Source organism: Pandoraea communis (assembly GCF_902459745.1).
GTDB classification, from domain to species: domain Bacteria; phylum Pseudomonadota; class Gammaproteobacteria; order Burkholderiales; family Burkholderiaceae; genus Pandoraea; species Pandoraea communis.
Genome location: NZ_CABPSJ010000003.1, coordinates 629,916 through 744,758 on the forward strand (window position 1 = coordinate 629,916; position 114,843 = coordinate 744,758).

Below are 114,843 nucleotides of genomic sequence, written 5' to 3' on the forward strand. Positions count from 1 at the left end.
TTTTACTCGGCCCACCCGGGCGCGCATTGGTGGTCGGGGGCACTCGCGATTTTCTCGTCGGGCCTCATCTGGTTCTCAGGGTTCCAGTCGATTCCGCCCGTGATCGAAGAACGTAACGACAATGTGTCGTTTGCTCTGGTCGCTCGGGTAATGGTGATCTCGATCCTGTTCGCTGCGGTGTTCTATGCACTTGTGATTGTCGCAGTCGGCATGGCACAGCCGTGGATCGGTATGCTAAAGACTGACATGCTTACGGCCACTGCCTTTGGCAGCCTGACACCGGGCGGCTGGCTGGCGAAGGCCGTGCTGGTGGCAGGTACGATTTCCATTCTCAAGGTCTGGAACGGCGCATTCGTATGGGCAACGCGTGTGATTCTGGTGCAATCACGCGCACGCTTCCTTCCTGCCTCGCTAAGCAGGGTGCATCCGAAGTACGGCACGCCGACTCGTGCTGTGTGGCTCGTCGGCCTCGTGAGCTTCGCGGGCATCTGCCTCGGACCGGGGGCGATCCTGCCGATTCTCGATGCGGCCGCTGTGTGCGTCGGCATCGTCATCGCGAGCGCGCCGATTGCACTATTGGTGCTGCGTATGCGTGACAAACGCGCCTCGCATGCCAATGCTCCGGCCTGGAGCGTACCCGGTGGTGTGCCGACTATCGTGATCGCACTCGTGAGTACGCTTTCGCTTTCGCTTGTCGCTTGCGTGCAGCCCTTCATGCTTTCGAATGGCGGAATCCCGCTCTCGTGGCAGATTCTTGCCGTATGGGGCGTGATCGGCGTCGTGCGCTGGGTTGCGATGCACAGGACGTTCAGCGACAGTAGCGTCGCAAGGCGCGCGTTGCTTGGCGCGACCGAGGTGGCGAACTGAGGAAACAGGGTGTCTTCTGCCGTCGTCCATATGCTGTCGCGTCATGGTGAGGTCGTACCCAGCCATGACGCATCCGGTTTTAACTCACTGCAATATCTGGATTCCGTTACCATGAAATACGATGAAGCTCTGCCGTCGATGATGCGCGCGGTGCGCCTCGACGAAGTGGGTCCGCCAGAGAATCTGCGCGTTGTCGATCGTCCGGTCCCTTCGGTCGGGCCACGTGACGTGCTGATCCGCACCGCTCTGGCCGGCATGATCTACGCTGATGCCGAAGCGCGGAAAGGCACCTATTTCAATGCCACGCCTCTTCCCTGGTTCCCTGGTCGCGAGGTTGCCGGTACCGTTGTGGCGTGCGGCGAGGAGGTGGAAGGATACGCGCCGGGTGACCGCGTGATGGCACTGGTGCTCGCTGGCGGCTGCTACGCGGAATACGTGCTCGCATCGCCGCACGAACACGTGTCCGACAATGGCGTGCGCGCGCCGGGCGCGGATATCGTGAAGTTGCCGGATAACGTCGCGTTCGAACAGGGGCTCGTTTATCTCGTCAACTTCCGTCTTGCTCATCTTGTCGTACACGCGCTTGCGAACGTGCCGCCGGGCGCCAGCATTGCGATTCACGGCGCGGCGGGTGGTATGGGCACGATGATCACGCAGATTGCCGCTTCCCTGGGTTGTGCGATAACGGCGCTGTGTCGGGGGAGCGAAGAAGTCGCATTCTGTTTGGAAAACGGTGCAACGCGTGCTATCGATACACTGGGTTGCGACTATGTCGGGGCGGTGCTCGATGCAACCGATGGAGAGGGTGTCGATTTCTCCTTCAATGGTGTGGGTGGCCCGACCATCAACCGGGATCCGCTGATCGTCAAGCCGTTTGGCGAAGTGATTCTCTATGGTTACGTGGCGGGCAAGACTCCCCTGGAGCCGTTCGACGTCGATAAAACTTGGGCGCTGAAGCTCTTTTCGGCAACCGACTATCTGAGCACGCCTCATTTTCTGGCGGCAACCGAGGCGATGCTGGAATGGCTCGCCACGCGCCCGCTACTGGCGTTGGGAGAAGTATTTCCGATGTCGTGCGTCGCAGACGCGCATCGTGCGCTGGAAGCCGGAAGGCTGCTGTGCAAGCTCGGCCTGCGCCCAGACGCGTCATGAGCGTCACAACGCCTTACCGTCGCGCCGACGGCCCGAAGACGGTCACGGTGGTGGGCGCAGGCATCATCGGCATTTCGATTGCGCTGCACCTCGCGCAGCGCGGTGTTCATGTCACGGTGCTTGACCAGAGGGATAGTATTTCGCCCTGCACCGATGGTGCCTTTGCGATGTTGATTGCCACGCACCCCGATGGTCCTCCCGAGTTCAATACGCTGTACGGCCACGCCATCGATGCATGGCATCGCTTCGATGACGAATTCGACGGCGCACTTGACGTGCGCTGGGAAGGCGCGCTGATGTGGGCTGAGGAAGGCGACGCCGCGAGGCATCTGGGCGAACAGTATGAGCGGCTTTCACAATGGGGCAGCGCGGTCGAGCGCATCGACGCCCGGAATTTCGCGTCGTATTGCGACGGTGTGGAGACCGGGCCGGTTACCGCAGGCTACTGCTCAACACGTCATGGCGTGGTGGACCCGGCGCACGTATGGAAAATCATGCGTGCCCGCTGCATCGCGCTCGGTGTGGCGTTTGTGACTCGCACGGTTAGCGAGATCAACGTGCTTGCGAAAGGCTGCGGGTTGCCACATGCCTATGTAGAGGGCCTGCCAGCGCCTGAAGTCCTCGTGCTTGCGGCAGGTGAGGGTACGGCTGCACTGGCTGCAAGCCAGGGAGCCGAAGTCGCCTATACGATCGCTTCAGGGAGTCTGGCGCACAGTAAGCCCATACCTCGGCGTGCGCTGCCGGCACTTGTCGGCCCCAGAATTTCGGTGAAACAGAACGCAGACGGTCGCATCGTCGCAGGGCTCGATTACGCGCCGAATGCCGCTTGCGATGACACGAGCGAGGCCTATGGTACGGCGTTGCTTGCAGAGGCGCGCCGGTTGTTGCCCGGTTTGCCGGAGCTCGAACTTCAACGGGTCACGCACGGTCGTGTGCCGATCCCGCGGGACACCCAACCGATTGCGGGCTTTCTGGACAACATCGCCAATTGTTACGTGGCTGTCATGATGAGTGGCATTACGATGGCCCCTCTGATGGGGCAACTGATCGCTGATGAAATCGTCTTCGGGCGCCGCCATGCGCTTCTCGCTCCGTATGCACCGTCGCGTTTCAAATCCGAATGATTTCCGGCTACGCGGGGCGTTCGTAAGCGGACCGCGTACCGGCATCACGAACGAAGGAATCCCATGCCATATTTTCAGACAGGCGGCAGTAGCATTTATTACGAGACTCACGGCAGCGGCAAGCCGGTTGTCATGTTGCACGGGGTCGGTGGCAACCACGCCAGTTGGTTCTACCAGTTGGCGCAGTGGGCTGAGCGCTTCCAGTTGATTACTTTTGACGCTCGTGGATTCGGCAGGTCGACAGATGCGGAATCACTCGGACGCAGCGCATTTACCGATGATCTCACCCGGCTGCTCGATCACCTGGGAATCGCGCGTGCAGCGTTGGTTGCCCAGTCGATGGGGGGCGGGACCGCAGTTGACTTCACATGCCGCTTCCCCGAGCGTGTGGAAGCGCTGGTGCTCGCCGATACGCTTGTGTGGCTTGATCCGCCGCCAGAGATGGTCACAGAGTTCTCGGCTGTACAGGAGAGGACGCGCAACCTCAACCAGCTCGAACGCGTCCTTGGCGCGACGTTCCGTGCCGCACAGCCTGCGCTCAGCGAACTGTATCTTCAGATTGCAGGTTTCAACCGCTATACAGTCAAGACGCTTACCGGCACTCAGACCCGCTACCGACCGCGGGCGCTGGCGCTAACCGGCGTCCCGACGCTGTTCGTGGCCGGCGAGGAAGACGTGCTTTTTCCCCCAGGCGTGATCCGCCAGGCATGGCAGGAAGTACCCGGGGCGGATTGGATAGTGCTCGACAGGGCAGGTCACTCTGCCTATTTCGAAGCACCCGAGTCCTTCAATAAGCAGGTTGGCGACTGGCTGGAAGCACACACGGACAATCACGAGCCGGCCATGCGTACATGATTTCCACGCCTTTCGTGCAGGCAGGCGGGGCATTGCAGTCGAGCCTGCTGTCTACCCCGGCACTCTCCGGAACACGCCGGCAACTCGCCGTAGCAACGAGGATACGCCACGACTTCTGATCGTCGTGCAGGGCGTGGTACGTGAGGCGGATCGGGAAGGACTCCGGTCCGCTTTGCTATTTTGTCGTGCCGATCCGATGCATGAGTCTCATGCATTCATATCCTTCGAAGAAATCGTTTGTAGCGTATTTATCAGCCACTTATTTTCGAGGTTGATGTATGCAGTCCACGTTTCAATAAAGTCATTGCATACAGTACACAGTCAATCATGAATCGTCCTCATATCGCCAGGAATGAACATGGAATCTCAAAACAGTTTCGTCGATGCAGCTCTGCTCAAACGCGTGCCGCGGTGGAGCAAGTATCTGGAAGCCAAGCTCGGTTTTCGCAATCACTGGTATCCGGTGCGCCTCTCTCACGATATTGAAGAAGCGCAGGTGGTGTCGGCCACCGTGTGCGGTGAGGAGATCCTCCTGAAGCGGGTGGATGGCAAGGTAAAAGCGATCCGTGACCGTTGCCTGCATCGAGGGGTGAAATTCTCGGAAAAGGTGGAGTGTTACACCAAAGATACGATTACCTGCTGGTATCACGGCTTCACCTACAAGTGGGACAACGGCAAGCTCTGCGATATCTTGGCCGCGCCCGACAGCAAGGCAATCGGGCGGCGGGGGATCAAGTCCTATCCCGTGCAGGAAGCGAAGGGACTGATTTTCGTCTTCGTGGGAGACGACGACGTCAAGGTGCCGCCGCTGGCCGAGGATGTTCCGCCGACTTTTCTCGACGAGGACATGAGCATTCACGGTGCGATCTACGACGTCGATTCGAACTGGCGCGTGGGGGCAGAAAACGGCTTCGACGGTCTGCACGTCTACATCCACCGTACGGCTGAGCTGGTGTCCAATACACAGCGCTCGCTGCCCATCGGTCACCTGTCCGATTCGGCCAAGGTGGAAATCATCGATGCGCAGGGGGGGCCGAAGGGGGTCTACGACCTGTTCGCCAACCACGTGAGCGTCTGGGAAGGGAAGGTCGATGGAAAAACCGTCATCACGGGTACCAAGCGCGTGTCGGACAAACCCACGCGTACCACCGCAGCATCGATCTGGCTGCCGTGTGTACTGCGCGTAGACAACTTCCCCGACCAGGAGATCACGCAGTTTGAATGGTATGTGCCTGTGTCCGCAGACAAACACCTGTATGTGATGACCGTCGGCAAGCGGGTGTCGTCTGAAGAGGATCGTGCAGCATTCGAGCACGAATTTCAGTCCCGTTGGAAGCCGATCGGCTTCGAGGGTTTCAACGCACAGGACATCACCGCCCGTGTCGCGCTCCAGAAGTACTACAAGAACGACAGTTCCTGGCTCGACGAGATGTTGATCGAAGGCGACGCTCCGATTATCAGATGGCGCGAGCTGTGCCAGCAGCATGCGCGTGGCGTGCAAAAGCCCGAACACATGTGACCGATCGGGAGATGAATGGAATGGCCGAAAAAATTTTTCTGTGCCGAAAAAGCGAAATGGGCGACGGCTCAATGCGCCAGGTCTGTCCGCGCGGTATCGATGGCGAACTGGCCGTGTACCGGGTCAACGGCTCGATCTACGTGACTGACGATCTGTGCACGCACGGGATGGTTGCGCTGACTGGCGGCGACCTTGAGGGGACCACCGTGTATTGCCCGTTGCATGGCGGCGCCTTCGACGTTTGTACGGGGAAAGCCACGGAGAAACCCTGCACCACGCCGCTCAGGACGTACGAGGTCGTGGTCGAGAACGACGACATCTATTGTCTGTACGGAGAGTAACGGGATCCAGGTCCCAGGAGCACATCATGTTTACTAGAGAAGATAATGAGCGTCTGTGTCGGGTCGGTCCCGGCACTCCCATGGGCGAGGCCTTTCGCCGCTTCTGGATCCCGTTCCTGCTGCCCGAAGAACTGGCCGCCGACGGCGCGCCGGTGCGTGTGCGTCTGCTGGGCGAGAATCTGATCGCTTTTCGCGACACCGAGGGCAAGCTCGGTCTGCTTGACCGGTACTGCCCGCATCGGCGGGTCGACCTGTTCTTTGGGCGCAATGAGCAGTGCGGGCTGCGTTGCCCGTATCACGGTTGGAAGTTCGATACTGACGGCACAATCGTCGAAATGCCGGCCGAGCCGGAAAACTCGCAGATGCTGCAGGACACGCGCATCAAGCACTATCCGGTCATCGAGTGGGGCGGCGTGATCTGGGCGTACATGGGCGATCCGGCGCACAAACCCGCGCAACCCCCGCTGATGGAGTGGGCCACCGTGCCTTCGACGCACCGCTATATCAGCAAGCGCCTGCAGCGCACGAACTACGCCCAGGGTGTCGAGGGGGGAATCGATTCGAGCCACGTTGGCATCCTGCACAGTCTCCTGGATCCGGACAAGAAGGATCTGCCATTCCGGCAGAAGCAGGTGTCGCCGCTGTCTGCCGTGCCATACCTGGCAATGGACACGGCGCCGAAGTTCTTCGTGCGCCCTACACGCCACGGCATGACCATTGGTGCGCGGCGCAATGCGTCGGAGATCGAGTATTACTGGCGCATCACGCAGTTTCTGCTGCCGTTCTACACGATGATCGCGCCAAGCAGGAACGATGGCACGGTCATGGGGCATTCGTGGACGCCGATCGACGACTACAACTGCTGGGTGTTCACCATGACCTGGAATGGTGAGCGCCCGTTGTCCGCAGACGAGCTGGACTACGGTGCAGTGCACTCGGACACGAAGGACGATGGCAGCTACGAGCCGCTCGTTGGCGCGGCCGACGACTACGGGCTCGACCGTGAGGTGCAGCGCCTGCGCAGTACGACCGGCATTGAGGGAATCGGGATGCAGGACACCGCCGTGCAGGAGAGCATGGGGCCGATCGTCGACCGTTCGCTGGAAAACCTTGGCTCAGGCGACGCCGCGATCGTGCGCTTCCGACGCCTGCTGCTTGGCATTGCCGACGAGTTGGAAACGACGGGAGAAGTCGCAGTGGCGAAGCAGGCGGATCTGTACAAGGTGCGGTCCGCCGGGGTCGTGCTGCCGCACGGTGTGGACTTCCAGGAAGGTTCGGCTCGGTACACCGAAGTGAAATAGCAGACGCGTTCAGGCTTTCGAGCCAGTTCGTGGTTCATCATGTTTGAAGGTCAGGTACGCCGGCAGCTTTGCGTCAACGGCCGGTTACCTGATGCGGTATGACAAGGAGACTTCCTGATGTCCGACCTAATCTCGCAAATCGCCGCGCGCCTGCGGCATGCGCAACAAACGCGTGAGCCGATCGAGCCGGTGCGCGGCGAGATCGCGATTGACGACATCGAGACGGCATACGCGGTACAGCAGGCGAACGTTGATCTGCGTGTCGCGAACGGCGAGCGCATCGTCGGCCGCAAGATCGGCCTCACATCGCTCGCGGTGCAAAAACAGTTGGGCGTGGGCCAGCCCGACTTCGGCACATTGTTCGCTGGCATGGCATATGGCGATAGTCAGCCGATGCCGCTTCCGGCGCTGATCCAGCCGAAAATCGAAGCCGAGATTGCATTGGTGCTTGAGGGCGATCTCACGGACGAGAAGCATACATTTATCGACATCCTGCGCGCGAGTGCTTACGCGCTTCCCGCGATCGAAGTCGTCGACAGCCGCATCCGGGACTGGGACATCCGCTTCGTCGATACCGTGGCGGACAACGCGTCGAGCGCGTTTTTTGTGCTCGGCAGCCGGCCAGTGCCTTTGTCGCGATTGGACCTGAGCGCGTGCGCGATGACGCTGGAGTGCGGCGGTGAGGTGCTGTCCCGCGGCGCGGGCGGCGCGTGCCTTGGCAATCCGCTTAACGCAGCCGTCTGGCTTGCAGACCGCATGGTGCAGCTTGGAACTCCGCTGCGTGCGGGCGATGTCGTGATGACCGGTGCGCTTGGCCCGATGGTGGTCGTCAAGGAGGCGGGCACGTTCACTGCGCAGATCGAAGGGCTCGGCAGCGTCCGCGCGACGTTCGACGCCGGGTCATGAACCATGAACTAATGAGAGGGGGGCGCACCTGGCACCGGAAAAACGAAAGGTAGCGATTGTAGGTTCGGGGAAATATCGGCGAGGGTCTGATGATCAAGGTGATGCGCAACAGCAAACGCGTGGAAATGGGGGGGGGCGATGGCGGGTATCGCCCCGGCCCTTGAGCGCGCAGTTACGGTTGACTTGGCCAGTCGAATCCGTCGGGCAGTCAGGGGCATGGCAGTCTGCCCGACCGTTCGATGTGGCGCCCGCTGTCTTGCTTTGACGGGCGCGTCAACCGAACAACGATAGACCATAAAAGCAAAAAGCCCGCTGCGACAAGGCTTTGCGGGCTCTTGCCGGACTGCGTTGCACTGCCTTGAACCGCTTTCTGGGCAGATATGAAAAAAGCCGACGATCTTTCGATCGTCGGCTTTTTTGGAATTTTTTGGTGCCCAGAAGAGGACTCGAACCTCCACGGTGTTACCCGCTAGTACCTGAAACTAGTGCGTCTACCAATTCCGCCATCTGGGCCCCGTCAGCTCGCTTACTACCCGCTCGCTGCGAAGAAGTGAGATTATGCGTACAGTGTGCGGCGGTGTCAACACTTCTGGCGGAAAAATTTTCATTTCCCTCGTGCACCCTCAGCCTCACGCTCAAATTCCGCACAGGTAGAAGTTTTCGCGAGGTTTGCCGTATGATTGTCTCTGACCGTGCGACGCCGCTATCCGCGCTACGCACAACCACCACGGACCGTCGGGCGCATGGTGCGCCACTCGGCCGGACTCAACCGGCACAGTAACGCTACCGACCTTTGAGCAAATATCCCTATCCGATCCCGAGCCGCGAAGAAATCCTCGGTGTCCTGCGCACCGCCGACTCCGCGCTGTCTGCCAACGATATCGCCGAAGCCCTGGCCATCAAAAAGCAGGAACGCGAGGGCTTCTTCAAGCGCCTCGCCGCGATGGAACGCGATGACCAGATTCGCCTCGACCGCCGCGGCTATTATCAACTGACTCACCCTTCGAACTTCATCGCCGGTCGTGTCATCGGCCACCGCGACGGCTATGGCTTTGCCGTGCGCGACGATGACGGCGATGACCTCTTCCTCCCCAACGAGGAGATGAAGAAGGTCATGCATAACGATCGCGTCCTCCTGCGCATCGCCGGCTACGATCGCCGCGGCCGCCCGGAAGGTCACATCGTCGAAGTGGTCAGCCGTGCCAACACCCACGTCATCGGCCGCCTCCTTAACGAGAACGGCGTGATGGTTGTCGCCCCCGAAGACAAACGCATCGGTCACGACATCCTCATCCCGCCCCGCGCCCAAGGCAAAGCCAAGGTCGGGCAGGTCGTCTCCGTCGAACTCACCGATTACCCCAGCCGCTACAGCCAGCCCATCGGCCGTGTCTCGGAAGTTCTCGGCGATATCGACGACCCCGGCATGGAAATCGAGATCGCCGTACGTAAATACGGCGTTCCCCACCAGTTTTCTGCCGAAGCACTCGCGGCCGCCGGCGCTCTGCCCGACGACGTTCGCGCCCCCGATTTGCGCCACCGCATCGATCTGCGCGATGTCCCCCTCGTCACCATCGACGGCGAGGACGCCCGCGACTTCGACGATGCCGTCTACTGCGAACCCGCCAAAATAGGCCGCGCCAACGGCTTCCGTCTGATCGTTGCGATTGCCGACGTCTCGCACTACGTCACCCCCGGTGGCCCGCTCGACGCCGACGCCCTCACACGGAGCACCTCGGTCTACTTCCCGCGACGCGTCATCCCGATGCTCCCGGAAAAGCTCTCGAACGGCCTGTGCTCGCTCAACCCCGAAGTGGATCGCTGTGTCCTCGTGTGCGACGCCCTCGTCGCCCTTAACGGGGAAGTGAAGGCGTATCAGTTCTATCAGGCCGTCATTCACTCGGCCGCGCGCCTGACCTACACGGAAGTCGCTGCCGTTCTCGGCAACACCAAGGGTGCCGAGGCCCAACGCCGAGCCGCACTGCTGCCGCACCTGCAAAACCTGTACGACCTGTACAAGGTGCTGGCCAAAGCCCGCAAGTCGCGCGGCGCTATCGAGTTCGACTCGACCGAGACCTACATCGTCTGTAACGCGCAAGGCAAGATCGAACAGATCCTGCCCCGCACACGCAACGACGCCCACCGTCTCATCGAGGAGTGCATGCTCACGGCCAACGTGTGCGCTGCCGATTTCCTCAAGCGTCACAAACAGGCGGGTCTGTACCGTATTCACGCGGGCCCCTCCGGCGAGCGGCTTCAAGTGCTGCGCACGTTCCTCAAAACCCTCGGGCTCTCGCTCGGCGGCGGCGACGAGCCCGCGACGTCCGATTATGCGGAACTGATGACGCAGATCGAATCCCGTCCCGATGCGCCCATGCTTCAGACCATGCTTCTGCGCTCGATGCAGCAGGCGGTCTACAGCCCGGACAACATTGGTCACTTCGGTCTCGCCTATCCGGCCTACACGCACTTCACCAGCCCGATTCGCCGCTACCCGGACCTGCTCACGCACCGCGCCATCAAGGCAATCCTGGTGGGTAAGAAGTACGAGCCGGAGATCCCTGGCGGTGTCGAGCTGACGACCGGTCTGTCACCGCACGCGCGCAAGTTGCAGAAGGACGACGACGCGGCCAAGGCCAAGAAGCCCGCCAGCGCGAAGAAGCGCGACGCGATCTGGGACGAACTCGGCCTGCATTGCTCTGCGAACGAGCGCCGTGCCGACGAAGCCTCGCGCGATGTCGAAGCCTGGCTCAAGTGCTACTTCATGCGTGACAAGCTGGGTGAAGAATACGGTGGCACGGTCAGCGCCGTGACGTCGTTCGGCATCTTCGTGCAACTCGACGATCTGTTTATCGAAGGCCTCGTGCACGTCACGGAACTGGGCAGCGATTACTTCCAGTTCGACGAAGTCCGGCACGAACTGCGCGGCGAGCGGACCGGTATCCGCTACCGCCTCACCGACCGCGTTCGCGTGCAAGTGAGCCGCGTGGATCTGGACGCGCGCAAGATCGACTTCCGCCTAGTGCGCGAGCCGAACGCCCGCACGCTCGCCAAGACGTCAGGCCGTGTCGAACGCGGTGGCGCCCCGGTGCCGGCACCCGCCGCCGGTACGCCCGGCTTGGCCGGTTCGGCGAGTGCCGGCCCGACCATCCGGCAGTTGCCCAAGGGCGGTGCGCTGCTCAACGGCGTACAACTGGCGCCGCCGGCAGGCAAGCGTCCGGCGAAGCCGAAATCGGCGAAAGTGAAAGACGCGCGTGCCGAGCGCGGCGCAGCGCCGCCGATCAAACGCGCGGGGGGCGGCAACGCGCCCGCGAAGCGTCCGGGAGGTCCGGCGAAGAAGCAGCGTCGTTGATTCGCGCCTCGCGTTGCGGTCGATGCCGCGGGTATCGATGCGCGGCGTGTTGCGCGGTTTGCAGTAAGATGGGCGCCTTGTGCCGGTAGCAAACGGCATCTGATGCCCGCGATGGATTGCGGCGGCGGTGGCCCATGCGGGCTCCGCCGCCGTCGTGCTTTGTGCGTCGGCAGTTGCGAACGGCCGCGCGGGCACACGCTATTTTGAGGATGTGAAATGAGTCAATTGAAACTGCTGTTCGGTTTTCACGCCGTGACCGCGCGTCTGCGTCACGATGCGAGCAGCGTCGAAGAAATCTACTATGACCCGAGCCGCCGCGATCGCCGCATGACGGACTTCCTGAAGCATGTGGAGTCGGTCAAGGGCACGCCGGGTGTGAAGATCAAGGTCATTCAGGCCGACGGCAAACGTCTCGACGGCATGGCCGGATCGTCGCGCCACCAGGGCGTCGTCGCGCGAGCTCAGGAAGTGTCGCTGGCGCTCAATCTCGACGAACTGCTCGATGGCATTTCCGGGCCGCCGCTGCTACTGGTACTCGATGGCGTGACCGATCCGCACAACCTTGGCGCGTGCCTGCGCGTTGCGGACGGGGCAGGGGCACATGCGGTGATCGCACCGAAGGACCGTGCCGTCGGCCTGAACGCGACGGCGGCCAAGGTCGCCAGCGGCGCGGCCGAGACGGTGCCGTACATCATGGTGACCAATCTCTCGCGCACGCTGCGCGAATTGCAGGAGCGTGGCATCTGGGTCGTCGGCACCTCCGACGACGCGCCCGCCGACATCTACGGCACCAAGCTCACTGGGCCGATGGCGATTGTCATGGGCGCCGAAGGCGAGGGCATGCGCCGGCTGGTGCGCGAGACTTGCGACGAGTTGATGAGCATTCCGATGGCCGGCGGCTGCGAAAGCCTGAACGTCTCGGTAGCGAGTGCCGTATGCCTATATGAAGCGGTGCGCCAGCGAGCAGTGGCAGCGGCGGGCGCGAAGTAGGCGAAGCGATGCCCGGCGTGCGATCGCCGGGCAGGTTCCTGCGTCCGCTTACCGTGCAGCTTCGATCAGACCTTCGAGTTTGACGGCATCGGCGGCAAATGCGCGGATACCTTCTGCGAGCTTTTCGGTGGCCATCGCGTCGTCGTTGAGCGCGAAGCGGAACGACGGTTCGTCCGTTCTCACGCGATCGATGTTTGCGGCACGGGCGTCTTTGGCATCGAGTTGGCGGCGCACCTCGCCTTCCGTTGTGCGGAGTTGTTCTAGCAGCGCAGGGCTGATCGTCAGCAGGTCGCAGCCTGCGAGTGCCAGAATCTGCCCGGTCGAGCGGAAGCTCGCACCCATGACTTCCGTGTCGTAGCCAAAGTGCTTGTAGTAGCGGTAGATGGCGGCAACCGAGCGCACACCGGGGTCGTTTTCCCCCGCATTGTCCGCTTCCATCCAGTTCGCGCCTGCCGACTTCTTGTACCAGTCGTAGATTCGGCCGACGAACGGCGAAATCAGTCGTGCGCCTGCTTCGGCACAGGCGGCCGCTTGCACCAGCGAGAAGAGCAACGTCATGTTGCAGCGAATCTTGTCGCGCTCGAGGATCTCGGCGGCGCGAATGCCTTCCCACGTTGACGCAATCTTGATGAGCACGCGATCGCGCTCGATGCCTTGTGCTTCGTACATCGCGATGAGCTTGCGTGCGCGGGCGACCGTGCCTGCGGTATCGAACGACAGGCGTGCGTCGACTTCAGTCGACACGCGACCGGGCACGATGTCGAGAATCTCGCGTCCGAAAGCAATCAGCAGACGGTCGATGATCTCGTCGGTGGATTCGGTGCGGTGTTCGCTCACGACGCGCGTGAGAATCGGACGGTAGGCATCCTTCTGGACGGCGCCGAGAATCAGTGAGGGATTGGTGGTGGCGTCCTGGGGCTTATAGGCGTCCATCGCCTGAAAGTCGCCGGTGTCGGCCACGACGATGGTATGGCGTTTGAGCTGATCGAGCTGATTCATGAGAGCGCCCCTGCGAGAAATGCACTGCGTGACATGAAGTCCGGGATACGTCCGGGCGACGAAAAAAGGCGCGGCACGCCCGACTCCGGTAAACTTCCGACTTTACCAAACTTTGCCGGAAATCCCCATGACCCAAGACGAACTCAAGCGCCTGGTCGGCCAGGCGGCTGCCGACTATGTGAACAAGCACGTGCCCGAGGGCAGTGTGATTGGCGTGGGCACAGGGTCCACGGCCAACTGCTTTATCGACGCGCTCGCGGCTCACAAAAACCGTTATCGCGGCGCTGTTTCCAGCTCCGAAGCCAGTACTGAGCGTTTGCGCAAGTATGGCATTGAAGTGTTCGACCTCAATCAGATCGAAAGCCTGCCCGTCTACGTCGACGGTGCCGACGAGATCAATACGCTCGGTCACATGATCAAGGGCGGCGGCGGGGCGCTCACGCGCGAGAAGATCGTCGCATCGGTGGCCAAAGAATTCGTCTGCATCGTCGATGCATCGAAAGAAGTGGCCGTGCTCGGGGTTTTCCCGCTGCCGGTCGAAGTGATTCCGATGGCGCAGGCCAGCGTTGCTCGCGCACTGACTGCGCTTGGCGGCGAGCCGCAGGCGCGTGTGCGTGCCGACGGCAGCCCGTATATGACCGATAACGGCTGTGCGATTCTCGACGTCCATGGCTTGCAGATTCTGGACCCGGTGGCGTTCGAGGCGCGGGTCAACCAGATTCCGGGCGTAGTGACGGTGGGTCTTTTCGCGCAACGTGGCGCGGATATCACGTTGATGGGTACGCCGGAAGGGGTGCGTACCATCGATTACAAAAACTGATTCCGGGAGGGCAGGATGGCTGGATCGCGTCGTCTTCCCGAAACCTGGTTCCGTCGGGGCCTGTGGTTGATCGCCGTGTTGTTTGCGGCGTTCCTGATTGGTCTTGGCGGGCTCGTTGTCGACAAGCTGCCGGGGGTCGCGCCTGCGCCGACACTCGACTCGTTCGTTGATCGTGCGCAGGCTGAGCGCGCTGACGCTGCGATCAAGCAGGCGCAGACGCAACGCGAAGACGTGGAGAGTGGGCTCGAGACGGCGCGGTTGCAGCTCAAGGCGCGAAGCACGGCGTATCGCAATGCTCGTGAGTCGTTCAACGATTGGGTGGCTACGCGTACGGCGACGGCGCAGGCCAGTCAGGATGCGGAGCTTGTTTCGCGCACGCGTGCGCTCGACGTGCTGAAAGCGGCTGAACGCGATGCTCAGACGCAGGTTGACGCGTTAGAGGCGAAACAGCTTGAAGCGCAGCGGGCGGTTCAAACGGCGCGTGTGGCGCGAGAGGCGCTGAACGTGGCGGCGGGTGAACAGTTGGTGGTGGTTCAGCGTTCGCAGGAATTGAAGGTCTTCGGCATTCGATTGGCGTTAACGATGCCGTTGTTGGCGGTGGCGGGATGGCTTTTCGTGCGGCAGCGTAGGAGTACGTGGTGGCCGTTCGTGTGGGGCTTCGTCTTCTTTGCGTTGTTTGCGTTCTTTGTGGAGTTGGTGCCGTATCTGCCGGACTACGGTGGCTATGTACGTTATCTGGTCGGCATTGTCTTGACGGTGTTGATAGGGCGTTACGCGATCGTATCGTTGCAGAGATATCTGGCGAGGCAGAAGGCGGAAGAGCAGTTGCCGGACGAAGAGCGGCGCAAGACGTTGTCATATGATTTGGCGCAGGCGCGTTTGGCGAAGTCGGTGTGTCCGGGGTGTGAGCGTCCGGTGAAATTGGACGATGCTGAGCGTGACTTCTGCGTGCATTGCGGCATTTGCTTATTTGATCATTGCGGCACATGTACGACGCGAAAAAATGCGTTTGCGCATTTCTGCCACCACTGCGGTGCGCGATCGACGGGAACGAGTGTGGAGGGTAGCCAAATAAAGGCGACCTGAGAGACCTGAAGAAAGAGAAAAGGAAAGAAAAAAGGGCACACGAAGCGATTCGTGCGCCCTTTTTTGCTGCCTGGTGGGACGGGGTCGTAAGTGGAGACGGATCGGGGCCCCTTTCTGCAGCGAGTTGGGTTTATGTCTGAGAGGCGGAAAGGGGCGCCGATCCGTCTGGAGGGCGGCGTTAAGAAGGGGAGGCCGATTACTGGGAGCGATTACTCGGAGGGTGGCGGCACATACCCTTGAGCGACGTCGGCACCGTCACCGAAGAAATACTTTTCCGTTTGCTTGACGAGATACTGACGGGCGCGCGGATCGGCCATATTGAGGCGATTCTCGTTGATCAGCATGGTTTGTTGCTTGAGCCATCCGGCCCAGGCTTCTTTCGAGACGCTTTCCCAGAGGCGTTTGCCGAGTTCGCCGGGCATGGGGGGGAAATCGAGACCTTCGGCTTCTTTACCGAGCTTGATGCATTGAACCATGCGGGCCATGGGGGAACTCCTTCGTAATCTTGGTGTGGCGTGACAGGGAGGCCGTGCGCTGGCGGTCGTCTACCGGAGGGTTTGACGGGGGCGCGCATCTGGGTGATGCGCCGCGGCCGATGAACGGATATGGGGGCAGGGGGGGCGAGACTCAAGGGAAGAAAACCTTGGAAGAATCGCGCAACCTGCCGGCCTGTGGTTACAGTTTCTTGATGAGCACGAGTGAGCGGCGTTGCCAGTTGTACAGGCGGCGGCGGTCGGCGGGTAGATCGTCGACACCGGCCTTGACGAAGCCGCGCTTGAGGAACCAGTGTTCGGTGCGGGTGGTGAGCACGAACAGGCGTTCCAGGCCACGGGCGCGGGCGCGTTGCTCGATGTGTTTGAGCAGGCGTTCGCCGTCCCCTGAGCCTTGGGCTTCCGGGTCGACTGTCAGGCAGGCCATCTCGCCGATGCGTTCGGTTGGATAGGGGTAGAGTGCGGCGCAGCCGAAGAGGCGTCCATCGTGCTCGATGACCGAGAAGTGATCGATGTCGCGTTCCAGTTGGTGGCGTCCGCGTCGTACCAGTGTGCCGTCCGACTCGAGTGGTTCGATGAGTTGCAGGATACCGCCGACGTCGTCGATGGTGGCTTCGCGCAGGCTTTCCAGGTTCTCGTACGAGATCATGGTGCCCACGCCATCGTGCGAGAAGAGTTCGAGCAGCATGCTGCCGTCGAGGGCGAAGGGCACGATGTGCGCGCGGCCGACGCCTGCGCGGCAGGCGCGCGTGGCGTATTTCAGGTAGAAGGCCGAGTCGCGGTCGAGCGTGCCTTGCGACTGAAGGCGCTGGGCGTCTTCTAGCGTCAGTTCGTGTTGCAGCTCGTTGTATTCGTTCTGAACGCCGGGCGTCTCGGTGATGAAAATCAGCTTGTCGGCGCGCAGAGCGATGGCGGCTGACGACGCGACGTCTTCCATCGTCAGGTTGAACGATTGGCCAGTGGGCGAGAAGCCGAGTGGCGAGAGCAGTACGATCTTGCCGTTCGTGAGCGACAGGCGGATCGATTCGGCGTCCACCTTACGTACGACGCCCGTGTGCTGGAAGTCTACGCCGTCGACAATGCCGACCGGGCGCCCCGTGACGAAGTTGCCCGACACGACGCTGATACGCGCATTGCCCATCGGCGTGTTCGGCAGCCCTTGACTGATCGAAGCCTCGATATCCAGGCGCAGTTCACCGGCTGCTTCCTTCACCGCTTCGAGCGCGGCGGCGTCGGTAATACGCATCTGCTGGGCGAAGTGCGATTCGATATGTCGCAGGCGCATCTGCTCTTCGACCTGGGGTCGTGAGCCGTGCACCAGCACGATGTGCATGCCCATGGCACACAGCAGCGCAACATCTTGAATCAGCGAGTCGAGCCCGCCGGCGGCGACAAGCTCGCCGCCGAAGGCAACCACGAAGGTCTTGTCGCGAAACGCATGGATATAGGGGGCGACCGATCGCAGCCAGTCCACGAACTGGGCTTGGTGGGCGGTCTCGTCGTCTTGCAGAGTGGGGTCAGGTTCGGTCAGCATGGGTGTACGTGCGCAAACATGCGCAGATTATATAATGCGCGCCCATGGCAAGTGATGAACGAAATCGACAATCTCAGCCCCCGAAGCCGAAAGTGACGGCGCCGGGGCACACGCGTGCCGAATCCACGGCCACGGCGTCAACCCAGAAGGCCGCCAAGAGCGCGCCCAAACCCCCGCGTGCCGACAGCGCCCGTGGCCAGAACCCTGCGGGCGGGCGTCGTCTGACGCCCGCTGAGCGCGAAGCGCGCGACGCCGAACGTCTGGCCGCCCGGCAGGCGGCTGCCAACCGCGTCACCGAAATTAACTTCCCCGAAGCGCTGCCGGTCTCCGGCCGTCGCGAGGAGATCGCACGCGCCATCGCCGGCCATCAGGTCGTGATCGTGAGCGGCGAGACCGGCTCGGGCAAGACCACCCAGCTTCCCAAAATATGTCTGGCGCTCGGGCGCGGACTCGGCGCCGGTGGCACCGGCCTGATCGGCCACACCCAGCCGCGCCGCATCGCCGCGTCCGCCACCGCGCGCCGGATCGCCGACGAACTGAATACGCCGCTTGGCGAGATCGTCGGCTTCAAGGTGCGCTTCAACGACACCCTGTCGAGCGGCGCGTCGGTCAAATTGATGACAGACGGCATTCTGCTCGCCGAGACGCAGACCGATCCGCTGTTGCGCGCGTACGACACCATCATCATCGACGAGGCGCACGAGCGCAGTCTGAACATCGACTTCCTGCTCGGCTACATCAAGCAACTGCTGCCGCGGCGCCCTGACCTCAAGGTCATCATCACGTCGGCCACCATCGACGCGGACCGTTTCGCCCGGCATTTCGGCACAGGGGAAGGCGACGACCTGCGCCCGGCGCCCGTCATCGAGGTGAGCGGCCGCCTGTATCCCGTGGAAGTGCGCTACCGGCCGATTCAGGACGATGCGCGCATCGCCAACGCCGAAGGGCGCGAGGGCAGCCGCGCCAGCGCCCGTGACCGCGAACGCGATCTGATGGACGGCATCGTCGACGCCGTCGACGAACTGTGCCGCGAAGGCTCGGGCGACGTGCTCGTGTTCCTGCCCGGCGAGCGTGAAATCCGCGAAGCCGCCGAGGCACTGCGCAAGCACCACCCGCCGCATACCGAAATCCTGCCGCTCTTCGCACGTCTGTCGGCAACCGATCAGGAGCGCGTGTTCAAGCCCTCCAACGCGCGTCGCATCGTGCTCGCCACCAACGTGGCGGAAACGTCGCTCACCGTGCCGGGCATCCGTTATGTAGTCGATGCAGGGACCGCGCGCGTCAAACGCTATTCGTATCGCAACAAAGTCGAGCAACTGCAAATCGAGTCGATTTCGCAGGCGGCCGCCAACCAGCGGGCAGGGCGCTGCGGCCGCGTGGCCGACGGCATTTGCATTCGTCTGTATGACGAGACGGACTTTCAGTCGCGGGCGCGTTTCACCGACCCGGAAATTCTGCGCTCGTCGCTCGCCGCCGTCATTCTGCGCATGCAGTCGCTGCGGCTCGCGAAGGTCGAGGAATTCCCGTTCATCGAACCGCCGCCTGGCCGTGCCATTGCCGACGGCTATCAACTGCTGAACGAACTGGGCGCCGTCGACGATACCAACCAGCTCACGCCGCTTGGGCGCGAACTGGCGCGTCTGCCGCTCGACCCCCGTGTGGGCCGCATGATCCTCGCCGCGCGCGATCACCAGTCGCTGCGCGAAGTCCTCATCATCGCCAGCGCGCTGGCCGTGCAAGACCCGCGCGACCGGCCCATCGAGGCACAGGACGCCGCCGACAATGCCCATCGCAAGTTCGCCGACGAGAAGTCCGAATTCCTCTCTTGGCTCAAGATATGGCAGTGGTTCGACGAGGCGATCGCCCATAAGAAGTCGAACCGTCTGCTGGCGCAGGCCTGCCGCGACAACTTCCTGTCGCAGTTGCGCCTGCGCGAATGGCGCGACGTTCACAGCCAGTTGCTTACCGTCGTGCGAGAGCAGGGCTGGCGCATCAACGAATCCGAGGCGACCTACGAACAGTTGCATCTGGCGCTGCTGGCGGGCTTGCTGGGCAACATCGGCTGCAAGGCCGACGACGATCCGCACTTCCTCGGCGCGCACGGTATCAAGTTCCATATCTGGCCGGGTTCATCGCTTGTAAAGAAGGCCGGGCGATGGGTAATGGCCGGAGAGCTCGTCGAGACGAGCCGTCTTTATGCGCGGTGCATCGCGCGTATCGAACCGGAATGGATCGAGCGCGTGGGCAAGCACCTCGTGAAGACCTCGCTCTCCGACGCGCATTGGGAGAAGAAGGCCGCGCAAGTCACCGCGTACGAACGCGGCACGCTCTACGGGCTGACGATCTACGCGCGCCGCCGCATGAACTTCGGCCCGCGCGACCCGCGCCGCGCCCGTGAAATCTTCCTGCGCAGCGCGCTCGTGGAAGGCGAATGGGAGACGAAGCTGCCGTTTTTCGCCCACAACCGCAAGCTGATTGCCGATATCGAGCAGCTTGAGCACAAGTCGCGCCGCCAGGACGTGCTCGTCGACGACGAACTCATCTACGCGTTCTACGACGCCAGCGTACCCGAAGGCCTCTACGACGGCGCGAGCTTCGAACACTGGTATCGCGAGACCGCCAAGGGCACACCGAAGTTGCTGTACCTCGTGCGCGACGATCTGATGCGTCACGAGGCTGCCGGTGTCACGACGGATCTGTTCCCGAAGAAGACGATCGTCGCGGGCATCGAGATGGCGCTCACGTACCACTTCGAACCGGGCTCGCCGCGCGATGGCGTGACACTCGCCGTGCCGCTCTACGCCCTCAATCAGGTCGACGCGCGCCGCTGCGAGTGGCTGGTGCCGGGCATGCTCAAGGAAAAGGCGCATCTGCTGATGAAGTCGCTGCCGCAGAAACTGCGGCGTCATTTCGTCCCGTTGCCGGAATACGCCGCAGGCTTCCTTGATCGTGCGACGTTCGGGCAGGGGGCGCTGCTCGATGCCCTCATGGCCGACGCTCGCGAGTTGACCGGCGTCATGCTCAAGTCGAGCGACTTCAAGCTCGAAATGCTGCCGGCTCACTTGTCCATGAACTTCAAGGTCATCGACGAGCACGGGCGGCAACTCGGCATGGGGCGCAACCTTGCCCAACTGCGCGCCGAACTCGGCCAGCAGGCGCAGCGCACTTTCCAGCAATTAGCCGCGAAAAGCGGCGCGACGCCGACCGGCGGTGCGACTGTCGATGCGCAGACGCGTGGTGCGTCGGTCCCGGCAACGTCTGCGGCAGGTCGCGGTACTGGAAAGGGCGATGCAAGGGGGGATGCCAAGGGCGGGGGCAGGGCGGCAACGCAGGCCGCACAGGCGTCTGTGGCGGCCGCCGTCGAGCCGGGCCGTTACGACAACCTGACGACATGGAGCTTCGGCGAGTTGCCGGAGATGCTTGAAATTCGTCGCGGCGGTCAGACGCTGTTCGGCTACCCGGCGCTGGTCGATCGCGGCGATCACTGCGATCTCGAGGTGTTCGACGATCCGGACGAGGCGCAGCGTCAGCATCGCGCCGGTCTGCGCCGGCTCTTCGCGATCCAGTTGCGCGAGCAGGTGAAGTATCTGGAGAAGAACATCCCGGGCTTGCAGCAGATGGCGATGCAGTACATGAGTCTGGGCACGCAGGAGGAACTGCGCGAGCAGATCGTCGATCTGGCGCTCGATCGCGCGTGTCTCCAGTTGCCGTGGCCGAGCGAGAACGCGTCGTTCGTGGCACGCAAGGACGAGGGGCGAGGGCGCCTCACGCTGCTCGCGCAGGAGATCGCGCGTCTGGCCGGGCAAATTCTCACCGAGTACGCCGCGTTGCATAAGAAGCTGGCGCAAGCCAAACCGTTCGCGCAGGCGTATGCGGACATGACGGCGCAATTGCAGCGGCTGATCGGCAAGCGGTTCCTGATCGACACGCCCTACGCGCAACTGGCGCACTTCCCGCGCTACCTCAAAGCGATGGCCGGGCGCATCGACAAGCTCAAGGCCGACCCGGCGCGTGACGCGCGTGCCATGAGCGAACTCGGGCCGTTGCTGCAGAACTGGCAGCGGGCGACATCGCAACGCCGCGATCAAGGCGATGCGAGGCTCGAAGAGTTCCGCTGGCTGCTCGAGGAGCTACGTGTCTCGCTGTTCGCTCAGGAACTGCGCACGCCCATGCCGGTATCGGTCAAGCGTCTGCATAAGGTCTGGGAGGCGTTGCAACGCTGACATGGCCCAGGCAGGCGCGTCGTCCAGCGACCGGGGCGAATGCCGCGCCGGTGGGATCGTGGCGTCCGGAGCCCTCCTCGGGACGCCATTCCCGCAGGCAATCCGGCCGCCGGTTTGCGTTACATCAGGAAGTGATGAAAAAGCGTTTCGTCAGATCAAAAAAGGTGTGCCGCAGGCGCACTGACGAGGCGTTCCCGGCCTTACAATAGCGAGACTTTTTCGAAGCCTCACCTCTGCATGCTTCGTCACCGTTTCATCCACTTTTCTGCCCATTTTTTTCTCCCGAGAGACTCTGTAATGCGCAAACTTCTGATCGCTGCCAGTCTGGCTGCCTCCCTGGGGCTGGCTGCGCTTGCCGGACCGGCCAGAGCCGCCGCGCCGGTACCCGAGAATGTCGTGGTCGTGCTCAATTCGGCCGATGCCAGCGTCAGCCTCATCGACAAGGCTACGCAGAAGGTCATCCAGACGTTCCCGGTCGGGAAGGAGCCGCACCACTTGATGGCCACCCCTGACAATCAATCGCTCATCGTGGCGAATTCGGTGGGCAACAATCTGGTCTTCCTCGATCCGAAGACGGGGCAGATTCAGCGCAAGATCGAGAACATCGAAGACCCGTACCAGATCGGCTTCTCGCCCGACAAAAAGTGGTTCGTCGCCAACGCGCTGCGTCTGGATCGGGTCGACGTGTACCGCTTCGACGGCAAGAACCTGACCGTGGCGCAGCGTATCCCGCTCAAGAAAATGCCAAGCCATCTGGTCTTCACACAGGACAGCAAGACGGTGTTCATCTCGTTGCAGGAGTCGAACGAGATCGCCGCCATCGATCTGGCCACCCAGAAGGTGCTGTGGACGATGAAGGTGGGCGACAGCCCGGCCGGGGTGTGGCTTACGCCCGGCGACAAGTACCTGCTCGTGGGTATGACGGGGGCGGACTATGCTGCCGTGGTCGACTGGCGTAACCAGAAGGTCATCAAGACGATTCCGACGGGCAAGGGCGCGCACAACTTCCGCTCGCTCGCCGATGGCAAGCACGTGCTGATTTCGAACCGGGTGTCGAGCACGATCAGCATCATCGATCAGGATGCGCTCACGAACGTGGGCAACATCACCGGATTGCTGCCGGGACCGGACGACATGGAGCTTTCGGCGGACCGGAAGACCCTGTGGGTGACGTTCCGCTGGGCACGCAAGGTGGGCATCATCGATCTGGCGCAACGCAAGCTGATCAATACCATTCCGGTAGGACGCTCCCCGCACGGGATCTATTTCTACGACCGTGCGCCGGTGCTGTAACATCAAAGCATCGCCGCCAAGGCCCTACTGACCGGGCGTCCTCACGACGCCCGGCCCCGCGACATGTTCGATTCGTTGGTCGACGGTTTCTCCACCGCCTTCTCGGCGGTGCAGACCGAGATCTACATCCGCATCGTGCAGCCGGTGCTGTTTGCCACCGGAATGATGCCGTTCGCCGACGACGCCTTCGACGGTGTCCAGTTTTTCCTGATCGGCGTGATCCAGATCGTGCTCATGCTTGTGCTGCTGCGTCCGCTCGAGGCGCTCGCGCCCGCCGAACAGTGGCGCGAGCGCCGTGCCGTGCGTGTGGACGTGATCTACACGCTCGTGCACCGGCTCGGGCTCTTCAATCTGGTGTTCTTCTTCGCGTTCCGCCCGTGCTTCGACAATCTCCAGTCGTGGTTGCGTCTGGCCGGCTTCGTGAATCTGAACGTCGAGGATCTGTGGCCGCCGGTGACCGGACATGCCTTTGCGAGTTTCCTGATCTATCTGCTGATACTCGACTTCGCAGGGTATTGGTATCACCGCGGGGAACACACGTTGCGCTGGGGGTGGGCGCTGCATGCGGTGCATCACAGCCAGCGGCAGATGTCGCTCTGGACCGATAACCGCAATCATCTGCTCGACGATCTCATCAAGGCGGCGTTTTTCGCGACCCTCGCCATTCTGATCGGCGTGAGTCCGGTGCAATTCGTGCTGCTCGTGGCGGTCTCGGAATGGCTGCAGAGCCTTCAGCATGCGAATACGCGATTGCGTTTCGGCTGGCTCGGCGAGCGATTGCTCGTGAGCCCGGCATTTCACAGGCGTCACCACGCGATCGGTGCCGGCCATGAGGGCCGCCATCGCGGCTGTAACTTCGGCGTGCTGTTCCCCTGGTGGGACATGCTGCTCGGCACCGCCGACTTTTCGCACGCGGGTGTCGCCACCGGAATTCGCGACCAACTCCCGCCACCGGCGGGCCGTCTGGCCGACTATGGCGAGGGCTTCTGGGCCCAGCAATGGCTCGGTTTGCGGCGTCTGTGGGCGAGCGTGCTGCCACGCCGCCCCGGCGCTTCTGATTCCGCTTCTCGTACCGACGGCACCGACCGTACCGAATCTGCATGAACGATATTCTTCGCGCGCTTGGCCGCGCGCTCGTGAGCCTGTTGCATCCGCGCATGTTGTGGCTCACCGCAATGCCCTTCATCGTCTCCGGCCTGATCTGGGGCGCCGTGATCTGGTTCGGCTGGGAGCCGTTTACCGACTTCCTGCGCGTCTGGCTCGAGCAATGGCAATTCACCCAGTGGATCTACCGCTTCTTCGGCTATTTCGGGGTGGACAGCGTGCGCATGGCGCTTGCACCGTTCATTCTCGTGGCGCTGCTTGTCCCCCTGATCGTGGTGACGGCGTTGCTGCTGATCGCGGGATGGTCGATGCCGGCGGTCTTGCGTCACCTCTCGCGCCGCCACTTCATTCATCTGGAGGCGCGGCAGGGCGGCTCGTTCTGGGGCAGTCTCGGGCAGTCGCTCGGTGCGACGGTGGTTTTTCTCATCGCGGCACTCGTGACGCTGCCGCTGTGGCTCGTGCCGCCATTCTTCGCCATCGTGCCGCCGTTGTTGTGGGGCTGGCTGACGTATCGCGTGATGACGTACGACGCGCTGGCGTATCACGCCAGTGCCGAGGAGCGGCGCCGGATTGTACGCGAGCGGCGTTTGCCGCTGCTCGTGATCGGGGTGGCGACGGGGCTGCTCGGTTCGCTGCCGACGCTCTTGTGGGTCTCGTCCGTCATCATGATCGTGCTGTTCCCTGTCATTGCGTTGCTGGCAATCTGGCTCTACGTCGTGATCTTCGTGTTCTCGGCGCTGTGGTTCGCACACTACTGTCTGCGTGCGTTGTCGCGATTGCGCGCGGAAGAGGCCGCCCGGCATGGGCCGACGCTCGCCGTCACCGTGTTGCCCGATTCGGGCACGCCGTCGTCCGAGAGCGAAGACCTGCCGCCTGCGCTGTCGCCGCCGGTACCGCCGCTGCCGGGAACCGGACCGGGGCCATCGAACGGTTCACCGTGAAAGTGGCACAATCGCTTCACTGCGCGCTGCCGCCGGGCGGCGCCGCGCGATTCCCCCCAAGGCTCTGACGACAAGACAAAGGAAGCATCATGGCGGTAGGCATCATCATCATTGGCGACGAGATCCTCTCGGGACGTCGTCAGGACAAACATCTGCCCAAGATCATCGAGTTGCTCGCCGAGCGCGGCATGCAACTGGACTGGGCCGAGTACGTGGGCGACGATCCGGCGCGCATCACGGCCACGCTGCGCCGCAGTTTCGCCAGCGACGATATTGTTTTCGTGACCGGCGGCATTGGTGCCACCCCCGACGATCACACGCGCCAGTGCGCGGCGGCGGCGCTGGGCGTGCCGCTCGTGCTCACCCCGGAAGCCGAAGCGCTCATCATGGAGCGCATTGCCGACACCAGTCCCGATGGCCGTGCCGACATGAGCCAGCCGGACAACCGGCATCGTCTCAAAATGGGCGAGTTTCCGGAGGGTGCGCGCGTGCTGCCGAACCCATACAACAAAATTCCCGGTTTCTCCGTCGCGCAGCACCACTTCATGCCCGGTTTCCCGGTTATGGCGTGGCCGATGATGGCCTGGGTGCTCGATAGGGACTACGCAGCGCTGCATCATCTGACGAAACACGCTGAGCGATCGGTGCTGGTCTTCGGCTTGGCCGAGTCGACGCTGACGCCGCTCATGGAGGCCATCGAGGCCGAGTACCACGGCGTCAAGGTGTTCAGCCTGCCCAGCGTGGGCGACCCGCAGCGTGGAGAGATTTATGCGCGCCGCCACATCGATCTGGGCGTGAAGGGCGATCCGTCGCTGGTTGGGGCCGCTTTCGAGCGCCTGATCGCCGGGGTGGATGCGCTGGGCGGCGAGATCGTTGATCCGGCCGAGGCCGTTGTGCCGCCGGAGGGAGCGGCGCCGTCGGCGACGTGACTGGCCAGCACTGAAGCGACTGGCGCGATTGACACGACGATAGCGGCGCTTGCCTGTGATGGGGCAAGCGCCGTTTTTTTTGACGGATGACGTGGAAGAGGCAGGCGAGCGTGCCGCTCAGAACGGGGCAAGCACAAGCTTGCCGATGGTGCGTCCGCCTTCGAGCTGCGCGTGTGCGCGACGCAGGTTCGCCGCGTTGATCGGTCCCATAATTTTACCGACCGTCGTGCGCAGCGTGCCGGCGTCGACGAGCCGTGCAACTTCGGTCAGCAGCTTGTGCTGCGCAATCATGTCCGGCGTTTCGTACATCGCACGCGTGAACATGAATTCCCAGACGAACGTGGCGCTCTTGCTCTTGAGCAGACCGATTTCGAGCGGCCCCGCGTTCTCGACGATCGAGCAGATCTTGCCTTGCGGGGCCACGGCTTCGGCCATGGCCGGGAAGTGGGCGTCGGTGTCGTTCAGGCACAACACGAAATCCACCTGGGGCACGCCGGCCGCCTTCAATTGCGCGGGGATGTCCTGGTAATGATCGATCACGTGCTGCGCGCCGAGCTGACGGCACCAGTCGGCCGATTCGGGGCGCGACGCGCTCGCCACGATGGTCAGTCGAGCCAGACGGCGTGCGAGCTGAATGGCGATGGAGCCAACGCCGCCGGCGCCCCCGACGATCAGGATCGACTTGCCTTCGTCACTGCCGTCAGGGGCGATGCCGAGGCGATCGAAAAGGGCTTCCCACGCGGTGATCGTCGTGAGCGGCAGCGCCGCTGCGTTCACGAAATCGAGCGACGCGGGCATGTGGCCGACGATGCGCTCGTCCACGAGATGGAACTCGCTGTTCGCGCCGGGACGGGTGATGCTGCCTGCGTAATAGACCGGATCGCCGACCTTGAAAAGGGTGACGTCAGGGCCGACGGCGGCAACGGTGCCTGCAGCGTCCCAGCCGAGTACGCGCGGCGTGGCTTCGACCTTGTCTTTCGGTGCGCGAACCTTGGTGTCGACGGGGTTCACGGAAATGGCTTCGACCTTGACCAGCAAGTCACGTCCGGCCGCTACAGGCATGGGCAGTTCGATGTCTTCGAGCGATTTGGGGTCGTTGATGGGCAGGTAACGGGTCAATCCGATGGCTTTCATCTGCGTTCTCCTTAAGTTGCGGCGCGCCGTGCAAGGGGGGGGGCGACGACGCACGTAGTGCGATAGCCAGAGACTACGGCTGGTCGATTACTTTGAGAATCCTGATAATACGGAAAAGATTTTTTGGAAAATCCATCAAATGGCATTGGACCTCGATACGGTGGCGTTGTTCGTGCGCGTGGCGGCGCTCGGTAATGTCTCAGCGGCAGGGCGCGAGCGAGGGCTATCGCCGGCCACCGCGAGTACGCGGCTGGTGCAATTGGAAGGGGCGCTGGGCACGCGCCTGCTGCACCGTACGACGCGGCGCGTCGCATTGACGCAGGAAGGGGAAATCTTCCTGCTCCAGGCGCAGGCGCTGCTTGCCGTCGAGGCTCAGGCACTGGCGAGCGTCGGGCAGGGACGGGCGGCGCCTCAGGGGCGTTTGCGGGTGTCGTGCTCGTCGTCGTTCGGCCGTCAGCATGTCTCGCCGGCGTTGCCCGAATTCCTTGAATCCTATCCAGGTATTTCGCTCGACTTCCGGCTGACGGATCGCGTCGTTGACCTCATTGAGGAGGGCGTGGATCTTGCCATTCGCGTGGGTGCGTTGCGCGATTCGACGCTGGTGGCCCGCAAGCTCGCCACGAATCGGCGCACGTTGTGCGCATCGCCTGCGTATCTCGCGGCGCGGGGGGCGCCGAAGCACCCCAGCGACCTCGCCGGGCACGACTGTCTGATTCTCGGCGAGCAGCGCGATTGGCGGTTCGTCACACCGGGCGGCACGCGGGTTGTGCGTGTGAGCGGGCGTCTCGCATCGGATAACGGCGAGGTGTTGCGCGATGCCGTTCTGGCGGGGCTGGGTATTGCGCTCAAGTCGACATGGGACATCGGCGCCCACTTGCAGCGCTGCGAGCTGGTGCCGGTGCTGCCGGCATACCCGCTGGCGGAGGAAGTCGCGATCTGGGCCGTCTACCCGAGTCGGGTGTTCGTGCCGCCGAAGACCCATGCACTGATCGAATTCCTGCAAGCACGCTTTGGCCCAACGCCGTATTGGGATGGGGATGCTGTCGATGCCTCGCCGGCGTTGACCCGGCCGCAGTGACGGTGCGTCAGTGCAGGCGATGGTTGCGGGGCTGCTGCGTGCGGGGTTCCTCGTGACCGATGGCCGGGCTGGCGTGATGCAGCACGAGCCGCCAGCCGTCGGCTTCCTTCAGATAGACGTTGGTGGCGAGCACAAAGGCGTAACGTGCCTCAGGATGGACTTCGACCTGAATCTGTTCGAGCACGTTATGAACGGCGCACAACGGATTGCGAGCGACCTGAAGATGGCTTACCGTCAATTGCATTCCGCCGTTCGCGAGGATCTGGCGCCAACTCGTGCGAACGGCCGCCGGGCCGACATGCCTTGGCCCCGAGGGGTGAATGCAGACGATCTCCTCGTCTTCCGACCAGACATCCATCAGCGTATCGGTGTCGCCGGCGCGCAGCGCTTCGTAATACGCATGCTCGGCGTCTTCCGGGCTCAGGAAAATGGCAGCGGGCATAACGGCAGCCTCCGTCGGAGTGATGCGCCGGGCTTGCGGGTATGCCGCCCGGCGAACGCGCCGATTATGGAGGGTTTGCCCGAGCTTGTCGAACACCCGGACGATGGCGGCGCCTGTGAGCGACTCTTGATCTGGCGCAAGGCAATGCCGGCCCGGTGCCGGTAGCTTATCGGTAATGCAGGAAAGCGAAAGTCAGCGCGGGCGGCGGCTTAGGGCGGGAGGCGCGCGGGGACGCGTGGGGCGCCCCCGGTTGCCGGTCTCAGCAGGGCGCGCCCGCGAGTTCGCGCAGTGCGATGGCGTCGACGATCTTAACGTGACGCTGACGGATTTCGATCATGCCGTTCTGGGCGAACCGCGAGAACAGCCGGCTGACGGTTTCCAGCTTGAGGCCGAGGAAACTGCCGATTTCCTCGCGGCTCATGCGCAGCACGAATTCGTTGGCTGCATAGCCGCGGGCGGCCAGTCGCTCGGAAAGGTTGATCAGGAAGACGGCCAGACGCTCTTCGGCGCGCATCGTGCCGAGCGCGAGCAGTTGCTGGTGCTCGTTGCGGATTTCCTGGCTCATCAGGCGGTGAAGCTGGCGTTGCAGCGACGGCACCTGACGCGATAGCGTCTCCAGTTCGCCGAAGCGAGCGATGCACAACTCGCTGTCTTCGAGCGCAATGGCGGTGCTCGGGTGACGGCTGTCGGCCACGGCGTCCAGGCCGATCAACTCGCCCTGAAGGTGGAAACCGACGACCTGTTCGCGGCCGTCGGGTGCGGTAACGCAGCTTTTCAGCGAGCCGAAGCGAATGCCGTAGACTGCGTTCAGATCATCGTTGGCGTGATAAAGCACTTCGCCCTTCTTGAGGCGACGGCGCTCGCTCACGAGTGAGTCCAGTCGTTCCAGTTCGGGTTCCGGAATGCCGACGGGCAGGCAGAACTGCCCCAGCGAACACGTGGAACAACGGGGCTGAGCGATGGGAGTTCGACCGATCTCGGTGGTCATGGAGGCCCCTGAAGTTATTTCGCGAGTTTACCATGGGGGCGTCGACCTATCGTTTTCCTTACCAAGACGTCAGGGTTTCGACGAAGCTTTACGGGCGCGAGTGTTTCAGTAATAATTGCGCACATACCGGACGTCCGTCTCGCCGTACCATCGGCCTGGGCGTTTTCCCGGCAGGTCGTTCGAAGCATCCAGGTTGCGCCGCCGTCACTACGACCGAACACAAACGGGCGCGCACTTATGCGAAGCGGGTTACGACCGCTTCTCGTGTTCCAAGCATCCATTTATTCCTGATACCGGGTCGCCAAGCCCCCGGTCTGCTTAGTCGCACATGAATACCCAAGAGGCGAAACTCGTCCTCGAGACCGCGTTGATTTGCGCGCAGGAGCCGCTCAAGGTCGGCGATCTGCGCAAGCTTTTCAATGACGCCGTGTCTGGTGACACGGTGCGCGCGCTGCTCGAGGAAATCCGCGTGCAATGGGATGGCCGAGGTGTGGAATTGGTGGCATTGGCCACCGGCTGGCGTTTCCAGAGCCGTCCGCGCATGCGTGAATACCTTGATCGCCTCAATCCGGAGAAGCCGCCGAAGTATTCGCGCGCCGTGATGGAGACGCTGGCGATCATTGCATATCGTCAACCTGTCACGCGAGGCGACATCGAAGAGATTCGCGGCGTGACGGTCAATACGCAGATCATCAAGCAGCTCGAAGACCGTGGCTGGATTGAGGTGATTGGTCATCGCGACGTGCCGGGACGCCCCGGCCTGTACGCCACGACCAAGGACTTCCTCGATGATCTGGGGTTGCGGGCGCTCGATGCGCTGCCGCCGCTGGAAGATCCCGCGGCACAGGCGCAGATCGATCTGCTCGCGCAGCAGAACATCGAATTCGGTGAGCGTGCCGAGGGCGAGGCGGGTGACGAGGCGACGTCCGACGACGCGCCCGTCGCCGATGCCGACGCGCTGGCGCGTCTGGCGCAAACGCGTGCCGATGAGTTGCCGCTTGCCCAAGGGTTGCCGGAAGGTCAGCGCCCGTTGGTGTCGACCGAAGAGGAATTGACGCAAGACGCCTTGCTCGATGCCGTGATGGCGGAAGGCGAAGGTATGCGCGAGGTGTCGCTCGAGGTGCTGGCGCAGGCGTCGAGCGAAATGACGTCAGACGTTGAGGAACTCGCGGACATTGCGCACGTCAGTGAGCAGGTCGATGCACCACGCGGCGACGCTTCCGGCGACGACGGTGCGCGGGATGCCGCGAAAGCAGCATTCGATACCGATCTGCCGGAGGATGACATTGCCGGCCTGTCGGAAGACGTTGTGCAGGACGAGGAATATTCCGAAGAATCAGAGTCTGCGGTGTCGGTCGGCGACGATCCGCCGCAAGATACGCAGGACGTAGCGACGCAGGCGGCAGATTCCGCGGCGTCGGTCACGCAGGAGGTTTCCCCGCACGCTGTCGACTCGGCAGCGAACGAAGCCGCCGCCGGACAGCCCATGTCCGGTGCGATGGATGACGACGAGAACGACGGGGACGACAAGAATCTCGTCACTGGTACCTGAAGGCACCGGCGCCTGGCGCCGGGAACACCCGCGGGACCGTTAGCGATAAGAACGAAGTCGCGGCAAGCATTTGCCGCGCATTCATGGTGCGAACACGGATCAGGGCAGCCACTAATGCCTGCCCACGACGATCCCGTTTTCCAATGAGGTTGTGTTGAAACAAAACGAAGAATCCCAGGACCTGCACGCACGCGATGCCGGTGCCGAAGCACGCGCGCCGGAAGGCGAGGGCGGCGACGACAAGACATCGCGCCGCGGTTTGCGCCGTGGTCCGCGCAGTCTGATTGCCCGCCGTCGTGCGGCTCAGCAAGCCAAGCGCGAAGGCGAGGACGGCGGTGCGGGTGAGTCCGCGCCGGACGCCGCGCAAGGCGCACCACTTGACGACGCACCGCAGAGGCCCGCAGCGGGCGCTGACGGTGCGCCGTCGGCTGCTCAGGGGCGTCCTCCTCGCAATGGCGCACGCAAGCCGCGCGGCGGCAAGCGTGACGGTGCCTCACAGGCGTCGCAGCCGGCGCAGGCCGGTGGCGGTGCTGGCAACGTCGCTGCGCCGGCCGGCAAGGCACCGCAAGGGGCCAAGGGGCGTGGCCGCAAGGGGGCGCCCGGCGCTGGTGGCGCCCGAGGCAACGCCGGTGGCAAGGGCGGCGACGACGATCTGTTTTCGTTCGTCACGTCGGGGGGCTTCGACAGTGAGGAGTCCGATGGCGACGCCAAGGCAGCCGCCAAGCGTGGCCGCCGTCCGGCAGATCGCCGTGTGCTGTCGCCGGATGACGAGGCACCGAAGCTGCACAAGGTGCTTGCCGAAGCCGGCATGGGCTCGCGTCGCGAGATGGAAGAGCTGATTCTCGCCGGGCGTGTGTCCGTCAATGCAGAGCCGGCCCACATCGGTCAACGCATTCTGCCCACCGACCTGGTTCGCATCAACGGCAAGCTCGTCAAGCGTCGCATCACGAGCAAGCCGCCGCGCGTGCTGCTGTATCACAAACCAGCGGGCGAAATCGTCAGCCATGCCGATCCGGAGGGGCGCGCGTCGGTGTTCGACCGCCTGCCGCCGATGAAGACGGCCAAGTGGCTCGCCGTCGGCCGTCTGGACTTCAACACGGAAGGTCTGCTGATTCTCACGACGTCCGGCGATCTGGCGAACCGATTCATGCATCCGCGTTACGAAATCGAGCGTGAATACGCCGTGCGTACCGTGGGGCAACTGAGCGAAGCCTCGCGCCAGCAACTGCTGCACGGCATCAAGCTGGATGACGGCGAGGCCAACTTCCTGCGTCTGAAGGATGGGGGCGGCGAAGGCTCGAATCACTGGTATCACGTGGCGCTGGCCGAAGGCCGGAACCGCGAAGTGCGCCGTATGTTCGACGCGGCGGGGCTGATGGTGAGTCGTTTGATCCGTACGCGCTACGGCCCGTTGACGCTCCCGCGCGGTCTCAAGCGCGGTCGTTACGAAGAACTGGATGACGCACAGGTTCGCTCGCTGTTTTCGGCTGTCGGCATGAAGATGCCGGGCCTGAGCCCGGACGAGAAGCCAAAGGGCGCTCGCGGCGGCAAGGCTGGCGCACCGAAGGAGTCGCGTCGTCAGCCGGACCCGATGCAGACCGCTCTGGGGGTTTTCAGTCGCGAGCCGGGGCAGTCGCGCCGTCCCCGCGCCAATCCGCTGACGGCATTCGTTGGCCCGAGCGGCGGCTATCCGGGACAGACGCCTTCGCCGCGCGGTGAAGGGCGACGCTTCGGCGGTGGCGGCTCGACGGGCGGCGGTGGTTTCGGCGGCCAGTCGCGCAGCGGTAACGGTAACGGTAATGGCAATGCTAATGGCAATCGTAGCCGTGGCGGCAACCGGACGGGCGGCGGTGGCGGCGGTAACAGCGGTGGTGGCAACCAAGGCAACCGAGGCAATCGCGGCGGTAACCGTTCGCGTTGAGGCTGCCCGAACGTCACGATGTGGACGGCCGGCGAAGAATGGGGTGGCGAGCGATTGGCCGCCCCCATTTTGCAGCGCAGCAACGTTGCATTGATGCCCGTCAGGCGGGCTTTGGGGGCACCAAGCGTTGCAAATCGGCCCAAAACCATATAAAATCAATGAATAAGCTGGTTTGCGTGCCGCGCGATCTGTTGCGGCGCGCACCTCATGCGCAATGAGGCTGTAAGAAATGGGCGTTTCGCCCATTTTTTTTTGCCGCGAGCGTTTTACGCGCGGCCGATGCCGCCGCGTCGGGGAGTGGGTGTGCCAACACAGGTACGCCGGCCCGGACAGTCGAGGCAGGTATCGTGCGACGTCCCATGCGGGGCGCGCAGACATGTCGGGCGCTGCTAATGCGCGCGAGTTTTTCTAGGGTGAGCAAAGTTGCAATTGCCAGAACTGATCGAGACCACGGTCGAAGGCCTGGGTTACGAGCTGGTCGATCTTGAGCGCGCCGGCGGCGGTTTGCTGCGCGTCTACATCGACAAGCCGGAAGGCATCACGATCGATGACTGCGAGACGGTGAGCCGTCAGCTCTCGCATGTCCTGATGGTCGAGAACGTCAACTACGACCGACTCGAAATATCGTCGCCGGGGCTGGATCGTCCGCTGCGCAAGCTGCGTGACTTCGAGCGTTTTGCCGGTGCGGAAGTAAGTCTTACGTTGCGTGTGCCGCTCGAAGGCCGCAAGCAGTTCCGCGGCATCTTGCAGGCACCGCAAGGCGAAAACTTGAGCCTGGAGTTCGAAGGCAAGGGCGGCCCGGCGCTGCTCGATTTCACCCTCGCGGATATTGACCGTGCGCGCCTTGTGCCGCAGATTGATTTTAGGAGTCGCAAACGATGAGTCGCGAAGTATTGCTGTTGGTCGATGCGCTCGCGCGCGAAAAGAACGTCGACAAGGATGTCGTGTTCGGCGCGCTTGAAGCAGCATTGGCTTCGGCCACCAAGAAGCGCTACACCGAAGACGTCGACATTCGCGTGCACATCGACCGCGAGTCGGGCGAGCACGAGAGCTTCCGCCGTTGGCTGGTCGTGCCGGACGAAGCCGGTCTGCAAGAGCCGGACAAGCAGATCTTGCTGTTCGAAGCCAAAGAAGAAAACCCGTCGATCGAAATCGACGAGTTCATCGAAGAACCGGTGGAATCGCTGGAGTTCGGTCGTATCGGTGCGCAGGCGGCCAAGCAGGTCATTCTGCAGCGCATTCGCGATGCCGAGCGTGAGCAGATCCTGTCGGACTTCCTCGAGCGCGGCGAAAAGATCATGACCGGTACGGTCAAGCGTCTCGACAAGGGCAACCTGATCGTCGAGTCGGGCCGTGTCGAAGCGCTGCTGCGTCGCGATCAACTGATTCCGAAAGAAAACCTCCGTATCGGTGACCGCGTTCGCGCTTACATCGTGAAGGTCGACCGCACGGCGCGCGGCCCGCAAATCGAACTCTCGCGCACGGCGCCGGAATTCCTGATCGAGCTGTTCGGCATGGAAGTGCCGGAAATCGAGCAAGGTCTGCTGGAGATCAAGTCGGCCGCTCGTGATCCGGGCGTACGCGCCAAGATCGCCGTGGTGGCTTACGACAAGCGCATCGATCCGATTGGCACTTGCGTGGGCATTCGCGGCACGCGTGTGCAGGCCGTGCGTAACGAACTGGGCGGTGAGAACGTCGATATCGTGCTGTGGTCGGAAGACCCGGCGCAATTCGTGATCGGCGCCCTCGCGCCGGCGGCGGTGCAGTCGATCGTCGTGGACGAAGAAAAGCACAGCATGGATGTCGTCGTCGACGAGAACGAACTGGCCGTGGCGATTGGTCGCAGCGGTCAGAACGTGCGTCTCGCGTCGGAACTGACCGGCTGGCAAATCAACATCATGACGCCGGATGAATCGGCAGAGAAGCAGAACGAAGAACGCGGCACGCTGCGTACGTTGTTCATGCAGCGTCTCGATGTGGATGAAGAAGTGGCGGACATCCTGATCGAGGAAGGTTTCTCGAGTCTGGAAGAGATCGCCTACGTGCCCCTTAACGAAATGCTCGAAATCGAAGCATTCGACGAGGACACGGTGCACGAGCTGCGCAATCGTTCACGCGACGCACTGCTGACGCAGGCGATTGCCACCGAGGAAAAGGTCGAAGGTGTTGCACTCGACCTCAAGAGCCTCGATGGCATGACGCCCGAGTTGCTGGCCAAGCTGGCCGAGCATGAAATTCAGACGCGCGATGATCTGGCCGAGCTGGCTGTCGACGAACTGACCGAGATGACCGGCGTCGACGAAGAAGCTGCGAAGGCACTGATCATGAAAGCGCGAGAGCACTGGTTCCAATGATGACCTGCCCCGGCATGCATATGGAACAGTGAACTTTGAAGTTAACCGCAAGGCGCCTGGCCTTGCTTGAAGAGGTTTGAATGGCGAGCATCAACGTAGCCCAATTTGCTGCAGAACTGAAAATGCCGGCCGGCGTGTTGCTGGAGCAACTCAAAGCCGCCGGCGTGGACAAACTCAGCGCCGACGATTCGCTGACGGAAGCCGACAAGGCCCGTCTGTTGGAACACCTGCGCCGGTCCCACGGCGCGGGTGACGGCGACAAAAAGAAGATTACTCTGACGCGTCGCCAGACCTCGGAAATCAAGCAAGCCGACGCGACCGGCAAGGCGCGCACGATTCAAGTCGAAGTGCGCAAAAAGCGCACCTTCGTCAAGCGTGACGAGGTTGCGGAAGGCGCGGATAACGCGGCGGCCGCTGCCGCCGAAGACGAAGCGCTTCGTCAGCGTGAGGAAGACGCACGCCGCGAAGCGGAGCGTCTGGCGGCGGAAGCTGCCGAACTGAAGCGTCGACAGGAACAACTGGAGCGCGAAGAGGCCGAGCGTCGCGAGCGCGAAGAGAAGGAAGCTGCCGAGCGCCGTGCGCGAGAGGAAGCGGAGCGCGCAGCGGCAGCAGCCAAGGCAGCCGAAGAGCAGAAGGCGAAAGCCGAAGCCAAGGCCGGCGTGGAAGCCGAAAAGGTGCCGAGCGTTGACGCCGAAGCTGCCACCAAGGCAGACGCCGAGAAGGCTGAAAAGGCCGAGCAGGCCGAGAAGGCGGCCGCGGCCAAGGCTGACGTCGAGCGCGAGCAGGCCCGCAAGGCCAGCGAGGAAGCCCGCGCGGCCGCCGAAAAGGCGAGCGCGGCTGCTGACAAGGCGCGTGCCGAAGAGGAAGCCATTCGCAAGCGTCGTGCTGCGGCGGAAGCCGAAGCGCGTGCGATTCGCGAAATGATGAATGCACCGCGTCGCGTGCTGAAGGCACCGGAGCCGGCACCTGCTGCCGCTGCCGCTGCCGCGCCGAAGGCCGAAGCGAAGGGTACGCTGCACAAGCCGGCCAAGCCGGAAGGTGCCGCGAGCGCCAAGCCGGCAGACAAGAAGCCGGCCGCAGCCCCCGCGTCGGCGACGGCTGGTGCAGCTGATAAGAAGGACAAGAAGGCCGGCGCCTGGCAGAAGGATGCCGATAACCGCAACAAACGTGGCGGCATGAAGACGCGTGGCGACGCGAGCGGCGGTTCGGATGGTTGGCGCGGCGGTGGCCGTGGCGGCCGTCGCGGCGACCGTCATTCGCAGGATGGTCAGGCATTCCAGGCGCCGACCGAGCCGGTGGTGCGTGACGTCCATGTGCCGGAAACCATCAGCGTTGCCGATCTCGCACACAAGATGTCGGTCAAGGCCGCAGAAGTCATCAAGCTGATGATGAAGATGGGTCAGATGGTGACCATCAATCAGGTGCTGGATCAGGAAACGGCAATGATCGTGGTGGAGGAGCTTGGCCACCGTGCGATCGCTGCGAAGCTGGACGATCCGGAAACGCTGCTGGAACTGGGCAACGAAGCGAAGGAAGTCGAATCGCTCCCGCGTCCGCCGGTGGTGACCGTGATGGGTCACGTCGACCACGGCAAGACCTCGCTGCTGGACTACATCCGTCGCGCCAAGGTGGCGGCGGGCGAAGCCGGCGGTATTACGCAGCACATCGGTGCGTATCACGTCGACACGCCGCGCGGCACGGTGACGTTCCTCGATACGCCGGGTCACGAGGCCTTTACGGCCATGCGTGCTCGTGGCGCTCAGGCAACGGACATCGTGATTCTGGTAGTCGCAGCGGACGACGGTGTGATGCCGCAGACGAAGGAAGCAATCGCTCACGCGAAGTCGGCCGGTGTGCCGATCGTGGTGGCGATCAACAAGATTGATAAACCGGAAGCCAACCCGGACCGCGTGAAGCAGGAGCTGGTGGCCGAGGGTGTGGTGCCGGAAGAGTACGGTGGCGATTCGCCGTTCGTGCCGGTGTCCGCCAAGACGGGGGCGGGTATCGACGACCTGCTCGAGAACGTGCTGTTGCAGGCCGAAGTGCTGGAGCTGAAGGCGCCGGTGGATGCGCCGGCCAAGGGTATCGTGATCGAAGCGAAGCTGGACAAGGGTAAGGGCCCGGTGGCAACGATTCTGGTGCAGTCGGGTACGCTCAATCGCGGCGACATGGTGCTGGCCGGTCAGGCTTACGGCCGTGTGCGCGCCATGCTGGATGAAACCGGCAAGAGCGCGAAGGAAGCTGGTCCGTCGATCCCTGTGGAAATTCAGGGCCTGTCGGAAGTGCCGGGGGCCGGTGAAGAAGTGCTGGTGGTTCAGGACGAACGCAAGGCACGCGAAATCGCACTGTTCCGTCAAGGCAAGTTCCGCGACGTGAAGCTGGCCAAGCAACAGGCCGCGAAGCTCGAGAACCTGCTGGAGCAGATGACCGAAGGCGAAGTGAAGACGCTGCCGTTGATCATCAAGGCCGACGTGCAGGGTTCGCAGGAAGCGCTGGCGCAATCGCTCAACAAGCTCTCGACGCCGGAAGTGCGCGTGCAGATCGTGCACGCAGCGGTGGGGGGCATCAGCGAAAGCGACGTCAACCTGGCAACGGCTTCGAAGGCGGTCATCATCGGCTTCAATACGCGTGCGGATGCACTGGCACGCAAGTTGGCCGAGTCGAACGGTATCGACATTCGTTACTACAACATCATCTATGACGCAGTGGATGAGGTGAAGGCGGCGATGTCGGGCATGCTGGCGCCGGAGAAGAAGGAAGTGATCACGGGTCTCATCGACGTGCGCCAGACGTTCAGCGTGCCGAAGATCGGGAAGGTCGCCGGCTGTATGGTGCTCGACGGCTTCGTCAAGCGTTCGTCGCACGTGCGTGTGCTGCGCGACAACGTGGTCATCTTCACGGGCGAGCTGGATTCGCTCAAGCGCTTCAAGGATGACGTGAAGGAAGTCAAGTCCGGCTTCGAGTGCGGTCTGTCGGTGAAGAACTTCAACGACATCACGGAAGGCGACCAACTGGAAGCGTTCGAAATCACGGAAGTTGCGCGCTCGCTGTAACGCGATTTGCACAACGGATGTGGAATGGCCCACCAAGCCGGGAAACCGGTGGCGTGGGCCATTGCATTATTAGCGAGTATGTTATGGCAAAGAAACGTGGCGTTCCGGGTCGGAATCTTCGTATCAACGACCAGATCCAGCGCGATCTGTCGGAGTTGATTCAACGCGAAGTGAAGGACCCGCGTATTGGTCTGGTCACGCTGCAAAGCGTGGAAGTAACGCCGGACTATGCGCATGCGAAGGTGTATTACACGACGCTGACCGGCGATCCGAAGGCGACCGGTGAGGCGCTCAACGAGGCGGCCGGTTATCTGCGCAATCTGCTGTTCAAGCGCTTGCACATCCATACGGTGCCGACGCTGCACTTCCACTTCGATCAGTCGATCGAGCGCGCCATCGAAATGTCGCGACTGATCGATACCGCCAACGCTACGCGCGCGAAAGAAGAAGCGGGTGAAGGCGGCGTGCAAGACAGCGACAAGGAAGACGACGGCAAGTAAGCTGTCGATTGACGACGCAGCCTGCCGGGCTGGCTGATAGCGAGCCCGGTGATTTAGCGATGCCTGCGCATTCGTGAAGAGTGCCAGGGGTCGATTCCGACAAGAATCTCTCAAGCAATCCCCGCATCATGACGGACCCGCGTTCGCAGGCACCCCGCCAAAAACTCCCCCGTTTCGCCCTCGATGGCGTGCTGCTGCTGGACAAGCCGCTGGGCCTCTCGTCCAACGACGCGCTGATCAAGGCCAAGCGCCTGTTGCAGGCGTTGAAGGCGGGGCATACGGGCACGCTCGACCCCCTGGCGACCGGTTTGTTGCCGCTGTGCTTCGGCGAGGCGACGAAGTTCTCGCAGGATTTGCTCGAAGCCGACAAGACATACGAGGCACGTGTGCGTCTGGGCGAGACCACGACGACGGGCGACGCCGAAGGGGAGGTGCTGCTGACACGTCCCGTGACGGTGGATGAAGCGGCGATTCGCGCGGTGCTGCCGCGCTTCACCGGGTCCATCTCCCAAGTGCCGCCGATGTACTCGGCGCTCAAGCGCGATGGAAAACCGTTGTATGAATATGCGCGTGCTGGGCAGACCCTTGAGCGTGAAGCGCGCGACGTCACGATCCATCTGCTGGAAATGACGGCGTGCTCGTTACCCGACGCTGCCGAGTTCACCTTCCGCGTGACATGCAGCAAAGGCACTTATGTGCGCACGCTGGCAGAAGACATCGGCGAAGCGCTGGGCTGTGGGGCGCATTTGCGCGCGCTGCGACGCACGGCGGTTGGCCCGCTCACGCTGGAAGGGGCCGTCACGCTCGACGATCTGGCGGCGATCGATCACGCGCAGCGCGTTGAGAAGCTGGCGCCGGTCGATGCGCTCCTGAAGACGCTGCCGACAGTCTGGCTCGACGAAGCGCTCGCGAAGCGCTTCGCTCATGGGCAACGGCTGCGTCTGGACGAGACCCGCTGTCCTCAGCCCTTGCGCGCGTGCGCCGCTGCACACCATGACATCGAAGTGAAGGTCTACGCCGAAGCCGTTGGCGACGCCGCCGGTCGTTTGCTGGGGGTCGCGCGGCTGGATGGCGAGGCGTTGCTCACACCGCAGCGCCTTTTGAAAACACAGTAAGCGGTTGTGCTGACGACGGTGCGTTTGCGCGCATTGCCGTCACGCTCACCGCTGACGGTTCGTCGTTCTCAGTTCGAGACGTTTTCGGGTTTGAGTTCGACGATGGCGTCCAGCGCTGCCTTGACGTCCATCGCGTACTTCGCCAACGCCTTTTGCTCCTCCGTCTTTGGCTCGAAGGACGGCACACCGACCGGGTGATTGCTTTCGTCGACGGCGACAAACACCATCAGGCAGTCGGTCGTCTGACGCAGCTCGCCCCACTTGGGGTCGCCCGCGTGCACCGACACATGGATGTGCATGCTGGTGCGCCCCGTCGCCACGATACGTGCGCGCAGTTCCACGAGATTACCCACCAGAATCGGACGGCGGAAGCGGATGTTGCCGACGCTGACCGTCACGCAATAGCGGCCCGACCACGTGGCTGCGCATGCGTACGCCACTTCGTCGATCCACTTCATGAGGGAGCCCCCGTGCACCTTGCCACCGAAATTGACAGCGGCCGGCTCGGCCAGAAAGCGGAAAGTGATTTCGGAGCGTTCGCTTTGATTCTGCGGGGTATTCATGATGTTTGTGCTTGCGGGCTGAAGGTTCTTTCTTTCCCGGCCACCGTCCGGTTTTGGGGCTGTGAGATGGGAAAAGCGCCATGATACTGCGATTGCGCAAGGTATGCCGGCACCTCGAGCAGGTAGCCATTCACGTCGATTCACGGTGGTTTGGCCGGTATGACGGCCGTTTGCCAATGCCGAGAGTATGCCAAGGGTGCAAGCGCCTGCCGTGGCCGATAAAAAAACCCCGCTAAACATCAGCGGGGTTCAAGAAGTGCCCAGCAATACAGAGCAGGGCCGGGCACTCGGGGGGAAGTCTTGGCTTGGCTTCAGTGGGCGCCGGCCGCGGCGTCTGTGCCGCCACCGCCCTTCATCGGGCGCGTAATCCACACCATCGCGATCATCAGCACGAACAGCAGTGCCGAGATCCAGAAAATGTCGTTGGCGCCGAGCATGGCCGACTGCTGTGTGACCAGCCGGTCGATATAACCGTTAGCCTGTGGCGTCGTCATGCCGAGCTGGTTGAGGCTTTGCACCGAGTCATTAAACGTTGAGTCGTATGGCGTCAGATGCTCGGTCAACTGTGCATGGTGCAGCGTGATCCGGTTGTCCCACATGGTCGTCGCAATCGACGTGCCCACCGCGCCGCAGGTAATCCGCACGAAGTTGGACAGCCCCGCCGCTGCCGGAATGCGGTGCGCCGGCAACCCCGACAAAATGATGGCCGTGAGCGGGATGAAGAACATCGACATCGGTACGCCCTGCAGGAACGTCGGGATCATCAGCGTGCGCGTATCGACAAGCGTGTTGAAGTGCGAGCGCATCAGGAACACCAGTGCAAACAACAGGAACGAGACTGTCACGACCCAGCGGGCATCGAGCCTTGGCAGCGTCTTGCCGATGACCGGCGACAAGATGATGGCGAACAGACCCACCGGCGCCATCACCAGACCCGCCTCCGTGGCCGTATAGCCGAGGTAGATCTGCAACCACTGCGGCAGGATCACGAGATTGCCGAAGAACAGGCCGTAGCCCACCGAGATGGCCACCACGCCGCCGGTGAAGTTGACCCGCTTGAAGAGCGTCAGATCGACCACCGGATGCTTCTCGGTAATCTCCCAGATGACGAAGAAGCAGAACGACACCAGTGCCACGAGCGCAAGCACGACAATGGTCGACGAATTGAACCAGTCGAGTTCCTTGCCTTTGTCTAGCATCACTTGCAACGAGCCGACCCACAACACCAGCAAGGCCAACCCGACCGTATCGATCGGTTTGCGCTGCGTGGGCGTTTCGCGCTTGGCGTAAATCAGCCACGTGACATACGCGGCGGCAATGCCGACCGGAATGTTGATGTAGAAGATCCACGGCCAACGGTAGTTATCGGAGATCCAGCCGCCGAGAATCGGGCCCATCACCGGTGCGACCAGCGTTGTCATGCCCCATAACGCCAGCGCCATCGAACTCTTTGCGGGGGGATAGCTCGAGAGCAGCAGCGATTGCGAGAGCGGGATCATCGGCCCGGCCACGGCGCCTTGCAACACACGGGCCGCGAGCAGGATCTCGAGCGTGGGCGCCATGCCGCACAGCCACGAGGCCAGCACGAACAGCAGGATCGATGTGATGAACAGTCGCACCGCGCCGAACCGTTCGGTGAGCCAGCCCGTGAGCGGCACCGAAATGGCGTTGGCGACGGCAAACGACGTAATCACCCATGTGCCCTGGCTCGATGAGACACCCAGGTCGCCGGAAATGGCGGGAATCGATACGTTGGCAATCGATGTGTCGAGCACGTTCATGAACGTGGCGAGCGACAACGCGATGGTGCCGAGTACCAACTGGCCCCCCGACAGGGGGCCAGGAGCGTGTTGATTTGCCATGAGATATCAAAGGGGGTGGGGGGCACCCCCCTCCGCTTTACAGGGGACGTGCGCGAGCCGGCTGATTGCGCGTGTCGTTGGCGCCACCGCTGCCAGCGGCAGCTCCGGCACCCGCGTTTTCGGTAATGATCTTGGCGACGATGTCGTCGGCGTCGTGGCCGACCTTGTCGTACACGTCGGTCGAATACACCGGCAGCGCGGGCGCTTCACCCAGCTCCTTGCCGTCCGTGTTACGCACGTTGACCTTGACCTGCATCGACAGACCGACGCGCAGCGGATGCTGTTGCAACTGCTTCGCATCGAGCGCGATACGCACCGGCAGACGTTGCACGACCTTGATCCAGTTACCCGTGGCGTTCTGCGCCGGCAGCAACGAGAAGGCGCTACCCGTGCCTGCGGAGAAGCCCGCGACGGTGCCCTTGTACTCGACCGACGAACCGTACACGTCGGCCGTGAGCGTCACCGGCTGCCCCACGCGCATGTGCGCGATCTGCACTTCCTTGAAGTTGGCGTCGACCCAGACTTGGTTGAGCGGCACCAGCGCCATGAGCGGGGCACCCGTCGCCACGCGCTGGCCAACCTGCACCGAGCGCTTGGCCACGTAGCCGTCGACCGGGGCGGGGATCGACGTGCGGGCGTAGTCGAGATACGCGGCGCGCACCTGGGCTGCGGCCTGCTGCACGTTCGGATGCGTGGTCACCGAGGTCTTGTCGGTGAGCGCCTTGTTCGACACCAACTGTGCACGCGCCTGTTCGAGCCCGGCTTGTGCCGACTTCACGGCGTCCTGGGCGTGGGCCAGTTCTTCGCGCGACACGGCGCCCGTTGCAATTGCCATTTCACGACGCTTCACGTCGGCCTGTGCCTTGGCCAGTTCCGATTCGCGCATTGCCACGGTGGCGGCATAGGCGTCGTTGTTCACGAAATAGGTGCGTACCTGACGCACGGTCTGCGCCAGATTCGCTTCGGACTTCAGCAACGCCACGCGAGCGTCGGTCTGGTCCAGCGTGACCAGCGGCTGACCAGCCTTGACCATCTGCGTGTCGTCGACCTTCACGCCGGTCACGGTGCCGGCCACCTGCGGCGTGATCTGCACCACGTTGCCCGCGACATACGCATCGTCGGTATCTTCGTAATAGCGCGCATACAGCGCGTAGTAGGCACCGTAGCCGATGGCTGCAATGGCAATCACGGCCGTCAGCGTCAGCATCATGCGGCGGCGCTTGCCATTGCCCTGGGCCGGCTGAGCAGGTGCTTGTTGTTGGTTCTCGCTCATCATTTGCTCCGTACTAATCTCTTAATGTGCTTTGACGTTGTCTGTTCTGTCTTGCGCGACGTGTAGCTACCTGCCGGTCAGTGCGTCTGTGCGGCATCGCCTTGGGCATCTGCCGGGCGTTCCTGACCCACGACGAGGCCCGATGCCTGAGCATCGAAACCACCGCCCAATGCCTTGATCAGGCCAATCTGCTGGTCGCGCCGTGCGCTGTCGATATTCACGCGTGCCTGTTCCTGCGCAAGCAGTGACGACTCGGCTGTGAGTACGGTCAACTGCGGCGTGAGACCGGCCTTGTAACGATCGATGGCCAGGTCGTAGGCGCGTTGTGCGGCGTCCTGCGCCACGCGCTGCGACACCATCTGCTTGTCGGCAGAGCGGATCGACGACATGCGATCGGCGATGTCGCCAAGCGCTCTGTTAAGCGTCGAGTCGTAGTTCGCCACTGCACTTTCATACGCGGCGTACTGGCCCTTCAGGTTCGCGCGCAAACGGCCGCCGTCGAATATCGGCAGCGAAATCACGGGACCGGCCTGAATGCTCTGGCTGCTCGGATCGATCAGCTTGCCCAGCCCGAAGGTGGAGAAGCCGAACGCGGCGTTGAGGTTCACGTCCGGATAGAAACGTGCCTTCGCGACGTCCACGCCCTTGAGCTGCGCTTCCACCCCCCAGCGTGCCGAGACGATGTCGGGGCGACGGCCGAGCAGTGCGAGCGGCAGGTTGTCGGGTAGAGCGGGCGTAGGCAACTGGGCCAGTTTGGGCGGTGCAATTTCCAGACCGCGATCCGGCCCCTTGCCGAGCAACAGGCCGAGTTGATGGCGCGTAAGCAGGATCTGGCCGTCGAGTTGGGCGATTTGCGTCTGAATGTCGGCGGTGTTGCTGTCAGCCTGCTTCTGCTCGACCTGCGTATCGAGACCAGCACGAACGCGATCTGCTGTGAGCTTGCCGAGGTTCTGGCGTTGTTTGCTCACGCGATCGAGAACGTCGTGCAGTGCGTATTGCTGCGCGAGCTGGTTGTACGAGCGCGCGACGGCCGTGGCCAGCGCGAGCCGCACTTCCTGATCTTCGGCTTCTTCGGCCCGCTCGGCCGACGTGGCTTGCGCACGTGCCGAACGGTTCTTGCCCCACAGATCGAGTTCCCACGACAACGAAGCGGTCAGATCGCCCTGCGTGAACCATGCACCGCCGAAGCCTGCCGGGTAGATCGTGTTTTCGGTGAATTTCGAGCGGTTGATGTCGCCCGAGAAGCCGACCGATGGCAGCAACGCTGCGGCGGCCCCTTCGGTCTGCGCTTGCGCTGCCTTCAACCGGGCGGCCGCCATGGCCAGATCGGGGTTGCCCGCGAGGGCTTCGTCGATCAGAGAGACGAGTTGCGGATCGCCAAAGCGCTGCGCCCAGTCGGTACCCGGCCATTGGCCACCCTCGGAGGGTAGGCTGCGCTGAGTTTGATACTGATCGGGCGTGCTGATCTGCTTGTCGCTGTGGATGCCGGCGAAATTCGCACAACCCGCGAAGCCCAGTGTGACAGCCGCGAGACAGAGGGCGGAAATCGCTGAGCGGGCCCGCAGACGCGGGAGGAACGGTGAGGCCGCTTTCATCGCAAAACCTTTACGAGTGAAGTCTTGTACTGACGATAATCGGGAATTGGGCATTGACGAGGGCGTGAAATAGTGGACTCGTCATGTTTTTTGGGAGGCAAATCGGAACGGCTTTCACCGTCACCCCGACTCGCCGTTGGCGATGACTCGCCGCAACAGGCTTTTCAGAAAACCCACTTCCTCCACGGAAAAACCTTGCAACAGATGGTCGGCGGCGCGCACGAAAATGTCGGGCATCCGATCGGCCATTGCGTATCCGGCCTCGGTCGCACTCAGGTTCACCGTGCGGCGATCCATCTTGCTGCGCTCACGCATCAGCAGTCCGTGTGCTTCAAGCCGGTCGAGCAGGCGGGTGACCGCGCTCGCGTCTATACAGTAGTCACGCGCCAGATCGGCCGCCGTCTTGCTCTTGCCTGTGGCGACCTTGTAAAGCATGGTCGCCTGCGTGCTCGTCAGGCCGTACTGCGACGTTTCCTTCGTCAACTCGGCCAGAATCAACTGACGCACCCGGGCAACGAGATACCCGAGGGAATCATCGATGTCATAGGCGTTGCGGGGAGGATCGCTCTGGGGCGCGCCCGGCTGCGGCGTCGGCGCGGTAGCGGAGGGGGTGACGGGCGGTTCGGCCATTTTCGTGTTGCTGCAATAGTTGACTAGTCACGATTATAGCGTCCGCTTAATAAATTTCAAGGCCATGCAATAGTTGACTAGGCAATTATTTTGCTGGAGGGGTCGATGCTTTGTGTTGGATTGGTGCGTGGCGACAAGAATTAGCGGGAGAAGATGGGGGAGCGTGGGGAAGCGGTTCATGACGACGGCGCCTGAAAGTCGTCCGCCGTTGTTGCATTGCAGAAAGGCCATGACGCGAGACATGCGCAAGTGGTAGAATCGCGGATTCTCCAAAGGCTTTTTTCGAGCACCTCTTTCATGACCCGCGCTCTCCGTAATATCGCCATCATCGCGCACGTCGACCACGGCAAAACCACGCTCGTCGACCAGTTGCTGCGCCAGTCGGGCACTTTCCGCGAAAACCAGCAAGTCGCTGAACGCGTGATGGACTCGAACGACATCGAAAAAGAGCGCGGCATCACGATCCTCGCCAAAAACTGCGCCGTCGAATACGAAGGCACGCACATCAACATCGTCGATACCCCGGGACACGCGGACTTCGGCGGTGAAGTGGAACGCGTGCTTTCGATGGTCGACAGCGTGCTGTTGCTCGTCGACGCCGTTGAAGGCCCGATGCCGCAAACGCGCTTTGTGACCCGCAAGGCACTTGCCCTCGGTCTGAAGCCGATCGTCGTGGTCAACAAGATCGACCGTCCGGGCGCACGTCCGGACTGGGTGATCAACCAGACGTTCGATCTGATGGACAAGCTCGGCGCAACCGACGAGCAGCTCGACTTCCCGATCGTCTACGCGTCGGCGCTGAACGGTTTCGCCAGCCTCGACTCCGATGTGCGCGAAGGCACCATGCGCCCGCTGTTCGAGGCGATTCTCGAGCACGTGCCGGTCCGCGAAGCGGATGTCGACGGTCCGCTGCAACTGCAGATCAGCTCGCTCGACTACTCGACGTTCGTTGGCCGTATCGGTGTCGGCCGTATCACGCGTGGCCGCATCAAGCCGGGCCAGCAAGTGGTGATGCGCTTCGGCCCGGAGGGCGAAGTGCTCAAGCGCAAGATCAATCAGGTGCTGACGTTCCGGGGCCTGGAGCGCGTGATGTCGCCGGAAGGTGCGGAAGCGGGCGACATCGTGCTGATCAACGGCATTGAAGACGTGGGTATCGGCGCAACGATTTGCGACGTCGACACGCCGGAAGCCCTGCCGTTGCTGACGGTGGACGAGCCGACGCTGACCATGAACTTCTGCGTCAACACGTCGCCGCTGGCCGGCCGTGAAGGCAAGTTCGTGACGAGCCGTCAGATCCGCGATCGTCTGCACAAGGAACTGAATCACAACGTGGCGCTGCGCGTGAAAGACACGGCGGAAGACTCCGTCTTCGAAGTGTCGGGCCGTGGCGAGCTGCACCTGACGATTCTCATCGAGAACATGCGTCGCGAAGGCTATGAACTGGCCGTGTCGCGTCCGCGCGTGGTGCTCAAGGAAATCGACGGCGTGAAGCACGAGCCGTACGAAATGCTGACCATCGACCTGGAAGACGAGCACCAGGGCGCGGTCATGGAAGAAATCGGCCGCCGCAAGGGCGAAATGCTGGACATGGTGTCGGATGGTCGTGGCCGTACGCGCCTCGAGTACCGCATTCCGGCTCGCGGCCTGATCGGTTTCCAGGGCGAGTTCCTGTCGATGACCCGTGGTACGGGCCTGATGAGCCACATTTTCGACGCTTACGCACCGCTTAAGGATGGTACGTTGGGTGAGCGCCGCAACGGCGTGCTGATCTCGCAAGACGACGGTGCCGCCGTGGCCTACGCGCTGTGGAAGCTGCAAGATCGCGGCCGTATGTTCGTGTCGCCGGGCGACGCGCTGTACGAAGGCATGATCATCGGTATCCATAGCCGTGACAACGACCTCGTGGTCAACCCGATCAAGGGCAAGCAACTCACGAACGTGCGTGCGTCGGGTACCGACGAAGCCGTGCGTCTGGTGCCGCCGATCGCGATGAGCCTCGAATACGCTGTCGAGTTCATCGATGACGACGAACTGGTCGAAGTCACGCCGCAGACGATTCGACTGCGCAAGCGCTACCTCGTGGAACACGAGCGTAAGCGCGCATCGCGTGAGCAGAAGTAACGCCGGCGATGGCGTCACAGCGTAGCGGATGAACGTCTGCTGCGCCTCGATGCCAGTCTGTTGGAAAGAAAGCCGGTGCTTCGCACCGGCTTTTTTCGTTGTGGTTTTCGACATGCGGCGCGCGGTGCCTGCATGCTGTCGAAAGCCCCCGAGAGGTCGCGTCGCGCGCGCGACCGTTCCGTTGATATTGCTGAAGCACTCGCCAGACATGACCGAATTTGTTCGAACCGAAATCCGCGGCCGCATCGGCTTCATTACCCTGACCCGCCCAAAGGCGCTCAACGCGCTCTCGCACGACATGATTCGCGCGATGGCGTCGGCACTCGGCGCATGGCGTGACGATTCCAGGGTGCTGGGCGTTGTTTTGCAAGGCGAAGGCGAGAAGGGCTTATGTGCGGGCGGCGACATTCGATATTTCCACGAGGCCGTGAGCGCAGGGCGCACCGACATCATGGATTTCTTCACGGACGAGTACACGCTGAATTACACGATCGCCACGTACCCGAAGCCCTATATTGCACTGATGGACGGCGTGGTGATGGGCGGCGGCATGGGGATTTCGCAGGGCGCAGCGTTGCGAATCGTCACTGAGGCAACGCGCATGGCGATGCCGGAGACAGCCATCGGTCTGTTCCCGGACGTTGGCGGCGGGAGCTTCCTTGCTAACCTCGCGGGGCATCTCGGCGAGTACCTTGGCACGACCGGTATTGTGTTTGGCGCGGTCGACGCCTGTGAAATCGGTCTGGCCGACGCGGTTGTTCCGCGGGCCTCATTGCCGGCGCTGTGCGAATTGCTGGCAAACGGCGAGTGGCAAGATGGCGACGCCGTACTCAACGCGGCACGCATGTTCGCCCGTGAAGCGCTGCCGCCGGCCGGTCTGGCGCCAGGTAAGCTCGCGCCGCTGCGCGATGTGATCGACAGTCACTTCGGGCTGCCGGACATGCCGGCCATTCTGAGGGCGCTCAAGCGCGAAGCGCGCTGTGAATATTCGGGCTGGGCAGAGGAGACGGAACACCTTCTGCGCAGCAAGCGCTCGCCGTTGATGGTTTGCGTCACGTTGGAGCAGGTGCGTCGTGCACGCAAGCTGTCGCTGGCTGATGAACTTCGTGAGGAATGGCTGATGATGCGCAGCGTCTTCAATCTCGACGGCCGTACCGGCGCGGAGAGTGTCGAAGGCATTCGCGCATTGGTTGTCGACAAGGACCACGCGCCGCGTTGGCAGCATGCCGACATTGAGTCGGTGAAACCGGCAGACGTCGCGCGCTTCTTCGACGGGGATCGCCTCGGCGCCGACAATCCGCTACGCCAACTCGGCAAGTCAGGGCCCGTCGAGCGACGCAGTTGCGGGTGAGTCTGGGCGCTTATACCGCAGCGAGGCAGAACTGCTCGCCGACCGCCTGATCGAGTTTGCGGCAGATGTCGGCGATGCTGCCCACCATCACGATGTGCGATACGTCGCGATATACACGGACTTCGTGATCCGCTGGTGTCACTTGCGCATCGCGATGTTGAAGTTCGCGCACGTTGCGCGATGCCTTGATGGCCTTTCCGGACGGACATGCGCGGCGCGTTGCCGACGCCACGGCGGCCGCGAGTGTGCGGGGCAGGACGGTGCTGCGTGCGCGTGCGGGCACCGTGTAGGAGCGGGCAATGGCGGGGGCGGAAGCGAACGGGCCAGACAGGGCCGAGAGTCCGTACACGGCTGACAGCCGAGCTTGCGAAGTGGCTCGCACGCGCGATTGACCGAAAGACGTACGCAGCAAACCAAAGAGTCGAGCCATGATGCGATCCTTTTTCCAATGTGGGTCTGAGGGACGCGTCCTGCCGCGTATTTCGCAAATTGCGGGCGCAGCAGGGCACGGGCGCCGGACCCAGCCCGGCGCAATCGGAAATGCAAATCTTCAGGGAGTGGGGCGCTGCGCTACAACGCGCAGTCCCCGGCGTCGCGCTTAGAGATCGTTGTTGCGGATCAGGCCGACCGCAATGCCCTCGAGCGCAAAGTCGCCGCTACCTTCATTGACGTTGATGTTTTCGAAATCCGGGTTCTCGGCGATCAGCTCGACGCCGCCCGGCACGCGGTGAAAGCGTTTGACGGTTACGTCGTCGCCAAGGCGTGCCACGACGATCTGGCCCTCGCGCGCATCGGCAGCCTTCTGTACGGCCAGCAGATCGCCATCGAGAATGCCTGCATCGCGCATCGACATCCCGCGCACCTTCAGCAAGTAGTCGGGCTGGCGCGCGAACATGTTCGGGTCGCACTGGAAGTTGCGCTCAATGTGTTCCTGCGCAAGGATCGGGCTGCCCGCTGCCACACGTCCGACGAGGGGCAGCGACAACTGCATCAGGCCCATGTGCGGCAACGTGAACTGGTGTACACCGCCCGCTTCGTCCAGACGCTTGAGGCGGATGCCACGCGATTGGCCCGCAGCCAATTCGATCACTCCTTTGCGCGCTAGCGCCCGCAGGTGCTCCTCCGCGGCATTGGCGGAAGAGAAGCCGAGTTCGGCGGCGATTTCAGCGCGTGTCGGCGGAAAACCGGTGCGCTCGATCGCTTGTCGGACCAGTTCGTAGACCTGCTGTTGACGGGCGGTAAGTTTGATCATGGCATCACTGTATGGAAGCACAGGTGGCTGTATTTTTGTACAGTGTTTGTAAAAACGCAAGGGAAAACTTCATGTAGTGCGTGAAGTTTCCGCCACATCTCCCCGACTTCGCGCCGCACGTCGCCAGTGCCATGGGCCGCTGGGCATCGGAAGCGCCGCGCAGTAGATTGACGTGCGCCGCTGCAACGGGGCCGCCAGACGCTATCGGTCATCACCGCCTGTCACTTATGCGAACCCCTGAGGAGACAAGGGAGCGAGCGCGCTGAAGGCCGCTGCGGCTGAGCCGACATACGGTTGGGTAACCAAAGTCTTCCTTCAGCATCATTTCGCCAATCCTTATTCCGGCATAAACAAACGAAAAAATATTATTTTTAATTATTTAGCGCCCCTCATAGACTGGCCTCCTACACACGAGAAGCAAACAAGGAGTGCAAGTCATGAGCAAAGCAGCACGGGGATGGAAAGCTAAAAAGCTGGTGGTGGCACTGGGCGGCCTGGCACTGGCCGCCGGCATGACGATTCAGGCGCAGGCCGCGAGCCTTTCGTTGCTCAATGTCTCGTATGACCCGACGCGTGAGCTGTACGCCGACTACAACAAGGCTTTCGAAGCCCATTACAAGCAGACCACCGGCGACACGGTGACGGTGAAGGCCTCGCACGGCGGCTCGGGCAAGCAGGCCCGTACCGTGCTCGATGGCGCACCTGCCGACGTCGTCACGCTCGGCATCTCTGCCGACATCGACGAACTGGCTCAGGCCGGCCTCGTGAACAAGGATTGGCAAAAGCGTCTGCCTGACAACGCTACGCCGTACACCTCGACGATCGTGTTGCTGGTGCGCAAGGGCAATCCGAAGGGGATCAAGGACTGGGGCGATCTCGTCAAGCCGGGCATCAGCGTCGTGACGCCGAACCCGAAGACGTCGGCGGGCGCTCGCTGGAACTACCTTGCCGCATGGCTCTACGCGCTCAAGCAACCGGGCGGCAATGAGCAAAAGGCGCAGGATTTCGTCAAAGCGCTCTACAAGAACGTGGGCGTGCTCGACTCGGGCGCTCGTGGTGCCACCACGACCTTCGTGGAGCGTGGTATCGGCGACGTGCTGATCGCGTGGGAAAACGAAGCGCTGCTCTCGGTGAAGGATCTCGGTCCGGACAAGTTCGACATCGTGGTGCCGTCGTCGTCGATTCTGACGGAGCCGCCGGTGGCCGTGGTCGACAAGAACGTCGACAAGCATGGCACCCGCAAGGCTGCCGAAGCCTATCTGCAATGGCTGTATTCGCCGCAAGGTCAGGAAATCGCCGCGAAGCACTTCTATCGTCCGCGCTCGCCGGAGATCGCGAAGAAATACGCGTCGCAATATCCGAAGCTCAAGCTCTACACTGTCGACGCCGATCTGGGCGGCTGGACGAAGACGCAGGCCAAGCACTTTGCGGACGGCGGCATCTTCGACCAGATCTATACCAAGAAGTAACGCTACGACGAAAGGGACCCTCGCATGAGTACCGCACTGTTTCCCCTCTGGCGCAAGCCGAGTGCCTTGCCGGGCTTTGGCCTGACGATGGGCTACACCGTCGCATACCTGAGCCTTGTGGTGCTGGTGCCGTTGCTGATGGTCTTCATCAAGGCAAGCTCGCTCGACTGGACGAGCTTCGTCACCGCTGTGAGTTCGCCGCGCGTGCTGGCGTCGTACCGCCTCACGTTCGGCATCTCGCTGGCGGCCGCCATCCTCAATGCCGTATTCGGTTTCATTCTGGCGTGGGTGCTGGTGCGTTACACCTTCCCAGGCCGGCGATTCGTCGATGCGCTGATCGACCTGCCATTCGCCTTGCCCACGTCCGTGGCGGGCATCGTGCTGGCGGCGATCTACGCGCCGAACGGCTGGATCGGACGCTGGTTCGAACCGCTCGGCATCAAGATCGCCTTTACGCCGCTGGGCATTTTCGTGGCGCTGGCGTTCATCGGACTGCCGTTTGTGGTGCGCACGCTCCAGCCGGTGCTCGAAGAGTTCGAGCGTGAGCAGGAAGAGGCGGCGGCGTGCTTGGGCGCCACACGCTGGCAGACGCTGCGTCACGTGATTCTTCCGGCCGTGCTGCCTGCGCTGCTGACTGGCTTCGCGCTGGCCTTCGCGCGCGCCGTGGGCGAGTACGGCTCGGTCATCTTCATCGCCGGCAACATCCCGATGGTCTCGGAGATCACGTCGCTGCTGATCGTGACCAAGCTCGAACAGTTCGACTATGCGGGCGCTGCGGCACTGGCCGTGGTGATGCTGGTGATCTCGTTCGTGTTGCTGCTGCTTATCAATACCCTGCAATGGTGGCTGCAACGCCGTCATTCGGGCCGGCGCGCCAGCGGCGTGTGATTCAGGAAAACGAGAGAGAACGTTTCGACCATGTCAGATTCACTCGCACTGTCACGCACCTTGCCGCGTGCGGCCAAGGCGCGTAACGCCGATCCGACCGACGAGCCCGCGCTCGTCAAGGCCGTGCTGATTGGCGTCGCGCTGCTGTTCTTCGCCTTGTTTCTGGTGTTGCCGCTCGCGTCGGTATTCGTTACCGCCCTGGGCAAGGGATTCGCTGCTTACTGGGACGGCCTGACGAACGACGACGCGCTCTCGGCCATTCGCCTCACGGTGCTGATCGCCGTCATCGCCGTGCCGCTCAATCTGGTGTTCGGTGTGGCGGCGTCGTGGGCGATTGCGCGCTTCGACTTCAAGGGCAAGAGCGTGCTGACCACGCTCATCGATTTGCCGTTTTCGGTTTCGCCGGTGATCGCCGGGATGACGTTCTTGCTGATCTTCGGCCGTCAAGGGCCGATTTGGGACTTTCTCGACGCCCACAACCTGAAGATCGTGTTCGCGCTGCCCGGACTGGTGCTCGCGACGGTGTTCGTCACGTTCCCGTTCGTGGCGCGCGAATTGATCCCGCTCATGCAGGCACAGGGCAGTGAGGAAGAGGAAGCCGCTCGTGTGCTCGGCGCCACCGGCTGGCAGGTGTTTATGCGCGTGACGCTGCCGAAGATCAAATGGGGGCTGCTGTATGGCGTGATTCTGTGTAATGCCCGCGCCATGGGCGAGTTCGGTGCGGTGTCGGTCGTCTCCGGCCATATTCGCGGCGAGACGAACACGCTGCCGCTGCATGTGGAAATTGAATACAACGACTACCACACGGTGGGGGCATTTGCGGCAGCGTCGATTCTCGCGTTGCTCGCGCTCGCCACGCTGGCCCTGAAGCTGTGGGCCGAACGCAAGCTGGCGCAGGACAAGGCCGCGCGTCGCGAAGATGCCGTGGCGGCCTGAGCGGACATCGCATCGAGGAGCAAGACAATGAGTATCCAGGTACAACAGGTTTCGAAGCGGTTCGGCAATTTCGCGGCGCTCGACGAAGTAAGTCTCGAATTCCCCACGGGCGAGCTGGTCGCGCTGCTCGGGCCGTCCGGCTGCGGCAAGACCACATTGCTGCGCATCGTTGCCGGGCTGGAGTTTGCAGACGCCGGTCGCGTCGTTCTGAACGGCGAGGATGTCGCCTCGGTTGGCACGCGCGAGCGTCAGGTCGGCTTCGTGTTTCAGCATTACGCGCTGTTCCGTCACATGACGGTGTTCGAGAACGTAGCGTTCGGGCTGCGCGTGAAGTCGCGCCGCGAACGTCTTTCGGATGCGCAGATTCGCAACAAGGTGCACGAATTGCTCGGTCTCGTGCAGCTCGACTGGCTGGCTGACCATTACCCGGCAGAACTCTCGGGCGGACAGCGCCAGCGTATTGCACTGGCGCGGGCGCTGGCCGTCGAGCCGAAGGTGCTGCTGCTCGACGAGCCGTTCGGTGCGCTCGACGCCAAGGTGCGCAAGGAGTTGCGTAGCTGGCTGCGACGTCTGCACGACGAACTGCACATCACGACGATCTTCGTCACGCATGATCAGGAAGAGGCGCTCGAAGTCGCCGACCGCATCGTGCTGATGAATCGCGGTAAGGTCGAGCAGATCGGCGCACCGCAAGACGTCTACGACACGCCGCAGAGCGCGTTCGTCTATGAGTTTCTCGGCACCGCGAACCGGTTGCCGGGGGAACTGCGCACGCACGATTTCATTGCAGACGCCGGCGCGTATCGCGTGACGGTGCACAAAGACGATTTGCCGGCTGTGCCGCAGGATGGCCGTGCGATTGCGTACGTGCGTCCGCACGATCTCGCGCTGCTGCCGGCGCACGATGGTGGCCCGGGTATTAACGTGGCCGTGCGCCGCGCGATTCCGCTGGGCGGCACCGTGCGCGTGGAACTCGCCGCACCGGGCGATGCGGTATGGGAGGCGGAACTCACGCGCTCGGGCTGGCAGGCGCTCGGCGCCGATGCTGGCGCCCCGCTGCGGGCAGTGCCGCGTCAGTTGCGGGTGTTCTCCGCACACGCGTGAGCCGCACGGCGGTGTCGCATGACAGCATCGAACGACAGACCACAACAAGTTGAAGCCATTGGGTACACATCGTTGACGTTTTGAGACGTCACGGACAGACAAAGCAACAAGGCGGAGTTACATCATGAATTTCCAGCAATTGCGCTATGTGCGCGAAGCCGTTCGGCAGAACCTCAACCTGACGGAGGCGGCGAGTGCGCTGTACACGTCGCAGTCGGGCGTGAGCAAGCAGATCAAGGATCTCGAAGACGAACTCGGGGTGGATGTGTTCGTGCGTCGCGGCAAGCGTCTCACGGGACTGACCGAGCCCGGCAAAGCGGTGCTGCAACTGATCGAGCGCATGTTGCTCGACGCCGAGAACCTGCGCCGCGTGGCGCGTCAGTTCGCGGATCAGGACAGCGGTCATCTCGTGGTGGCGACGACGCACACGCAAGCGCGCTATGCGCTGCCGCAGGTCATCAAGCAGTTCACGAGCGTGTATCCGAAGGTGCATCTGGCGCTGCGCCAGGGCAGCCCGCGTCAGATCGCGCAGATGGTCATCGACGGCGAAGCCGACATTGGCATCACGACCGAGGCGCTCGACCGTTTTCCCGATATCGTCACGTTCCCGTGCTATTCGTGGCATCACGTGGCTGTCGTGCCGAAGGATCACCCGCTGGTCGGGCGTGAAAGCGTGACGCTCGCGGACATTGCCGAATACCCGATCATCACCTACGACGGCGACTTCACGGGCCGCTCGCACGTGGACAAGGCATTCTCCGATCAGGGACTGGTGCCGGACATCGTGTTGACGGCACTGGATACCGACGTAATCAAGACGTACGTCGAATTGGGGCTGGGCGTGGGGATCGTGGCGGCGATGGCTGTCGATCCGCGCAAGGATCAGGATCTGGCGGTGCTCGAACTCGACAACGCATTCGAGCCGAGCACCACGCGGATCGGCTTGCGCCGCGGTGCGTTCCTGCGCTCGTATGCTTACCGTTTCATTGAAATGCTGGCCCCGGCGCTCAAGGAGCAGGAAATTTCGACGCAACTGCGAGAAGCGCTGGAATTCGCGGCCTGACGCGGCGGAGCGCGACATTTCCGGGGGCGGGCAGGGCGGCGCACATTTTCAGGCGTTGTCGGGCACATCCCCGTCGTTCGGCCGTGGTTTGGCCATGGATCCCGCCCGCTGAGGCGGGATCGATATTTTCAGCGATTGGGAAGCCGGGCAGTATTGGATACAATCGTTGACATGACTTTGACCTCATTCAACCCCATCCCTCATTACACCGTGTCCTCGGGCGATCTGCCGCGCATTGCGCTGCTCGCCACGGGCGGCACGATCGCGGGCAGCGCGGCCGATGCGACGCGCACTGCCGGTTATCAGGCCGGGGCGCTCGGTGTGCAGGACCTGCTTGCCGCTGTCCCGGCGCTGGGCACTGTCGCGCACATCCACGCCGAGCAAGTCGCCCAGATCGACAGCAAGGACATGAGTGTGGCGCTCTGGCAGAAGCTTGCCGCCCGCGTGAACGCCTTGCTTTCGCAGCCCGATGTGGCAGGGGCGGTGATTACCCACGGTACCGATACGCTGGAAGAGACTGCGTATTACCTGCACCTGACCATCAATAGCCGCAAGCCGGTGGTGTTGACGGCGGCGATGCGGCCCGCAACGGCGCTCTCCGCCGACGGACCGCTCAACCTGCTCAATGCCGTGCGCGTGGCTACCGACCCGATTTCATCGGGCCGTGGCGTGATGGTCGCCATCAACAACCAGATTCACTGCGCACGCGACGTCATCAAAACGAGCACCTACAAGGTCGACGCTTTCCACTCGCCGGAAATCGGCGTGCTGGGCTGGGTGCAGGACGAGCGGGTGGCGTTCCAACGTGCGGCGTTGCAGTACCACACCGTCGAGAGCGAGTTTGTCGGACTCTCGGGCGAGTTGCCCGCCGTCGAAGTGGTCTCGAGTTATGCGGGTGTGTCGCGGATCGCCGTCGACGCCCTGGTGGAAGCCGGCGTGCAGGGCATCGTGGTCGCAGGCACGGGCAACGGCTCGCTGCATTCATTGCTGCAACAGGCGCTGGCCGAGGCCGTGCAGCGCGGCGTGACGGTCGTACGCGCCGCACGCGTGGGCAGCGGACATGTCATGCACAACGGCGCGGCACCCGACGATCAGTATGGCTTCGTGAGCGCGGGCAACCTGCATCCGTTCAAGGCGCGTGTTTTGCTGATGCTGGCGTTGCAGGCAGGTGTGCCGCGCGAGCGCATGCAGAGCCTGTTCGCCGAGTATTGACCCGCAGCATCCGATCGTCTGGGGCAAAAAAAAACGGCGCCGGCCGTTCATTCGAACGACTTGCGCCGTGACGCCCGGCCTCCGCCAGTGCGCGCCGTATCTCCCTGATTGCCTGACGTTGCCTGCGCGGCGGTGAATTACGCCACGGTATGGTTGGCGAGCATTTCCAGCGCGCGCACCATGCCCGAGTGATCCCACGCGGCGCCACCGTTGGCGGCACAGGCGTTGAACAGCTCCTGGCACGTGGCTGTGTTCGGCAGCGAAACGCCGAGGGCCTTGGCGCTCTGGAGTGCCAGATTCAGATCCTTCTGATGCAATGCGATGCGGAAGCCCGGCTCGAAGTTGCGCTTGACCATGCGCTCGCCGTGCACTTCGAGAATACGCGACGATGCGAAGCCGCCCATCAGGGCCTCTCGCACCTTGGCAGGGTCGGCACCGGCCTTCGAGGCGAACAGCAGGGCTTCGCCCACGGCTTCGATCGTCAGCGCGACCACGATCTGGTTGGCGACCTTGCAGGTCTGGCCGGCACCGCTCTCGCCCACGAGCGTGATGTTCTTGCCCATCAATTCGAAGAACGGCTTCACGTCGTCGAACGCCGCTTGTGAACCGCCGACCATGATCGACAGCGAGGCAGCCTTCGCGCCGACTTCGCCGCCCGAGACCGGTGCGTCGAGGTATTCGGCGCCCAGCGCCTTGATCTTCTTGGCGTATTCCTTCGTTTCGATCGGCGAGATGGAACTCATGTCGACGACGATCTTGCCGGCCGAAAGGCCTTCGGCCAGTCCATCCTGACCGAACAGCACAGCACCCACGTCCGGGGTGTCCGGCACCATCACGAAGACGATGTCGGCACGCTTGGCGACTTCCTTGGCCGACGTACAGACCGTGGCCTGAGCGTCAATCAGGTCTTGCGGGGGCGTGCGGCGCTCGTACAGGAACAGCTTGTGACCGGCGTTTTGCAGATGCTTCGCCATCGGCGCGCCCATGATGCCCAGACCAATGAAACCGAGTTGTGCCATTTTGAGACTCCTTGTTGCCAAAGTTTGATGTGTGATTCGCTGACGCCCGGACGAGCGGGGCGATGGCGCGCAAGCGCGTCCCCCCGTGCTCCGGCCGCATGCCCCCTGCATGCGGCCGGCGGGGCCCTTCCTCGTCGAAACCCGGTCAGCCGGCGTGCCGCTTCATCGTCGTGCAGCTACGCCGTTGTGTCGTCTGCACGCCGCCGGGGGAGGCGCAGTGCAGGGTGAACGGGGGCGTTTCGAAAATCAGGCGGCTTCGCGCAAACCCGCTGCCTTGAACCAGCCGAGACCGTCGGTCGTGGTGGTCGCGGGTTTGTACTCGCAGCCGATCCAGCCGTGGTAGCCAATGCGATCGAGGAACGCGAACAGGTAGGCGTAGTTGATCTCGCCCGTGCCCGGCTCGTTGCGGCCCGGGTTGTCTGCGAGTTGCACGTGAGCGATACGCGCCAGATTCGTCTCGATGGTCTTGGCGAGTTCGCCTTCCATGCGCTGCATGTGATAGATGTCGTACTGCAAGAACAGGTTGTCCGAGGCGACAGCGTCGAAGATATCCAGCGCCTGTTTCGTGCGGTTCACGAAGAAGCCGGGAATGTCATACGTGTTGATCGGTTCAACCAGCAGGCGGATGCCTTCGGCCTTGAGCGCTGCGGCGGCGAAGCGAAGGTTTTCCACAAGCGTTTCCTGGGCAGCTTGCGTCGACAGGTCGGCGCCTTGCTTGCCCACGAGGCAGTTCAATTGCTTCACGCCCAGCGCCTTGGCGTAGGTGATCGCTTCGCCCACACCGTCGCGGAATTCGGCAACGCGATCCGGGAAGATGGCGATGCCGCGCTCACCGGCTTCCCAGTTGCCGGCCGGCAGGTTGTGCAGCACGAGGTCAAGCTGATACTGGTTCAGCTTGTCGGCGATCTGGTCGCGGTGAAACGAATAGGGGAACAGAAACTCCACGCCGCGAAAGCCCGCTGCGGCGGCCGCCTTGAAGCGGTCGAGGAACGGCACCTCGTTGAACAGCATGGTCAGGTTGGCGGCAAATTTCGGCATTGCGCTGACTCCTCTCTCTCTTTTTTAGGGGGTGGTTTCGACGATTTCGATGCAAGGGTGTTGCCGGGTTGCGGGGCGCGCACTTTGGCCGTTCACGGGCGCTAGCCGAAAGCGGAGGGGACGCACGCGCCCCGCAATCCTGTTGCAGATCTGGCTGGCTTCGGCTTATGCCGTCACTGCGTTGTCTTCTTCCACGACGTCGACGATTTCTTCGAACTCATTGACGTTGTCGATCTCGGTGCCCATCGCGATGTTGGTCACGCGCTCGAGAATCACTTCCACGATCACCGGCACGGAGAACTCGGCCATCAGCTTGCGAGCCTGAGCAAACGCGGGCTGGATGTCGTTCGGCTGGAACACGCGAATCGCCTTCACGCCGAGCCCTTCGGCCACCTTCACGTGATCGACGCCATAACCGTTCACTTCCGGCGAGTTCACGTTCTCGAACGCGAGCTGTACGCAGTAGTCCATATCGAAGTTGCGCTGTGCCTGACGGATCAGACCCAGATACGAGTTGTTCACGACCACGTGGATGTACGGCACCTTGAACTGCGCTGCCACGGCCAGCTCTTCGATCATGAACTGGAAGTCGTAGTCGCCCGAGATCGCCACCACGTCCGACGACGGCGATGCCACCTTCGCGCCGATTGCCGCCGGCACCGTCCAGCCCAGCGGGCCTGCCTGGCCGCAGTTGATCCAGTGACGCGGCTTGTTCACGTGCAGGAACTGTGCGGCTGCGATCTGCGACAGACCGATGGTCGAGACGTAGCGCACGTCGCGACCGAAGAACGCGTTCATTTCCTGATACACGCGCTGTGGCTTGATCGGCACCTGATCGAAGTCCGTGCGGCGCAGCATGGTGCGCTTGCGCTTCTGGCAGTCGGCCACCCACTGCGAGCGGTCCGGCAGACGGCCGGCAGCTTTCAGTTCCCTGGCAACTTCCACGAACAGTTTGAGGGCAGCCTTGGCATCGGAGACGATGCCGTAATCCGGACCGAACACGCGCCCGATTTGCGTCGGCTCGATATCGACGTGCACGAACTTGCGGCCCTTGGTGAAGACATCGACGCTGCCAGTGTGGCGGTTGGCCCAGCGGTTGCCGATGCCCATCACGAAGTCGGAGGCCAGCATGGTCGCGTTACCGAAGCGATGCGAGGTTTGCAGGCCGACCATGCCGGCCATGAGCGGATGGTCGTCGGCGATGGTGCCCCAGCCCATGAGCGTGGGCACGACCGGCACGTTCACCGTCTCGGCGAACTCGACGAGCAGATCGGCGGCGTCGGCATTGATCACGCCACCGCCCGAGACGATCAACGGACGCTCCGAAGCGACCAGCATCTGAATCGCCTTTTCGATCTGCGCACGCGAAGCCGCAGGCTTGTACACGGGCAGTGGCTCATACGTCTCCGGATCGAAGTCGATCTCGGCGACCTGCACGTCGAACGGCAGGTCGATGAGCACCGGCCCCGGACGGCCCGAACGCATCAGGTGGAACGCCTGCTGAAACACGCGCGGCACGAGGGCAGGCTCGCGCACCGTCACCGCCCACTTGGTGACCGGCTTGGCGATCGACTCGATGTCGACGGCCTGGAAATCTTCCTTGTACAGGCGGGCGCGCGGCGCCTGACCCGTGATGCACAAGATGGGGATCGAATCGGCCCATGCGGAGTAGAGACCCGTGATCATGTCGGTGCCTGCCGGGCCCGACGTGCCGATGCACACGCCGATGTTGCCGGCTTCAGCGCGCGTATAGCCTTCGGCCATGTGCGACGCACCTTCGACGTGGCGGGCAAGTACGTGCTCGACGCTGCCGGCCTTGCGCATCGCCGAATAGAACGGGTTGATGGCGGCGCCCGGCACGCCGAATGCGGTCGTGATGCCTTCCTTCTCCAGCACTCGGACGGCGGCCTCTACGGCGGTCATCTTGGCCATGTGACTCCTCCAATGGGTAATGAATAATGACGTCGGAGCTCACTTTAAGCCGGTACGATTTGTTTGATAAGATCACAAAAGATCGTTTTTTTAAGAACAAAAAGTATCGAATGGAGGCGTGATGGACCGTTACAAACAGATCGAAACCTTCGTGCATGTAGCTGAAGCGGGCAGTCTGGCAGCCGCAGCGCTAAAGGAAGGTGTCTCGCCGGTGATTCTTGGGCGGCGCATCGATGCCCTCGAAAAACGGCTTGGCATCAAGCTGATGTACCGGTCCACGCGCCGGCTGGCGCTCTCGGAGGAGGGCGGCGCTTTTCTCGAGCGCTGCAAGCAGTTGCTCGGCGACTGGGAGATGGCGGAGAACGAGATCAGCGCGGGACGCCATGCCGTCTCGGGGCATTTGATCGTGTCGGCGCCTGCGGCGTTCGGTCGCAAGCATGTGGCCCCGCACGCGCCGGCGTTTCTGCGCCTGCATCCGGAGGTTCAGATTTCGTTCAATCTGACCGACCGGGTGGTCGACATCGTGCGCGAGGGGTACGACATGGGCATTCGCATCGGCGGCTCCGTCGACCCGAACTTCGTGGCCGTGAAACTCGCGCAGAACCGGCGCGTGGTGTGCGGCACGCCGGCATATTTCGCGCGGCATGGCCGCCCTAAGACGCTGGAAGACCTGGCCAAGCACAATTGCCTTGCGTTTAACCTGCAAGGCGGCCAGCAACGCGGCTGGTACTTCAAGCGGCAGGGCAAGCTCGTGACGATTCGCGTGGCGGGCAGTCTGGACTGCAACGACGGCGAGTTGCTGCACCGCTGGGCGTTGGAAGGGCTGGGGCTGGGCTGGCGCTCGACGTGGGAAATCCAGCGCGAACTGCTCTCGGGAGCGCTGGAGACCGTGCTCGACGAATACGCGCTGCCCGACTACGACATTCTCGCCGTGTACCCGCAACAGCGCTTCCAGCCCGCCCGGGTGCGTCTTTTCATCGAGCAGTTGCGGCAGATCTACGCCCGTCCGAACTACTGGCTGGAGAATGCCTGAGGCAGGGCTGACGGTACCCGGGAGCGGGCGCCGGGACGCAAGTCGGACGGCACCGATAGGGCGGGAGTTGATGATCGACATGAATTCCGCTAGAATCGCGGGTTCTGCAACCTTGCTGCACTGGTTCTGACGCCCAGGCGGCTTTGTCCATAAGGAGCTCTATATGCGTCATTATGAAATCGTATTTATCGTTCACCCCGATCAGAGCGAGCAAGTGCCTGCGATGATCGAGCGCTACAAGGGCATGGTGACGGCCAAGGCTGGTCAGATCCATCGCGTCGAAGACTGGGGCCGTCGTCAACTGGCCTACATGATCGAAAAGCTGGCTAAGGCTCACTACGTCTGCATGAACATCGAGTGCGACCAGGAAACCCTGGACGAGCTGGAACACGCATTCAAGTTCAACGACGCCGTTCTGCGCCACCTCGTGGTTCGCATGAAGAAGGCCGAGACCACGCCGTCGCCGATGATGAAGGAAGTGGCCCGCGAAGAAGCCAAGAAGGCTGCCGCCGTGCCCGCGACCGAAGCTGTTGCTTCGTAATTAGCGCACCGGAACGCATCAGGGTGCCAACGGAAACATCGACCGCGTGAATCGTTTACGGCTAGAGGCCAGCATCGTCGAAATCGGCACGCTGCGCTATACCCCAGCCGGACTTCCTGTGATCGATGTCACGCTGGCCCATGCGGGAACTGTTGAGGAGGCGAGCGTCGCTCGTCAGGTCGAGTTCTCGATGCCAGCCGTTGCGATCGGTCCCATCAGTGCCAAAGTCATGGCGTTGGGACTCGAGAAGCCAGCCCAGTGGGCAGGTTTTCTGGCAAAAAAGCATCGCAATAGCCGCACCCTGGTGTTTCACATCACAGCATTGCAAGAATTTGAAAAGGATTGTTGAACATGCCGCGTCCTAACGGTAAAAACAAGAAGTTTGATCGTCGCCGCCAACAGCAAAACCCGCTGTTCAAGCGCAAGAAGTTCTGCCGCTTCACCGTCGCTGGTGTCGAGCAGATCGATTACAAGGATGTCGAAACGCTGAAGGACTTCATCGGCGACAACGGCAAGATCACCCCGGCTCGCCTGACGGGCACCAAGGCGCACTACCAGCGCCAACTCGATACGGCCATCAAGCGCGCGCGTTTCCTGGCGCTGCTGCCGTACACCGATCTGCACGGTGCTTAATCGCCAGTCGACGAAGGAGAATAGATAATGCAAGTGATTCTGCTGGAAAAGGTCGTCAACCTGGGTAACCTGGGCGACATCGTGAAGGTCAAGGATGGTTTCGCACGTAACTTCCTGATCCCGACCAAGAAGGCCCGCCGCGCCACTAAGGACGCGATCGCCGAATTCGAAGTTCGCCGCGCCGAACTGGAAAAGGCTGCCGCCGAGAAGCTGGCTGCTGCACAAGCCGAAGGCGAAAAGCTGAGCGGTCTGACCGTGCAAATCTCGCAGAAGGCCGGTGTTGACGGCCGTCTGTTCGGTTCGGTCACCAACTTCGACATCGCCGAAGCCCTGGGCACCCAAGGTTTCAAGGTCGAGAAGATGCAAGTGCGTATGCCGAATGGCCCGCTCAAGACCGTGGGTGACTTCCCGGTCCAGGTGGCGCTGCACACTGACGTCATCATCGACGTGAACGTGTCGGTGCTGGGCGAGCACGCCTAAGTCGTATCCGCGTCAGCTTCCCGACGCGAATAAAAGACGGAAGCCGGTCCGCCGGCTTCCGTTTTTTTATGCCTGTCTGTTCTGTTTTGCGGGTCGCCGGGATTATCCGGCTGCCGGTCATGCGCTGATCTACGCCGACCGCCTTCCGGTTGCGCTCCCTTCCACGTTCGTTACGTTCGATAGCTCCACCTTATGCTGCCTCCAGGGAAACTGCTGAACAAACCGCGCTCGGAAAAATCGTCGCGCAAGCGGGATTTTGCCGGGGGGGACCGCGATCGCGGGGACGGTATAATGCCCGGCATGAACGCGCCCGATCCCCAGCTCGATTCACTCAAAGTGCCGCCGCACTCTATCGAGGCGGAGCAATCCGTGCTTGGTGGGTTGCTGCTCGATAACAGCGCGTGGGATCGTATCGGCGACTTTCTGGCCGACTCGGATTTCTACCGCTACGATCACCGGATCATCTATCAGCATATCGGCCGCCTGATCGCCGGCGACCGTCCTGCCGACGTCATCACCGTTTTCGAATCGCTCACCTCTGCCGGTAAAGGCGAGGACGTGGGCGGGCTCGCGTATCTGAACGCGCTGGCGCAGAACACCCCGAGTGCGGCGAACATCCGCCGTTACGCAGAGATCGTGCGTGACCGGGCCGTGCTGCGCAAGCTCGTCACGGTGGCCGACGAGATCGCGTCCGACGCTTTCAACCCGCAAGGCAAGGAAGTGCGCCAGATGCTCGACGAGGCGGAGGCGAAGGTCTTCGCCATTGCCGAAGAGGGGTCGCGCAGCACGAGTGGTTTCCTTGAGTTGCAGCCGCTGCTCACGCAAGTGGTCGAGCGCATTGACGAGTTGTATCACCGCGAAGGCGGCAGCGACATCACCGGGATTCCCACGGGGTTCGTCGATCTTGATCGCATGACCTCGGGCTTCAATGGCGGCGATCTGATCATCGTGGCCGGCCGTCCGTCGATGGGTAAAACGACCTTCTCGATGAACATCGGCGAGCATATCGCCGTGGAAGAAGGGCTGCCCGTCGCCGTGTTCTCGATGGAAATGCCGGGCACGCAGTTGGCCATGCGTATGCTGGGGTCGGTGGGGCGTCTCGATCAGCATCGGTTGCGTACCGGTAAGCTGGTCGATGAAGACTGGCCGAAGCTCACGCACGCGATGCAGAAAATGAACGAGACGCAGTTGTTCGTCGACGAGACGCCTGCGCTCAACCCGATGGAACTGCGTGCGCGCGCGCGCCGTCTGGCACGTCAGTGCGGCAAGCTCGGCCTGATCATCATCGATTACCTTCAGCTGATGAGTGGCTCGGGCGGCGGTGAAAACCGCGCGACCGAAATTTCCGAAATCTCGCGTTCGCTCAAGGGCCTCGCCAAAGAGTTGAACGTGCCGGTGATTGCGCTCTCGCAGCTCAACCGTAGTCTTGAACAACGCCCGAACAAACGGCCGGTCATGTCGGATTTGCGTGAATCGGGCGCTATCGAACAGGATGCCGACATCATTCTGTTCATCTACCGCGACGAAGTGTATAACCCCGATACGCCTGACAAGGGCACCGCCGAGATCATCATCGCGAAGCAGCGTAACGGTCCTATCGGCCACGTGCGTCTGGCGTTTATCGGCGCCTACACCAAGTTCGACAATCTGGCGGGTCCCCAGTACTGACGCATTGATTTCCGCCCATTAGTGCGGGTGTGCGGTGACGCGCGCCCGCAACGAGGTAGAATGTGACGTTTTTGTGTCGACCCGTCCCCTATCAATACCCGGAGTTTTCCAATAATGTTCGGTCGCTTCATGCCCACCGAGGGCAAGTTCTTTGAGCTGTTCAACCAGCATGCAGCGTGCATGGTTGCCGGCAGTCGCGAGCTGTCCGCCATGCTCAACGATCTGCCCAATGCCGAGGCACGTACCGTTGCTGTGCAGAACAACGAAAAGAAAGCGGATCGCATCACGCACGAGACCATCGATCTGATGCACAAGACGTTCATCACGCCTTTCGACCGCGATGAGATCCATAAGTTGATCAGCACGATGGACGACATCCTGGATCTGATGGAAGACGTGGCGACGGCCGTGTGGATGTACGACGTCAAGAGTGTGCCGAGCGAAGCCCGTACGTTGGGCGAGATCTGTGTGAAATGCTGTGAGCGTGTGCAAAGTACCGTGGCGCTGCTCAACGATATGGATCGTGCCCGCGAGATTCTGAAGCTCTGCGAAGAAATCGACGGGCTTGAATCGGAGGCCGATCGCCTGCTGCGCGCGTCGCTGTCGAAGTTGTTCCGCGAAGAATCCGACGTGAAAGAGCTGATCAAGCAAAAGGCGGTGTCTGAATTGCTCGAATCGGTGACCGATAAGTGCGAGGACGTTGCCAACATCATCGAAGGCATTGTGCTGGAAAACGCCTGAGCGGAGACTTTCGATGGCAACGCTGCACATCAGCCTTTGGCTGATCGGACTATTGGTCGCTCTGGCGCTCTTGTTCGACTTCATGAACGGCTTTCACGACGCCGCCAACTCGATCGCCACGGTGGTCTCGACGGGCGTGCTCAAGCCGCATCAGGCGGTGGCTTTCGCCGCCATGTTCAACATCATTGCATTGTTCGTCTTTCATCTGAAAGTCGCGGCGACGGTGGGCAAGGGCACGGTTCACCCCGAGATCGTCGATCACTATGTGATCTTCGGCGCTCTCGTGGGCGCTATCGCATGGAACATCATCACCTGGTACTACGGCATTCCGTCGAGTTCGTCGCACGCCCTGATCGGTGGTCTGGTCGGCGCGGCGGTGGCCAAGGCGGGCACGGGATCGCTCGTCGCGAGTGGTCTGCTGCAAACCGTGGCATTTATTTTTATCTCGCCGCTGCTTGGTTTCGTGCTCGGCTCGTTCTTCATGCTCCTGGTGTCGTGGCTGTTCTTCCGAACGCCACCCGCGCGCGTGGACCGCTGGTTCCGTCGCCTGCAACTGGTCTCGGCCGGTATGTACAGCCTGGGGCACGGGGGTAACGACGCGCAGAAAACCATCGGTATCATCTGGATGTTGCTGATTGCTGCCGGCATGTGGCCGCAGGAAGCGTCGGAACCGCCGTTGTGGGTGATCGTGGGCTGCTATCTGGCGATCGGTCTGGGCACCATGTTCGGTGGCTGGCGTATCGTGCGTACGATGGGGCAGAAGATCACCAAGCTCAAGCCGGTGGGGGGCTTCTGCGCCGAAACGGGCGGGGCGTTCACGCTGTTCTTCGCCTCGTGGCTCGGCGTGCCGGTCTCGACCACGCACACGATTACCGGGGCCATCGTAGGTGTCGGCGCCACGCGCAAGCTCTCGGCCGTGCGTTGGGGCGTGGCAGGCAACATCGTCTGGGCATGGGTGTTGACGATCCCGGCCTCGGCGTTCATTGCCGCTATCGCCTGGTGGGTGGGCAAACAGATTCTGTAATGTCTTTTCCGCAGTTATGCCGTCGTCATGGCGGCGAACTTGCCCGGAAACATGAAAAAAGCGGCTTCGGCCGCTTTTTTTATTTTCGCTTCGTGCCTCGCGTTGCACGAGCGCATTGACGCGCGATATGGCCTTCATCGAGAAAATCAATTTCAATAGTCAATTGCGATTGATTATCATTTTTTATAGCGTTTTATCGAACCCCGTTGGAGGCTAATATGAACACACTGATTCATCATTCCCTGCGCAGCCGTCCACTCGCCGCGCTCATGGGCGTGGCAATCAATATCGGCGGCGCCGCGACACTGCTCGCGCATCTGCGCTGACCCACATTACATTGGTCACACGGAGAGCGTATGCAACGCGACGCATTCGAGCGAGAACTGGCCCTGGAGGGTTTTACGGAGCTGGTGAAGGTAACGAGAGAGGCGGGCAATCTCGACGTGCATGCGCATCCCTTTGAGGCGAAGGCGCTGATTCTTTTCGGCGAGATCGCCATTCGCATCGGCGACAACGAGCGCGTGTATCACGAGGGCGATGTCTTCCATCTGAGGGCCAACGAAGCGCATGCCGAGCATTACGGCCCGGCGGGTGTGCAATATCTCGTTGGCCGCAAGACCCTACATTGAGCCGTTGGCGAAGCGGGCAATCGGATCGTCGTCCTGCGCGGGTGGCGTGACGAGGTTGGCGGTGCGGCTCGGTGGCGACACCAGTGGTGTTTCCATCGGCGACGGCGTAGCGGACGTGAGCGGCCGGTTCGGTGCGGTGTTCATCGGTGCGATCGGCACATTAGCCAGCGGTGCTGCCGCAGGCGCTTGCGCAACCGTCGCCGGGGCCGAGCGATTGACGTAGGTCGTGTTGCCTGCGGGCGCCTTGTTGGCGGCCACGCGTCGAACGCCGTCGATCCGGCGTGCCCAGTACGGCACGTAGAGACTCTCCAGACGGACAGTGCCCCCCGTATTCGGGGCGTGCACGAACTTTCCCTGACCGACGTAGATGCCTACGTGCGAATGGGCGCGTCCCGTGGTGTTGAAGAAGATGAGATCGCCCGAGGCGAGATCGTCGCGCTCGAGTGGGGTGCCGACACCGCTCATATCGGCCGTCGTACGCGGCAGATTCACACCGGCGGCACGCGCCACCACATAGCGTACGAGACCGCTGCAATCGAAACCGGAATCGGGGGTATTGCCGCCGTAGCGGTACGGAATGCCAACAAGGCTCATCGCTTCGAGCGTGATTTCCTCCTGACCTGCGCTGCGCTCGGGCCCCACCGTGCGGTTGCCATAGTTCGCAGTGCCACCTTGTCTGACCGATGGGCCTGACGAGCACGCCGCCACCAGCAGCGTGAGGGTCAACGCGCCTGCGCACCGCCATAGCGCGTTCGGCAGTGCTGCCGGCAGCGTTGCGTGGCGAGCAACAAAGCGAGGAGTGCAGGGAGGGCGCTGAATTCGCATGCGCCGAGTTTACGACGCTTGCCGGGCAAATGCATCGCAAAAGTGCCGAAATACGGGCGTTCTGTGGCATTGATGTCACAAATGCGTCGATTCCCAGGCGATTTTGTCATCGACACACCGTGCCGCCTGTATCGAGCACAATAAAAAACGGCGCCCGAAGGCGCCGTTGCGATGAGCGTTGAATGCTCGTCATTGGCCCGAAGACGTCAGAGAATTTCCGCCGCGTAATCGGCCAGACGCGAGCGTTCGCCGCGCGCGAGCGTGACGTGTCCGCTGTGACCCCAGCCCTTGAAGCGATCCACCACGTAGGTGAGGCCCGAGCTGCCTTCGGTCAGGTAAGGCGTATCGATCTGCGCGATGTTGCCCAGACAGACCAGCTTGGTGCCGGGACCCGCGCGCGTGACGAGGGTCTTCATCTGCTTCGGCGTCAGATTCTGCGCCTCGTCGATGATGACGAACTTGTTCACGAACGTGCGCCCGCGCATGAAGTTCATGCTCTTGACCTTAAGTCGCGAGCGAATCAGTTCCTGCGTAGCCGCGCGGCCCCATTCACCTGCGGAGTCGTCCGTCTTTTGCAGCACTTCGAGGTTGTCGTCGAATGCGCCCATCCACGGTTGCATCTTCTCTTCCTCGGTACCCGGCAGGAAGCCGATATCTTCACCGACGGGCACGGTCGCGCGCGTGATGATGATTTCGTTGTAGCGCTTCTCGTCGAGCGTTTGTGCCAGGCCTGCAGCGAGGGCGAGCAGCGTCTTGCCGGTACCGGCCTGACCGAGCAGCGTGATGAAGTCCACTTCGGGATTCATCAGCAGATTCAGCGCAAAGTTCTGCTCGCGGTTGCGTGCCGTGATGCCCCACACATTGTTCTTGTGGTGCCCATAATCGCGCAGCGTTTGCAGTAGCGCCGTCTTGCCGTTGATCTCGCGAACCTGTGCGTAGAAGGGGGCCTCACCGTTGTTCGTCTCCAGATAGACGAACTGGTTGATGAGGAAATTCATGCACAGCGGCCCGGTAATGCGATAGAACGTGGTGCCGGTACGGTTGTCCTGCCAGCTCTCCATGCCCTTGCCGTGCTTGGTCCAGAAGTCCGGCGGCAGAGCCATCACACCCGAGTACAGCAGATCGCTGTCCTCGAGCACCTTGTCGTTGAAATAGTCTTCCGCAGGCAGGCCAAGCGCATGCGCCTTGACGCGCATGTTGATGTCCTTCGACACCAGCACAACCTGACGATCGCGGAATTTGTCCTGCAGTGCGCGCACGACGCCGAGAATCTGATTGTCGGCTTTGCCTTGCGGCAATCCTTCGAGCGGCGGCACTTCGTGCAGATCGGTCTGGAAGTACAGGCGGCCCGTGGCGTCCTTGTTGCCGAGCCGGGAGAGGGGAATGCCCTCGGCCATCGACTTCGTGCCGCTTTCCGCGACCAGTCCATCGAGGGTGCGGCTCACCTGACGCGCGTTGCGCGCCACTTCCGACATGCCTTTCTTGTGGTTGTCCAGCTCCTCCAACGTCATCATTGGCAGATAGACGTCGTGCTCTTCGAAGCGGAACAGGCTGCTCGGGTCGTGCATGAGCACATTCGTGTCGAGCACGAAGAGCTTGGCGGGTTCCAGATCCTTGTTGCGGGCACGCTTCGAACCACCGTTCGTCGCCGTCGACTTCACGGCCTTGAGAGACGGGGTTGCGCCGGTCGAGTCGGCTGCCGGAGGCGGCGATTGGGGCGAGCGTGCTGCGGGCGACGGCTGTGGTGCAGTCTGCGTCACCGGACCTGTTTTCGGGACGACCTTCAATTCGGCCGTGCCTGCTGCACCGGACGTCTCGCCCAGTGCATGTTGTTCAGATGAGGGGATCGGTTTCTTGGCCTCCGTGCGCGAAGGTTTGAGGCGAGTGGGGAATTGTTCCGGGGCAAGCAGCGTGCCCGGTTTGGTCGGCGCCGATGGCAATGGCATAGATTTCCCGTTCAAGAAAACACAACACTACTCGGCCAGGACAGACAGCGATACCACACGTCCCGGCAACAAAAAAGCCGCCTGCCCGGACGCACCGGAGAGGCGGCTTGGCTGAAGGCGCCGCCGTGGCAACGCCTGCAATAGTCTCGTTCAATGCGCTTGATCATTACGGCCGACTATAACGTCTCTTGCCGGACTTGTATAGCGTCGAATGCTCTCGACGACGGCCGCTATCGACCTGTTCGCAACACCCTTACAGATAGCGCCCGTCCCGGTTCAATGGCGATGCCCGGCGCCCATTTGTCCCGGAGCATCGCACGTGCCGGCGGGTGTTCAGAGCGCCTGTACGGCAGCCAGGACATCCGCAACGTGATCGGGCACGCGCACGCCGCGCCACTCCTGGCGCAACACGCCTTTTTCGTCGATCAGGAAGGTGCTGCGCTCGATACCCAAATGCTCTTTGCCATACAGTTTTTTCAACTTGATGACACCGAACAGCTTGCAGACGGCTTCGTCACCGTCCGAGATCAGCGCAAAAGGCAGTTCGAGCTTTCGCTGGAAATTCTCATGCGATCGAAGGCTGTCGCGCGACACGCCGACGATCTGCGCGCCGGCAGCCCGGAACTGATCATAGCTGTCGCGGAAATTCATGCCTTCCGTCGTGCAGCCGGGGGTGTTGTCCTTCGGGTAGAAGTAGATCACCAACTTCTGGCCGCGATGCGCCTTGAGCGAAAAATCGCCGCCGGTGGCCGGTGCGGTGAAATCGGGCACGGGAGTGTCGATGGCTACCGTCACTATGGTCTCCTTGGGTGGCCTTTCAAGGCCGAAACGGGGAAGCAGGTCGAGGCGGGTTCAGGCAACGGCCTGCCCCTCGAGAATCAGATCGCCTGAGCGGCCCGGAATTTCGCCCCACACGACGGGATGCGCCGGCAGCGAGGCGAGATCGAGCGTCTCGTAGTACTGGCCCATCGTCACCAGATCGTGCCCTTGACGACGCCATCCGGCCAGCAATTGACGGAACAACGGGGCCAGTTTTTGGCCCTCAAGCTCTGCGTGAAGCGTGAACACGTGATGTTGCGCCGGATCGCGGGTCAGGGCAAGCAGGTGCTCGGCCACGCCGTTGATATCGCGGCCGTCGATACCGAGCAACTCATCTACAGTGGGCAGCGTCGTCGGCATTTGCACGTGTTTCAGGCGCACGCCATCGACGATCGGGTAGTGCGGCGCCGTACCACGCCCGTCCGACGCATATTTCATGCCCCAGGCGTCGATCTGCCGGAAGGCGTCATTGTTCATCTGCCAGCCGGCCGCGCCGTGCGTGAGCGGCGGTGCGCCGAAGATCTGCGTGAAACGTGCATAGGCCTGCGACATCTGCCGCTGCGTCCAGGCGGCGTCGCGCGTGCGCACGTTGTCTTGCCAGTAGGTGTGGTCCCACGTGTGGATGCCGGTCTCGTGTCCGGCGTCCTGAACGGTGCGCATGACGCTGGCCGCGCGCAGCCCGATGTCCGGGCCAGGGAGCAGGGTGCCGTACATGAGCGTCTTGAAGCCGTAGTGTTCGACGACCGAAGTGCGCGAGACCTTCTTCAGAAAGCCGGGGCGGAAGACGCGCTTGAGCGCCCAGCCGGTGTGATCCGGCCCGAGGCTGAACAGGAACGTCGCTTGTGCCTCGTGCTCGGCCAGTGCCGCAAGCAGATTGGGCACGCCTTCACGCGTACCGCGCAGCGTGTCGACGTCGATCTTCAGGACAATCTTGGCCATAGCCGCCCTCAGGTGGGGGATCGCGCAGACTTCGCGCCATCTCCCGAATGTCGAATGAAAAATGTCGAGTCAAAAACGCCCGATGCGCCGAGGGCGCACCGGGCGTGCAGTGCGATGTCTTACCCGCGACCGAGTGGCGGCGGGCCAGAGCTTTGCACCTTGGCTCGTAACTCGGTTACTCGCCTTCGACCAGACGGCGAGCTTCGGCAACGTGGCTACGATACGCTTCGAAAATCTTGCGCAGTGCGTCGTCCATCGAGGTGGTCGGTGCCCAGCCGAGTTCCTGCATGGTGTTCTCGATCTTTGGCACGCGGTTCTGCACGTCCTGATAGCCGTTGCCGTAGTACGCGCCCGACGAGGTTTCGACAAGCTGAACCTTTTTGGCCGTGTCGGCGTACTCGGGGTATTCGGCGGCCAGCTTGAGCATCATGTTGGCCAACTCGCGCACCGAGAAGTTGTTCGTCGGGTTGCCGATGTTGTAGATCTTGCCGCTGGCAATGTTGTTCTTGTTGTCGATGATGCGTACCAGCGCGTCGATACCGTCGTCAATATCGGTAAAGGCGCGCTTCTGGTGGCCGCCGTCGACCAGACTGATGTTCTCGCCACGAGCGATGTGGCCGAGGAACTGCGTGACCACGCGCGACGAACCTTCCTTCGGCGTGTAGATCGAGTCGAGACCTGCGCCGATCCAGTTGAACGGACGGAACAGCGAGAAGTTCAGGCCTTCCTGCATGCCGTAGCCCCAGATCACACGATCCATGAGCTGCTTCGAGCAGGCGTAAATCCAACGCGGCTTGTTGATCGGGCCATAGATCAGCGGCGAGTTTTCCGGATCGAATTCGCCGTCGGTGCACATGCCGTAGACCTCGGAGGTCGACGGGAACACCAGATGCTTGCCGTACTTCACGGCCGAGCGCACGATCGGCAGGTTCGCCTCGAAGTCGAGTTCGAACACGCGCAGCGGGGCCTTCACATAGGTGGCCGGCGTGGCGATGGCCACCAGCGGCAGGATCACGTCACACTTGCGGACGTGGTACTCGACCCATTCCTTGTTGATCGTGATGTCGCCTTCGAAGAAGTGCATGCGCTCGTGGTTGATCAGATCGCCCAGGCGATCCGTGAGCATGTCCATGCCATAAACTTCCCAGTCGGTCGTCTCCAGGATGCGCTTCGACAGGTGGTGGCCGATGAACCCGTTGACACCGAGAATCAGGACTTTTTTCATATTACGGTCAGTGATTGAGCTGGGAAAACTGTTCCGGCGTGACAGGCTTGCCGTCCAGCAATAGTTCATGAATGACGATGGCATTTGCGTCGCCGCAAACGCCAAGGAGCGCATTATCCACTACTTGCAGTCCGCAGGGCAAACCGGAGGGAACCGGCGAGCGTGACAGACGGGCGCGCGTGACCACCCAGCGGTGGTCCGCTGCGTCGGTAAATGCGCCGGGATAGGGCGGCGCAACGGCGCGAATCAGGTTATAGACATCTTGTGCCGGCTTCGACCAGTCGATACGGCCGTCCTCCGGCTTGCGTCCGCCGAAGTAGCTGCCCGCGCTCAGATCGTTGAGATGACGCGGTGCCGTGCCGGCGATCAGGCCGGGCAGGCAGCGCCAGAGCGTCTGCTCGGCCGCGACCGTCACTTTCTCGAACACTTCGCCGGCCGTGTCATCCGGCAGGATCGGCACCGCCGTCTGGTCGATGATCGCCCCGGCGTCCGGCTTGGCGGCCATTTCGTGCAGTGTGGCGCCCGTTTCTATTTCGCCCTTCAAAACCGCCCAATTCACCGGTACGCGGCCACGATACTTCGGCAGCAACGAACCGTGCATGTTGAAGGCGCCTCGAGGGGCGATTTCGAGCACCGCCGGGGGAATCATGTGGCGGTAGTAGAACGAGAAGATGAAATCCGGCGCAATGGCACGGATTTGCTCGGCAAGCGCGGGATCGGCGGGATCGTCGGGGGTGACGACCGGGATGCCGTGCTCGGCGGCGACACTGGCGACGCTGCCGAACCAGATGTTCTCGTTCGGATTGTCCTGATGCGTGACGACGAGTGCGACGTCGACGCCGCGCGCGAGCAGCACCCGAAGGCAGCGCACGCCAACGTTGTGATAGGCGAAAACGATGGCTTTGGCGCTCATGAGGCGTGCGATCCCAGTTCCGTCGCGCCGGTGGTCCGGCTGGCGCTTGAGGGGCCGCCGGCGGCGTTCTCCGAACGGCCCGACGGGTGTTCTTCAAGCACCGCCTGAACCAGATAGCGCGGGCGCTGACGAACCTGCTGATAAATGCGGCCGATGTATTCGCCGAGCAGACCCATGCCGAACAGAATCACGCCAAGCAGGCAGAACGTGACGGCGAACAGCGTGAACACCCCCTGGACTTCCGAGCCGAAGAGGAAGCGGCGGGCGATCAGCACAATGAACAACAGGCCGGAGGCGGCGGACAGTGTGATGCCTACGCCCGAGAGCCATTGCAGCGGCACCACCGAGAAACCGGTGACGAGGTCGAAATTCAGACGAATCAGGCTATAGAGCGAATACTTCGACTCGCCCGCAAAGCGTTCCTCGTGAGCCACATCCACTTCCGTGGGGTTTTGCGCGAACGTGTAGGCCAGCGCCGGAATGAACGTGTTGATCTCGCGGCACTGATTGACCGTGTCGACGATGTGACGGCTGTAGCCGCGCAGCATGCAGCCCTGATCGGTCATGCGAATACGCGTGATGCGCTCGCGCAGGCGGTTCATGGCACGCGACGCATGGCGGCGGAACCATGTGTCCTGACGGTTCATGCGCACCGTACCGACATAGTCGTGACCTGCGGCCAACTGCTCGACGAGCTTGCCGATTTCTTCGGGCGGATTCTGCAGATCGGCGTCGAGCGTGATGACCCACTCGCCGCGCGTGTGCTCGAAGCCGGCCAGAATGGCCATGTGTTGTCCATAGTTGCCGTTGAACAGCACAACGCGCGTCACATCCGGACGCGCGCGGTACTGCTCGGCGAGCAGCGCGGCAGAACGGTCGCGGCTGCCGTCGTTGACGAACACCACTTCGTAAGTCACGCCCAGTTGGTCGAGCGCCGGGTACAGCCGGTCGAAGAGGGCGGCAAGTCCTGCCTCTTCGTTATAAACCGGGATGACGACGGAGAGTTGTGGACAATTCATTTTTGATGATCAGCGCAAATGGCATTAACGGCTTCGCAGACGCGCGCAACGTCGGCATGGGTCATGGCCGGGAACAGCGGCAACGTCAAGAGCGTGCGGCCGAGGCGTTCCGTATGCGGGAACTGCCCCTCATGGAAGCCGAGTGAACGATACATTGTAAACAGGTGGATAGCAGGGTAGTGGACGCCGCTGCCGATACCGCGCGCCTTAAGTTTTTCCATGACGCCGGCACGGGTGATCGTGAGCCGCTCCAGCGGCAACTCGACCTGGAACATATGCCAGTTCGAGTTCGTGAAGTCGGCATGCGGCAGACCGAGGCCCAACGCCACTGCGGGGCCTCCCGCGAGCGTATCGAAGTACAGGCGGACCAGTTCCTTGCGACGCGCGTTGAATGCCGCCAGGTGCGGCATCTGACCGAGGCCGACGCGGGCGGCGACATCCGTCAGGTTGAACTTGCCGCCGAGCACGTCGACGTCCATGCCGTCGAAGCCGGTGCGGGTCACGCCCTGCAGGCGGTACTTCTCGGCCAGACGTGCCTCGTCCTCATTGTTGAAGACGAGGGCGCCGCCTTCGATGGACGTCAGATTCTTATTGGCGTGGAAGCTGAACGATACGAGATCGCCCAGGGCGCCGATGCGCTCGCCGCGCCACGTCGATCCCATCGCTTGCGCGGCATCTTCGATCACGCGCAGGTTGTGACGGCGTGCAATGTCGTACAGCCGGTCCATATCGACCGGCAGTCCGGCGAGATAGACGGGGATAATGGCGCGCGTCTTGGGCGTGATCGCCTTTTCGAGCAGATCGAGGTCGATGTTGCGCGTGACCGGATCGACGTCGACAAACACGGGCGTCGCGCCGACTTCCAGAATCACGTTGGCCGTAGCGACCCACGACAGCGACGTGGTGATGACTTCGTCGCCGCCTTGGACGCCGGCGAGGCGCAGGCCGATCTCGAGCGTCGCGGTGCCGGAGTTGAAGGCGCGCACAGGGCGTCCGCCAAAAAACTCGGACAGCGCTTTCTCGAAGGCCTGCACTTGCGGGCCCGAGGTGATCCAGCCGGAACGCAGCACCTCGGCGACGCCAGCAATGGTGGCGTCGTCGATGCTCGGCCGCGTGAACGGCAGGAACGGTTGATTCGATTGGGAGGTTGCCGAGTCGCTCATGATGTAAGACAAAGCCTCAGGTAAGCATTGGGGGATGCGTCAGCACTTGATGCGGCGCACGCGTCGATTCCATCGGCTCACAGCCTTAGCTGCGCGCCAGAATATAAACACCGATCAGAATGATGCCGATAGCCACGACACGTTGCATCGACAGCGTCTCGCCAAACAGGTACCAGGCGGCGACCGCGTTCACGACATAACCGAGCGAGAGCATCGGATAGGCGATCGAGACTTCGACGCGCGAGAGCGCCAGAATCCAGACGACCACGCTAATGGCATAGCAGACGAGCCCACCCATGATCGGTACTTGTGTGGCGAGCTTGATGCCGATGGGGACGATATTGGCGCGCGTGAATTCGAGCGCGCCAATCGAGCCGGCACCGGCCTTGAGCAACAACTGGGCGCACGCGTTGAGCAGCACGCCCGTGAGAATAAGGGAAAACGTAGCGAGATTCATGGAACGTTTGTGAACGTTTGTGAACAATTATGGATGTTGCAAATTGGCTGGCGCTTAGCCCTGCTAAGCCTCCGGCCTCGTAATGCTGCCGCTGTGCGGCGCGAATGATCGGGGAAGCAAGTCAATCGACGGGCAAGCGCGCTATTTTACGTTGTCTCCCGGCTGCGGTTTCGAGATCACTATGCGGCGACTGTCACGCGCGATGATGTGCATCGGCAGATGTTGCGCTTCGAGCTGACCGAACGTGCCCGGGTCGACCAGCGCGAGGGCTTTGGGGTCGGCCCGCCAGCGGGCGTAGAAGTCATCAAGCGTCGGCAGCCACTTCTGCGGCTCCTGCGTCACGCCGAATTCGAGTTCGTCCGGATGCTGCACCATGATCATCGTGCGGCCGAGGTAATACGGCATGGTGTGATCGAGCACATTCACGGAATAGAAAGGCACGTTCGGCCCGAGACGCTGCATCTCCGACTCGATCGCCGGCACGAGCAGTACGCCCGAGCTTTGGCGGCCGAACACTTCATGCCCCATGCCGCCGACCATCACAAGCAGCAGCATGGCGCCGGCAAAGGTGAGCAGGGCGCGACGTGCGCTGTGCCGCGCCAGCCGCCAGGCCACGAGGGTTCCCGCCAGACCGATGCCGAGTGCGAAGTACAACCAGATCTGGAAGGCTTTGTACAACTCGTTCGGGTTGCGCACGCTGCCTGCGCGCCCCACGAAGATGGCCACCATGACCAGCGCTGCGATCAGGAAGATCGCGTAACCGGCCAGATGCAGGCGTACCGTTTCGCGGCGCAACTGTGCCAGATACAGGCCGAAGAGCAGGGCCATGGCGGGTGCGATGGGCAGCAGATACGAAATCAGCTTCGAGTGCGAGGCGCTGAAGAACGCAAAGATGAACAGCGACCACACCCAGAGCATCAGCGCCGGGGCAAAGCCGTTGGGCTGGCGCGGCATGCGCAGCGTGGCGCGCACGGTACCCGGCAGCACCGACAACCAGGGCAGGAAGCCGACGATGAACACGGGGACGAAGTACCACGGCGCGCCATCGCGATTGTGGCCCGCCATCGCGAAGCGGCGGAAGTGCTCGTTGATGAAGAAGAAGTCGAAGAATTCCGGATTGTGAATCTGCACGAGCACGAACCACGGGGCCGCAATCGCAAAGAAGACGATCAGGCCGCTGCCCAGATACAGGCGCCGCCACAAGGCCCAGTCGCGTGCGACGAACGTGTAGATGACGAGCACGCCGCCCGGCAGCACGATGCCGACCAGCCCCTTGCTCAGCACGGCGAGCGCCATGGCCGCCCAGCACAGCCACATCCAGCCGCGCACGGCGGCGCGCGCCAGCCCTGGGCGCTGGGCCAGCAGCAGTGCGCACAGTGAAAGGCCCATAAAGAACGACAGGCCCATGTCGAGCACGTTGAAGTGCCCGAGCAGCGACCACAGCGGCGCGCAGGCCAGCGCTGCGGCGGCGAACAGGCCGACACGCGCATTGAACACCCGGCGGCCGGTGAAGCCAACCATCAGCACACCGGCAAAGCCGGTGAGCGCTGTCCACAGCCGGGCTTGCCATTCGCCGAGTCCGAAGGCGACAAAGGTGAGCGCGTTCATCCAGGTTTGCAGCGGCGGCTTCTCGAAATATTTGTAGCCGTTGTAGCGCGGCGTAATCCAGTCGCCGGTGACCCACATTTCGCGTGCCATTTCCGCATAACGCCCTTCGTCGCTCGCAATCAGATGGCGATAATCGAGCGCGCCGAACCACACAAGCGCGAACGCCACAAGAAGCAGCCAGAAAGCAGCGGGGGACAGCGGATAGGACGAGGGGGGCGCGTTGGAGGCGTTGGACGCTGAGAGCGGAGGTGGAGCGAGGGGTTCGGCCGATAGGCCGGAGGCGAGCGGGCGGCGGCTCACTCAGCCGCCTCGGTCTCGATGAGCAGCGCGAGCACGACCCGGCGTCCTTCGCTCATCAGAATGTTGTAGGTGCGGCAGGCCGCCTGGGTGTCCATGGAGTCCACGCCGATACGGGTGCTGGTGAGCGTGCTGGTCAGCCGGGGATGGGCGAAGCGCAGGCGATTGCCGCTGCCGAAGATGACGACCTCGGGGTCGAGGGCGCGCAGCTTTTCGAAATGGGACGGATCGAGCGCGTCGAAGCGCGACACCGGCCAGGCCTGAATCTCGCCCTCGGGCGCAATGATCACACTTTGTTCGTGACGAACCTTGTTCACCTCGACGTAGCCGGGGCCGTAGCCGGTGACAGTGTTCAATGCTTGCGACGGGTCTTGATGCAGTTTCACTTTCGGAGATTCCCTACCCATGGGGTTAACCAATGGTTATCCAGTGGTCGACGAGCGTCGGCGGGTCGTGCAACGGTCGGGCATCTTGCCTCGCGTGGCGCAAACCGTCAATGATGCATTGCCGAACTCTGTCATAATTGGCTAAATTATAGCTTTTTGCCGTACGCAGCACGGCAAAACCGTTGCAGTGCGGCATTTGCCACGCCGAAACCGGGGGGGACGCGGTGTCATGTGCGCTTCGCGCACACGCTTGCGGACCGCCGGTCCGCCGTGCGTCCCGCCTGCTGCCGGCCCGTTCGGACGCTGCGCCGCCCGTCAAGACCACTACCGCCGTGAAACCGATCCTCAAATCGCAGAAATTGCAGAATGTCTGTTACGACATTCGTGGGCCCGTGCTCGAACATGCCAAGCGCATGGAAGACGAAGGTCATCGCATCATCAAGCTGAACATCGGTAATCTCGCGCCGTTCGGCTTCGAGCCGCCCGACGAGATCGTGCAGGACATGATCCGTAATCTGCCGAATTCGGCCGGTTATTCGGATTCGCGGGGCGTGTTCGCGGCGCGCAAGGCGATCATGCACTACTGCCAGCAAAAGCGCATCAAAGATGTGCGGCTCGACGACATCTACCTCGGCAACGGGGCGTCGGAGCTGATCGTGATGGCCATGCAGGCGTTGCTCAACGACGGCGACGAAGTCCTCGTACCTGCCCCCGACTACCCGCTCTGGACGGCTGCGGTCAGCTTGTCGGGCGGCACGCCGGTGCATTACATCTGCGACGAGCAGGCCGACTGGCAGCCCGATCTGGCGGATATCCGCAAGAAGATCACCCCGAATACGCGGGCGATCGTCCTCATCAACCCGAACAACCCGACCGGGGCGCTGTATTCGGACGAACTCCTCAAGGATATCGTCTCGCTCGCCCGCGAGCACAAGCTCATCATTTACGCCGACGAGATTTACGACAAGATCGTCTACGACGGCGCAGAGCACACCTCGATCGCGTCGCTTTCCGAGGATGTCCTCACCATTACGTTCAACGGCCTGTCCAAGAGCTATCGCGCTTGCGGCTATCGCTCAGGCTGGATGGTGGTGTCGGGCGACAAGCGTCCGGCGCGCGACTACATCGAAGGGCTGAACATTCTGGCCTCGATGCGTCTGTGCCCGAATGTGCCGGGCCAGTACGCCATTCAGACGGCGCTGGGCGGCTATCAGAGCATCAATGACCTGATCGTGCCGGGCGGGCGCCTGTACGAGCAGCGCGAGATCGCCCACCGTATGCTCACCGACATTCCCGGTGTGACCTGCGTGAAGCCGAAGGCGGCGCTGTACTTGTTCCCGCGTCTCGATCCTGCGGTGTATCCCATCGCCAACGATCAGGACTTCATCCTCCAGTTGCTGCTCGAAGAGAAGGTCCTGCTGGTGCAGGGCAGCGGCTTCAACTGGATGCATCCCGACCATTTCCGCGTGGTGTTCCTGCCTCACGAGGGCGACCTGGAAGACGCCATCAGTCGCATTGCCCGCTTCCTGGACGGTTATCGCCGTCGCCACGGCAAGTGATGCGCGCCAACCGATTTCGACTTTTGAGTAAAACTGCATGAAACCGATCAAATTGGGCCTGCTCGGCCTTGGCACGGTGGGCTTCGGTGCCTTCCAGGTACTCGCTCGCAACCAGGAAGAAATTCAACGTCGCGCCGGCCGGGGCATCGAGATTACGAAGGTCGCGGTGCGCAACGTCGAACGCGCCCGCGGCCTCGTCGGCGATGCGGCCGTCGTGACGGGCGATCCGTTTGAGGTGGTCAACGACCCGGACATCGACGTCGTGGTCGAAACCATCGGCGGCTACGACCTCACCAAGGAATTGGTGCTCAAGGCGATCGAGAACGGCAAGCACGTGGTCACGGCCAACAAGGCGCTGCTGGCCGTCTATGGCAACGAGATCTTCGCCGCCGCGCGCAAGGCCAACGTGATGGTCGCTTTCGAAGCGGCAGTCGCCGGGGGGATCCCCATCATCAAGGCGCTGCGCGAAGGCCTGACCGCCAACCGCATCCAGTGGATCGCCGGCATCATCAACGGCACCACGAACTTCATTCTTTCGGAGATGCGCGACAAGGGCATCGACTTCGACGTGGCGCTGGCCGACGCGCAGCGTCTGGGCTACGCAGAAGCCGATCCGACCTTCGACATCGAAGGTGTGGACGCCGCGCACAAGCTCACGCTCATGAGCGCGATCGCTTTCGGCGTGCCGGTGCAGTTCGATCGCGCGTATATCGAAGGCATTACCAAACTGTCGGCACTCGACATCAAGTATGCGGAAGAGCTGGGCTATCGCATCAAGTTGCTGGGTATCACGCGTCACGTGGAGGCGGGCATCGAGCTGCGCGTGCACCCGACGCTGATTCCGGCCAAACGTCTCATCGCGAACGTGGAAGGGGCCATGAACGCCGTGCTGGTGCAGGGTGACGCCGTGGGCGCCACGCTGTATTACGGCAAGGGAGCAGGCGCCGAGCCGACCGCCTCGGCCGTGGTGGCCGACATCGTCGACGTGACGCGTCTGCAAACGGCCGATCCGGAGCATCGCGTGCCGCATCTGGCCTTCCAGCACGACGCGCTGTCGAATACGCCGGTGCTGCCGATCGACGAAGTCACCACGAGCTACTACCTGCGCTTGCGCGTGGTCGACCGTGCTGGCGTGATGGCGGCGCTCACGCGCATCCTCGCCGACCTGGATATTTCCATCGATGCGCTGCTGCAAAAGGAATCGCGCGAAGGCGAGCACCAGACCGACATCATCCTCCTGACGCACCAGACCCAGGAGAAGCACATCAACTCGGCGATCGCAAAGATCGAGGCCATGGAAACGGTGCTCTCGAAGGTCACGCGCATCCGTATGGAAGCGTTGAGCTGAGCGCCTGGGCGCCGGCGTCTGGCCACATGAACCGATACGACAGGACACGACCCACATGAAATACATCTCCACGCGCGGCGCGGGCCTGACCTCGGGCGAGCCGCAATCGTTTTCCAGCATTCTGCTCGGCGGTCTGGCACCGGATGGTGGCCTGTATCTGCCGACGCAATACCCGCAAGTGACTGCCGACGAGTTGCGCGCCTGGCGACAGTTGTCGTACGCCGATCTGGCCGCCAAGGTGCTGACCAAGTTCGCAGGCGATATTCCGGCTGAAACGCTGGCGGACCTGACGAAGCGCACGTACACCGCCGAGGTGTACTGCAACGTGCGTCCGGGGGAGGACGCCGCCGAGATCACGCCGCTGCTGCCGCTAGGTGTCGAGAAGGACACGCAACTCTCGCTGCTGGCGCTCTCGAACGGCCCGACGCTCGCGTTCAAAGACATGGCCATGCAGTTGCTGGGCAACCTGTTCGAGTACGCACTGGCGCAGCATGGCGACGCGCTCAACATTCTCGGCGCGACGTCGGGTGACACGGGCAGCGCGGCCGAGTACGCCATGCGTGGCAAGGAAGGCATTCGCGTCTTCATGCTCTCGCCTGCGGGCAAGATGAGCGCGTTCCAGACGGCACAGATGTACAGCCTGCAAGACCCGAACATCTTCAACCTCTCGGTCGAAGGCGTATTCGACGATGCGCAGGATATCGTCAAGGCGGTCTCGAACGATCATGCCTACAAGGCGCGCTACAAGATCGGCACGGTCAATTCGATCAACTGGGCGCGTGTCGTGGCGCAGGTCGTGTACTACTTCAAGGGGTATTTCGCGGCCACGGGCGGCAAGGCAGGGCAGGACGGCGAAGTGTCGTTCACGGTGCCGTCGGGCAACTTCGGCAACGTTTGCGCGGGCCATATCGCGCGCATGATGGGCCTGCCGATCCGCAAGCTGGTCGTGGCGACGAACGAGAACGACGTGCTCGACGAATTCTTCCGCACGGGCCGTTACCGCGTGCGCAAATCCGCCGAAACGTTCCACACGAGCAGCCCGAGCATGGACATCTCGAAGGCATCGAATTTCGAGCGATTCCTGTTCGATCTGCTGGGTCGCGATGCCACGGCGACCGCCGGGCTGCTGTCGAAAGTGGAGCGCGAAGGCGGCTTCGATCTGTCGGGTACCGAGGCGTTCGCCCGAGTGGCGCAGTTCGGTTTCGTTTCAGGCCGCAGCACGCACGCCGATCGCGTGACGACGATTCAGGACGTGGCCAAGCGCTACGGCGTGGTCATCGATACGCACACGGCCGATGGCGTAAAGGTGGCTCGCGAAGCCCTCGAGCCCGGTGTGCCGATGGTGGTGCTCGAGACCGCGCAGCCCGCGAAGTTTGCCGAGACGATTCGCGAGGCGTTGCATCGTGAGCCGCCGCGGCCTGCCGGGTTCGAGCAGCTCGAATCGCTGCCGCAACGTTTCGAGACCGTGCCGAACGACGTGGCTCGCGTGAAGGCCTACATCGCGGAGCACACCGGCCTGTAAGCCGGCGATTGCTCTGTCCTCTGACTTCCGGGCCATTCGTCATGCTGAGTACACAAGAAGCGCTTGATGCCGTGCTGGCGGCCGCCCGCCCGCTCGATCGGAGTGAGACGGTCGACACGCTGGCGGCCAACGGCCGCGTGCTGGCGGCCGACGTGATCGCCACCCTCGACGTGCCCCCCATGGACACGAGCGCCATGGACGGTTACGCGGTGCGGGTGGCCGATTTGCCGGGGGGCGAGACGGTGTTGCCGGTCTCGCAACGCATTCCGGCGGGGCATGCGCCCGAGCCGCTCGCCGGCGGTACGGCGGCGCGCATCTTCACGGGGGCGCCGGTGCCGCAAGGTGCCGATGCCGTCGTTATGCAAGAGCAGTGCGAGGCTCGCGACGATGGTTCGGTCGTCATTCGTCATACCCCGGCCGAAGGTGAATTCGTCAATCGGCAAGGGGCGGATATTCGGCGCGGCAGCGTTGTGCTCGCCGCAGGCACGCGGCTGCGGGCGCCTGCGCTGGGGCTGGCTGCCTCCGTCGGTATGGCGAAGCTGCAAGTCGCACGCCGCCTGCGTGTGGCGGTGTTCTTCACCGGTGACGAACTGACGATGCCCGGCGAGACGTTGCGCGCGGGCAGCATCTACAACTCCAACCGCTTCGTGCTGCGTAGCCTGTTGGAGAATCTGGGTTGCGAGATGACCGATTACGGCATCGTCCCGGACAATCTGGCTGCCACGCGGGCGATTCTGCGCGACGCCGCACGTGCCAACGACCTGATCCTCACGTCCGGCGGTGTGTCGGTGGGGGAGGAAGATCACGTCAAACCGGCGGTGGAGGCCGAGGGCCGCCTCAGTCTGTGGCAGATCGCCCTCAAGCCGGGCAAGCCGCTGGCGTACGGTGAAGTCAATCGTGCGGGCGGCGAGACGGCGCACTTCATCGGCTTGCCGGGCAATCCGGTGTCGAGCTTCGTGACATTCCTGCTGTTCGTGCGTCCGTTCATCTTGCGGTTGCAGGGTGTCACGGACGTGGCGCCGCGTCGCATCGCCATGCGCGCCGATTTCACGCAGACGAAGGCGGATCGCCGCAACGAGTTCGTGCGCGCCCGGATCAATGCTCAGGGCGGCCTTGACGCCTTTCCCAACCAGAGTTCGGCGGTCCTCACGTCGACCGTGTGGGGCGACGGCCTCATCGACAATCCCCCGGGCCATCGCATCGAAGCCGGGCAGACAGTGGCGTTCCTGCCGTTCTCCGACCTCCTATATTGAGAGACAGGCCCGTTGCATTTGCGGTGGGCCAGCCAGACTATGCAGATCGATCTTCGCTTTTTCGCCAGCGTCCGTGAGGCGCTGAATGTCGCTGAGGAGCGCGTCGAGGTTCCGGCCGGGATTGCCACGGTGGGAGACGTGCGTCAGTGGCTGTGCGGTCGCGGCCCGGTCTGGGCCGAGACGCTGGGGGCGCAGCGCTCGCTGCGTATGGCGCTAAACCATACGATGGTGCCGGCCGCCACGCGCCTGACCGAGGGGTGCGAAGTCGCGTTCTTCCCGCCCGTCACGGGCGGTTGAGCCGCAATCGCTTACCCGCCATAGCGAAACACTGAACAAGGAGACACCGCCACCATGCCGATTCGCGTACAGATGGAGGATTTCGACCTGTCGGAGGAGATTCGCCAACTGCGCGCGGGCGATCTGCGTGTGGGGGCTGTGGCGAGCTTTGTCGGCACGGTGCGTGATCTGAACGACGGCAAGGATGTTTCGCGCATGACCCTCGAGCACTATCCGGGCATGACGGAGAAGGCGCTGGAGGCGATCGTCGTGCAGGCCCGCGAGCGTTGGCGCCTGTTCGACGCGCTGGTGATCCACCGCTACGGCGATCTGGGGCCGGGCGATCAGATCGTGCTGGTCGCTGTCACGTCGGCCCATCGGGGGGATGCCTTCGCCGCGTGCGAGTTCATCATGGACTATCTGAAGACCGAGGCGCCGTTCTGGAAGAAGGAATCGACGCCGCAGGGCGAGCGCTGGGTCGATGCGCGCGAGACCGATACTGCTGCGCGGGACCGCTGGGTGACGGCCGAAACGTCTGGCTCGGCGGAAAATCGCTGATTTTCTGTTTTTTTGCTAAAAAACGTCGGCAAACGTTCGGAATTTTCGCCGATCAGGTCATGCGAGTCATGCGTGGGGCTGCGTCGGTTTTGCCTGCTTCACGCTGTCGAGTAGCGCCTTCTGCGCCGGGGGCAGCGTGTACTCCCATCCGAACAGATTCAATTGAAGGCTCTCCGCGATACGGATGGCCGGCTCCGCAAAGGCGAAGGCGGCCTGCGGCTCGAACAGGTTATCCAGCGTATCGAAGAATAGGGCGAGCCAGCGGCTGAAATGCGCTCCGCTCAGGTGACCAAAGGGCTGGTGAGCCTGCGTCACGTTGCCGCGGTACCGTTTTGCGCCGAGCACGATGCTGGACCAGAACCCCACCATTTTTTCCAGATGCATGTCCCAGCGGCCTTCGAGCGCTTGCCGGAAAACCGGCCCGAGCATGTCGTCGTCGCGAATCCGCCCGTAGAACGTGTGGACGAGCAGGCGCACGGCATCTTCGTCAATCTCCGCGAGGCGCTTTTCGGGCCATTCGCCGGGTGTTTGGTGGGATGTTTCAGCAGGCATTGGGGGGAATCACCGGGGTGGGCGCCCGCGCCACTTCTCGTGTTTCGGCGCCGGAACGACGCATGGTGCGGCACGCTAAAAGTGGCTATTATGAGCTTCAAACCTGGGCGTGTCCTGCGGTTGTTTCACGCTGCCGAACCCTCCCGTCGCAAGCCCTGATACCGGCTTTCACCGGCGTGGCGCGAAATGTCAATCGTCGCGCTGTAATGCCCCTTGAAACCCCAGGGGATTGTCCGCACATCCGATCCAGAAAGATTTCTAACCGGAGCACTAGATGCGACAAGACAAATTCACCACGCAGTTCCTGGAAGCGCTGGCTGATGCCCAAAGCATGGCAGTCGGTCGCGATCAGCAGTACATCGAGCCGCTGCATCTTCTCGCGGCGCTGATCGCAGAGCCCGAGGGCGCTGCGCGCTCGTTGCTGCAACGCGCAGGCGTGCAGGTCCAGCCGTTGGCGCATGACGTCGAGACGGCCATTGCGAAGCTGCCGCAGGTGCAGGGCACCGACGGCAACGTGCAGGTCAGCCGAGAACTCGCGGGCCTGCTTAATCAGGCCGACAAGGAAGCGCAGAAACATGACGATAGCTATATCGCCACCGAAATGTTCCTGCTGGCGCTCGCCGACGACAAGGGCGAAACGGGCAAGCTCGCCCGCGCTCGTGGCCTGACGCGCAAGTCGCTGGAAGCGGCCATTCAGGGCGTGCGCGGCGGGCAGTCCGTGAACAGCCAGGAAGCCGAAGGCCAACGCGAAGCCCTCAAGAAATACACGCTTGATCTGACCGAACGCGCTGCCCTCGGCAAGCTCGACCCGGTGATCGGCCGCGACGACGAAATCCGCCGCACGATCCAGATTCTGCAACGCCGTACGAAGAACAACCCGGTACTCATCGGTGAGCCGGGCGTGGGCAAGACCGCCATCGTGGAAGGCCTCGCTCAGCGTATCGTCAACGGCGAAGTGCCGGAGTCGCTCAAAAACAAGCGCGTGCTCGCCCTCGACATGGCGGGGCTGCTCGCCGGCGCGAAATTCCGCGGCGAGTTCGAAGAGCGCCTGAAGAGCGTGCTGAGCGACATTGCCAAGGACGAAGGCCGCACGATTCTGTTCATCGACGAGATTCATACGATGGTCGGTGCCGGCAAGGCCGAAGGCGCGATGGACGCCGGCAACATGCTCAAGCCCGCGCTCGCGCGTGGCGAACTGCATTGCATCGGCGCGACCACGCTCGACGAATACCGCAAGTACATCGAGAAGGACGCCGCTCTGGAGCGTCGTTTCCAGAAGGTGCTTGTCGACGAGCCGAGCGTCGAGGCAACCATCGCCATTCTGCGCGGCTTGCAGGAAAAGTACGAACTGCACCACGGCGTGGAGATCACCGACCCGGCCATCGTGGCGGCGGCTGAACTCAGCCAGCGTTACATTACCGACCGGTTCCTGCCGGACAAGGCCATCGATCTGATCGACGAGGCGGCCTCGAAGATCAAGATGGAAATCGATTCGAAGCCGGAAGTGATGGACAAGCTCGACCGTCGTCTGATCCAGTTGAAGATCGAGCGTGAAGCCGTCAAGAAGGAAACCGACGAAGCGTCGCAAAAGCGCCTGGGGTTGATCGAGGAAGAGATTTCACGCCTGGAGCGTGAGTACGCCGACCTCGAAGAAATCTGGACGGCCGAAAAGGCTGCCGTGCAAGGCAGCGCTCAGGTCAAGGAAGAGATTGACCGGGTGCGTGCCGAGATCACGAAGCTGCAACGCGAGGGCAAGCTCGACAAGGTGGCCGAGCTGCAATACGGCAAGCTGCCGCAGCTCGAAGCGCAGTTGAAGGATGCCGCTGCCGCAGAGGCGGCGGGCCAGCAGGCGCATCCGCGTCTGTTGCGCACGCAGGTGGGCACTGAAGAAATCGCCGAAGTGGTCTCGCGAGCCACGGGCATCCCGGTCTCGAAGATGATGCAAGGCGAGCGCGAAAAGCTGCTCAATATGGAAGCCAAGCTGCATGAGCGCGTGGTGGGGCAGGACGAGGCGATTACCGCCGTGGCCGACGCCATCCGCCGTTCGCGTGCAGGGCTTGCGGACCCGAACCGTCCGTATGGGTCGTTCCTGTTCCTCGGGCCGACCGGTGTGGGCAAGACCGAGCTTTGCAAGGCGCTGGCGATGTTCCTGTTCGATTCGGATGATCACCTCATCCGTATCGACATGAGCGAGTTTATGGAGAAGCACAGCGTGGCGCGTCTGATCGGTGCGCCTCCGGGCTATGTCGGTTACGAAGAGGGTGGCTACCTGACGGAAGCCGTGCGTCGCAAGCCGTACAGCGTGATCCTGCTCGACGAAGTCGAAAAGGCTCATCCGGACGTATTCAACGTGCTGCTGCAAGTGCTTGACGATGGCCGGATGACCGACGGGCAAGGCCGTACCGTGGACTTCAAGAACACGGTGATCGTGATGACGTCGAACCTCGGTTCGTCGATGATCCAGTCGATGGTCGGCGAGCCGCAGGAGCGGATCAAGGACGCGGTGTGGACGGAGATCAAGGATCACTTCCGTCCGGAGTTCCTGAACCGGATCGACGAAGTCGTGGTGTTCCACGGGCTCGACCAGAAGCATATCGAGTCGATTGCCACGATCCAGATCGAGATCCTGCGTCAACGTCTGGCCAAGCTGGACATGACGCTCGAGGTCAGCAAGGCGGCGCTCATGCACGTGGCGCGCGAAGGCTTCGACCCGGTGTTCGGGGCACGGCCGCTCAAGCGGGCGATTCAGCAGGAGATCGAGAACCCGGTCGCCAAGCTGGTGCTCGCAGGCAAGTTCGGGCCGAAGGACACCATTCCGGTCGACTGGCGCGACGGGCGTTTCACCTTCGAGGGCGAAAGCGCTCCGCAGGTGAGCAACGAGACCGAAGCCACCGCCGGGTAAGCCTGAGTAGGACAAACCTGATCGATCCCCGTGCTCCGAGAGGAGCGCGGGGATTTTTTTGTCTATTTTTTTACGCGTGACACCTGGCATCGTCGTGTCACAATCATCGGCGAAAATGCGCGGCCGCAGCACGTCACCGCGCGATGCCCGCCGCCCGTCGCTTGCCGTTTGCGCCGGCCGTTCGCCGTTGGCGGCGTGTTGACGCCATTCGTCGCAAGACGGCTGCGTGCGTCGGGACAGGTTTTTATCGTAGCGCCATGATCCGTACACAGCGAGGACGTCATGGCGACGATGGTGGGAATGCACTTGGGGGCTGCGGTAGCGGCCGTACTGTTGGGCGTCGGTATTCTGCTCATGCGACGCGGCACATCGCGGCACCGTTGGGTCGGCCGGTCGTGGGTGGCGGCGATGGCCGTGACGGCAGCGACGAGCTTCGGGATCCGTGAACTCGGCGGGGGCCATCTGTCGTGGCTGCACGCACTCTCGGCTTACGTGCTGACCGGTCTGGTGCTGGCGGTGGTGGCGATACGGCGGGGTAACGTGAGCGCACATCGCCGGCAGATGCTGGGCCTGTACGCCGGGCTAGTGATCGCCGGCGGCGCTGCCGTCCTGATGCCGGGGCGGGTGCTCAACAGCGCGCTGACGCAGATGTGGCACCATGAGGCAGCCGCCGCGCCGGGGGGCGCAGGTGGGGCGAGCGGCACCGAAACGTCGGTCACCCGCAACGGCAGGAACAGCGATAAGCAAGCAGGGGCACTAAAACAAACGCAAAGGGCGCCAGAAGCCGGGCCAGGCTCGCTCGCCATGACAGGCGGGGCAGGCGCATGAAACGCATGTCGACGATGAGACAACCGCAATCCGTTGAGCGCGCACACGCAGGCCCCGTCAAAGTGACGAGAGGCCTGTGGCCGACGTTTTTTCGCGAACTCGTGGGTGTGGGGCTCTTCAACACGGTCATCGCCCTGATCCTCTTTTTTGTCGGTTTCGGTGGCACCTTCGTACAGAATTTCGTTTTCAGTCAGTGCATCGGCATTTCCATCACCGCGTTTGTCGACGGTGGACGGCGCGCGATCTGGCGTGACGGCGCGCCGGCGACGGCGCCGTTCCTGCTGCTCGTGGCGTTCGGTTGTGCGGCCGGGCTCGTGTCAGGCATCGCCATCGGTACCGCGCTGCTGGGACTGCCGATCTCGATGTGGCGGCCGTTGAACGGACACTCGCTGCCCATCGTGCTGCTCATCGCGTTGCTTGCCACCGGCATCGGCACGTATCACGGGTGGTCGCGCGCGCGGCTGTCGCAGTTGCGCGAAGCGACGGCGCAGCAGGCGCTGCGCGAGGCGGCGGCGGAAAAGGCACTCGTCCACGCACAATTGCAGACACTGCAGGCGCAACTGGAGCCGCACTTTCTGTTCAATGTGCTCGCCAATCTGGACTCGCTCGTCGCGAGCGATCCGGCGCGCGCACGGACCTTGCTCGGGCATCTCAACCGGTTCTTGCGCGCGTCGCTCGCGGCCACACGGGCCAAGGTCACGACGTTGGCCGACGAATTCACGCTGCTCGAAGCCTTGATGGCGATCCAGCAAGTGCGCTTCGGCGAACGGCTGCGTTACACGCTCGATTTGCCCGAGGATTGCCGCACGTTGCAGGTGCCCCCGATGCTGGTGCAACCGCTTGTCGAGAACGCGGTCAAGCATGGTGTAGAACCGCTTGCAGGCGGCGCTTCGGTGGATGTCAGCGCCCGGCGCGAGCGTTCGGCGAACGGCGAATGGCAAGTGGTGGTGCGCGTGGCGGATGACGGCGCGGGCTTTCGTGCCGCCGTGCGAAGCAATGTGCCCGAGCCTGTGGGGGGCGTCGGCCTGACGAATATTCGAGAGCGCCTGCGGGTGCTCTATGGCGACACTGCGCGCCTCACGCTCACCGAGAGCGTGCCGCGAGGCGTTGTCGCAACGTTGCGTTTGCCTGTGGGGTTCTCCGGGCCGCAAACGGTGCCAACGGCATAGGTTTCCAGTCCCAGAGAGTGCAGTGCATGACATCCCCCGTTGCCCTGATTGCCGAAGATGAACCTTTGCTCGCCGACGCGTTGCGCACCATGCTTGCGCAGACGTGGCCCGGGTTGCATGTGCTGCCCGTAGCACCGGACGGGACGTCGGCGATTGCCGCCATCGCGCAGACACAGCCGGATGTCGTTTTTCTCGATATCTCCATGCCTGGCGCGACCGGACTCGACGTCGCTCGCGCATGCGCGCGGCTGGCCCGGCCGCCGCAGATCGTGTTCGTGACGGCGTTCGATCGGTTCGCGCTCGACGCGTTCGACGCGGCCGCCGTTGACTATCTGCTCAAACCGGTGGAGCCCGATCGTCTGGCGCGCACGGTGGCACGGGTGCGCGAACGTCTGGCCATGCCGGACAGCAACGCGCTTTCGCAACTGCTGACGACATTGCGCACGCATCTGGAGGCGGGAGCCCAGTCAGGGCAGCAGGACGGCGCGCCGGAGCCACGTATCGCCCCGCCCACGGATACCCGCGAGTATCTGCGGTTTGTCCGGGCCTCGGTGCACGACGAGATTCGCATCGTCCCCGTCGAGGATGTGTGCTTTTTCGAGGCCGCCGACAAGTACGTCGTGGTGGCGACGACCGACGGCGATCTGCTGATCCGCACGAGTCTGCGGGAATTGATGCCGCAACTCGATCCGTCGCGCTTCTGGCAGGTGCATCGCAGTACGGTGGTCAACGTTGCCGAAGTCGTGAGCGCACAGCACACGCCGTTGGGCCGTCTCACACTCAAGCTCAAGCGTCGCAAGGATCGCGTGGCGGTCAGTCGTCAGTATGCGCATCTGTTCCGGCAGATGTAGCGTCGGGAACGGTGGCGAAGAACTCGCTGGGGGTGCGTCCGAAGGTGCGTTTGAACATCGCGGAAAACGCACTCTGACTTCGATAGCCCAATTCCCTGGCGATGCGGGCGAGCGGATATCCCTTCGATGCGAGCGGAATCGCCCGTGCCAACACAACATGCTGGCGCCATTGCACGAAACTCATATTGAGTTCCTGCCGGAACAGCCGTCCGATGGTACGCGGGCTGGCGCCTGCGTAGCGGGCCCATTGATCGAGTGTCCAGGCGCGCGCCGGATCGACCAGCATCGCGTTGCATAGGGTGAGCAACCGCTTGTCGCGCGGTAGCGGCACCTCCAGGGGCAACGGTGACGCACGCCGCAACTCGTCAAGAATCAAACCCCCCAGTAGTTGCTCGCGGGGGGCATCAAGGGTGTCCTCGGGCACGTCGATGGCCGCGATCAACTCGCGCAGCAACGGCGACACCTCCACGACTCGGCAATGATCGAGTCCCGCCGGGATGACGTCCGGATGGACGTAAAGCGTGCGCAGGTACGAAGGTTCGTTGACTTGCAGGCTGTGCACGACATTCGGCGGAATCCAGATCGCGCGCGATGGCGGTACGATCCACGCCGCATCGGCGACCGCAATCTGAATGACACCTCGTGGCGTGTACGCGACCTGAGCCCAGGCATGCTGATGGTCGGGCACGCGGATGCCGTCGCCCAACGGCCGTGCGCGCAGCCGCACCGGGCGCGCCTGGGTCGGCATGAATGCCGTGGGCAAAACATACGGTCCGGGGTCGACCGGTGATGACGTGGCGGCATCGGCGCCCGGTGGCTCGGCATCCAACAGGCCGGGTGACACGGGCATGAGGTTGGGCATGGCGTAATCGCGACAATTTGAGTTTCATAAGTGTAAATCAGCCGCGCATGGGCGTTAGGGTCTCTCGGTTTCCATCGGTCGCTCAAGGGCGCGTGCCACAGCTTTCCGGGCGGCAAAGACGCTATGATCCAAGTCAGTATGCGGCGGACGCCGCTATATGCAGCCACAGGCGGTTATCGGCGGCTATCGGCGGCTATAAATGGCCCGACGCCTTTTCCTTCGTTCCCTGACGTTCTTCTGATCTAACGTCAGCCAATTCCGATCTGGATGTTCGTGATGACAACGGTAACGCGTGAGATGTGCGACGCCCATGACGCCTCGGACGAGGCAATCTATGCCTTCGTCTATGGCACGCTGCGTGCGGGAGAAATCAACGACATGATGCGAGCGGCCGCACGTCACGGCATTGCGGCGCCGGTCTACGTCGGCAGCGCGTCACTCGGTGGGCGGCTGTATGATTTCGGACACTATCCGGGCATGGTGTTCGCTGAAGCGGGCCAACATGTGACCGGTGACATTTACCGGATTCCGGCGGCACTGATCCCCGTGCTCGACGAGATCGAGGCGGTCTATCCGGGCGAGGCGGGGTTGTTCGTTCGGGAGATGCACGACGTCGCGTGCGACGGCGCGACGTATGCATGCATCGTTTATCCGGTGAGCGAATCGGCGGTCAGTCAGTTGCCGCAGATTTCAGGAGGCGATTGGGTTGCCTACCGTCGCGAGCGCGATGCCAACGCCGCCTGACCTGAGGTCTTTGCGCCACCAGCGTTGACGTAGTTGCCCCGCGCGCGCTATCTGCCGATGGCGAGTTGCCGAAGCATCGACATCGGAAAGCCGAACGGATTCAGCGAGGTCGCTACGTCGTAATGGTCGATGCCGTCTGCGCGTTTGAGCAGACGCGCGAGACCGACTGTCAACGGCAGCACCAGCCATTGCAGCGCGCACTTGAAGACGAACTCGAGTCCGGCCATTCGGGCCATCGCGTCGATGTCGAGCACATAGGCGAATGCCACCGCCACAAACACGACCGTGTCGAGCATGGCGGCCAGCGCGTTGCCCATCATGAGGCGCACGCTCGCCAGCCGGCCGTGCATGGCCACCTTCATGCGAGCGAGGGTGGCGGCGTTCGCAAACTCCCCCACGAGGCACGCGGAGACCGACGCGAGGAACATGTGGGCAATGGCCCCGAACCAGTGGCGTTGCACCTCGTCGGTGAAGCCGGTCTGTGCTGCCCAGGCGGCATCGGTCGGCAGGCACGACATCAGCCATAGAAATCCGATCATCACCAGATTGGCCGAGAGACCGCTCCAGATCACGATACGGCTGATGCGGTAGCCGTAGACCTCCGTGAGCACCGACGAAAACAGATACGCGAACGGGAAGCTGATCAGCGCGGCGGAGAACGTCAGCCGGAACGGCTCGTCCCCGATCGACCAGGGCAGCGTGACTTCACACACGCGCGCACCGAGCGCATTCGAGATCAGAAGGAAGCTCACGAAGGCAATCGCGAGCACGATCACGGCCGGCGTGATGCGTGTGGCCTGGCGCGAAGGGGGAGTGGTACAGGCGGGTGGCGTAGAGGCGGTATCGGTCATTGCAATCATTGGCGAACAGTGCGGACGTTGGAAATGGCAATGGCATGCGTGGCACGTACCGGGTTGATATCGATGCCGTGACGTCGCGTGAATCGTGCGCCGACGGCCAGTCTTGTCGGGGCGCATTGGGCGAGCACGTCGGCGAAGAGCTGGTCGACGCATTGTTCGATCAGCATGGCGCTATCGCGGTACGAGAGAATGTAGGCTAATAGCGAATGCCGACAGATCGGCTCTCCCGTGTAGTCGAACCAGACGGTTCCGTAGTCGATGCCATCGGTCAGCGGACATCGCACGCTCAGCAGGTCGGAGGTCAGGCACTCGTGAAGCGGCGATGCAGGTGAGGTGTCGGCGTGACGGGCATGGCGCAGGAGATCGGCCTGTACGCCGCCGCGCACTACGCTGACCGGTGCCAGATCGAGGCTCAGCGCGCCGGGCCCGCATGCAGTGGTCGTGCGCACGGCTTGCCTCACGGGTGTCGTGCGCACGAGGACATAGGCTTGCAGGCCGCGCGATAACTCGCCCGCCAAGTGCGCTTCGACCGCGTCGGCCGATTCGAAGCATTGGTCGCGCAGTGTGAGGAAGTAGCGTTGCGCGTCCGACATTTCCAGCGTGTACGGAGAATCGCACGGGATCACGAGTTCCACGACAGCGATCTGCGGCCGCTCATGCATGTCCAGCCACGTGACTTCGTAGTGATTCCAGAGGTCGTACCCGCGTGGCGTCACAACCGGCAGCGGACCAGTCGAAGGGGTTCGATGCGGCAAGCGCATGCGGGGCATTGGATGGATGCCAGCAGACTTGGGGGAGGGCGATCCGTGAGATCTCGCCGTCCGGTTTGACGATGGGCTGGCGGGTGCGCGTGCCGCCATGTCCGAATATGACCAGCGTGCCGGACATCGATGTGGGACGATTCACGCGTTCCCATGTTTCCGGCGGCCGGTCGCGCCGCCTTTTCGACCATGCGCTCATCTGACATTGCCCGTTTACTGACGCTCGCCGCCATCTGGGGCGCGAGCTTTCTTTTCATGCGCATCATCGTACCCGCACTCGGGCCATTGCCTACGGCCTTCCTGCGCGTCACCCTCGGTGCCGTGGGGCTGGCGGTGATTCTGCTGGCGTTGCGGGTTCGCTGGGAGTTCAAGGGGCTGCTTGGGGCGTCGATGGTGCTCGGCGTGATCAACTCCGGCATTCCGTTCGTGATGTACTGCCTGGCCGCCCGTGTGCTGCCTGCCGGTTACTCTGCCATCCTCAACGCGACGACACCTCTCATGGGCGTCATCATCGGCGCCCTGTTTTTCCATGATCGCCTGACGGGGGCCAAGGCGCTGGGCGTGTTGCTCGGTCTGGTCGGGGTGGCCGTGCTGACGCGCACCGGCCCGGTCACGATGTCCGGGCCGGTGGTCATGGGGGCGCTGGCGTGTCTCGTCGCGACGTCCTGCTACGGTTTGGCGGGCTATCTGACCAAGCGCTGGATCACCGATCGAGGTGGCCTCGACGCCAAGCTCGTGGCGTTTGGCAGCCAACTGGGCGCCGCCATCGTGTTGCTGCCGTTCTTCGGCTACGTGTCGGCGACGTCTGGCATTCCCGGCCCGGCCACGGGCGGTGTCTGGGCTGCAATGGCGGCGCTCGGCTTCCTGTGCAGTGCAGTGGCCTATATGTTGTTCTTCCGCCTGATTGCGGATCTTGGCCCGCTGCGCTCGCTGACCGTGACTTTCCTGATTCCGCCGTTCGGCGTGCTGTGGGGCGCCTTGTTCCTGAATGAGGCGGTCACGATGGCGCATTTTTTCGGCGGCTGTTTCATCGCGCTCGCGGTGTGGCTCGTGTGCAAGCCGCCGAAGGCCGTGCCGTCCACCCGTCGCGTGGCGTCATGACCTGAGCGCCGGGCAATTCTGCCCGCGTGGAGGGCGCCCCGATCGAAGCCGGTAACGACTGTTACCGGCTTTTTTCATGATGCGGAATGCCTTTGCGGTGCGTAAAAATTTGCGCTGCTTGGCACAACGCCGCAATTTCAGGAAGGGAAATATCGTTTCACATCAAGAAATCAACTTCATATCTATTTGATTTTAATGAATAAAAAATATTATTTAAGATGCTAATTTTCTCTGTTGCATCGCATGAGAAATGCCTACACTCTTATACAAGACCTGCCGATTTGGAAACGCCGAGAGTGGTCAACCGCAGTTTCGGCAACGACAAAGCAGCAAAGCGTCACCCCTCTTTATTTGTATTGAGAAACTAGGAGAGATCATCATGGCGACTCGTCAAGAGCAAGTGAAACAACTCGAGCAGGACTGGGCGAACAATCCGCGCTGGAAGGGTATCAAGCGTGGCTATTCGGCCGAAGACGTGGTGCGTCTGCGCGGCTCTATCCAGCCGGAACAAACGCTTGCCCGTCGCGGTTCGGAGCGCCTGTGGAGCATGATCAACGACGAGCCGTTCGTGAACGCGCTTGGCGCACTGACGGGCAATCAGGCCATGCAGCAGGTCAAGGCCGGCCTCAAGGCCATCTACCTGTCGGGCTGGCAGGTCGCGGGCGACGCGAACCTCGCAGGCGAAATGTACCCCGACCAGTCGCTGTATCCGGCCAACTCGGTGCCGCAGGTCGTGCGTCGCATCAACAACACCTTCACCCGTGCCGATCAGATTCAATGGTCGGAAGGCAAGAACCCGGGCGATGAAGGCTATATCGATTACTTCGCGCCGATCGTGGCCGATGCGGAAGCCGGCTTCGGCGGCGTGCTCAACGCCTTCGAACTGATGAAGGCAATGATCGAAGCGGGCGCCGGCGGCGTGCACTTCGAAGACCAACTCGCCTCGGTCAAGAAGTGCGGCCACATGGGGGGCAAGGTGCTCGTGCCGACGCGCGAAGCCGTGGCCAAGCTCGTGGCGGCGCGTCTGGCTGCCGACGTGCTCGGCGTGCCGACCGTCCTGATCGCGCGTACCGATGCGGAAGCGGCAGATCTGATTACCGCCGACGTCGATCCGACCGACCAGCCGTTCTGCACCGGCGAGCGCACCGTCGAGGGCTTCTACCGTACGCGCAATGGCCTGGATCAGGCAATCGCACGCGGTCTGGCCTACGCACCGTACGCCGATCTGGTGTGGTGTGAGACCGGCAAGCCGGATCTTGAATTCGCCAAGCGATTTGCCGAGGGCATCCACAAGCACTTCCCGGGCAAGATGCTTTCGTACAACTGCTCGCCGTCGTTCAACTGGAAGAAGAACCTCGACGACGCCACCATCGCCAAGTTCCAGAAGGAACTCGGTGCCATGGGCTACAAGTTCCAGTTCATCACGCTGGCCGGCTTCCACAGCCTGAACTACTCGATGTTCAACCTGGCGCACGGCTACGCCCGCCGTCAGATGAGCGCCTTCGTGGAGTTGCAGGAAGCGGAATTCGCCGCTGCCGACAAGGGCTTCACGGCAGTCAAGCACCAGCGCGAAGTGGGTACGGGCTACTTCGACGCCGTCACGCAGACGATTGAGCGCGACGCATCGACCACGGCCCTGAAGGGTTCGACGGAGGACGAACAGTTCTTCGACGAAAAGAAGGCGCAGGTCAAGATAGCCTGACAGGGCTGAGGGAGGGCGCGACGCGCCCGCCTGCAACGATGCGCGTGGGGGCACATCGTCGTGGGTGGAGCGCCGCCGCGTCATGACCGCGCGTCCGGCTTATCCGGCCGGGGGCAGTCCTGACTGTGGTCCCGTCGCGGTGAGGGCTGCAATGCACGCCTGAACGAGAAAGGGCCCGTGAGCTTATCCCGCTCACGGGCCTTTTTTCATGAGTTGCCAGGTTGGCGCAGACGGATCACCGATAGACGAGTACGGGGATCTTCGAGTGCACGAGAACGCGCTGCGTCTCGCTGCCCAGCAACAGGCTGGTGAGTCCACGGCGTCCATGCGAGGCCATCAGGATAACGTCGCACCTGTGGCGTTCTGCTGCGTCAATGATGCCCAGATAGGGCGCAGGGAAAGTGGAGCTGTCGCGATCGAACGGCACACCCGCTGCTGCAGCGGCTTCGGCCAGCTTATCGAGGTGGGCGCAGGCTTCTTCGGCAATGCGCTCGCTGAACGTGGCAGGCGCTTCCAGCACGTACTCGCTGAAGGGGGAGTAAGGATACTCGGCGAGGCAGCAATAGCCCGTCACTCTCGCGCCGAGCGCACGCGCCAGTTCGAGTCCGCCAGTCACGGCCTTTTGAGATAGCTCCGAGCCGTCGGTCGGAATGAGGATGTGGGTAAATAACATATGACCTCCCGCAGTTGGCGTTGCTGAACACGCGTTCACAGGCTCGCGCAGGTATTACACGGTCTTGCACCCAGTCTGCTGTTCCGGCGATCTCGACACTTTTTTGGGTGTCGACATCTGCATCGCCAGCAAACCCTTCACTTCGATTCTATGGCTTTGGCGCGGCGCAACAACGGGGGCAAACCCGGTAGTGCTCGTCTGCGTGACGCCGCCCACCCGTGCAGTCAAGCCCGATCGGGGTGCCTCTGCACCCCGCACGCACTATAGGCGTGCGAATGCCGAAATTTCGGTACCCCAAACATGCGGCCCCCCTCCGCTTCATCCTCGTGTCGATGCGGGATGGGGAGTGCACGCAATAAGCGTTACTCACGCTACACTGAACTTCGACGTATTTGTCCCCGTCCTACTCATCCATGTTTTCACCGTCCGCGTCGCACGTAACTTGGATGACGCGCCGGCCAACGTTCACGTGAGGATGCCGATGTCAGCCGATTTTCCCGATGATGCTGTCCACAACATGCGGAACGATCCGCAGACGCAGACACTCGGCCCGAGACGTGCGCCCGGCAGGATCATAGAGACGCGCCCGGACACACTACGCGGTTTATATCCGCCTATCGAGCCCTACGAGAGTGGGATGCTCGATGTCGGTAACGGACATCGTATTTATTGGGAGCGGTGCGGCAATCCGCTCGGCAAGCCGGTGGTGTTTCTGCATGGCGGCCCTGGGGGCGGTTGTTCGCCGGAGCACCGGCGATTGTTCGATCCGGCCAGGTACTGCATCACACTGTTCGACCAACGTGGTTGCGGACGTTCGATCCCGCATGCAAGCCTTGAGCACAACACCACATGGGATCTGGTGGATGACATCGAGCGGTTGCGAGTCAAATTCGGATACGAACAATGGCAGGTGTTTGGCGGCTCGTGGGGCAGCACGCTGGCGTTGGCCTACGCGCAAGCGCATGTGAATCGTGCGAGCGAACTGATCGTGCGAGGCATTTTCACGGTGCGTCGCGAAGAATTGCAGTGGTACTACCAGACGGGCGCCTCGTGGCTGTTCCCGGATCGTTGGGAGGCGTTTCTGGCGCCGATTCCGCTCGAAGAGCGCGGCGATCTGATGCGCGCCTATCGGAAGCGGCTGATTCATCCCGACGAGGCGGTCAGAATTGAGGCGGCCCGTGCGTGGAGCATGTGGGAGGGCAGCACGATCACACTGCTGCCGGACGACCAGCTCGCAGAGGCCTTTGGCGACCCGCATTACGCGATTGCGTTTGCCCGCATCGAGAACCACTACTTCGTGCACGATGGTTTTCTCACGCCGAATCAATTGATCGACGGTGCGCACCGTTTGCGCGACGTTCCGGGGGTGATCGTTCAGGGCCGTTACGACATGGCGACACCTGCGCATACCGCATGGGCGTTGCACAAGGCATGGCCGGAGGCGGATTTCTATTGGGCGCCGGACGCCGGACATGCGTTTAGTGAGCCCACCATCCTGCATTGGCTGATCGAGGCGACGGACCGGTTCGCGTCGGCGTCCTGATTCAGGCGCACAAAAGAGAAAACCCCGGATGTCGACGACTGATGTCGACATCCGGGGTTTTCAGACATTCGGGCAGGACTCGTCGATGACTCGTCCTGCCGGTGTCAGGCTATTCAGTCGCTGCGACGCTTGCTGAAGCCGCTGCCGCCGTTGCGATTGCCGAAGCCACGGTCCTGACGCGGTGCGTCGAAGCTGCGGCCGCCACGTTCCTGACGGTTGCCGTCGGCCGGACGCGGCGAGCGACGCTCGAAGCGGTCGGTCGCGCTGCCGTTCGAGAAGCCATTGCCACCGTTGCCGCCTTCGCCTTGCTGGTAGCCACTGCTTTCACGGCGCTCGAACGGGGCACCGGCCGGCTTGGCGCCGCCGAAGCGTTGGCCGCCCTGATAGCCGCCATTGCCGCCATTACCGCTGTTGTTACCGTAACGCGGGGCGCTGCTGTTGCTCCAGCGGCTGTTGCCGCCGCCTTGACCATGACGCGGACCGCCACGGCCTTGACCCGGACGCTTGCTGCCAGCACCACTGCCACCCTTCGGCGGCGAGCGACGCGGTTCGAAACCGGCCACTACGTTCACCGGCAGCGGTTCACGCGTGTAGCGTTCGATGCGGCGCACGGCACCGATTTCACCGTGTGCGGCGAGGCTCACGGCCACGCCACGACGGCCGGCACGGCCCGTACGGCCAATGCGGTGGACGTAATCTTCTGCGAACTTCGGCAAATCGTAGTTGAACACGTGCGTGATGCCCGGCACGTCGATGCCACGTGCTGCCACGTCGGTCGCCACCAGCACGCGCACACGGCGCTCGCGCAATGCGCGCAGCGTACGGTTACGCACGCCTTGCGGCATGTCGCCGTGCAGTGCAGCGCTGTCGAAACCGGCTTGCTCGAGTTGGTCGGCGATCAAGTCGGCGTCGCGCTTGGTCGACGTGAACACGATGGCCTGATCGAGCGCGTCGTTGCCGAGCAAGTGCGTGAGCAGGCGATCCTTGTGGGCGCGGTCGTCCACATAATGGAGCGTTTGCTCGATGTTGGCGTTGGTGCGTTGTTCGCTGCCGCGCGTGATCTCGATGGTTTCCGGATCACGCAGCAGACGACGCGTGATTTCTCCCATGCGGCCGTCGATCGTTGCCGAGAACAGCAACGTCTGACGCGATTCGGGCGTAGCGTCGACGATGGTCTGGATGTCGTCGATGAAACCCATGTCCAGCATGCGGTCGGCTTCGTCGAGCACCAGCATCATCAGTTGCGACAGATCGATCTTGCCGCTCGAGATGTGATCGAGCAGACGGCCCGGCGTTGCCACAATGATTTCGGGCTGCTTGGCCAGCATTTCGAGCTGACGCGGGTAGGGCATGCCACCCAGAATGCTGACCGTACGCAGACGGCGCAGTTGCTTGCCGTACGTATCGGCAGCCGTCGAGACCTGTTGCGCCAGTTCGCGCGTCGGCGTGAGCACGAGCAGCAGCGGTTGAGCCGCCACGCGGCGCACGCGCTGGCCCTTGCGGGGCTTTTCGCCCGGGGCGGCCGGCTGGTTGCGCGGATGGGCGGCCGGAGCGCGGCTGCCCAACTCGCCGCTTGCTTGCATTTCGGCGAAGCGGTGGATAGCGGGCAGCATGAAGGCGGCCGTCTTGCCCGAACCCGTCGGGCTCGACACGAGCAGATCGCGACCGGCAAGCGCAGCGGGGATTGCGCGCTGCTGAACCGGCGTCGGGCTGGTGTAGCCTGCGGTGATAAGGGCCGTCAGAATTGCCGGGTTCAGGCCGAGTTCGGCGAACGAGGGCTGACCGTCGGTGCTGACTGCCGGCGTGGCGTCAACAACAATAGCGGCGGTGTTTTCTTCAGACGTAGGGAAATACGTCTGCGCGAGCGCAGACATTTTGGAATGCTGTTCCATGAATCCTCTTGCGGATTGAAAGGTGATGTCGGGGCGTTGGCGCCAATCGGCAAACCCAATTCGTCGCAAGCAGGAAGCAAATCGCGGATGGGGCAGAAAGCGGATCGAAATCCGTATCGTAAGCCAGGGACGGCGGCGGGTCGTTCCATCAGGAACGCCAGTACCGGCAAGAACTACAGCGGCTTATCACAGGATTGGGGCAAAACGCAGTTTTTCGTCGCCTGACGAGGTATTTCATAGAACCCCGCGAAGCGAAGCGCGGATTATACCTGTTTTTTTTGAAAAGTGCACGTTCGGATTTTCACGGGGTCGCAGGAGTCCCTTGGGCATGCATTTCAGGGGAGTACCGCAGTGGCTGGCGTCAGCTTTGGCGCGGGTTGCCGTCGATCCCGCTAGGTTGCTTGTCGCGCGCCCGATTACAATAGCGCCATGTCTTCGATTACGCTTCTCACTCTGGATACCTCGACCGAGTTTTGTTCGGTCGCCTTGTATCGTCACGATCCCGCCAGTGGGGCGCCGGCCCTTGTGTTCGAGCGTCATCTCGATACCGGCCCCGTCTCCAGTACCCATATTCTTCCGGCTGTGCGCGATGTCTTGCGCGAGGCTGGTGTGACGCTTGCCGAATGCGATGCGATCGCCTTTGGCGCCGGCCCTGGCTCGTTTACCGGGCTGCGCACCGCGTGTGGCGTTGCGCAGGGGTTGGCCTTTGGGGCCAAACTGCCCGTCGTGCCGGTGGGCACGTTACTGGCTTGTGCCGAAGCGGCGCGCGCTTTGCGCGTCGACACGCAGCGGGTTCTTGTCGCGCTCGATGCGCGGATGAACGAGGCTTACTGGGCCGACTATGCCTGGGACGCCGCGGCCGAAGACTGGCGCGAAGCGCAGTCGCCGTCGCTCGACGCCGCCGAACAGGTGCGTGCCCCCGACGCCGCTTTCGTCGTCGCCGGTAATGCCGTGCTGGCGTTTGGCGAGCGTTTGCAGGCAAGCGTGCAGGCGCAGGCCGTGTTGGTCGATGCCATGCCGCGTGCGCGTTACGTCGCGACGCTGGCGGCGCGCGCCTTCGCTCGAGGCGAGGCGATTCCTGCCGATCAGGCCATGCCGTTCTACCTCCGTAACAAGGTGGCGCAGACGACGGCCGAGCGCGAGGCCATCAAGCAGGCGGCGGTGCAGGGCGCCGGCAAGGAGACGCCCTGATGCGCCAGACCGGTCCGAATCATTTTTCGCCGATGACGTTGGCTGATCTCGATGAGGTTGTCGCCGTCGAGGTGCGCGCATACCCGTTTCCGTGGACGCGGCAGAATTTCGCCGATTCGATGGATGCCGGGCATCAGGGGGTCTGCCTGCGCGCGGTCGATGGCTCGTTGCTGGGCTATTTCCTGTTGATGCCGGTCGTCGACGAGTCGCATTTGCTCAACGTGTGCGTCGTGCCGGAAATGCAGGGTAACGGTCTGGGTGTGCAGTTGCTCGAAGAGGTGGTACGCGTGTCGCGTGAGCAGGGTATGGGCGGGGTGTTGCTGGAAGTGCGCCCGTCGAATATGCGGGCGTTGCGCATCTATGAGCGTTTCGGTTTCGAGCAGATCGGCCGGCGCAAGGGATATTATCCGGCGAGTGGGCGTCGTGAAGACGCCATTGTGATGCGCCTGTCGTGGGAGACCGATCGTGCCGTGGCCTAAAGCGATTCTGGAAGAGTTTGGGCTGTGGCCGGTGTGGATGTCGCACGATGCCGTGGCCAGGGCGGCGGTGGTGACTGCCGAAGACGGCGATGTGGCAACGCTCGCCGAAACGGTGGCCCTTCGGGGCGGTCTGCCGGCTGACGATATGCCGCCATGGGATGTGTCGCCGTCCGTCGCGCAGGGCAGCGTGCGTGCCGCTGCGCGTGCTGCGAGCCTGGATGAGGCGCCGGCTGCACCTGTCACGCGTATAGCGCCTGTCCGCGCGGAAGTCGCGCGAGGGTCGCCCCAGAGCGGCGGTGCCAACCGTCGCATGGCCGATCTGCCGCCCGACGACATCCCGATGTGGCTCGATAGCGATGGTAACGGCGACGGCGATGCTGCCGCCGACGCCGCATTGTGGTCAATCGTGCGCGATGCGGGCGAGACCGGCGCGCCGTCACGCCCTGCATTGCCGGGCGTCGAGACGCTGGACTGGGAGGCGCTGACCGAGCGTGTCGCCAATTGCCGCTTGTGCGGCTTGTGCGAGAAGCGTACGCAGACGGTCTTCGGCGTAGGTGACCGCGAGGCCGATTGGCTGCTCGTGGGCGAAGCGCCGGGCCAGCAGGAAGACTTGCAGGGCGAGCCGTTCGTCGGTCAGGCAGGCAAACTGCTCGACAACATGTTGCGAGCCTCGGCGTTGCGGCGCGGTGAGAACGTCTATATCGCGAATGTGCTCAAGTGCCGTCCACCGAACAATCGCGACCCGGAGGCGGACGAAGTCGCGAACTGCGAGCCATACCTGAAGCGTCAGGTCGCGCTGCTCAAACCGCGAGTGATCGTGGTGATGGGGCGCTTCGCGGCGCAAAGTATCCTGCGCACACAAGCGAGCATTGCCAGCCTGCGCGGGCGTGTGCATGAGTATGAAGGGGTGCCGGTGATCGTGACGTACCATCCGGCCTATCTATTACGCAGTCTGCCCGACAAGGCCAAAGCCTGGACGGATTGGTGCCTGGCGCGGGCTACCTACGAGGCAGTGTGCGAATCGACTCCGGCCAACAAGCCTACGGCGAACTGATCGAAACGCTACGCGAGGCGCCGGTGCGCGACCTCGCGTGGCTATTGCTGTCTGCCGACCTTCTCAGTGCTACCCGTTTTCCGGCGGCACTCGCCCATTTCGATAGTGTGCAGGCGGCGGCCGATGTGGCGCCCGACGACCCTGCCATTTCCGTATCCGGCATCTTGCCGGGGACACTGCCGAGTGTCTCGGAACCGGTCTTCCACTCCCGACTCCTGCACGATTGGCTGCAGGCTTGCGATGCGAATCCCGAGCCGTTGCGCGAATTTCTTGCGCGTGGCGAAACCAGCCGGCTGGGGCGTTATGCGGAGCAACTGCTGCATTTCGCGCTAATGCACAGCCCTCGGTTCGATCTGCTTGCCGCGGGTTTGCAAGTGCGCGATTCGCGGCGGGGCAACATGACGCTCGGCGAGTGCGACTTCCTGCTGACGCGTCGCGCCGACCACCAATTGCTTCATTGGGAACTGGCGGTAAAGCTGTACTTGTTCGTGCCGCCGGCGCTCCCGGCGCCGGTGCTCGACGAACGCGCCGCCCAGTTTCATTGGCTGGGGCCGAATCTGGCCGATAGTCTGGCCGACAAGGTCGCGCGCTTGCTCGGTCATCAACTGCGCCTGACGACACTCGAAGCTGCGCGCAGCGCGTTGCCTGCCGCCGGGCCATGGCTGCCGCAGGTGTATCTCAAGGGGTGGTTATTCCATCCGCTCACGCAACGCGGGCAGGTGCCGCAGGTGGCGTCTGAATCGCACGGTCGAGGCTGGTGGGCGACGCTCGACGAATGGTGGGCGCATGCGCAGTCGACGTCTCACGACGCCGTGGCGTCGGGCGAGCGGCGCTGGGCCATGTTGCCGCGGGCACGTTGGCTTGCGCCTGCCCGTGTGGACGACTCGGCCGCTTTATCGCTTGCCGCGATACATGTGCGCATCGAGACGCACTGGCGCGAACGTGGTATCGCCGAGCCATTGTTGATCGTCTCGTTGTCGCAGCGAGCGGGCAAGGAGGGGTGGTTCGAGTGCGAACGAGGATTTATCGTGCCGGACTACTGGGCGCCGCGCGCTCGCCATCGTATCGAGGAATTGAGCGAGCGGGCCGGTGCGGCGGCGCGTCGTGCGCTTGCGCGCAGTGTGGACGACGGCGCGCCGTCAATCTGATTCGGTGCCCGAGCGGGCGCCTCAATCCTTGGGCCAGACCGCGTGGAAGTGATGGACGGGGCCGATGCCGCGACCGATATGAAGCGCGTCGCTGGCGGCGAGTGCACCATTGAGATACGCCTTGGCGTCGCGCACGGTGTCCGACCAGTTGTCGCGACGGGGACGCAACGCGGCCAGTGCGGCGGAGAGCGTGCAGCCCGTGCCGTGCGTGTTGTGAGCGGCGATGCGCGGTGCGCTGAATCGTTCGACGCCTGCGGCGCTCACGAGCCAGTCCGGGCTCAGATCGCCGGCGAGATGGCCTCCCTTGACCAGTACATTGCGGGCACCGAGCGTGCGCAGCGCTTGCGCCTGTTGCTCCATCTCGCTTTCGTCGGTAGCGGGCGCGACACCGAGTAGCGCGGCGGCTTCCGGCAGATTCGGGGTAATCAGGTCCGCCAGCGGCAGCAGTTCATCGCGCAGCGCGGCAACGGCATCCGGTTGCAGCAACGCGTGACCGCTCTTCGAAATCATCACGGTATCGAGCACGACGAAGCGCGGTTTGTATCGCCGCAATCCGGCGGCCACCGCGCGCACGACCTCGGCGTTGGCCAGCATGCCGAGCTTGACCGCATCGACTTCGAGGTCCTGAAACACGGCGTCCATCTGGGCGGTGACAAAGCTCGCCGGCGGTGTGTGGATACCGGTCACGCCTTGCGTATTCTGCGCGGTGAGGGCGGTAATCACGCTCGCGCCGTATGCGCCGAGCGCGGAAAACGCCTTGAGGTCGGCTTGGATGCCTGCGCCACCGCTGGAGTCGGAGCCGGCGATGGTGAGGGCAATGGGTACGGGCGAATGACGCAAATTCATATCAATGCTTGACTTCGCCAATGAGCGAGACCGAATCGAATTCGCGCTGATTGGCCTGATGACGCTTCATGACAAGCCACATCGTGCCCGACACAAACACGCCAAACAGAATGATGACGACCCCGACCGGCACGTTGAACCAGATCAGCAGTGCATAGAGGCACAGCATGATAAGTACGGACAGGTTCTCGTTGAAGTTCTGCACGGCGATGGAGTGGCCGGCCGAGAGCAGCACGTGGCCGCGATGCTGGAGCAGGGCGTTCATCGGCACCACGAAGAAACCTGCGAGTGCACCGACGATGATGAGGAAGATGTACGCGACGATCAGGTAGAGCGGCACTTTCCACTCGGTGCCGTACGGCAGCAGATCCTTCGAGAAGAACGCCATCGCCATCACCGCGAGGCCCATGGCGATGCCGACGGGCAACACCGAGAGAGAGCGCTTGAGCGGAATACGCGAGGCCGCCAGGATGGCGCCGACGGCGACGCCCACGGCCGATACGGCTTGCAGAATGGCACCTTCGGACAGCGACATGCCGAGCGCTTTTTCGGCCCAGCGCAGCACGATGAACTGCAAGGTTGCGCCTGCGCCCCAGAACAGTGTGGTGACGGCGAGCGAGATCTGGCCCAGCTTGTCGCGCCAGAGCGTGACGAAGCAGTCGGCAAAATCGGAGACGAGTTTGATCGGATTGCGTTCCTGACGCGCATAACGTGCGCCCGTGTCCGGAATGCGCAGATTGAACAGCGCGGCAATCACATAAATGGCCATGATGACGACCATCGCGGCCATCGCCGGCGAGCTGATCACCTCAGGAGTGCGCTGGAGAATCCACTCCGATATATGCGGACTGATCAGTGTGCCGCCGAGCACTGTGCCGAGAATGATCGAGCTGACGGTGAGGCCTTCGATCCATCCATTCGCGGCGACCAATCTCTCGGCGGGGAGTAGCTCCGTGAGAATGCCGTACTTCGCGGGCGAGTATGCCGCCGCGCCGAAGCCCACTACGCCATACGCTAAGAGAGGGTGCGAGCCGAACAGCATCAGCAGACAGCCTGCGACCTTGATCGAGTTGCTGATGAACATGACCTTGCCCTTGGGCATCGAGTCGGCGAAGGCGCCCACGTAAGCGGCAAGAATGACGTACGAGAGAACGAAGAAGAGTTTGAGCAGCGGCGTCATCCACTGCGGGGAATGCAAATCTTTGAGGAGTGCGATTGCGGCGATGAGCAATGCATTGTCGGCCAGCGACGAAAAAAACTGCGCGGCCATGATGGTATAAAAGCCTTTCTTCATCGGTACTTGAGTCGATCCCGTGCGGCGTAAAACTTGCGTGTCTCGGTTGTCGGAATCCGCGGTGCCCGCAAGGGGCTCCCACACGGGAAGAAACCGGGCTTAAACACAGGGGTATCTGCGCACATCAGTCGCTCAAATGTCGCTAATCGACCGTATATTCGGTCTTGCAGCCCCCGTGCCGGGCGCCCGTTCGCCCTCGGTCTGAGACCGATATTGTCATCGGGAAAAAGATTTCAGCAAAACAAGTTGTGCGCACGGCTTTATAACACGAAAATATGCCGATGCGTTATGCCGCCAGCCTGTCCTGGCGAGCTTCTCCTCTGATTCTGTATCCGCCCATGCCTCGTCCAATCAAAGTCTCGATTCATACTGCAGCCCTTGCCCATAATCTCGATGTCGCCCGTCGCCATGCCCCGAACGCCAAGGTGTGGGCGGTGGTCAAGGCCAACGCCTACGGGCACGGCATCGATAACGCATTTCCCGGATTGCGCGACACCGACGGCTTCGGCCTGCTCGATCTCGACGAAGCCGTGCGTCTGCGCGAACTCGGCTGGGCCGGCCCCATTCTGCTGCTCGAGGGCTTCTTCAAGCCCGAGGATCTGGCGATCGTCGACGAGTACGGTTTGACGACTACCGTGCATAGCGACGAACAGTTGCGCATGCTGGAGATGGCGCGTCTGAAGAAGCCGCTCAACGTGCAGCTCAAGATGAATTCCGGCATGAACCGCCTCGGCTTCTCTCCCGAGCGCTATCGCGCCGCATGGGAGCGTGCTCGTGCAATTCCCGGCGTGAGCCAGATCGTGCTGATGACCCACTTCTCCGATGCCGACGGCGCGCGCGGCATTCAGTATCAGATGGAAGCGTTCGAGCGCGGCGCCCGCGATGTGCCAGGTGAGCGCAGCCTTGCCAATTCCGCCGCCACGCTGTGCTATCCGGAGACGCATGGCGCGTGGGTCCGTCCCGGCATCATGCTCTATGGCTCCTCGCCGAAGGGGCTCGAGGTCCCGGCGGCGACGTTCGATCTGCAACCGACGATGACGCTCGAAACCGAGTTGATCGGTATTCAGGAGATTCCGGCGGGCGGCACGGTGGGCTATGGCAGTATCTTTACCGCCGAGACGCCGATGCGCGTGGGCACGGTCGCTTGCGGCTATGCCGACGGCTATCCGCGTGTCGCCCCCACTGGCACGCCGATCCTTGTCGACGGTGTGCGCACCCGCACGCTGGGCCGCGTGTCGATGGATATGCTGTCCGTCGATCTCACGCCGGTGCCGCAGGCGCGCGTGGGCTCGTCCGTGACGCTCTGGGGGCGTGGACTGAGCATCGACGAGGTTGCGGCCTCGGCAGGCACGCTCGGCTATGAGCTGATGTGCGCCGTGGCGCGTCGCGTGCCCGTGCACGCGAACTGAGCGTCGCCACAGGATTTCCATGGCCAAAGCCAAGACTGTCTACATCTGTACCGAATGCGGCGGACAGACACCCAAGTGGGCGGGGCAATGCCCCAACTGCAACGGCTGGAATACGCTCGTCGAGTCGGTGGCGGAAACGACGACGGGTCATCGTTATCAATCGCTCGCCAAGAGCACGCCGGTACTTAAGCTGGCGCACATCGAAGCGGCCGACGTGCCGCGCTTCTCCAGCGGCGTGAGCGAGTTTGACCGCGTGCTGGGCGGAGGGCTCGTGGCCGGCGGTGTGGTGCTGATCGGCGGCGATCCCGGCATCGGCAAGTCGACCTTGCTGCTCCAATCGCTTGCACATCTGGCGCGCGAGCGGCGTGCACTGTATGTCAGCGGCGAAGAGTCGGGCGCGCAGATTGCTTTGCGGGCGCAACGGCTCGGCCTTGGCGCGGCGGGAGAGGGCGGTGGCGAACTGGACCTGCTCGCGGAAATTCAGCTCGAAAAGATTCTAGGCGCGATCGAGTCCGAAAAGCCCGACGTCGTGGTGATCGATTCGATTCAGACGGTCTATTCCGAAGCGCTCAGCTCCGCCCCCGGTTCGGTGGCGCAGGTGCGCGAATGCGCGGCGCAGCTCACGCGAACCGCGAAGCAGAGCGGCGTGACCGTCATCATGGTCGGCCACGTGACGAAGGAAGGCAGCCTCGCGGGGCCGCGCGTGCTTGAGCACATTGTCGACACGGTGCTGTATTTCGAGGGAGATACGCACTCGTCGTATCGGCTGGTACGGGCGTTCAAGAATCGCTTCGGTGCCGTCAACGAGTTGGGTGTGTTTGCGATGACCGAGAAGGGGTTGCGCGGCGTAGCGAATCCGTCGGCGTTGTTCCTCTCGCAGCATGAACAGAGCGTGCCCGGTTCCTGCGTGCTCGTCACACAAGAGGGCACGCGGCCACTGCTCGTTGAGGTACAGGCGCTGGTCGATACCGCGCAGGTGCCCAACCCGCGGCGGCTGGCGGTAGGACTTGAGCAGAACCGTCTGGCGATGTTGTTGGCGGTGATGCATCGCCATGCGGGCATTGCGTGCTTCGATCAGGACGTGTTCCTGAATGCCGTTGGCGGTGTGAAGATCACCGAACCGGCGGCGGATCTGGCGGTGTTGCTGGCCATTCATTCGTCGCTGCGCAACAAGGCGCTCCCGCGCGGCATCGTGGCGTTCGGCGAAGTCGGGCTGGCGGGGGAGATCCGTCCTAGTCCGCGTGGTCAGGATCGTCTCAAGGAAGCCGCCAAACTCGGCTTTTCCATTGCGATCATCCCGAAAGCGAACGCGCCGAAACAGCCCATCGACGGCCTCGAAGTGCACGCCGTCGACCGGCTGGAGCACGCGATTTCGGTGGTCGCGGGGTTGTAAGCGCGCACGGCTAGCATGAAAAAAGCCCGGTCGGATCGACCGGGCTTTTCCTTTGGCGTCGCGGCATGGACTGCGTCGTGTGGCCGCTGCCGCTATCGGATCAAGCGATCTGCTCGAGGGCTTCCTGGGCTTCGAGCCATTCGGCTTCCACGTCCGAGAGCTTTGCCGTGACGTCGGCCTGTTGCTTGAGGCTATCGGTCAGCAAGGCCTTCCTGGCGTCTTCATAGGTGCTGCTGTCCGCGAGGATAGCGTCGAGCCGGGCTTTTTCGTCCGAGAGCTTCGCGATGGACTGCTCCAGCTTCTCGATCTTCCTTTGCAGCGGCTTGCGCAGTTGTGACAGCCGCTGACGTTCCTGCGCCTCGGCACGCTTCTGATCCTTGCGGTTGACGCCGTCGGCACCGTCGCTACCTTCGCCATTGCCGCTGCTGGCGTCTCGTGCTGCCGCACGTTGGTCGGCTGCGTGTTGCAGCAACCAATCGCGGTAGTCATCGAGATCGCCGTCAAACGGCTGCACTTCGCCGCCGGCCACCAGCAGAAACTGATCCGTGGTCGCGCGCAGCAAGTGCCGATCGTGCGAGACGAGAATCAGCGTGCCGTCGAACTGGGCGAGCGCCATCGTGAGGGCATGGCGCGTCTCGAGATCCAGATGGTTGGTCGGTTCATCGAGCAACAGCAGGTTCGGCTTGCGCCAGATGATGAGCGCCAGCGCCAGACGCGCCTTCTCGCCACCGGAGAACGGCGCAATCGACGACGTCGCCATATCGCCGCGGAAGTTGAATCCGCCAAGAAAGTCGCGCAATTCCTGTTCGCGCGTGTCGGGGGCGAGGCGTTGCAAATGCTGCAACGGAGAATCGTCATGGCGCAGGGTTTCGACCTGGTGCTGGGCGAAATAGCCGATCTGCAAGCCCTTGCCGGTCTTCACCTCACCCGCCAGTGGCGCAAGCGTGCCGGCGAGTGTTTTGATGAGCGTCGATTTGCCCTGACCGTTGGCGCCCAGCAGGCCGATACGCTGTTCGTTCTGCACCGACATCGTGACATGCGGGAGGATGACCTTCTCGCTGCCGTCTTCGAGCGGATAGCCGCAACGCACCGCATCAAGCACGAGCATCGGGTTCGGCGCGCTGTCGGCCGGACGGAACTCGAACGTAAACGGCGACGCGATATGCGCGGGCGCGATGCGCTCCATCTTTTCGAGCGCCTTCATTCGGCTCTGCGCCTGACGCGCCTTCGTTGCCTTGGCCTTGAAGCGCGTGATGAACGATTCAAGGTGCGCAATCGTCTTCTGCTGCTTGTCGAACGCGCTTTGTTGCAGCACCAGTTGCTGGCCGCGCAGAATCTCGAACTGGCTGTAGTTGCCGCCGTAACGCTTGATCTGTTGATTCTCGATATGCAGTGTGACGTTGCAGACTTCGTCGAGAAACTCGCGATCGTGTGAGATCACGATCAGCGTGCCGGGGTATCGCTTGAGCCAGTCTTCGAGCCAGACGATGGCGTCGAGATCCAGGTGATTGGTCGGTTCGTCGAGCAGCAATAGATCGGACGGGCACATGAGCGCCTGCGCCAGATTCAGGCGCATGCGCCATCCGCCCGAGAAACTGGCGACAGGCAACTGCGTTTGCGCAAGCGTGAAGCCGAGTCCGAGCAGCAGGGCTTCGCCACGGGCGGGGGCCGTGTAGCCGTCTGCGTCGGCGAAGGCGGCGTGCGCCTCGGCTTGCGCGTGACCGTCATGCGCAGCTTCGGCGGCCGCGATGGTTGCTTCGATCTCGCGCAGCCGCGTGTCGCCGTCGAGCACATAGTCGAGGGCAGTGCGCTCGACGGCAGGTGTCTCCTGCATCACGTGGGCGACGCGCCAGCTGCTGGGCACGAAGACATCGCCGCCATCGGCGTGCAACTGACCGCGCAGCAACGCGAAGAGGGTGGATTTACCCGCGCCGTTGGCGCCGACGAGGCCAACGCGCTCGCCTGGATTGAGCGTTACGGAGGTGTCCTCGAAGAGCGGCTTGGTGCCGCGTGCGAGGGTGAGATGTTCGAATCGGATCACGAAAAAGGCCGAAGGGAAAGCGGGTCAGTTCGTCCTGAGTCCGCGTGGCGAGCCGGGTATCGCCGACCCAACGGGGAGCGAACGAGCCGTGCATCGAAACCGTGGTGCGGGGGGACGGCAAAACCGGCATTTTACCGGTCTGAGCGCATGAAAGCGATGCGCACCCCGCCGCGCCTACAGAATTGGGGCGAAAAGCCGCGCCAGACGCATCACAATCTGACGCCATCTCGGAATCTTCCGGAAATCGTCCTTGTTCAGCAGGGCGGCCTGCTCGAAGTCGTGCGTCAGCATGTACGCGACGTCGTCGGCGAAGGCGCGGTCAACGGTGAGCAGCATGATTTCGAAGTTGAGACGGAACGACCGGTTGTCGAGATTGGCGCTGCCGACGGCGGCTGCGCTGTCATCGATCAGCACGACTTTCTGGTGAAGGAAGCCATGTTGATAGCGATAGACGTGGATGCCGCTGCGCGCGGCCTCGAACGCGTACGAGGTGGTCGCCTCGAACACGACATAGTGATCGGCCCGATCCGGGATCAGAATGCGCACGTCTACGCCGCGCAGCACCGCCAGACGCAACGCGGAGAACACGGCTTCATCGGGCACGAAGTAGGGCGTGGTGAGCCAGACTCGCTTCTGTGCGGCGTTGACGGCGGTGACAAAGAAGAGGGACGACGTCTCCAATCGGTCAGCAGGGCCGCTCGGCACGACCTGACAGTGCATGTCTTCGCCGGAGGCGGCTGGCAGGCGGTTGAGTTCCGGTACCGTACCCGTGCTCCAGTGCCAGTCTTCGGCAAATGCGCGCTGGATACCCACCACCGCAGGTCCACGCACGGAGATATGCGTATCGCGCCATGGGGCCAACGGCGGTTTCTCGCCGAGATACTCGACCCCGACGTTGTGTCCGCCGATAAACGCTTCGTTGCCGTCGATCACCACGATCTTGCGGTGATTGCGAAAGTTGAGCTGAAAGCGGTTGACGAAAATGCCGCGTTTCGCAGCCGCGAACTCGTGCACCGTCACACCGCCCAGGCGCAGCTTCTCGCAATAGCTGCTCGGCAGATCGTGGCTGCCGATACGATCGTAGAGGAAGTACACCTTCACGCCCGTCGCGGCGCGCGCGAGCAGACGCGCGGACAAGGCGCGTCCGAGCGCGTCGTCCTTGACGATGAAGAACTGAACGACGACGTAGTCACGCGCGCGATCGATAGCGGCAAAGATGGCGTCGAACGTGGCCCGGCCGTTCACCAGCAGACGCACCCGATTGCCCGCCACGAACGACATCCCCGTCATGGCGGTAAGCGCGGCAAACTCCGGGTGCGCTTCCATCGCGACGGGCGGCTCACCGCTCCACTGCGTTTCGCCCATGCGTGATTGCAGCGCCTCGTTGCGCGCACGGCGCGCCTCGACATAGCCGATG

General features: G+C 62.7%; 100 protein-coding genes, 1 tRNA gene and 1 pseudogene (2 of these 102 running past the window's edge). 64 read left to right on the forward strand and 38 right to left on the reverse strand.

The window, feature by feature from the left end:
- The 8 genes from PCO31110_RS13735 to mhpD form a co-directional block, all read left to right on the forward strand.
- On the forward strand, positions 1 to 867 hold the 3' portion of the coding sequence (locus PCO31110_RS13735; protein WP_174979551.1) for an APC family permease. It extends 609 nt beyond the left edge of the window; 867 of the gene's 1,476 nt are visible here — the last part of the coding sequence; its start codon lies beyond the left edge, outside the window; the stop codon is at positions 865 to 867.
- A gap of 9 nt (positions 868 to 876) precedes the next feature.
- Complete coding sequence (locus PCO31110_RS13740; protein WP_150690655.1) at positions 877 to 2,019, forward strand: quinone oxidoreductase family protein; 1,143 nt, start codon at positions 877 to 879, stop codon at positions 2,017 to 2,019.
- On the forward strand, positions 2,016 to 3,143 hold the full coding sequence (locus PCO31110_RS13745; protein WP_174979554.1) for an NAD(P)/FAD-dependent oxidoreductase: 1,128 nt from the start codon (positions 2,016 to 2,018) through the stop codon (positions 3,141 to 3,143). Before PCO31110_RS13740 ends, PCO31110_RS13745 begins: the two co-directional genes overlap by 4 nt.
- 63 nt (positions 3,144 to 3,206) lie before the next feature.
- The gene (locus tag PCO31110_RS13750) at positions 3,207 to 3,998 is read left to right on the forward strand and encodes an alpha/beta fold hydrolase (RefSeq protein ID WP_150690657.1); all 792 of its coding nucleotides are present in this window, start codon (positions 3,207 to 3,209) and stop codon (positions 3,996 to 3,998) included.
- 358 nt (positions 3,999 to 4,356) lie between these two features.
- Complete coding sequence (locus PCO31110_RS13755; RefSeq protein ID WP_150690658.1) at positions 4,357 to 5,517, forward strand: Rieske 2Fe-2S domain-containing protein; 1,161 nt, start codon at positions 4,357 to 4,359, stop codon at positions 5,515 to 5,517.
- 20 nt (positions 5,518 to 5,537) lie between these two features.
- Positions 5,538 to 5,858, forward strand: coding sequence for a non-heme iron oxygenase ferredoxin subunit (locus PCO31110_RS13760; RefSeq protein WP_281350625.1), 321 nt, complete (start codon positions 5,538 to 5,540; stop codon positions 5,856 to 5,858).
- A gap of 26 nt (positions 5,859 to 5,884) precedes the next feature.
- Entirely contained in the window at positions 5,885 to 7,159 is a 1,275-nt protein-coding gene (locus tag PCO31110_RS13765; protein WP_150690659.1) for a Rieske 2Fe-2S domain-containing protein, read from the forward strand.
- 117 nt (positions 7,160 to 7,276) lie between these two features.
- Positions 7,277 to 8,065 (forward strand): 2-keto-4-pentenoate hydratase, encoded by a 789-nt coding sequence (mhpD, locus tag PCO31110_RS13770; protein ID WP_150690660.1) that lies wholly within the window; start codon positions 7,277 to 7,279, stop codon positions 8,063 to 8,065.
- Between the two features lie 428 nt (positions 8,066 to 8,493).
- Here the strand turns inward: mhpD and PCO31110_RS13775 are convergent.
- Positions 8,494 to 8,578, reverse strand: a tRNA-Leu gene (locus tag PCO31110_RS13775).
- Between the two features lie 280 nt (positions 8,579 to 8,858).
- Here PCO31110_RS13775 and rnr point away from each other — a divergent pair.
- Both rnr and rlmB read left to right on the forward strand, forming a co-directional pair.
- The gene (rnr, locus tag PCO31110_RS13780; protein WP_010804634.1) at positions 8,859 to 11,414 is read left to right on the forward strand and encodes a ribonuclease R; all 2,556 of its coding nucleotides are present in this window, start codon (positions 8,859 to 8,861) and stop codon (positions 11,412 to 11,414) included.
- A gap of 216 nt (positions 11,415 to 11,630) precedes the next feature.
- Complete coding sequence (gene rlmB, locus PCO31110_RS13785; protein ID WP_150690661.1) at positions 11,631 to 12,404, forward strand: 23S rRNA (guanosine(2251)-2'-O)-methyltransferase RlmB; 774 nt, start codon at positions 11,631 to 11,633, stop codon at positions 12,402 to 12,404.
- Positions 12,405 to 12,452: 48 nt separating this feature from the next.
- Here rlmB and tal read toward each other — a convergent pair whose 3' ends face one another.
- Entirely contained in the window at positions 12,453 to 13,403 is a 951-nt protein-coding gene (tal, locus tag PCO31110_RS13790; RefSeq protein ID WP_010804636.1) for a transaldolase, read from the reverse strand.
- A 127-nt stretch (positions 13,404 to 13,530) separates the two neighbouring features.
- Between tal and rpiA the strand changes: the two genes are divergently transcribed.
- Entirely contained in the window at positions 13,531 to 14,223 is a 693-nt protein-coding gene (rpiA, locus tag PCO31110_RS13795) for a ribose-5-phosphate isomerase RpiA (RefSeq protein ID WP_150690662.1), read from the forward strand.
- 15 nt (positions 14,224 to 14,238) lie between these two features.
- The gene (locus tag PCO31110_RS13800; RefSeq protein ID WP_010804638.1) at positions 14,239 to 15,309 is read left to right on the forward strand and encodes a serine endopeptidase; all 1,071 of its coding nucleotides are present in this window, start codon (positions 14,239 to 14,241) and stop codon (positions 15,307 to 15,309) included.
- A 209-nt stretch (positions 15,310 to 15,518) separates the two neighbouring features.
- On the opposite strand, the gene PCO31110_RS13805 is transcribed toward PCO31110_RS13800, so the two are convergent.
- The gene (locus PCO31110_RS13805; protein WP_010804639.1) at positions 15,519 to 15,794 is read right to left on the reverse strand and encodes an oxidative damage protection protein; all 276 of its coding nucleotides are present in this window, start codon (positions 15,792 to 15,794) and stop codon (positions 15,519 to 15,521) included.
- Positions 15,795 to 15,984: 190 nt separating this feature from the next.
- The gene (gene argA / locus PCO31110_RS13810; RefSeq protein ID WP_010804640.1) at positions 15,985 to 17,334 is read right to left on the reverse strand and encodes an amino-acid N-acetyltransferase; all 1,350 of its coding nucleotides are present in this window, start codon (positions 17,332 to 17,334) and stop codon (positions 15,985 to 15,987) included.
- A 44-nt stretch (positions 17,335 to 17,378) separates the two neighbouring features.
- Here argA and hrpA point away from each other — a divergent pair, with 44 nt between their 5' ends.
- From hrpA to PCO31110_RS13835, 5 genes are all read left to right on the forward strand, one after another.
- On the forward strand, positions 17,379 to 21,557 hold the full coding sequence (gene hrpA / locus PCO31110_RS13815; RefSeq protein WP_150690663.1) for an ATP-dependent RNA helicase HrpA: 4,179 nt from the start codon (positions 17,379 to 17,381) through the stop codon (positions 21,555 to 21,557).
- A gap of 297 nt (positions 21,558 to 21,854) precedes the next feature.
- Positions 21,855 to 22,850: a YVTN family beta-propeller repeat protein gene (locus PCO31110_RS13820; RefSeq protein ID WP_010804642.1), complete on the forward strand. Its 996-nt coding sequence runs from the start codon at positions 21,855 to 21,857 to the stop codon at positions 22,848 to 22,850.
- Positions 22,851 to 22,913: 63 nt separating this feature from the next.
- Positions 22,914 to 23,954 carry a sterol desaturase family protein gene (locus PCO31110_RS13825; protein ID WP_150690664.1) on the forward strand — a complete coding sequence of 347 codons (1,041 nt, stop codon included), beginning with the start codon at positions 22,914 to 22,916 and terminating at the stop codon, positions 23,952 to 23,954.
- Entirely contained in the window at positions 23,951 to 24,895 is a 945-nt protein-coding gene (locus tag PCO31110_RS13830; protein WP_010804644.1) for an EI24 domain-containing protein, read from the forward strand. The genes PCO31110_RS13825 and PCO31110_RS13830 overlap by 4 nt, the downstream gene beginning before the upstream one ends.
- 89 nt (positions 24,896 to 24,984) lie before the next feature.
- Positions 24,985 to 25,824 carry a competence/damage-inducible protein A gene (locus PCO31110_RS13835; protein WP_150690665.1) on the forward strand — a complete coding sequence of 280 codons (840 nt, stop codon included), beginning with the start codon at positions 24,985 to 24,987 and terminating at the stop codon, positions 25,822 to 25,824.
- Positions 25,825 to 25,941: 117 nt separating this feature from the next.
- Here the strand turns inward: PCO31110_RS13835 and PCO31110_RS13840 are convergent, their stop codons facing one another.
- Positions 25,942 to 26,958, reverse strand: a complete 1,017-nt coding sequence (locus tag PCO31110_RS13840; protein ID WP_010804646.1) for a zinc-binding alcohol dehydrogenase family protein — start codon at positions 26,956 to 26,958, stop codon at positions 25,942 to 25,944.
- 139 nt (positions 26,959 to 27,097) lie between these two features.
- Between PCO31110_RS13840 and PCO31110_RS13845 the strand changes: the two genes are divergently transcribed.
- On the forward strand, positions 27,098 to 28,036 hold the full coding sequence (locus PCO31110_RS13845; RefSeq protein WP_150690666.1) for a LysR family transcriptional regulator: 939 nt from the start codon (positions 27,098 to 27,100) through the stop codon (positions 28,034 to 28,036).
- 7 nt (positions 28,037 to 28,043) lie between these two features.
- Here the strand turns inward: PCO31110_RS13845 and PCO31110_RS13850 are convergent, their stop codons facing one another.
- Positions 28,044 to 28,478, reverse strand: a complete 435-nt coding sequence (locus PCO31110_RS13850; RefSeq protein WP_010803770.1) for a YybH family protein — start codon at positions 28,476 to 28,478, stop codon at positions 28,044 to 28,046.
- 259 nt (positions 28,479 to 28,737) lie between these two features.
- Positions 28,738 to 29,466, reverse strand: coding sequence for a fumarate/nitrate reduction transcriptional regulator Fnr (gene fnr / locus PCO31110_RS13855; RefSeq protein WP_010803771.1), 729 nt, complete (start codon positions 29,464 to 29,466; stop codon positions 28,738 to 28,740).
- A 328-nt stretch (positions 29,467 to 29,794) separates the two neighbouring features.
- Between fnr and scpB the strand changes: the two genes are divergently transcribed.
- The 7 genes from scpB (at position 29,795) to truB (ending at position 39,961) form a co-directional block, all read left to right on the forward strand.
- Positions 29,795 to 31,018, forward strand: coding sequence for an SMC-Scp complex subunit ScpB (gene scpB / locus PCO31110_RS13860; RefSeq protein ID WP_150690667.1), 1,224 nt, complete (start codon positions 29,795 to 29,797; stop codon positions 31,016 to 31,018).
- A gap of 181 nt (positions 31,019 to 31,199) precedes the next feature.
- Positions 31,200 to 32,939 carry a pseudouridine synthase gene (locus tag PCO31110_RS13865; RefSeq protein ID WP_246189851.1) on the forward strand — a complete coding sequence of 580 codons (1,740 nt, stop codon included), beginning with the start codon at positions 31,200 to 31,202 and terminating at the stop codon, positions 32,937 to 32,939.
- A gap of 423 nt (positions 32,940 to 33,362) precedes the next feature.
- On the forward strand, positions 33,363 to 33,821 hold the full coding sequence (gene rimP, locus PCO31110_RS13870) for a ribosome maturation factor RimP (protein WP_010803774.1): 459 nt from the start codon (positions 33,363 to 33,365) through the stop codon (positions 33,819 to 33,821).
- The gene (nusA, locus tag PCO31110_RS13875; protein WP_010803775.1) at positions 33,818 to 35,293 is read left to right on the forward strand and encodes a transcription termination factor NusA; all 1,476 of its coding nucleotides are present in this window, start codon (positions 33,818 to 33,820) and stop codon (positions 35,291 to 35,293) included. Before rimP ends, nusA begins: the two co-directional genes overlap by 4 nt.
- An 80-nt stretch (positions 35,294 to 35,373) precedes the next feature.
- Positions 35,374 to 38,346 (forward strand): translation initiation factor IF-2, encoded by a 2,973-nt coding sequence (infB, locus tag PCO31110_RS13880; protein WP_150690669.1) that lies wholly within the window; start codon positions 35,374 to 35,376, stop codon positions 38,344 to 38,346.
- Positions 38,347 to 38,429: 83 nt separating this feature from the next.
- Positions 38,430 to 38,846, forward strand: a complete 417-nt coding sequence (gene rbfA / locus PCO31110_RS13885; RefSeq protein ID WP_010803777.1) for a 30S ribosome-binding factor RbfA — start codon at positions 38,430 to 38,432, stop codon at positions 38,844 to 38,846.
- A gap of 128 nt (positions 38,847 to 38,974) precedes the next feature.
- Entirely contained in the window at positions 38,975 to 39,961 is a 987-nt protein-coding gene (gene truB / locus PCO31110_RS13890; RefSeq protein WP_150690670.1) for a tRNA pseudouridine(55) synthase TruB, read from the forward strand.
- Positions 39,962 to 40,029: 68 nt separating this feature from the next.
- On the opposite strand, the gene PCO31110_RS13895 is transcribed toward truB, so the two are convergent.
- The 5 genes from PCO31110_RS13895 to PCO31110_RS13915 all read right to left on the reverse strand — a co-directional run bounded on the left by PCO31110_RS13895 (position 40,030) and on the right by PCO31110_RS13915 (position 45,884).
- Positions 40,030 to 40,524, reverse strand: coding sequence for an acyl-CoA thioesterase (locus PCO31110_RS13895; protein ID WP_010803779.1), 495 nt, complete (start codon positions 40,522 to 40,524; stop codon positions 40,030 to 40,032).
- Between the two features lie 311 nt (positions 40,525 to 40,835).
- Complete coding sequence (locus PCO31110_RS13900) at positions 40,836 to 42,386, reverse strand: DHA2 family efflux MFS transporter permease subunit (protein ID WP_010803780.1); 1,551 nt, start codon at positions 42,384 to 42,386, stop codon at positions 40,836 to 40,838.
- 37 nt (positions 42,387 to 42,423) lie between these two features.
- Positions 42,424 to 43,659 (reverse strand): HlyD family secretion protein, encoded by a 1,236-nt coding sequence (locus PCO31110_RS13905; protein WP_150690671.1) that lies wholly within the window; start codon positions 43,657 to 43,659, stop codon positions 42,424 to 42,426.
- Positions 43,660 to 43,736: 77 nt separating this feature from the next.
- A complete protein-coding gene (locus tag PCO31110_RS13910; protein ID WP_150690672.1) occupies positions 43,737 to 45,254 on the reverse strand; it encodes an efflux transporter outer membrane subunit in 1,518 nt (505 codons plus the stop codon).
- A gap of 120 nt (positions 45,255 to 45,374) precedes the next feature.
- Positions 45,375 to 45,884 (reverse strand): MarR family winged helix-turn-helix transcriptional regulator, encoded by a 510-nt coding sequence (locus PCO31110_RS13915; RefSeq protein WP_010803783.1) that lies wholly within the window; start codon positions 45,882 to 45,884, stop codon positions 45,375 to 45,377.
- A gap of 297 nt (positions 45,885 to 46,181) precedes the next feature.
- On the opposite strand from PCO31110_RS13915, the gene typA reads away from it, so the two are divergent.
- Both typA and PCO31110_RS13925 read left to right on the forward strand, forming a co-directional pair.
- Positions 46,182 to 48,005: a translational GTPase TypA gene (gene typA / locus PCO31110_RS13920; RefSeq protein ID WP_010803784.1), complete on the forward strand. Its 1,824-nt coding sequence runs from the start codon at positions 46,182 to 46,184 to the stop codon at positions 48,003 to 48,005.
- 208 nt (positions 48,006 to 48,213) lie between these two features.
- The gene (locus PCO31110_RS13925) at positions 48,214 to 49,356 is read left to right on the forward strand and encodes an enoyl-CoA hydratase/isomerase family protein (protein WP_150690673.1); all 1,143 of its coding nucleotides are present in this window, start codon (positions 48,214 to 48,216) and stop codon (positions 49,354 to 49,356) included.
- A 10-nt stretch (positions 49,357 to 49,366) separates the two neighbouring features.
- Here the strand turns inward: PCO31110_RS13925 and PCO31110_RS13930 are convergent, their stop codons facing one another.
- Both PCO31110_RS13930 and lexA read right to left on the reverse strand, forming a co-directional pair.
- Positions 49,367 to 49,786, reverse strand: a complete 420-nt coding sequence (locus PCO31110_RS13930; RefSeq protein WP_010803786.1) for a hypothetical protein — start codon at positions 49,784 to 49,786, stop codon at positions 49,367 to 49,369.
- Between the two features lie 168 nt (positions 49,787 to 49,954).
- Entirely contained in the window at positions 49,955 to 50,608 is a 654-nt protein-coding gene (gene lexA / locus PCO31110_RS13935; RefSeq protein ID WP_010803787.1) for a transcriptional repressor LexA, read from the reverse strand.
- 437 nt (positions 50,609 to 51,045) lie between these two features.
- On the opposite strand from lexA, the gene PCO31110_RS13940 reads away from it, so the two are divergent.
- The 7 genes and pseudogenes from PCO31110_RS13940 to PCO31110_RS13965 all read left to right on the forward strand — a co-directional run bounded on the left by PCO31110_RS13940 (position 51,046) and on the right by PCO31110_RS13965 (position 57,280).
- Positions 51,046 to 52,077: a sulfate ABC transporter substrate-binding protein gene (locus PCO31110_RS13940; protein ID WP_010803788.1), complete on the forward strand. Its 1,032-nt coding sequence runs from the start codon at positions 51,046 to 51,048 to the stop codon at positions 52,075 to 52,077.
- A gap of 24 nt (positions 52,078 to 52,101) precedes the next feature.
- Entirely contained in the window at positions 52,102 to 52,965 is an 864-nt protein-coding gene (gene cysT / locus PCO31110_RS13945; RefSeq protein WP_150690674.1) for a sulfate ABC transporter permease subunit CysT, read from the forward strand.
- A gap of 30 nt (positions 52,966 to 52,995) precedes the next feature.
- Positions 52,996 to 53,901: a sulfate ABC transporter permease subunit CysW gene (gene cysW / locus PCO31110_RS13950; RefSeq protein ID WP_150690675.1), complete on the forward strand. Its 906-nt coding sequence runs from the start codon at positions 52,996 to 52,998 to the stop codon at positions 53,899 to 53,901.
- 27 nt (positions 53,902 to 53,928) lie between these two features.
- Positions 53,929 to 54,664: pseudogene (locus tag PCO31110_RS13955) on the forward strand (sulfate/molybdate ABC transporter ATP-binding protein); the annotation flags it as partial.
- Positions 54,665 to 54,768: 104 nt separating this feature from the next.
- Positions 54,769 to 55,005, forward strand: a complete 237-nt coding sequence (locus PCO31110_RS26270; RefSeq protein ID WP_370855830.1) for a TOBE-like domain-containing protein — start codon at positions 54,769 to 54,771, stop codon at positions 55,003 to 55,005.
- Positions 55,006 to 55,129: 124 nt separating this feature from the next.
- Positions 55,130 to 56,068, forward strand: a complete 939-nt coding sequence (locus PCO31110_RS13960; protein WP_010803792.1) for a CysB family HTH-type transcriptional regulator — start codon at positions 55,130 to 55,132, stop codon at positions 56,066 to 56,068.
- A gap of 171 nt (positions 56,069 to 56,239) precedes the next feature.
- Entirely contained in the window at positions 56,240 to 57,280 is a 1,041-nt protein-coding gene (locus PCO31110_RS13965; protein WP_010803793.1) for an asparaginase, read from the forward strand.
- A gap of 137 nt (positions 57,281 to 57,417) precedes the next feature.
- Here PCO31110_RS13965 and glxR read toward each other — a convergent pair whose 3' ends face one another.
- The 3 genes from glxR to gcl all read right to left on the reverse strand — a co-directional run bounded on the left by glxR (position 57,418) and on the right by gcl (position 61,269).
- On the reverse strand, positions 57,418 to 58,410 hold the full coding sequence (gene glxR / locus PCO31110_RS13970) for a 2-hydroxy-3-oxopropionate reductase (protein WP_256380686.1): 993 nt from the start codon (positions 58,408 to 58,410) through the stop codon (positions 57,418 to 57,420).
- A 135-nt stretch (positions 58,411 to 58,545) separates the two neighbouring features.
- A complete protein-coding gene (hyi, locus tag PCO31110_RS13975) occupies positions 58,546 to 59,337 on the reverse strand; it encodes a hydroxypyruvate isomerase (protein WP_010803795.1) in 792 nt (263 codons plus the stop codon).
- A gap of 165 nt (positions 59,338 to 59,502) precedes the next feature.
- Positions 59,503 to 61,269: a glyoxylate carboligase gene (gene gcl / locus PCO31110_RS13980; protein ID WP_010803796.1), complete on the reverse strand. Its 1,767-nt coding sequence runs from the start codon at positions 61,267 to 61,269 to the stop codon at positions 59,503 to 59,505.
- A 121-nt stretch (positions 61,270 to 61,390) separates the two neighbouring features.
- Here gcl and PCO31110_RS13985 point away from each other — a divergent pair, with 121 nt between their 5' ends.
- The 9 genes from PCO31110_RS13985 to PCO31110_RS14025 all read left to right on the forward strand — a co-directional run bounded on the left by PCO31110_RS13985 (position 61,391) and on the right by PCO31110_RS14025 (position 68,018).
- Positions 61,391 to 62,302, forward strand: a complete 912-nt coding sequence (locus PCO31110_RS13985; RefSeq protein WP_010803797.1) for a LysR family transcriptional regulator — start codon at positions 61,391 to 61,393, stop codon at positions 62,300 to 62,302.
- A gap of 163 nt (positions 62,303 to 62,465) precedes the next feature.
- Entirely contained in the window at positions 62,466 to 62,843 is a 378-nt protein-coding gene (gene rpsF / locus PCO31110_RS13990) for a 30S ribosomal protein S6 (RefSeq protein WP_010803798.1), read from the forward strand.
- Positions 62,844 to 62,889: 46 nt separating this feature from the next.
- Positions 62,890 to 63,192 (forward strand): primosomal replication protein N, encoded by a 303-nt coding sequence (gene priB / locus PCO31110_RS13995; protein ID WP_010803799.1) that lies wholly within the window; start codon positions 62,890 to 62,892, stop codon positions 63,190 to 63,192.
- A 2-nt stretch (positions 63,193 to 63,194) separates the two neighbouring features.
- Positions 63,195 to 63,476: a 30S ribosomal protein S18 gene (rpsR, locus tag PCO31110_RS14000; RefSeq protein ID WP_010803800.1), complete on the forward strand. Its 282-nt coding sequence runs from the start codon at positions 63,195 to 63,197 to the stop codon at positions 63,474 to 63,476.
- A gap of 27 nt (positions 63,477 to 63,503) precedes the next feature.
- Complete coding sequence (gene rplI, locus PCO31110_RS14005; protein ID WP_010803801.1) at positions 63,504 to 63,956, forward strand: 50S ribosomal protein L9; 453 nt, start codon at positions 63,504 to 63,506, stop codon at positions 63,954 to 63,956.
- Between the two features lie 300 nt (positions 63,957 to 64,256).
- On the forward strand, positions 64,257 to 65,624 hold the full coding sequence (locus tag PCO31110_RS14010; protein ID WP_010803802.1) for a replicative DNA helicase: 1,368 nt from the start codon (positions 64,257 to 64,259) through the stop codon (positions 65,622 to 65,624).
- A 114-nt stretch (positions 65,625 to 65,738) separates the two neighbouring features.
- The gene (locus tag PCO31110_RS14015; RefSeq protein WP_010803803.1) at positions 65,739 to 66,365 is read left to right on the forward strand and encodes a DUF47 domain-containing protein; all 627 of its coding nucleotides are present in this window, start codon (positions 65,739 to 65,741) and stop codon (positions 66,363 to 66,365) included.
- A 13-nt stretch (positions 66,366 to 66,378) separates the two neighbouring features.
- On the forward strand, positions 66,379 to 67,389 hold the full coding sequence (locus PCO31110_RS14020; protein WP_010803804.1) for an inorganic phosphate transporter: 1,011 nt from the start codon (positions 66,379 to 66,381) through the stop codon (positions 67,387 to 67,389).
- 356 nt (positions 67,390 to 67,745) lie between these two features.
- Entirely contained in the window at positions 67,746 to 68,018 is a 273-nt protein-coding gene (locus PCO31110_RS14025) for a cupin domain-containing protein (RefSeq protein ID WP_010803805.1), read from the forward strand.
- On the opposite strand, the gene PCO31110_RS14030 is transcribed toward PCO31110_RS14025, so the two are convergent.
- The 11 genes from PCO31110_RS14030 to PCO31110_RS14080 form a co-directional block, all read right to left on the reverse strand.
- Complete coding sequence (locus PCO31110_RS14030; protein WP_150690676.1) at positions 68,010 to 68,843, reverse strand: C40 family peptidase; 834 nt, start codon at positions 68,841 to 68,843, stop codon at positions 68,010 to 68,012. The two genes, PCO31110_RS14025 and PCO31110_RS14030, sit on opposite strands and share 9 nt — an antisense overlap.
- A gap of 206 nt (positions 68,844 to 69,049) precedes the next feature.
- Entirely contained in the window at positions 69,050 to 70,789 is a 1,740-nt protein-coding gene (locus PCO31110_RS14035; RefSeq protein ID WP_150690677.1) for a PhoH family protein, read from the reverse strand.
- A gap of 333 nt (positions 70,790 to 71,122) precedes the next feature.
- Positions 71,123 to 71,584, reverse strand: a complete 462-nt coding sequence (locus PCO31110_RS14040; protein ID WP_150690678.1) for a peroxiredoxin — start codon at positions 71,582 to 71,584, stop codon at positions 71,123 to 71,125.
- Between the two features lie 57 nt (positions 71,585 to 71,641).
- Positions 71,642 to 72,547: a polysaccharide deacetylase family protein gene (locus tag PCO31110_RS14045; RefSeq protein WP_010803810.1), complete on the reverse strand. Its 906-nt coding sequence runs from the start codon at positions 72,545 to 72,547 to the stop codon at positions 71,642 to 71,644.
- 175 nt (positions 72,548 to 72,722) lie between these two features.
- Positions 72,723 to 73,772 (reverse strand): bifunctional UDP-4-keto-pentose/UDP-xylose synthase, encoded by a 1,050-nt coding sequence (locus PCO31110_RS14050; RefSeq protein WP_010803811.1) that lies wholly within the window; start codon positions 73,770 to 73,772, stop codon positions 72,723 to 72,725.
- A gap of 7 nt (positions 73,773 to 73,779) precedes the next feature.
- Complete coding sequence (locus PCO31110_RS14055) at positions 73,780 to 74,685, reverse strand: formyltransferase (protein ID WP_150690679.1); 906 nt, start codon at positions 74,683 to 74,685, stop codon at positions 73,780 to 73,782.
- Positions 74,682 to 75,704, reverse strand: coding sequence for a glycosyltransferase (locus PCO31110_RS14060; RefSeq protein ID WP_010803813.1), 1,023 nt, complete (start codon positions 75,702 to 75,704; stop codon positions 74,682 to 74,684). The genes PCO31110_RS14055 and PCO31110_RS14060 overlap by 4 nt, the downstream gene beginning before the upstream one ends.
- Positions 75,701 to 76,867: a DegT/DnrJ/EryC1/StrS family aminotransferase gene (locus PCO31110_RS14065; RefSeq protein ID WP_010803814.1), complete on the reverse strand. Its 1,167-nt coding sequence runs from the start codon at positions 76,865 to 76,867 to the stop codon at positions 75,701 to 75,703. The genes PCO31110_RS14060 and PCO31110_RS14065 overlap by 4 nt, the downstream gene beginning before the upstream one ends.
- A gap of 85 nt (positions 76,868 to 76,952) precedes the next feature.
- Positions 76,953 to 77,324: an SMR family transporter gene (locus PCO31110_RS14070; protein WP_010803815.1), complete on the reverse strand. Its 372-nt coding sequence runs from the start codon at positions 77,322 to 77,324 to the stop codon at positions 76,953 to 76,955.
- Between the two features lie 141 nt (positions 77,325 to 77,465).
- Positions 77,466 to 79,232 carry an ArnT family glycosyltransferase gene (locus PCO31110_RS14075; RefSeq protein ID WP_144265660.1) on the reverse strand — a complete coding sequence of 589 codons (1,767 nt, stop codon included), beginning with the start codon at positions 79,230 to 79,232 and terminating at the stop codon, positions 77,466 to 77,468.
- Positions 79,229 to 79,615, reverse strand: a complete 387-nt coding sequence (locus tag PCO31110_RS14080; RefSeq protein WP_010803817.1) for an Mth938-like domain-containing protein — start codon at positions 79,613 to 79,615, stop codon at positions 79,229 to 79,231. Before PCO31110_RS14080 ends, PCO31110_RS14075 begins: the two co-directional genes overlap by 4 nt.
- 332 nt (positions 79,616 to 79,947) lie before the next feature.
- Between PCO31110_RS14080 and PCO31110_RS14085 the strand changes: the two genes are divergently transcribed.
- Genes PCO31110_RS14085 through moaE form a run of 6 tightly spaced genes read left to right on the forward strand, consistent with a single transcriptional unit; the run spans position 79,948 to position 86,131 of the window.
- Complete coding sequence (locus tag PCO31110_RS14085) at positions 79,948 to 81,174, forward strand: pyridoxal phosphate-dependent aminotransferase (protein ID WP_150690680.1); 1,227 nt, start codon at positions 79,948 to 79,950, stop codon at positions 81,172 to 81,174.
- A gap of 37 nt (positions 81,175 to 81,211) precedes the next feature.
- Positions 81,212 to 82,522, forward strand: coding sequence for a homoserine dehydrogenase (locus PCO31110_RS14090; protein ID WP_010803819.1), 1,311 nt, complete (start codon positions 81,212 to 81,214; stop codon positions 82,520 to 82,522).
- 55 nt (positions 82,523 to 82,577) lie between these two features.
- Entirely contained in the window at positions 82,578 to 84,044 is a 1,467-nt protein-coding gene (gene thrC, locus PCO31110_RS14095; protein WP_150690681.1) for a threonine synthase, read from the forward strand.
- Positions 84,045 to 84,085: 41 nt separating this feature from the next.
- Complete coding sequence (locus PCO31110_RS14100) at positions 84,086 to 85,297, forward strand: molybdopterin molybdotransferase MoeA (protein WP_150690682.1); 1,212 nt, start codon at positions 84,086 to 84,088, stop codon at positions 85,295 to 85,297.
- A gap of 39 nt (positions 85,298 to 85,336) precedes the next feature.
- Entirely contained in the window at positions 85,337 to 85,594 is a 258-nt protein-coding gene (gene moaD / locus PCO31110_RS14105) for a molybdopterin converting factor subunit 1 (protein ID WP_010803822.1), read from the forward strand.
- 54 nt (positions 85,595 to 85,648) lie between these two features.
- Entirely contained in the window at positions 85,649 to 86,131 is a 483-nt protein-coding gene (gene moaE / locus PCO31110_RS14110) for a molybdopterin synthase catalytic subunit MoaE (RefSeq protein ID WP_150690683.1), read from the forward strand.
- A gap of 66 nt (positions 86,132 to 86,197) precedes the next feature.
- Here the strand turns inward: moaE and PCO31110_RS14115 are convergent, their stop codons facing one another.
- Positions 86,198 to 86,608 (reverse strand): group III truncated hemoglobin, encoded by a 411-nt coding sequence (locus tag PCO31110_RS14115; RefSeq protein ID WP_246189833.1) that lies wholly within the window; start codon positions 86,606 to 86,608, stop codon positions 86,198 to 86,200.
- A gap of 349 nt (positions 86,609 to 86,957) precedes the next feature.
- On the opposite strand from PCO31110_RS14115, the gene clpB reads away from it, so the two are divergent.
- From clpB to PCO31110_RS14135, 4 genes are all read left to right on the forward strand, one after another.
- Entirely contained in the window at positions 86,958 to 89,585 is a 2,628-nt protein-coding gene (clpB, locus tag PCO31110_RS14120) for an ATP-dependent chaperone ClpB (RefSeq protein WP_150690685.1), read from the forward strand.
- A gap of 282 nt (positions 89,586 to 89,867) precedes the next feature.
- Positions 89,868 to 90,413: a DUF2306 domain-containing protein gene (locus PCO31110_RS14125; protein ID WP_150690686.1), complete on the forward strand. Its 546-nt coding sequence runs from the start codon at positions 89,868 to 89,870 to the stop codon at positions 90,411 to 90,413.
- Positions 90,414 to 90,418: 5 nt separating this feature from the next.
- Positions 90,419 to 91,582, forward strand: a complete 1,164-nt coding sequence (locus PCO31110_RS14130; RefSeq protein WP_174979557.1) for a sensor histidine kinase — start codon at positions 90,419 to 90,421, stop codon at positions 91,580 to 91,582.
- Positions 91,583 to 91,608: 26 nt separating this feature from the next.
- Positions 91,609 to 92,433, forward strand: a complete 825-nt coding sequence (locus PCO31110_RS14135) for a LytR/AlgR family response regulator transcription factor (protein ID WP_150690688.1) — start codon at positions 91,609 to 91,611, stop codon at positions 92,431 to 92,433.
- On the opposite strand, the gene PCO31110_RS14140 is transcribed toward PCO31110_RS14135, so the two are convergent.
- A complete protein-coding gene (locus tag PCO31110_RS14140) occupies positions 92,396 to 93,295 on the reverse strand; it encodes an AraC family transcriptional regulator (protein WP_246189834.1) in 900 nt (299 codons plus the stop codon). The genes PCO31110_RS14135 and PCO31110_RS14140 overlap by 38 nt on opposite strands.
- A 297-nt stretch (positions 93,296 to 93,592) precedes the next feature.
- Here PCO31110_RS14140 and PCO31110_RS14145 point away from each other — a divergent pair, with 297 nt between their 5' ends.
- Positions 93,593 to 94,039: a gamma-glutamylcyclotransferase family protein gene (locus PCO31110_RS14145; protein ID WP_150690753.1), complete on the forward strand. Its 447-nt coding sequence runs from the start codon at positions 93,593 to 93,595 to the stop codon at positions 94,037 to 94,039.
- 47 nt (positions 94,040 to 94,086) lie between these two features.
- Here PCO31110_RS14145 and PCO31110_RS14150 read toward each other — a convergent pair whose 3' ends face one another.
- Both PCO31110_RS14150 and PCO31110_RS14155 read right to left on the reverse strand, forming a co-directional pair.
- Positions 94,087 to 94,890, reverse strand: a complete 804-nt coding sequence (locus tag PCO31110_RS14150) for a queuosine precursor transporter (protein WP_174979559.1) — start codon at positions 94,888 to 94,890, stop codon at positions 94,087 to 94,089.
- A 5-nt stretch (positions 94,891 to 94,895) separates the two neighbouring features.
- Positions 94,896 to 95,669, reverse strand: coding sequence for a hypothetical protein (locus tag PCO31110_RS14155; RefSeq protein ID WP_174979562.1), 774 nt, complete (start codon positions 95,667 to 95,669; stop codon positions 94,896 to 94,898).
- A gap of 180 nt (positions 95,670 to 95,849) precedes the next feature.
- On the opposite strand from PCO31110_RS14155, the gene PCO31110_RS14160 reads away from it, so the two are divergent.
- Together PCO31110_RS14160 and aceA are read left to right on the forward strand one after the other, a co-directional pair.
- The gene (locus PCO31110_RS14160) at positions 95,850 to 96,761 is read left to right on the forward strand and encodes a DMT family transporter (RefSeq protein ID WP_150690691.1); all 912 of its coding nucleotides are present in this window, start codon (positions 95,850 to 95,852) and stop codon (positions 96,759 to 96,761) included.
- Positions 96,762 to 97,140: 379 nt separating this feature from the next.
- Complete coding sequence (gene aceA, locus PCO31110_RS14165; protein WP_010803834.1) at positions 97,141 to 98,463, forward strand: isocitrate lyase; 1,323 nt, start codon at positions 97,141 to 97,143, stop codon at positions 98,461 to 98,463.
- 235 nt (positions 98,464 to 98,698) lie between these two features.
- Here the strand turns inward: aceA and PCO31110_RS14170 are convergent, their stop codons facing one another.
- A complete protein-coding gene (locus PCO31110_RS14170; protein ID WP_010803835.1) occupies positions 98,699 to 99,136 on the reverse strand; it encodes a universal stress protein in 438 nt (145 codons plus the stop codon).
- A gap of 475 nt (positions 99,137 to 99,611) precedes the next feature.
- On the opposite strand from PCO31110_RS14170, the gene pip reads away from it, so the two are divergent.
- A complete protein-coding gene (gene pip / locus PCO31110_RS14175) occupies positions 99,612 to 100,679 on the forward strand; it encodes a prolyl aminopeptidase (RefSeq protein WP_174979564.1) in 1,068 nt (355 codons plus the stop codon).
- Positions 100,680 to 100,792: 113 nt separating this feature from the next.
- Here pip and PCO31110_RS14180 read toward each other — a convergent pair whose 3' ends face one another.
- Positions 100,793 to 102,571, reverse strand: a complete 1,779-nt coding sequence (locus tag PCO31110_RS14180; RefSeq protein ID WP_246189835.1) for a DEAD/DEAH box helicase — start codon at positions 102,569 to 102,571, stop codon at positions 100,793 to 100,795.
- On the opposite strand from PCO31110_RS14180, the gene PCO31110_RS14185 reads away from it, so the two are divergent.
- From PCO31110_RS14185 to PCO31110_RS14205, 5 genes are all read left to right on the forward strand, one after another.
- On the forward strand, positions 102,560 to 102,796 hold the full coding sequence (locus PCO31110_RS14185; protein WP_144265658.1) for a hypothetical protein: 237 nt from the start codon (positions 102,560 to 102,562) through the stop codon (positions 102,794 to 102,796). The two genes, PCO31110_RS14180 and PCO31110_RS14185, sit on opposite strands and share 12 nt — an antisense overlap.
- A 204-nt stretch (positions 102,797 to 103,000) precedes the next feature.
- Positions 103,001 to 103,762 (forward strand): tRNA (adenosine(37)-N6)-threonylcarbamoyltransferase complex dimerization subunit type 1 TsaB, encoded by a 762-nt coding sequence (gene tsaB / locus PCO31110_RS14190; protein WP_150690692.1) that lies wholly within the window; start codon positions 103,001 to 103,003, stop codon positions 103,760 to 103,762.
- Positions 103,762 to 104,241, forward strand: coding sequence for a ribosomal protein S18-alanine N-acetyltransferase (gene rimI / locus PCO31110_RS14195; protein ID WP_010803839.1), 480 nt, complete (start codon positions 103,762 to 103,764; stop codon positions 104,239 to 104,241). The genes tsaB and rimI overlap by 1 nt, the downstream gene beginning before the upstream one ends.
- Positions 104,228 to 105,295 (forward strand): uracil-DNA glycosylase, encoded by a 1,068-nt coding sequence (locus tag PCO31110_RS14200; protein WP_150690693.1) that lies wholly within the window; start codon positions 104,228 to 104,230, stop codon positions 105,293 to 105,295. Before rimI ends, PCO31110_RS14200 begins: the two co-directional genes overlap by 14 nt.
- Positions 105,256 to 106,443 (forward strand): DUF1853 family protein, encoded by a 1,188-nt coding sequence (locus PCO31110_RS14205; RefSeq protein ID WP_010803841.1) that lies wholly within the window; start codon positions 105,256 to 105,258, stop codon positions 106,441 to 106,443. Before PCO31110_RS14200 ends, PCO31110_RS14205 begins: the two co-directional genes overlap by 40 nt.
- A gap of 21 nt (positions 106,444 to 106,464) precedes the next feature.
- Here the strand turns inward: PCO31110_RS14205 and thiD are convergent, their stop codons facing one another.
- Together thiD and lplT are read right to left on the reverse strand one after the other, a co-directional pair.
- A complete protein-coding gene (thiD, locus tag PCO31110_RS14210) occupies positions 106,465 to 107,289 on the reverse strand; it encodes a bifunctional hydroxymethylpyrimidine kinase/phosphomethylpyrimidine kinase (protein ID WP_010803842.1) in 825 nt (274 codons plus the stop codon).
- A gap of 1 nt (position 107,290) precedes the next feature.
- On the reverse strand, positions 107,291 to 108,583 hold the full coding sequence (gene lplT / locus PCO31110_RS14215; protein WP_010803843.1) for a lysophospholipid transporter LplT: 1,293 nt from the start codon (positions 108,581 to 108,583) through the stop codon (positions 107,291 to 107,293).
- Positions 108,584 to 108,921: 338 nt separating this feature from the next.
- Between lplT and alr the strand changes: the two genes are divergently transcribed.
- Both alr and radA read left to right on the forward strand, forming a co-directional pair.
- The gene (gene alr / locus PCO31110_RS14220; RefSeq protein ID WP_010803844.1) at positions 108,922 to 109,992 is read left to right on the forward strand and encodes an alanine racemase; all 1,071 of its coding nucleotides are present in this window, start codon (positions 108,922 to 108,924) and stop codon (positions 109,990 to 109,992) included.
- A 19-nt stretch (positions 109,993 to 110,011) separates the two neighbouring features.
- Positions 110,012 to 111,385, forward strand: a complete 1,374-nt coding sequence (gene radA, locus PCO31110_RS14225; protein WP_010803845.1) for a DNA repair protein RadA — start codon at positions 110,012 to 110,014, stop codon at positions 111,383 to 111,385.
- Positions 111,386 to 111,485: 100 nt separating this feature from the next.
- On the opposite strand, the gene PCO31110_RS14230 is transcribed toward radA, so the two are convergent.
- Complete coding sequence (locus tag PCO31110_RS14230) at positions 111,486 to 113,426, reverse strand: ATP-binding cassette domain-containing protein (RefSeq protein ID WP_010803846.1); 1,941 nt, start codon at positions 113,424 to 113,426, stop codon at positions 111,486 to 111,488.
- Between the two features lie 174 nt (positions 113,427 to 113,600).
- On the reverse strand, positions 113,601 to 114,843 hold the 3' portion of the coding sequence (gene cls, locus PCO31110_RS14235) for a cardiolipin synthase (protein WP_150690694.1). 185 nt of this gene lie beyond the right edge of the window; only the last 1,243 of its 1,428 coding nucleotides appear in the window; the start codon falls outside the window, past its right edge; the stop codon is at positions 113,601 to 113,603.

Bases quoted from the DNA above. Each gene is read 5' to 3' on its own strand.
- PCO31110_RS13765 (WP_150690659.1), top strand. From the start codon at position 5,885: ATGTTTACTAGAGAAGATAATGAGCGTCTGTGTCGGGTCGGTCCCGGC.
- PCO31110_RS13910 (WP_150690672.1), bottom strand. From the start codon at position 45,254: ATGAAAGCGGCCTCACCGTTCCTCCCGCGTCTGCGGGCCCGCTCAGCG.
- rlmB (WP_150690661.1), top strand. From the start codon at position 11,631: ATGAGTCAATTGAAACTGCTGTTCGGTTTTCACGCCGTGACCGCGCGT.
- PCO31110_RS14025 (WP_010803805.1), top strand. From the start codon at position 67,746: ATGCAACGCGACGCATTCGAGCGAGAACTGGCCCTGGAGGGTTTTACG.
- PCO31110_RS14090 (WP_010803819.1), top strand. From the start codon at position 81,212: ATGAAACCGATCAAATTGGGCCTGCTCGGCCTTGGCACGGTGGGCTTC.
- PCO31110_RS14020 (WP_010803804.1), top strand. From the start codon at position 66,379: ATGGCAACGCTGCACATCAGCCTTTGGCTGATCGGACTATTGGTCGCT.
- glxR (WP_256380686.1), bottom strand. From the start codon at position 58,410: ATGCAGGGGGCATGCGGCCGGAGCACGGGGGGACGCGCTTGCGCGCCA.
- PCO31110_RS14180 (WP_246189835.1), bottom strand. From the start codon at position 102,571: ATGGAACAGCATTCCAAAATGTCTGCGCTCGCGCAGACGTATTTCCCT.
- PCO31110_RS13930 (WP_010803786.1), bottom strand. From the start codon at position 49,786: ATGGCTCGACTCTTTGGTTTGCTGCGTACGTCTTTCGGTCAATCGCGC.
- PCO31110_RS14030 (WP_150690676.1), bottom strand. From the start codon at position 68,843: ATGCGAATTCAGCGCCCTCCCTGCACTCCTCGCTTTGTTGCTCGCCAC.
- mhpD (WP_150690660.1), top strand. From the start codon at position 7,277: ATGTCCGACCTAATCTCGCAAATCGCCGCGCGCCTGCGGCATGCGCAA.
- radA (WP_010803845.1), top strand. From the start codon at position 110,012: ATGGCCAAAGCCAAGACTGTCTACATCTGTACCGAATGCGGCGGACAG.
- PCO31110_RS14150 (WP_174979559.1), bottom strand. From the start codon at position 94,890: ATGACCGATACCGCCTCTACGCCACCCGCCTGTACCACTCCCCCTTCG.
- tal (WP_010804636.1), bottom strand. From the start codon at position 13,403: ATGAATCAGCTCGATCAGCTCAAACGCCATACCATCGTCGTGGCCGAC.
- thiD (WP_010803842.1), bottom strand. From the start codon at position 107,289: ATGAATTTGCGTCATTCGCCCGTACCCATTGCCCTCACCATCGCCGGC.
- lplT (WP_010803843.1), bottom strand. From the start codon at position 108,583: ATGAAGAAAGGCTTTTATACCATCATGGCCGCGCAGTTTTTTTCGTCG.
- PCO31110_RS14035 (WP_150690677.1), bottom strand. From the start codon at position 70,789: ATGCCATTGCCATCGGCGCCGACCAAACCGGGCACGCTGCTTGCCCCG.
- aceA (WP_010803834.1), top strand. From the start codon at position 97,141: ATGGCGACTCGTCAAGAGCAAGTGAAACAACTCGAGCAGGACTGGGCG.
- argA (WP_010804640.1), bottom strand. From the start codon at position 17,334: ATGCTGACCGAACCTGACCCCACTCTGCAAGACGACGAGACCGCCCAC.
- PCO31110_RS13800 (WP_010804638.1), top strand. From the start codon at position 14,239: ATGGCTGGATCGCGTCGTCTTCCCGAAACCTGGTTCCGTCGGGGCCTG.
- rpsF (WP_010803798.1), top strand. From the start codon at position 62,466: ATGCGTCATTATGAAATCGTATTTATCGTTCACCCCGATCAGAGCGAG.
- PCO31110_RS13745 (WP_174979554.1), top strand. From the start codon at position 2,016: ATGAGCGTCACAACGCCTTACCGTCGCGCCGACGGCCCGAAGACGGTC.
- cysT (WP_150690674.1), top strand. From the start codon at position 52,102: ATGAGTACCGCACTGTTTCCCCTCTGGCGCAAGCCGAGTGCCTTGCCG.
- scpB (WP_150690667.1), top strand. From the start codon at position 29,795: ATGAATACCCAAGAGGCGAAACTCGTCCTCGAGACCGCGTTGATTTGC.
- PCO31110_RS14045 (WP_010803810.1), bottom strand. From the start codon at position 72,547: ATGGCCAAGATTGTCCTGAAGATCGACGTCGACACGCTGCGCGGTACG.
- PCO31110_RS14160 (WP_150690691.1), top strand. From the start codon at position 95,850: ATGCGCTCATCTGACATTGCCCGTTTACTGACGCTCGCCGCCATCTGG.
- infB (WP_150690669.1), top strand. From the start codon at position 35,374: ATGGCGAGCATCAACGTAGCCCAATTTGCTGCAGAACTGAAAATGCCG.
- PCO31110_RS13830 (WP_010804644.1), top strand. From the start codon at position 23,951: ATGAACGATATTCTTCGCGCGCTTGGCCGCGCGCTCGTGAGCCTGTTG.
- PCO31110_RS14055 (WP_150690679.1), bottom strand. From the start codon at position 74,685: ATGAGCGCCAAAGCCATCGTTTTCGCCTATCACAACGTTGGCGTGCGC.
- PCO31110_RS14125 (WP_150690686.1), top strand. From the start codon at position 89,868: ATGGCGACGATGGTGGGAATGCACTTGGGGGCTGCGGTAGCGGCCGTA.
- typA (WP_010803784.1), top strand. From the start codon at position 46,182: ATGACCCGCGCTCTCCGTAATATCGCCATCATCGCGCACGTCGACCAC.
- PCO31110_RS13805 (WP_010804639.1), bottom strand. From the start codon at position 15,794: ATGGCCCGCATGGTTCAATGCATCAAGCTCGGTAAAGAAGCCGAAGGT.
- PCO31110_RS14050 (WP_010803811.1), bottom strand. From the start codon at position 73,772: ATGAAAAAAGTCCTGATTCTCGGTGTCAACGGGTTCATCGGCCACCAC.
- gcl (WP_010803796.1), bottom strand. From the start codon at position 61,269: ATGGCCAAGATGACCGCCGTAGAGGCCGCCGTCCGAGTGCTGGAGAAG.
- PCO31110_RS13850 (WP_010803770.1), bottom strand. From the start codon at position 28,478: ATGCCCGCTGCCATTTTCCTGAGCCCGGAAGACGCCGAGCATGCGTAT.
- PCO31110_RS13940 (WP_010803788.1), top strand. From the start codon at position 51,046: ATGAGCAAAGCAGCACGGGGATGGAAAGCTAAAAAGCTGGTGGTGGCA.
- rimI (WP_010803839.1), top strand. From the start codon at position 103,762: ATGCGCCAGACCGGTCCGAATCATTTTTCGCCGATGACGTTGGCTGAT.
- moaE (WP_150690683.1), top strand. From the start codon at position 85,649: ATGCCGATTCGCGTACAGATGGAGGATTTCGACCTGTCGGAGGAGATT.
- rbfA (WP_010803777.1), top strand. From the start codon at position 38,430: ATGGCAAAGAAACGTGGCGTTCCGGGTCGGAATCTTCGTATCAACGAC.
- hyi (WP_010803795.1), bottom strand. From the start codon at position 59,337: ATGCCGAAATTTGCCGCCAACCTGACCATGCTGTTCAACGAGGTGCCG.
- cysW (WP_150690675.1), top strand. From the start codon at position 52,996: ATGTCAGATTCACTCGCACTGTCACGCACCTTGCCGCGTGCGGCCAAG.
- moaD (WP_010803822.1), top strand. From the start codon at position 85,337: ATGCAGATCGATCTTCGCTTTTTCGCCAGCGTCCGTGAGGCGCTGAAT.
- PCO31110_RS14155 (WP_174979562.1), bottom strand. From the start codon at position 95,669: ATGCCCCGCATGCGCTTGCCGCATCGAACCCCTTCGACTGGTCCGCTG.
- rpsR (WP_010803800.1), top strand. From the start codon at position 63,195: ATGCCGCGTCCTAACGGTAAAAACAAGAAGTTTGATCGTCGCCGCCAA.
- nusA (WP_010803775.1), top strand. From the start codon at position 33,818: ATGAGTCGCGAAGTATTGCTGTTGGTCGATGCGCTCGCGCGCGAAAAG.
- PCO31110_RS14185 (WP_144265658.1), top strand. From the start codon at position 102,560: ATGCTGTTCCATGAATCCTCTTGCGGATTGAAAGGTGATGTCGGGGCG.
- PCO31110_RS13835 (WP_150690665.1), top strand. From the start codon at position 24,985: ATGGCGGTAGGCATCATCATCATTGGCGACGAGATCCTCTCGGGACGT.
- PCO31110_RS13755 (WP_150690658.1), top strand. From the start codon at position 4,357: ATGGAATCTCAAAACAGTTTCGTCGATGCAGCTCTGCTCAAACGCGTG.
- PCO31110_RS14130 (WP_174979557.1), top strand. From the start codon at position 90,419: ATGTCGACGATGAGACAACCGCAATCCGTTGAGCGCGCACACGCAGGC.
- thrC (WP_150690681.1), top strand. From the start codon at position 82,578: ATGAAATACATCTCCACGCGCGGCGCGGGCCTGACCTCGGGCGAGCCG.
- tsaB (WP_150690692.1), top strand. From the start codon at position 103,001: ATGTCTTCGATTACGCTTCTCACTCTGGATACCTCGACCGAGTTTTGT.
- lexA (WP_010803787.1), bottom strand. From the start codon at position 50,608: ATGATCAAACTTACCGCCCGTCAACAGCAGGTCTACGAACTGGTCCGA.
- PCO31110_RS14170 (WP_010803835.1), bottom strand. From the start codon at position 99,136: ATGTTATTTACCCACATCCTCATTCCGACCGACGGCTCGGAGCTATCT.
- PCO31110_RS13965 (WP_010803793.1), top strand. From the start codon at position 56,240: ATGACTTTGACCTCATTCAACCCCATCCCTCATTACACCGTGTCCTCG.
- PCO31110_RS13750 (WP_150690657.1), top strand. From the start codon at position 3,207: ATGCCATATTTTCAGACAGGCGGCAGTAGCATTTATTACGAGACTCAC.
- truB (WP_150690670.1), top strand. From the start codon at position 38,975: ATGACGGACCCGCGTTCGCAGGCACCCCGCCAAAAACTCCCCCGTTTC.
- PCO31110_RS14140 (WP_246189834.1), bottom strand. From the start codon at position 93,295: ATGCCCAACCTCATGCCCGTGTCACCCGGCCTGTTGGATGCCGAGCCA.
- PCO31110_RS13760 (WP_281350625.1), top strand. From the start codon at position 5,538: ATGGCCGAAAAAATTTTTCTGTGCCGAAAAAGCGAAATGGGCGACGGC.
- hrpA (WP_150690663.1), top strand. From the start codon at position 17,379: ATGGCAAGTGATGAACGAAATCGACAATCTCAGCCCCCGAAGCCGAAA.
- PCO31110_RS13825 (WP_150690664.1), top strand. From the start codon at position 22,914: ATGTTCGATTCGTTGGTCGACGGTTTCTCCACCGCCTTCTCGGCGGTG.
- PCO31110_RS13915 (WP_010803783.1), bottom strand. From the start codon at position 45,884: ATGGCCGAACCGCCCGTCACCCCCTCCGCTACCGCGCCGACGCCGCAG.
- PCO31110_RS14015 (WP_010803803.1), top strand. From the start codon at position 65,739: ATGTTCGGTCGCTTCATGCCCACCGAGGGCAAGTTCTTTGAGCTGTTC.
- PCO31110_RS13820 (WP_010804642.1), top strand. From the start codon at position 21,855: ATGCGCAAACTTCTGATCGCTGCCAGTCTGGCTGCCTCCCTGGGGCTG.
- PCO31110_RS13900 (WP_010803780.1), bottom strand. From the start codon at position 42,386: ATGGCAAATCAACACGCTCCTGGCCCCCTGTCGGGGGGCCAGTTGGTA.
- PCO31110_RS13840 (WP_010804646.1), bottom strand. From the start codon at position 26,958: ATGAAAGCCATCGGATTGACCCGTTACCTGCCCATCAACGACCCCAAA.
- rpiA (WP_150690662.1), top strand. From the start codon at position 13,531: ATGACCCAAGACGAACTCAAGCGCCTGGTCGGCCAGGCGGCTGCCGAC.
- fnr (WP_010803771.1), bottom strand. From the start codon at position 29,466: ATGACCACCGAGATCGGTCGAACTCCCATCGCTCAGCCCCGTTGTTCC.
- PCO31110_RS14145 (WP_150690753.1), top strand. From the start codon at position 93,593: ATGTGCGACGCCCATGACGCCTCGGACGAGGCAATCTATGCCTTCGTC.
- PCO31110_RS13905 (WP_150690671.1), bottom strand. From the start codon at position 43,659: ATGAGCGAGAACCAACAACAAGCACCTGCTCAGCCGGCCCAGGGCAAT.
- PCO31110_RS14060 (WP_010803813.1), bottom strand. From the start codon at position 75,704: ATGAATTGTCCACAACTCTCCGTCGTCATCCCGGTTTATAACGAAGAG.
- PCO31110_RS13925 (WP_150690673.1), top strand. From the start codon at position 48,214: ATGACCGAATTTGTTCGAACCGAAATCCGCGGCCGCATCGGCTTCATT.
- rplI (WP_010803801.1), top strand. From the start codon at position 63,504: ATGCAAGTGATTCTGCTGGAAAAGGTCGTCAACCTGGGTAACCTGGGC.
- PCO31110_RS14065 (WP_010803814.1), bottom strand. From the start codon at position 76,867: ATGAGCGACTCGGCAACCTCCCAATCGAATCAACCGTTCCTGCCGTTC.
- PCO31110_RS14010 (WP_010803802.1), top strand. From the start codon at position 64,257: ATGAACGCGCCCGATCCCCAGCTCGATTCACTCAAAGTGCCGCCGCAC.
- PCO31110_RS14135 (WP_150690688.1), top strand. From the start codon at position 91,609: ATGACATCCCCCGTTGCCCTGATTGCCGAAGATGAACCTTTGCTCGCC.
- PCO31110_RS14100 (WP_150690682.1), top strand. From the start codon at position 84,086: ATGCTGAGTACACAAGAAGCGCTTGATGCCGTGCTGGCGGCCGCCCGC.
- PCO31110_RS13895 (WP_010803779.1), bottom strand. From the start codon at position 40,524: ATGAATACCCCGCAGAATCAAAGCGAACGCTCCGAAATCACTTTCCGC.
- PCO31110_RS14070 (WP_010803815.1), bottom strand. From the start codon at position 77,324: ATGAATCTCGCTACGTTTTCCCTTATTCTCACGGGCGTGCTGCTCAAC.
- PCO31110_RS13985 (WP_010803797.1), top strand. From the start codon at position 61,391: ATGGACCGTTACAAACAGATCGAAACCTTCGTGCATGTAGCTGAAGCG.
- PCO31110_RS13960 (WP_010803792.1), top strand. From the start codon at position 55,130: ATGAATTTCCAGCAATTGCGCTATGTGCGCGAAGCCGTTCGGCAGAAC.
- PCO31110_RS13845 (WP_150690666.1), top strand. From the start codon at position 27,098: ATGGCATTGGACCTCGATACGGTGGCGTTGTTCGTGCGCGTGGCGGCG.
- clpB (WP_150690685.1), top strand. From the start codon at position 86,958: ATGCGACAAGACAAATTCACCACGCAGTTCCTGGAAGCGCTGGCTGAT.
- pip (WP_174979564.1), top strand. From the start codon at position 99,612: ATGCCGATGTCAGCCGATTTTCCCGATGATGCTGTCCACAACATGCGG.
- alr (WP_010803844.1), top strand. From the start codon at position 108,922: ATGCCTCGTCCAATCAAAGTCTCGATTCATACTGCAGCCCTTGCCCAT.